Origin of the sequence: Botrimarina hoheduenensis, assembly GCF_007859815.1 — a bacterium.
In the GTDB taxonomy this organism is placed as follows: domain Bacteria; phylum Planctomycetota; class Planctomycetia; order Pirellulales; family Lacipirellulaceae; genus Botrimarina; species Botrimarina hoheduenensis.
The window spans coordinates 57,672-172,322 of the sequence record NZ_SJPH01000004.1; the positions used below are offsets into that span (position 1 = coordinate 57,672).

General features: G+C 64.6%; 106 protein-coding genes and 1 pseudogene (2 of these 107 running past the window's edge). 55 read left to right on the top strand and 52 right to left on the bottom strand.

The annotated features are described in order from the left end of the window. The 3 genes in view from Pla111_RS10225 to Pla111_RS10235 are tightly spaced (at most 30 nt apart) and all read right to left on the bottom strand, a layout consistent with a single transcriptional unit that may run on beyond the window. A protein-coding gene (locus Pla111_RS10225) for a type III polyketide synthase (protein ID WP_146574011.1) crosses the window boundary here: on the bottom strand, positions 1-49 show its 5' end (the start). The gene continues 1,019 nt to the left of window position 1, outside the view; the window shows 49 of its 1,068 coding nt (coding positions 1-49); its start codon is at positions 47-49; the stop codon falls past the left edge of the window. 30 nt (positions 50-79) lie between these two features. Beyond that, on the bottom strand, positions 80-1,264 hold the full coding sequence (locus Pla111_RS10230; protein ID WP_146574013.1) for an NAD(P)/FAD-dependent oxidoreductase: 1,185 nt from the start codon (positions 1,262-1,264) through the stop codon (positions 80-82). Then, the gene (locus tag Pla111_RS10235; protein WP_197524941.1) at positions 1,261-1,968 is read right to left on the bottom strand and encodes a methyltransferase domain-containing protein; all 708 of its coding nucleotides are present in this window, start codon (positions 1,966-1,968) and stop codon (positions 1,261-1,263) included. Before Pla111_RS10235 ends, Pla111_RS10230 begins: the two co-directional genes overlap by 4 nt. A 251-nt stretch (positions 1,969-2,219) precedes the next feature. On the opposite strand from Pla111_RS10235, the gene crtI reads away from it, so the two are divergent. The 6 genes from crtI (at position 2,220) to Pla111_RS10265 (ending at position 9,959) form a co-directional block, all read left to right on the top strand. Next, a complete protein-coding gene (crtI, locus tag Pla111_RS10240; RefSeq protein ID WP_146574017.1) occupies positions 2,220-3,752 on the top strand; it encodes a phytoene desaturase family protein in 1,533 nt (510 codons plus the stop codon). Between the two features lie 105 nt (positions 3,753-3,857). Then, the gene (locus tag Pla111_RS10245; RefSeq protein WP_146574019.1) at positions 3,858-4,748 is read left to right on the top strand and encodes a squalene/phytoene synthase family protein; all 891 of its coding nucleotides are present in this window, start codon (positions 3,858-3,860) and stop codon (positions 4,746-4,748) included. Next, positions 4,748-6,244, top strand: coding sequence for an aldehyde dehydrogenase family protein (locus tag Pla111_RS10250; protein ID WP_231930944.1), 1,497 nt, complete (start codon positions 4,748-4,750; stop codon positions 6,242-6,244). The genes Pla111_RS10245 and Pla111_RS10250 overlap by 1 nt, the downstream gene beginning before the upstream one ends. Next, the gene (locus Pla111_RS10255) at positions 6,241-7,800 is read left to right on the top strand and encodes a phytoene desaturase family protein (protein WP_146574024.1); all 1,560 of its coding nucleotides are present in this window, start codon (positions 6,241-6,243) and stop codon (positions 7,798-7,800) included. Before Pla111_RS10250 ends, Pla111_RS10255 begins: the two co-directional genes overlap by 4 nt. 119 nt (positions 7,801-7,919) lie before the next feature. Further along, entirely contained in the window at positions 7,920-8,795 is an 876-nt protein-coding gene (locus Pla111_RS10260) for a lysophospholipid acyltransferase family protein (protein WP_146574026.1), read from the top strand. A 48-nt stretch (positions 8,796-8,843) separates the two neighbouring features. Further along, positions 8,844-9,959, top strand: a complete 1,116-nt coding sequence (locus Pla111_RS10265; RefSeq protein ID WP_146574028.1) for a glycosyltransferase family 2 protein — start codon at positions 8,844-8,846, stop codon at positions 9,957-9,959. A gap of 22 nt (positions 9,960-9,981) precedes the next feature. Here Pla111_RS10265 and Pla111_RS10270 read toward each other — a convergent pair whose 3' ends face one another. Next, positions 9,982-11,151, bottom strand: a complete 1,170-nt coding sequence (locus Pla111_RS10270) for an ABC transporter permease (protein WP_231930946.1) — start codon at positions 11,149-11,151, stop codon at positions 9,982-9,984. A gap of 34 nt (positions 11,152-11,185) precedes the next feature. Further along, a complete protein-coding gene (locus tag Pla111_RS10275) occupies positions 11,186-12,262 on the bottom strand; it encodes an ABC transporter ATP-binding protein (RefSeq protein WP_231930948.1) in 1,077 nt (358 codons plus the stop codon). A gap of 426 nt (positions 12,263-12,688) precedes the next feature. Here Pla111_RS10275 and Pla111_RS10280 point away from each other — a divergent pair, with 426 nt between their 5' ends. Continuing rightward, the gene (locus Pla111_RS10280) at positions 12,689-13,387 is read left to right on the top strand and encodes an ECF-type sigma factor (protein ID WP_146574030.1); all 699 of its coding nucleotides are present in this window, start codon (positions 12,689-12,691) and stop codon (positions 13,385-13,387) included. 78 nt (positions 13,388-13,465) lie between these two features. Here Pla111_RS10280 and Pla111_RS10285 read toward each other — a convergent pair whose 3' ends face one another. Next, on the bottom strand, positions 13,466-14,485 hold the full coding sequence (locus Pla111_RS10285) for a hypothetical protein (RefSeq protein ID WP_146574032.1): 1,020 nt from the start codon (positions 14,483-14,485) through the stop codon (positions 13,466-13,468). Positions 14,486-14,553: 68 nt separating this feature from the next. Between Pla111_RS10285 and Pla111_RS10290 the strand changes: the two genes are divergently transcribed. Both Pla111_RS10290 and Pla111_RS10295 read left to right on the top strand, forming a co-directional pair. Beyond that, positions 14,554-15,780, top strand: coding sequence for a hypothetical protein (locus tag Pla111_RS10290; protein WP_146574033.1), 1,227 nt, complete (start codon positions 14,554-14,556; stop codon positions 15,778-15,780). Beyond that, positions 15,777-16,724 carry a DUF1559 family PulG-like putative transporter gene (locus Pla111_RS10295; protein ID WP_146574682.1) on the top strand — a complete coding sequence of 316 codons (948 nt, stop codon included), beginning with the start codon at positions 15,777-15,779 and terminating at the stop codon, positions 16,722-16,724. The genes Pla111_RS10290 and Pla111_RS10295 overlap by 4 nt, the downstream gene beginning before the upstream one ends. Positions 16,725-16,737: 13 nt before the next feature. Here the strand turns inward: Pla111_RS10295 and Pla111_RS10300 are convergent, their stop codons facing one another. After that, positions 16,738-18,813, bottom strand: a complete 2,076-nt coding sequence (locus tag Pla111_RS10300; RefSeq protein WP_146574035.1) for a serine/threonine-protein kinase — start codon at positions 18,811-18,813, stop codon at positions 16,738-16,740. A gap of 134 nt (positions 18,814-18,947) precedes the next feature. Here Pla111_RS10300 and hisA point away from each other — a divergent pair, with 134 nt between their 5' ends. Further along, entirely contained in the window at positions 18,948-19,667 is a 720-nt protein-coding gene (gene hisA, locus Pla111_RS10305) for a 1-(5-phosphoribosyl)-5-[(5-phosphoribosylamino)methylideneamino]imidazole-4-carboxamide isomerase (protein WP_146574037.1), read from the top strand. A 135-nt stretch (positions 19,668-19,802) separates the two neighbouring features. On the opposite strand, the gene Pla111_RS17235 is transcribed toward hisA, so the two are convergent. Next, positions 19,803-19,976, bottom strand: a complete 174-nt coding sequence (locus Pla111_RS17235; RefSeq protein WP_197524943.1) for a hypothetical protein — start codon at positions 19,974-19,976, stop codon at positions 19,803-19,805. Between the two features lie 326 nt (positions 19,977-20,302). Continuing rightward, the gene (locus Pla111_RS10310) at positions 20,303-20,773 is read right to left on the bottom strand and encodes a thioredoxin family protein (protein ID WP_146574039.1); all 471 of its coding nucleotides are present in this window, start codon (positions 20,771-20,773) and stop codon (positions 20,303-20,305) included. 571 nt (positions 20,774-21,344) lie between these two features. On the opposite strand from Pla111_RS10310, the gene Pla111_RS10315 reads away from it, so the two are divergent. Then, a complete protein-coding gene (locus tag Pla111_RS10315) occupies positions 21,345-22,121 on the top strand; it encodes a hypothetical protein (RefSeq protein WP_146574041.1) in 777 nt (258 codons plus the stop codon). 485 nt (positions 22,122-22,606) lie between these two features. Beyond that, positions 22,607-24,109, top strand: coding sequence for a glycoside hydrolase family 16 protein (locus Pla111_RS10320; RefSeq protein ID WP_197524944.1), 1,503 nt, complete (start codon positions 22,607-22,609; stop codon positions 24,107-24,109). A 66-nt stretch (positions 24,110-24,175) separates the two neighbouring features. On the opposite strand, the gene Pla111_RS10325 is transcribed toward Pla111_RS10320, so the two are convergent. The 10 genes from Pla111_RS10325 to Pla111_RS10370 all read right to left on the bottom strand — a co-directional run bounded on the left by Pla111_RS10325 (position 24,176) and on the right by Pla111_RS10370 (position 34,849). Next, positions 24,176-24,898: a DUF374 domain-containing protein gene (locus tag Pla111_RS10325; RefSeq protein ID WP_146574045.1), complete on the bottom strand. Its 723-nt coding sequence runs from the start codon at positions 24,896-24,898 to the stop codon at positions 24,176-24,178. 179 nt (positions 24,899-25,077) lie between these two features. Next, positions 25,078-25,932, bottom strand: a complete 855-nt coding sequence (locus Pla111_RS10330) for a FliA/WhiG family RNA polymerase sigma factor (protein WP_146574047.1) — start codon at positions 25,930-25,932, stop codon at positions 25,078-25,080. Positions 25,933-26,145: 213 nt separating this feature from the next. Further along, positions 26,146-26,376, bottom strand: coding sequence for a hypothetical protein (locus Pla111_RS10335; RefSeq protein ID WP_146574050.1), 231 nt, complete (start codon positions 26,374-26,376; stop codon positions 26,146-26,148). Between the two features lie 164 nt (positions 26,377-26,540). Further along, the gene (locus Pla111_RS10340) at positions 26,541-27,674 is read right to left on the bottom strand and encodes a flagellar biosynthesis protein FlhF (protein WP_146574052.1); all 1,134 of its coding nucleotides are present in this window, start codon (positions 27,672-27,674) and stop codon (positions 26,541-26,543) included. 24 nt (positions 27,675-27,698) lie between these two features. Continuing rightward, entirely contained in the window at positions 27,699-29,792 is a 2,094-nt protein-coding gene (flhA, locus tag Pla111_RS10345) for a flagellar biosynthesis protein FlhA (protein WP_231930949.1), read from the bottom strand. Between the two features lie 359 nt (positions 29,793-30,151). Beyond that, a complete protein-coding gene (locus Pla111_RS10350) occupies positions 30,152-30,871 on the bottom strand; it encodes a hypothetical protein (protein WP_146574057.1) in 720 nt (239 codons plus the stop codon). Between the two features lie 272 nt (positions 30,872-31,143). Beyond that, the gene (locus Pla111_RS10355) at positions 31,144-31,593 is read right to left on the bottom strand and encodes a hypothetical protein (protein ID WP_146574059.1); all 450 of its coding nucleotides are present in this window, start codon (positions 31,591-31,593) and stop codon (positions 31,144-31,146) included. Beyond that, positions 31,590-33,329 (bottom strand): hypothetical protein, encoded by a 1,740-nt coding sequence (locus tag Pla111_RS10360; RefSeq protein ID WP_146574061.1) that lies wholly within the window; start codon positions 33,327-33,329, stop codon positions 31,590-31,592. Before Pla111_RS10360 ends, Pla111_RS10355 begins: the two co-directional genes overlap by 4 nt. Positions 33,330-33,677: 348 nt before the next feature. Beyond that, positions 33,678-34,484 (bottom strand): PEP-CTERM sorting domain-containing protein, encoded by an 807-nt coding sequence (locus tag Pla111_RS10365; protein WP_146574063.1) that lies wholly within the window; start codon positions 34,482-34,484, stop codon positions 33,678-33,680. Between the two features lie 110 nt (positions 34,485-34,594). Continuing rightward, on the bottom strand, positions 34,595-34,849 hold the full coding sequence (locus Pla111_RS10370) for a hypothetical protein (RefSeq protein ID WP_146574066.1): 255 nt from the start codon (positions 34,847-34,849) through the stop codon (positions 34,595-34,597). 29 nt (positions 34,850-34,878) lie between these two features. Between Pla111_RS10370 and mdh the strand changes: the two genes are divergently transcribed. The 29 genes from mdh to Pla111_RS10515 all read left to right on the top strand — a co-directional run bounded on the left by mdh (position 34,879) and on the right by Pla111_RS10515 (position 63,970). Next, entirely contained in the window at positions 34,879-35,823 is a 945-nt protein-coding gene (mdh, locus tag Pla111_RS10375) for a malate dehydrogenase (protein WP_146574069.1), read from the top strand. A gap of 320 nt (positions 35,824-36,143) precedes the next feature. Beyond that, positions 36,144-36,881 carry an alpha/beta hydrolase gene (locus Pla111_RS10380; protein ID WP_146574071.1) on the top strand — a complete coding sequence of 246 codons (738 nt, stop codon included), beginning with the start codon at positions 36,144-36,146 and terminating at the stop codon, positions 36,879-36,881. Between the two features lie 163 nt (positions 36,882-37,044). Next, positions 37,045-39,474, top strand: coding sequence for a tetratricopeptide repeat protein (locus Pla111_RS10385; RefSeq protein WP_146574073.1), 2,430 nt, complete (start codon positions 37,045-37,047; stop codon positions 39,472-39,474). Positions 39,475-39,548: 74 nt separating this feature from the next. After that, a complete protein-coding gene (gene flgN, locus Pla111_RS10390) occupies positions 39,549-40,052 on the top strand; it encodes a flagellar export chaperone FlgN (RefSeq protein WP_146574075.1) in 504 nt (167 codons plus the stop codon). A 55-nt stretch (positions 40,053-40,107) separates the two neighbouring features. After that, positions 40,108-40,992: a sensor histidine kinase gene (locus tag Pla111_RS10395; protein WP_146574077.1), complete on the top strand. Its 885-nt coding sequence runs from the start codon at positions 40,108-40,110 to the stop codon at positions 40,990-40,992. Further along, positions 40,989-42,482 (top strand): sigma-54-dependent transcriptional regulator, encoded by a 1,494-nt coding sequence (locus Pla111_RS10400; protein ID WP_146574080.1) that lies wholly within the window; start codon positions 40,989-40,991, stop codon positions 42,480-42,482. Before Pla111_RS10395 ends, Pla111_RS10400 begins: the two co-directional genes overlap by 4 nt. A gap of 257 nt (positions 42,483-42,739) precedes the next feature. Continuing rightward, positions 42,740-43,225 carry a flagellar basal body rod protein FlgB gene (locus Pla111_RS10405; RefSeq protein ID WP_146574081.1) on the top strand — a complete coding sequence of 162 codons (486 nt, stop codon included), beginning with the start codon at positions 42,740-42,742 and terminating at the stop codon, positions 43,223-43,225. A gap of 49 nt (positions 43,226-43,274) precedes the next feature. Further along, on the top strand, positions 43,275-43,685 hold the full coding sequence (flgC, locus tag Pla111_RS10410; protein WP_146574084.1) for a flagellar basal body rod protein FlgC: 411 nt from the start codon (positions 43,275-43,277) through the stop codon (positions 43,683-43,685). A 60-nt stretch (positions 43,686-43,745) separates the two neighbouring features. After that, on the top strand, positions 43,746-44,057 hold the full coding sequence (fliE, locus tag Pla111_RS10415; protein ID WP_146574087.1) for a flagellar hook-basal body complex protein FliE: 312 nt from the start codon (positions 43,746-43,748) through the stop codon (positions 44,055-44,057). Between the two features lie 100 nt (positions 44,058-44,157). Further along, a complete protein-coding gene (locus Pla111_RS10420) occupies positions 44,158-45,822 on the top strand; it encodes a hypothetical protein (RefSeq protein ID WP_146574089.1) in 1,665 nt (554 codons plus the stop codon). Positions 45,823-45,885: 63 nt separating this feature from the next. Further along, entirely contained in the window at positions 45,886-47,016 is a 1,131-nt protein-coding gene (locus Pla111_RS10425; RefSeq protein ID WP_146574091.1) for a FliG C-terminal domain-containing protein, read from the top strand. A 9-nt stretch (positions 47,017-47,025) separates the two neighbouring features. Further along, complete coding sequence (locus tag Pla111_RS10430) at positions 47,026-47,694, top strand: FliH/SctL family protein (RefSeq protein WP_146574093.1); 669 nt, start codon at positions 47,026-47,028, stop codon at positions 47,692-47,694. A 20-nt stretch (positions 47,695-47,714) separates the two neighbouring features. Then, positions 47,715-49,097 (top strand): FliI/YscN family ATPase, encoded by a 1,383-nt coding sequence (locus tag Pla111_RS10435; RefSeq protein ID WP_146574094.1) that lies wholly within the window; start codon positions 47,715-47,717, stop codon positions 49,095-49,097. A 47-nt stretch (positions 49,098-49,144) separates the two neighbouring features. Beyond that, positions 49,145-49,621, top strand: a complete 477-nt coding sequence (fliJ, locus tag Pla111_RS10440; protein WP_146574096.1) for a flagellar export protein FliJ — start codon at positions 49,145-49,147, stop codon at positions 49,619-49,621. A 62-nt stretch (positions 49,622-49,683) separates the two neighbouring features. Continuing rightward, positions 49,684-50,385: a hypothetical protein gene (locus Pla111_RS10445; protein WP_146574099.1), complete on the top strand. Its 702-nt coding sequence runs from the start codon at positions 49,684-49,686 to the stop codon at positions 50,383-50,385. A gap of 32 nt (positions 50,386-50,417) precedes the next feature. Further along, positions 50,418-51,875 carry a flagellar hook-length control protein FliK gene (locus Pla111_RS10450; RefSeq protein ID WP_146574101.1) on the top strand — a complete coding sequence of 486 codons (1,458 nt, stop codon included), beginning with the start codon at positions 50,418-50,420 and terminating at the stop codon, positions 51,873-51,875. A gap of 38 nt (positions 51,876-51,913) precedes the next feature. Then, the gene (locus Pla111_RS10455) at positions 51,914-52,669 is read left to right on the top strand and encodes a flagellar hook assembly protein FlgD (protein ID WP_146574103.1); all 756 of its coding nucleotides are present in this window, start codon (positions 51,914-51,916) and stop codon (positions 52,667-52,669) included. Between the two features lie 108 nt (positions 52,670-52,777). Further along, positions 52,778-55,243 carry a flagellar hook-basal body complex protein gene (locus Pla111_RS10460; protein WP_146574105.1) on the top strand — a complete coding sequence of 822 codons (2,466 nt, stop codon included), beginning with the start codon at positions 52,778-52,780 and terminating at the stop codon, positions 55,241-55,243. A 99-nt stretch (positions 55,244-55,342) separates the two neighbouring features. Continuing rightward, positions 55,343-55,570, top strand: a complete 228-nt coding sequence (locus tag Pla111_RS10465; protein WP_146574107.1) for a flagellar FlbD family protein — start codon at positions 55,343-55,345, stop codon at positions 55,568-55,570. A gap of 6 nt (positions 55,571-55,576) precedes the next feature. Further along, positions 55,577-56,347 (top strand): motility protein A, encoded by a 771-nt coding sequence (locus Pla111_RS10470; protein WP_146574109.1) that lies wholly within the window; start codon positions 55,577-55,579, stop codon positions 56,345-56,347. 93 nt (positions 56,348-56,440) lie between these two features. Next, on the top strand, positions 56,441-57,142 hold the full coding sequence (locus Pla111_RS10475; protein WP_146574111.1) for an OmpA/MotB family protein: 702 nt from the start codon (positions 56,441-56,443) through the stop codon (positions 57,140-57,142). A gap of 68 nt (positions 57,143-57,210) precedes the next feature. Continuing rightward, positions 57,211-57,765 (top strand): flagellar basal body-associated FliL family protein, encoded by a 555-nt coding sequence (locus Pla111_RS10480; RefSeq protein ID WP_146574113.1) that lies wholly within the window; start codon positions 57,211-57,213, stop codon positions 57,763-57,765. A 45-nt stretch (positions 57,766-57,810) separates the two neighbouring features. Then, positions 57,811-58,437, top strand: a complete 627-nt coding sequence (gene fliN, locus Pla111_RS10485) for a flagellar motor switch protein FliN (RefSeq protein WP_146574115.1) — start codon at positions 57,811-57,813, stop codon at positions 58,435-58,437. A gap of 264 nt (positions 58,438-58,701) precedes the next feature. Beyond that, positions 58,702-59,820, top strand: a complete 1,119-nt coding sequence (locus tag Pla111_RS10490) for a flagellar biosynthetic protein FliO (RefSeq protein ID WP_146574117.1) — start codon at positions 58,702-58,704, stop codon at positions 59,818-59,820. Beyond that, positions 59,813-60,784 carry a flagellar type III secretion system pore protein FliP gene (gene fliP / locus Pla111_RS10495; protein WP_146574120.1) on the top strand — a complete coding sequence of 324 codons (972 nt, stop codon included), beginning with the start codon at positions 59,813-59,815 and terminating at the stop codon, positions 60,782-60,784. The genes Pla111_RS10490 and fliP overlap by 8 nt, the downstream gene beginning before the upstream one ends. A gap of 37 nt (positions 60,785-60,821) precedes the next feature. Then, positions 60,822-61,088, top strand: a complete 267-nt coding sequence (gene fliQ / locus Pla111_RS10500; protein ID WP_146574122.1) for a flagellar biosynthesis protein FliQ — start codon at positions 60,822-60,824, stop codon at positions 61,086-61,088. 54 nt (positions 61,089-61,142) lie between these two features. Further along, positions 61,143-61,934 carry a flagellar biosynthetic protein FliR gene (locus tag Pla111_RS10505; protein WP_146574124.1) on the top strand — a complete coding sequence of 264 codons (792 nt, stop codon included), beginning with the start codon at positions 61,143-61,145 and terminating at the stop codon, positions 61,932-61,934. Positions 61,935-61,952: 18 nt separating this feature from the next. After that, on the top strand, positions 61,953-63,038 hold the full coding sequence (locus Pla111_RS10510) for an EscU/YscU/HrcU family type III secretion system export apparatus switch protein (RefSeq protein ID WP_146574126.1): 1,086 nt from the start codon (positions 61,953-61,955) through the stop codon (positions 63,036-63,038). A 140-nt stretch (positions 63,039-63,178) separates the two neighbouring features. Then, complete coding sequence (locus Pla111_RS10515) at positions 63,179-63,970, top strand: DUF4261 domain-containing protein (protein ID WP_197524945.1); 792 nt, start codon at positions 63,179-63,181, stop codon at positions 63,968-63,970. Positions 63,971-64,014: 44 nt separating this feature from the next. Here the strand turns inward: Pla111_RS10515 and Pla111_RS10520 are convergent, their stop codons facing one another. Further along, complete coding sequence (locus Pla111_RS10520) at positions 64,015-65,055, bottom strand: 3'-5' exoribonuclease YhaM family protein (protein WP_197524946.1); 1,041 nt, start codon at positions 65,053-65,055, stop codon at positions 64,015-64,017. A gap of 70 nt (positions 65,056-65,125) precedes the next feature. Next, positions 65,126-66,376, bottom strand: coding sequence for a lysophospholipid acyltransferase family protein (locus tag Pla111_RS10525; RefSeq protein ID WP_146574130.1), 1,251 nt, complete (start codon positions 66,374-66,376; stop codon positions 65,126-65,128). A 169-nt stretch (positions 66,377-66,545) separates the two neighbouring features. Here Pla111_RS10525 and xerD point away from each other — a divergent pair, with 169 nt between their 5' ends. After that, a complete protein-coding gene (gene xerD, locus Pla111_RS10530) occupies positions 66,546-67,490 on the top strand; it encodes a site-specific tyrosine recombinase XerD (RefSeq protein WP_146574132.1) in 945 nt (314 codons plus the stop codon). Positions 67,491-67,542: 52 nt separating this feature from the next. On the opposite strand, the gene Pla111_RS10535 is transcribed toward xerD, so the two are convergent. The 8 genes from Pla111_RS10535 to Pla111_RS10570 all read right to left on the bottom strand — a co-directional run bounded on the left by Pla111_RS10535 (position 67,543) and on the right by Pla111_RS10570 (position 75,809). Continuing rightward, a complete protein-coding gene (locus Pla111_RS10535; RefSeq protein ID WP_146574135.1) occupies positions 67,543-68,340 on the bottom strand; it encodes a PEP-CTERM sorting domain-containing protein in 798 nt (265 codons plus the stop codon). 255 nt (positions 68,341-68,595) lie between these two features. Further along, positions 68,596-69,087, bottom strand: a complete 492-nt coding sequence (locus Pla111_RS10540; RefSeq protein WP_146574137.1) for an ExbD/TolR family protein — start codon at positions 69,085-69,087, stop codon at positions 68,596-68,598. Further along, entirely contained in the window at positions 69,087-69,548 is a 462-nt protein-coding gene (locus Pla111_RS10545) for an ExbD/TolR family protein (protein WP_146574139.1), read from the bottom strand. The genes Pla111_RS10540 and Pla111_RS10545 overlap by 1 nt, the downstream gene beginning before the upstream one ends. An 85-nt stretch (positions 69,549-69,633) precedes the next feature. Further along, positions 69,634-70,452 (bottom strand): MotA/TolQ/ExbB proton channel family protein, encoded by an 819-nt coding sequence (locus Pla111_RS10550; RefSeq protein ID WP_146574141.1) that lies wholly within the window; start codon positions 70,450-70,452, stop codon positions 69,634-69,636. Between the two features lie 122 nt (positions 70,453-70,574). After that, positions 70,575-71,606 carry a hypothetical protein gene (locus Pla111_RS10555; protein ID WP_146574143.1) on the bottom strand — a complete coding sequence of 344 codons (1,032 nt, stop codon included), beginning with the start codon at positions 71,604-71,606 and terminating at the stop codon, positions 70,575-70,577. A gap of 5 nt (positions 71,607-71,611) precedes the next feature. Next, complete coding sequence (locus Pla111_RS10560; protein ID WP_146574145.1) at positions 71,612-74,605, bottom strand: hypothetical protein; 2,994 nt, start codon at positions 74,603-74,605, stop codon at positions 71,612-71,614. A gap of 243 nt (positions 74,606-74,848) precedes the next feature. Beyond that, a complete protein-coding gene (locus tag Pla111_RS10565; protein ID WP_146574147.1) occupies positions 74,849-75,088 on the bottom strand; it encodes a hypothetical protein in 240 nt (79 codons plus the stop codon). A 199-nt stretch (positions 75,089-75,287) separates the two neighbouring features. Further along, on the bottom strand, positions 75,288-75,809 hold the full coding sequence (locus Pla111_RS10570; RefSeq protein WP_146574149.1) for an RNA polymerase sigma factor: 522 nt from the start codon (positions 75,807-75,809) through the stop codon (positions 75,288-75,290). 304 nt (positions 75,810-76,113) lie between these two features. Here Pla111_RS10570 and Pla111_RS10575 point away from each other — a divergent pair, with 304 nt between their 5' ends. From Pla111_RS10575 to Pla111_RS10590, 4 genes are all read left to right on the top strand, one after another. Beyond that, positions 76,114-77,610 carry a hypothetical protein gene (locus tag Pla111_RS10575; protein ID WP_146574151.1) on the top strand — a complete coding sequence of 499 codons (1,497 nt, stop codon included), beginning with the start codon at positions 76,114-76,116 and terminating at the stop codon, positions 77,608-77,610. Between the two features lie 63 nt (positions 77,611-77,673). Next, positions 77,674-78,906 carry a sulfotransferase family protein gene (locus tag Pla111_RS10580; protein ID WP_146574152.1) on the top strand — a complete coding sequence of 411 codons (1,233 nt, stop codon included), beginning with the start codon at positions 77,674-77,676 and terminating at the stop codon, positions 78,904-78,906. Between the two features lie 4 nt (positions 78,907-78,910). Then, on the top strand, positions 78,911-80,557 hold the full coding sequence (pxpB, locus tag Pla111_RS10585; RefSeq protein ID WP_146574155.1) for a 5-oxoprolinase subunit PxpB: 1,647 nt from the start codon (positions 78,911-78,913) through the stop codon (positions 80,555-80,557). A gap of 115 nt (positions 80,558-80,672) precedes the next feature. Then, complete coding sequence (locus Pla111_RS10590; RefSeq protein WP_146574157.1) at positions 80,673-81,416, top strand: 5-oxoprolinase subunit PxpA; 744 nt, start codon at positions 80,673-80,675, stop codon at positions 81,414-81,416. On the opposite strand, the gene prmC is transcribed toward Pla111_RS10590, so the two are convergent. The 12 genes from prmC to Pla111_RS10650 form a co-directional block, all read right to left on the bottom strand. Continuing rightward, positions 81,398-82,273 carry a peptide chain release factor N(5)-glutamine methyltransferase gene (gene prmC / locus Pla111_RS10595; RefSeq protein ID WP_146574159.1) on the bottom strand — a complete coding sequence of 292 codons (876 nt, stop codon included), beginning with the start codon at positions 82,271-82,273 and terminating at the stop codon, positions 81,398-81,400. The genes Pla111_RS10590 and prmC overlap by 19 nt on opposite strands. 54 nt (positions 82,274-82,327) lie before the next feature. Further along, the gene (gene prfA, locus Pla111_RS10600; protein ID WP_146574161.1) at positions 82,328-83,401 is read right to left on the bottom strand and encodes a peptide chain release factor 1; all 1,074 of its coding nucleotides are present in this window, start codon (positions 83,399-83,401) and stop codon (positions 82,328-82,330) included. A gap of 111 nt (positions 83,402-83,512) precedes the next feature. Next, entirely contained in the window at positions 83,513-83,737 is a 225-nt protein-coding gene (gene rpmE / locus Pla111_RS10605; RefSeq protein ID WP_146574163.1) for a 50S ribosomal protein L31, read from the bottom strand. Between the two features lie 119 nt (positions 83,738-83,856). Further along, positions 83,857-84,870, bottom strand: coding sequence for a bile acid:sodium symporter (locus Pla111_RS10610; RefSeq protein ID WP_146574165.1), 1,014 nt, complete (start codon positions 84,868-84,870; stop codon positions 83,857-83,859). Continuing rightward, positions 84,867-87,032, bottom strand: coding sequence for a transglutaminase-like domain-containing protein (locus Pla111_RS10615; protein WP_197524947.1), 2,166 nt, complete (start codon positions 87,030-87,032; stop codon positions 84,867-84,869). The genes Pla111_RS10610 and Pla111_RS10615 overlap by 4 nt, the downstream gene beginning before the upstream one ends. 61 nt (positions 87,033-87,093) lie before the next feature. Next, positions 87,094-87,951 (bottom strand): 3-deoxy-8-phosphooctulonate synthase, encoded by an 858-nt coding sequence (gene kdsA, locus Pla111_RS10620; protein WP_146574169.1) that lies wholly within the window; start codon positions 87,949-87,951, stop codon positions 87,094-87,096. A gap of 488 nt (positions 87,952-88,439) precedes the next feature. Continuing rightward, entirely contained in the window at positions 88,440-89,507 is a 1,068-nt protein-coding gene (locus Pla111_RS10625) for a peptidylprolyl isomerase (protein ID WP_146574171.1), read from the bottom strand. After that, positions 89,504-90,430 carry a peptidylprolyl isomerase gene (locus tag Pla111_RS10630; RefSeq protein ID WP_146574173.1) on the bottom strand — a complete coding sequence of 309 codons (927 nt, stop codon included), beginning with the start codon at positions 90,428-90,430 and terminating at the stop codon, positions 89,504-89,506. Before Pla111_RS10630 ends, Pla111_RS10625 begins: the two co-directional genes overlap by 4 nt. A gap of 276 nt (positions 90,431-90,706) precedes the next feature. Beyond that, complete coding sequence (locus Pla111_RS10635) at positions 90,707-91,723, bottom strand: hypothetical protein (protein WP_146574175.1); 1,017 nt, start codon at positions 91,721-91,723, stop codon at positions 90,707-90,709. 206 nt (positions 91,724-91,929) lie between these two features. Further along, positions 91,930-92,277, bottom strand: coding sequence for a hypothetical protein (locus tag Pla111_RS10640; RefSeq protein ID WP_146574177.1), 348 nt, complete (start codon positions 92,275-92,277; stop codon positions 91,930-91,932). Continuing rightward, entirely contained in the window at positions 92,277-94,652 is a 2,376-nt protein-coding gene (locus tag Pla111_RS10645) for a type II secretion system protein (RefSeq protein ID WP_146574179.1), read from the bottom strand. Before Pla111_RS10645 ends, Pla111_RS10640 begins: the two co-directional genes overlap by 1 nt. Before the next feature lie 114 nt (positions 94,653-94,766). Then, a complete protein-coding gene (locus Pla111_RS10650; RefSeq protein WP_146574180.1) occupies positions 94,767-95,414 on the bottom strand; it encodes a GDSL-type esterase/lipase family protein in 648 nt (215 codons plus the stop codon). 116 nt (positions 95,415-95,530) lie between these two features. On the opposite strand from Pla111_RS10650, the gene Pla111_RS10655 reads away from it, so the two are divergent. Next, on the top strand, positions 95,531-96,640 hold the full coding sequence (locus tag Pla111_RS10655; RefSeq protein WP_146574182.1) for a DUF1559 domain-containing protein: 1,110 nt from the start codon (positions 95,531-95,533) through the stop codon (positions 96,638-96,640). Then, positions 96,630-96,947, top strand: a complete 318-nt coding sequence (locus Pla111_RS10660; RefSeq protein ID WP_146574185.1) for a hypothetical protein — start codon at positions 96,630-96,632, stop codon at positions 96,945-96,947. The genes Pla111_RS10655 and Pla111_RS10660 overlap by 11 nt, the downstream gene beginning before the upstream one ends. Positions 96,948-96,968: 21 nt before the next feature. Here the strand turns inward: Pla111_RS10660 and Pla111_RS10665 are convergent, their stop codons facing one another. The 7 genes and pseudogenes from Pla111_RS10665 to Pla111_RS10695 form a co-directional block, all read right to left on the bottom strand. Then, on the bottom strand, positions 96,969-97,841 hold the full coding sequence (locus tag Pla111_RS10665; RefSeq protein ID WP_146574186.1) for a hypothetical protein: 873 nt from the start codon (positions 97,839-97,841) through the stop codon (positions 96,969-96,971). 133 nt (positions 97,842-97,974) lie between these two features. After that, on the bottom strand, positions 97,975-98,859 hold the full coding sequence (locus Pla111_RS10670; protein ID WP_146574188.1) for an all3515 family Zur-repressed PEP-CTERM protein: 885 nt from the start codon (positions 98,857-98,859) through the stop codon (positions 97,975-97,977). A 189-nt stretch (positions 98,860-99,048) separates the two neighbouring features. Further along, positions 99,049-99,423 (bottom strand): hypothetical protein, encoded by a 375-nt coding sequence (locus tag Pla111_RS10675; RefSeq protein ID WP_146574190.1) that lies wholly within the window; start codon positions 99,421-99,423, stop codon positions 99,049-99,051. 37 nt (positions 99,424-99,460) lie between these two features. Beyond that, the gene (locus tag Pla111_RS10680; RefSeq protein ID WP_146574192.1) at positions 99,461-100,372 is read right to left on the bottom strand and encodes a hypothetical protein; all 912 of its coding nucleotides are present in this window, start codon (positions 100,370-100,372) and stop codon (positions 99,461-99,463) included. Positions 100,373-100,494: 122 nt separating this feature from the next. Next, entirely contained in the window at positions 100,495-101,262 is a 768-nt protein-coding gene (locus tag Pla111_RS10685; protein ID WP_197524948.1) for a PEP-CTERM sorting domain-containing protein, read from the bottom strand. Positions 101,263-101,983: 721 nt separating this feature from the next. Continuing rightward, positions 101,984-102,217 (bottom strand): annotated as a pseudogene (locus Pla111_RS17775) (type II secretion system protein); the annotation flags it as partial. A 176-nt stretch (positions 102,218-102,393) separates the two neighbouring features. Beyond that, a complete protein-coding gene (locus Pla111_RS10695; protein ID WP_146574198.1) occupies positions 102,394-102,822 on the bottom strand; it encodes a hypothetical protein in 429 nt (142 codons plus the stop codon). Between the two features lie 59 nt (positions 102,823-102,881). Between Pla111_RS10695 and Pla111_RS10700 the strand changes: the two genes are divergently transcribed. The 4 genes from Pla111_RS10700 (at position 102,882) to Pla111_RS10715 (ending at position 109,066) form a co-directional block, all read left to right on the top strand. Beyond that, positions 102,882-104,666 carry a hypothetical protein gene (locus Pla111_RS10700; protein WP_146574201.1) on the top strand — a complete coding sequence of 595 codons (1,785 nt, stop codon included), beginning with the start codon at positions 102,882-102,884 and terminating at the stop codon, positions 104,664-104,666. A 227-nt stretch (positions 104,667-104,893) separates the two neighbouring features. Further along, positions 104,894-106,846: a hypothetical protein gene (locus Pla111_RS10705; protein WP_146574202.1), complete on the top strand. Its 1,953-nt coding sequence runs from the start codon at positions 104,894-104,896 to the stop codon at positions 106,844-106,846. Positions 106,847-107,100: 254 nt separating this feature from the next. Beyond that, complete coding sequence (gene purB / locus Pla111_RS10710; protein WP_146574205.1) at positions 107,101-108,534, top strand: adenylosuccinate lyase; 1,434 nt, start codon at positions 107,101-107,103, stop codon at positions 108,532-108,534. A gap of 94 nt (positions 108,535-108,628) precedes the next feature. Further along, on the top strand, positions 108,629-109,066 hold the full coding sequence (locus Pla111_RS10715) for a hypothetical protein (RefSeq protein ID WP_146574206.1): 438 nt from the start codon (positions 108,629-108,631) through the stop codon (positions 109,064-109,066). A gap of 36 nt (positions 109,067-109,102) precedes the next feature. On the opposite strand, the gene Pla111_RS10720 is transcribed toward Pla111_RS10715, so the two are convergent. Together Pla111_RS10720 and Pla111_RS10725 are read right to left on the bottom strand one after the other, a co-directional pair. Further along, positions 109,103-109,654 (bottom strand): Fur family transcriptional regulator, encoded by a 552-nt coding sequence (locus Pla111_RS10720; protein ID WP_146574208.1) that lies wholly within the window; start codon positions 109,652-109,654, stop codon positions 109,103-109,105. A gap of 247 nt (positions 109,655-109,901) precedes the next feature. Beyond that, positions 109,902-110,207: a flagellar biosynthesis anti-sigma factor FlgM gene (locus Pla111_RS10725; RefSeq protein WP_146574210.1), complete on the bottom strand. Its 306-nt coding sequence runs from the start codon at positions 110,205-110,207 to the stop codon at positions 109,902-109,904. Positions 110,208-110,892: 685 nt separating this feature from the next. Between Pla111_RS10725 and Pla111_RS10730 the strand changes: the two genes are divergently transcribed. Both Pla111_RS10730 and ispH read left to right on the top strand, forming a co-directional pair. Continuing rightward, entirely contained in the window at positions 110,893-111,081 is a 189-nt protein-coding gene (locus tag Pla111_RS10730; protein ID WP_146574212.1) for a hypothetical protein, read from the top strand. Between the two features lie 109 nt (positions 111,082-111,190). Beyond that, positions 111,191-112,120: a 4-hydroxy-3-methylbut-2-enyl diphosphate reductase gene (gene ispH / locus Pla111_RS10735; protein WP_146574214.1), complete on the top strand. Its 930-nt coding sequence runs from the start codon at positions 111,191-111,193 to the stop codon at positions 112,118-112,120. Between the two features lie 7 nt (positions 112,121-112,127). Here the strand turns inward: ispH and Pla111_RS10740 are convergent, their stop codons facing one another. Both Pla111_RS10740 and Pla111_RS10745 read right to left on the bottom strand, forming a co-directional pair. Next, positions 112,128-112,976: an ABC transporter permease gene (locus Pla111_RS10740; protein ID WP_146574216.1), complete on the bottom strand. Its 849-nt coding sequence runs from the start codon at positions 112,974-112,976 to the stop codon at positions 112,128-112,130. Positions 112,977-112,982: 6 nt separating this feature from the next. Next, positions 112,983-113,870, bottom strand: a complete 888-nt coding sequence (locus tag Pla111_RS10745; protein WP_315851486.1) for an ABC transporter permease — start codon at positions 113,868-113,870, stop codon at positions 112,983-112,985. Positions 113,871-114,208: 338 nt separating this feature from the next. Between Pla111_RS10745 and Pla111_RS10750 the strand changes: the two genes are divergently transcribed. Further along, positions 114,209-114,651, top strand: partial view of a formylglycine-generating enzyme family protein gene (locus Pla111_RS10750; RefSeq protein ID WP_197524949.1) — the 5' portion only. It continues 373 nt past the right edge of the window; the window shows 443 of its 816 coding nt (coding positions 1-443); its start codon is at positions 114,209-114,211; the stop codon falls past the right edge of the window.

The window sequence follows — 114,651 nt, forward strand, 5'->3', positions numbered from 1 at the left end:
GCACATGATCGGGAGCGGCAACGCCTAGACCGTGTAGATAAAAACTCATCAACGATTCCGTTTTCTCAGAGCAAGATAATCATCGGTGCAACACGTATGGTACCGAGGGCGTGGCGGGGGTCGGGTCGATGCTGCGCACCACCGGAGCCGCGAGCCACGGTGCCGCGGTGATCGCGCGCAGCACCCAGGGCGTTACCGAGCGCCCGCCCATCAGATTGCAAACCATCCGGCAGCGCTGCTGCTGACGCCCCACCGCGCGGCGATGCCGCCGCTGCCAGCGTTCAACGATGTCTGGCTGCCAGGTTTCGATCGCTTCTTCAGCAAGCGGAGCGAGCTCGATCGCCGATCGCAGCGCCCAGCCGATCCCCTCGCCGGTGAACGGCTCCACATAGCCCGCGGCGTCGCCTAGCAGCAAAGCACGCTCGGCCCCCAGACGCTCGGGGCGTTGCGTCAGCCGCGGGGCGGTCCGCCAGGTGGCGGTAGCCAGGCCTTCAGGCAACGGCGCACGGGCGCGGCGGAGGATCCTCGCCACCGCTTCGACGATGCCTAGCTCTGCGGCGGCCGCAGTGGACAAAGCCGCCGCGATATCAAGCCGGCCATCGGGCAGACGCACCACGCCCGCATAGCCGTGCCCCTCGTCGCTGCTAACCATGGTCAGCTCTCCTGGCGGATAGCTGTCCGCGTGATCGTGCAGGGTTGCGCCGACCCCGAGTCGGCTATCGAGACGCCGCTTGATGGTCGGACGCTCAGCAGGCGGCAGCAAAGCGCTCGTTCCCAGGCCCGCCGCGATGACCACCAGTCGCGCCCGCACGGTCGTGGCGAGGCCGTGAGCGTCTTCCAGCGTGACCTGGCGAAAAGCTCCCTGAACGGGGTTCAACCGCGCACGAACCCCGGTTCTCACCTCCGCCCCGGTTCGGGCGGCGCTCTGTGCGAGGGCCGTGTCGAACTCGGCTCGGCAGATCGCTTGGCGATTGGCGAGCCCTAGTTTCACCTCGGCGCGCGGGCCACGGAGCGACACCGTCGTGAGGGGTTGAGCGGCGTAGCCTTTTTCGACGCCGGCCTCGCGCAGCGCCCCCAGCGCGATTCCCCCCAAGCAGCCGCCGCAAACCTTCGGACGCGGAAACGCCGCTTTATCGACCAGCAACACGCGGTGCCCGGATTGCGCTAAACGTTGCGCGAGCAGCGCCCCCGCCGGGCCGGCACCGACGATACACGCGCACCACCGATCGGATGCGTCTGATTGGGATGCGGGTTTCGAGTTCATGCGTCGTCACGTCTCCAAGTGACGAGCAACCGCTGGGGCCAATCGCGTGCAACGCGGGCCCGCTTTAGCTCCGCCGCGGCTACGCGTTGGCGCATCTCATCAAGCGTGTAGGCAGCGGCCACCGATTGTGGTCCGTCGTATTGAACGATCGGTGAGCGGGTGAGCGTGCGGCAAGCCAACTGGGCCAGCCAATAGCCAAGTCGGCTGCGGCGGAGGTCGCTTACCACAATGCCACGGTCGGCCGCGGCGGCCATCCGTTTCAGCAGCCCCTCGGTGTCAGTATCTTCCAGGTGATGGAGAAACAGGCTGCTCATCACCACATCGAACCCTTCCGGTAACGGATCGTTGAGAACATCAGCTTGGCGAAATCGAACCGAGGCCCCGCTCGGCACGCGTGCGGTTGCGGCAGAGACCGCGGTGGGGCTGATATCGATTCCTTCGATCTCGACAGGTACGCCTGCCGCCTGGGCGCGACGCCAGACGCCAAGGGCCACATCGCCGCCGCCGCTGGCGATATCCAGCAGCCGGAGCGGCCGCGATCCGCGGGTAGTCGTCACCTGCCGAACCGCGCGCCAAACCGACGCCGCAGCCCCGCTCGCCACATTCAATCGAGCCAAACCGCGCAGCGCTTGGGCGTGGTGCCGGGGATCCAGATCCGGGGCATCCATCAGCTCGGGCTGCAAATTGCGTCGTGCTAGACGCATGGGCTGTCTCGGGAGGTCAAAGAACGTCGTGGCACCAGGCAACTCAGAAAGCCCGCTTAACAAGAAGCGAACCGAATTGATCCGCATCCGCTAGTGACCGCTGAGCAGCCGCGCCGGACCGGGCAAACGTTTTTTTCGCTGTCTGACCGGCGTTAAGCCCTTTGCTTCTCTGTGGTAACGTCTAGAAAACTGGCGGCGGAGCTGCGGCTGCGCCCCACGGGGATTAGTTCTTTTTCGCGAACGAGCGTGCGTTGGTTCAATCAGCTAGCAATCAAGAAGTCGCCATCGTTGGTGCCGGACCGGGCGGCCTCGCCGCCGCCATGCTCCTTGCTGCGCGTGGGTGCAAGGTGCGTGTCTTTGAACGCCATACGACCCCCGGAGGAAGAACGTCGAGCCTTGAGGCGGACGGTTTCCGTTGGGATCTGGGGCCCACGTTTTTCTTGTATCCGCGGATCCTTAGCGAGATCTTCGCCGAATGCGGCCGCGATCTGATGACCGAGACGCCCATGACGCGGCTCGACCCCCAGTATCGGCTGGTCTTCGGCGAAGGCCCCCAGCAACGACCGGGAGTTCTGGACGCGACGCCCAACATCGAACGGATGGAAGCGGAAATCGCCCGCCTTTCGCCGAGCGATGCGGGGGCGTTCCGACGCTTCCTCGTGGAGAACCGCAACAAACTGGCGGCGTTCACGCCGATCCTCGAATCGCCCTTCTACAAGCTGACCGATTTACTCCGTCCCGAGGTGTTGCGTTCAGCGCATCTGGTGCGGCCGTGGCGCTCACTCTATCGCGAAGTCGGACGCTACTTTAACGATCCAAGACTGCAACTGGCGTTCACGTTTCAGGGCAAGTACCTGGGCATGAGCCCGTTCCAGTGCCCGAGCCTGTTCTCGATCCTCGCATTCCTGGAGTACGAACACGGCGTGTTTCACCCGACCGGTGGTTGCGGTCAGGTATCGCGACGCATGGCCGAGATCGTCACGGAGATGGGCGGCGAAGTGCGGCTCGGTGAGCCGATCGAGCAGCTTCGGTTTGCGGGGCGTCGCGTGACCGGCGTGCAGACGGCTCGGGGCGAGTACCCCGTGGACTCGCTGGTCATCAATGCCGACTTCGCGCAGACGATGACCGAGCTCACGCCAAACCATCTGCGCAAGCGCTGGACCGACGAGAAGCTGGCTAAGAAGCGTTACAGCTGCAGCACCTTCATGATGTACCTGGGCCTTGATGGCGAGCTGCCCGGCTTGGCTCACCACACAATCTATCTGGCACCCGACTACAAGAAAAACCTAACCGATATCGAGCGCGGCAACCCGCTGGACGACGACTGCTCGGTCTATGTCCAAGCGGCCACGCAGACAGACGCCTCGCTCGCCCCGCCCGGATGCAGTTCGCTGTACGTTCTTGTGCCAACACCCAACCTGGGTGTCAGCCGGGGCAAGATCGACTGGGCCACCGAAACGCCACGCATGCGGCGCATCGTCTTCGATCAACTCAAGGAGCTGGGAGTCGAGAACGCCGAAGCCCGCCTCCGCACCGAACGGATCGTCACGCCCGACGACTGGCTGGCACAGCACCACATCTACCGGGGGGCGACCTTCAATCTTGCCCACAGTCTTGACCAGATGCTGTACTGGCGGCCCCACAACCGTTTCGAGGATCTGGAGGGAGTTTACTTGGTTGGTGGCGGAACGCACCCCGGCAGCGGTCTGCCAACGATCTACAGCTCGGCACGAATCGCCTGCGATACCCTGATGGAAGACCTCGGTATCGCTTCAGCGGCTTGAAACTCGCGACAGCGGCCCCCTTGCGACGCGCTGCACACCACCAAACAAAAAGTCCCCGTTTGTGAGGGGACTCTATCCCCCAATCGAAGCTGCCCGCCTGCCCCGATGATGCGTCGCGAACTGATCGACGAGCTGCTGCAGAAGACAAGCCGGACGTTTGCGCTGGCCATCCCGCTGCTGCCCGAAGCATTATGCGCCGAGGTGGGCGTTGGCTACTTGTTGTTCCGGATTGCCGATACGCTGGAAGATGCGCCCCGACTCGGGCGAGACGCACGCATCGCCGAGCTACAAGATTGGATCACGCTGCTGCAAGAGCCCACGCACGACGCAGCACAGCAGCTTGCCGCGCGCTGGAAAATTTCTCCCCCGTCCGACAACGAAGACTACAACTACTTGCTGAGTGAAACGCCAGCCGTCATCGGAGCGTTGCACGCTTTGCCGAGCGACTCGCAAGCCGTGATCCTTCGCCATGCGATCCGCTCCGCGCAGGGTATGGCGGAGACTCTCGCCGGTGCCGACATCAGAGGATCGTTCCGTCTGACCTCGCTCGCCGACCTGCAACAGTACTGTTACTACGTTGCGGGGATTGTCGGCGAGATGCTCACCGACCTGTTCGCCTTGCGGCTGCCCCCCTCCAAGGCGCGCGACGCTCTGGCCAACAGCGCTGCCCGTTTCGGCGAAGCCCTCCAGCTGGTGAACATCCTCAAAGACGCCCCCGACGATGCCCGCGACGGTCGCACCTATCTGCCCACCGCTCCGCCCCATACGGAGGTGATCGCCCTGGCACGCGACAACCTGGCTCATGCCGCACGCTACGCGGCCCATCTCGAAGCCGCCGGTGCCGCTGCAGGTATGGTTGCCTTTGTCACCCTGCCCCGCACGCTGGCCGAGGCAACGCTCGACGAACTGGAACGCGGCAACCGCAAGGTGGCCCGCTCGGTTGTCAGCGCGAAACTGGCCGAAGCCCAGGCGATCCGTTCGGGGCAAGCGACATGATGGCGAGCGCTGCGCAAAACGCCGCAACGATCCCCGCGATCGACGCCGCTCGCGCTGCGCAGACGTCTTGGCGTCGGCTTTCGCCACGTCAGCGGATCGACCGACTGCTGGCGGTACGCCGTGCGATCGGGACGGATCCTCAGCGATGGGCCAACGTTTGTACTCCGCCCCAAGACCGCACCAATGCCGAAAGCTTGGCCGCTGAGGTCGCCCCGCTGGCCGACGCGGTGCAATGGCTCAAGCGGTACGGTGCCGCGACACTCAAGCAGCGTCACGCCGAAGGAAGCCGATTCGGATGGCTGCGGCCGGGTTCCCTGACGCTGGTCGTCGAACGAAAGCCGCTGGGAGTTGTGCTGGTAATTGGTGCGAGCAATTACCCCCTGTTCTTGTTGGCCGTCCCCGCCCTACAGGCTTTAGCGGCGGGCAACGCGGCGCTGCTGAAACCCCCGCCCGGCGGCGCAGCGGCCGCGGCGCTGTTGCACGAAACCCTTGTGGTGGCCGGGGTCGATCCGCGGCTTTGCCCCGTTCTGGCAAGCACGCGCGAAGCCGCTGAGGAGGCGATCGACGCGGGCGTCGATCATGTTGTCGTCACCGGTTCGGCCGAAACCGGACGCGCCGTTGCCCGCAGTGCCGCGGAACGCCTCACTTCCTGCACGCTCGAGTGCTCCGGCAACGACGCCATGGTGGTGCTCAACGGTGCCAATCTGGACCGCGTCGCCGTGTGCCTCGCCTGGGGTCTGATGCTCAACAGCGGGGCGACGTGCATCGCCCCACGGCGCGTTATCCTCGGAGCCGATCAAATTGACGACCTGCTCCGCCGACTCAAGCCCCGACTCCGCGCGCGTCCGGCCCGTAGAATCACGGAGCGTGTCGCGCAGGACGTCGTCCGGTTGGTGGGCGAGGCGATCACCGCTGGTGCGACGGTTGAATGGCCCGAGAAGCTCGACCTAACCGTGATAGCCGAGCGTCATACTTGCCCCCCGATCGTGCTCCGCCACAGCGCGAACTCGCGAGCCCTCGACCCCGTGGATCTGTTTGGCCCCGTTGCGACGCTTACGGTGGCGGAAACCGATGACGAACGGGTCGCCGCCGCGAACCGCAGCGCCTACGCTCTGGGGGCATCGGTCTTTGGCCCCCCTGGATTCGGCGAAGCCGACGAAAGGGCCCGTGAACTGCTAGCGGGGTGTGTAACGCTGGAAGACGTGATCGCGCTGACCGCTGATGCTCGCGTCCCTTTCGGCGGCACCGGCAGCAGCGGCTACGGCGTCACCCGCGGACGCGAGGGGCTGCTCAACCTGACACGGCCGCAAGCGATCGTTCGTCGGCACGGCGACTGGTTGCCCCACCTCGACCCCGAAACCGCCGCCCTGCCCGACCTGATCGCGGCGATGATCCAAACGCAACACGCTCCCGGGCTAGCCGCGCGGTGGCGTGCCGTGCGACGATTCCTCCAAGCCGCCAAGCTTCACCAGCAACAGAAGAAGGAACGCACATGATTGCCAGCGCAAAGCCCAACGGATCGACACGCGTGGCGGTAGTGGGGGGTGGCCTGGGCGGGCTCGCGGCGGCCTGCACGCTCGCGGCACGCGGCTACAAGGTTGCGCTATTTGAGCGCAACGCTACGGTCGGCGGCAAGGCGGTTCAGCTCCGCCGCGAGGGTTACCGCTTCGACATGGGGCCCACGATCCTCACCCTGCCCAGCGTGCTCCGGCGGATCTTCGCCGAGGCCGGCCACAACCTGGACGACCGGCTCGAGCTAGTCCGGCTGGACCCCCAGTGGCGGTGCTTCTTTGAAGATCGGTCCGTGCTCGATCTCGTGGCCGACATCCCGGCGATGAAGCAAACCCTGCAGGCCTTCTCGGGCGATCCGGCGGTGGGAGCGGGCTACGAGAAGTTCCTCGCCACCAGCAAGCGGTTGCACGAAATCTCCGACCGCTTCTTCTTCTGGAAAAGCGTCGGCGGCATCGTCGATACGATGGATGTCGGCGGAACGTTTAATGCCAAAGTACTGGGCGATCTGCTGCAACTGCGGATGGGGCAAACCGTTGCCGGGACGGTCCGCTCGCACGTGCCCGACGAACGCGTTGCGCAGATGATCGACCACTTTACGCAGTACGTTGGATCAAGCCCCGAGGCCTCTCCCGCGGTGCTGTGCGGCATCGCTCACATGCAAACGGAAGAGGGAGTGTGGTACCCAATGCAGGGCACCCGCGCCGTGCCCGAGGCCCTAGCCAAGCTCGCCGCCGAGCTCGACATCGAGGTCCACACTGAGACCCCTGTCCGCCGGATCGTTGTCGAGAACGGGCGTGCGGTCGGTATCGAAACGGAAGCGGGGGAACGCCACGCGGCCGATGCGGTCGTAAGCAACTGTGACAGTGTGCTCACCCACCGTGAGCTGCTGGGCGAGGGGCCTCGCTCGCCCTTCCTCAAACGTCGCAAGTACGAGCCCGCGTGCTCGGGCGTTGTGCTCTATCTGGGTCTGAACCGGCGTTACGAGCAGCTCCTGCACCACAACTTTATTTTTTCCGAAGACCCTCACATCGAGTTCGATGCGATTTACAACCGGGGCGTTCCCGCACCGGATCCAACCGCCTACGTGTGCGCGCCGGCGATCACCGAGCCCGGTGTCGCTCCCGACGGGGGCGAAGCCCTCTACATTCTGGTTCACACGCCCTACCGGCGTGATGGCCAAGACTGGAGCCAGATGCTGCCGGCGTATCGCGAAACGATCCTCGACAAGCTCGAACGCACGGCGGGCATGGAAAACCTGCGCGACGCGATCGTTGTCGAAGCGTCGCTCACGCCGGCCGACATCGAGAGCCGCTACAACGTTCTGCGCGGTGCGATCTACGGGCTGGCGAGCCACGGACGGTTCTTCGGGGCGTTCAAACCCGCCAACCGCAGCCGCGACGTGAAAGGGCTCTATCTTGCCGGCGGGGCCGCCCACCCCGGCCCGGGCATGCCAATGGTGCTCATGAGCGGCTGGATCGCGGCCGATTCGCTGGACGCCGACTACGAGCGAGTAGGCGAGCACGCGACCGCTTCGGTCTGACCTGCCACGCTGTGGTGTCTCGCGGCAAACGAGGCCGCCTCGCTGCAACCCCGCCGTGCGGCTATCGTTGACACACTCCTGCAAGCCGGTGGCAATGATTCTCGACTCTTTCGTGCGGCATGGCGAAGACTACGAAATCGATCGACGCCACGCCGCGAGTCTCGCCATGGTTGCTCGGCTGGTTCCGCTGGTACCTGCGGGGCTACCTGCCCCGGGGTCTGCACTCGCTGTGCGTGGCGACCGATTCGCCGCTCGAAGTCGCCGACGAAACTCCGCTCATTGTTTTTCTCAACCACGCTTCGTGGTGGGATCCGGTGGTGTCGATCCATCTGTCGGCGGTTGAATCCCCTGGCCGTACGATCTACGCCCCCTTCGACGAGGCGGCGCTCGAACGGTACCCGATCTTCGAACGACTGGGGTTCTTTGGTGTGGATCAGACCTCGCGTCGCGGAGCAGCGCAGTTCCTCAGGACCACGCGGGCCGTGCTGGGAGTCCATGGGGCCAGCGTGTGGATGACCCCCGAAGGACGGTTCGTTGATCCGCGTGACGACACGGCCCCGTTCGAGCCCGGTTTGGCGCATCTGGCGCATCACCTGGCAACCAGCCATGACCAAGCGCTGCGGCAAACGGTCCTTCGGCCGCTGGCGATCGAGTACCCGTTGTGGGAAGAGCGCCTTCCCGAATGCCTGTGCCGCTGGGGAAAAGAGATCCGCGTGGCAGACCACGCCGGGCTCTCGAAAGCGGAGTGGAACACGCTCTTAGAAGAGCAACTGCGCTCGACACAACGGCGTTTGGCCGAGATCTCGCTCGCCCGCGATCCGGCGGCCTTCCGGGTGCTGTTGGGCGGTAGCGAGGGGGTCGGGGGGCTGTACGAGCGCTTCCGGCGCACGCTGGCCTGGCTCCGTGGTCAGCCTTATCGTGCAGCGCATGGCGAAAAGCTACGAAAGCCTCAAGTGCCCGCGGACCCTGAGGAAGAACGCTCGCTCGGTGCCTAACCGGTGCTTCACCGTACGTCACGCTCCCGGTCTAAAACTCGCCCGCTGATGCTCATCTTACTCGCCCTGTTTTGCTTGTTCTTTGCGGCAGCGCCGGCGTGGTTCTACTTCCGCAACGTCGGGGTTTTTCGCGTGGCTCCTGCGCCGGAGAGCGCCCCGGCTGGTATGGCGATCTCGGTGCTGATCCCCGCCCGAAACGAAGCCGCGAATATCGAGGAGGCCATCGCTTCGGTCCTCAGGGCCGCCGAGGGCCCCACGCCCGTTCAGGTCGAGGTGCTCGCCCTGGACGACGCCTCTGAAGACGACACCGCAGAACGCGTGCAACGCCTTAGCGCAGCCGATCCGCGCGTACGGCTCATCACGGGGGAAAAACTCCCTGCCGGATGGAACGGCAAGCAGCACGCCTGCCAGCAGCTGGCCGATGCGGCGACGCACGACACGCTGCTGTGGATGGATGCCGATGTCCGTCTCGAACCCGGCGCGCTGCCCCGACTGGTTGCGCAGCAAGCGCTGTGTGGCGCTGATTTGGTGAGCGGCTTCCCCCGCCAGATTACCGGCACACCGCTCGAGAAGCTGATGCTGCCGCTGATCCAGTTCGTGCTGCTCAGCTTCCTCTCCTTGCGTGCCATGCGCAGCGACGGGCGGCCGGGATTCGCAGCGGGCTGCGGGCAACTCTTCTTCACGCAGCGGACGGCGTACCGTGCGGCGGGGGGGCACGCAGCGATCCGCGCTTCGCGGCACGACGGACTCACTCTTCCACGGGCCTACCGCACCGCGGGGCTAACCACCGACGTGTTCGACGCAACCGATCTGGCTCGCTGCCGGATGTACGCCGGTGCGGGGGCCGTGTGGCGCGGCCTTGCCAAGAACGCCACGGAGGGGGTCGCAACTCCCGCGCTGATCGGCCCGGTATCCTTGGTATTAGCACTGGGGCAAGTTGCGTGGGCCCCGTTGCTGTTGGTCGGAGGATTAACCAGCGTATTGGCCGGCTTGGCGGGCGTCTGCGTGCTGGCTCCGCGGTTAGACGCGGCGGTGCGGTTTCGCCAGCCCTTGCTGACCTGGATCCTCCATCCGCTTGCCGTAACCCTGTTTCTGATCATCCAGTGGGAAGCCTTGCTACGCAAAGCCCTGGGGCGTCCTGTCCGGTGGCGCGGGCGGGTTTGAGCGAGCGTGTCAGGCTCGCGGCTCACGCCGTTTCCCAGCGCATCGCCAGAACCCGCGCTGCTATCAGCAGCAGCGCTGCCGACCCCACCATCACCGCCACCTCGGGCCACAGCTCGGCGGTTGGCAGATCGCGCCAGAAGAGCTTCGTGTAACCATCAATCGCCCAGGCGTTGAAGGTTGCGCGGCCGAGTTGTTGCATCGTGTCGCTCATGATGTAGCGCGGCACCATGCTTCCGCCGAGGGCCGACATCGTCAGCACCAGCACGACCGAGACGGCGTTCAACTGGGCCCGGGTCCGGCACGCCGCCGCCAAGGCGAGCGCGAGCGCTGCCGCAGCACCAGCGGTAACCAGCGTCAGCAGCAGAAAGCCGTCCCAGCGTCGCGCAACATCGAGGCCGAACGCCAGTTGGGCCCAAGTGAACATCACCACCACCTGGCACACGCCCACCAGTCCTAGCTGTAGCCATTTGCCCAACAGCACGTGCGTCATGCCCACCCGCGAAGCGAGCAACCGTTCGAGCGTTTGATTCTCTTCCTCTTCCAGCAGCGATCCGGCCGCGCCGGTCGCGCTAAACAGCAAGAACATGACCGCAATACCTGCCGCGTACATGGAAACAGCGGGATTCGTTTTGCCCCCGGTGAAGAGGTCGATCACCTCGACGCTCGCGTTGGCCTGTTTCGCGGGGGCTGCAGGCGGTGCGGGCAGGTCGGCCCGCGGCGTACCGGCGAGCGCTTTGCCGAGCGTCTCTTGCACCAGGGCTTTCATCACTTTCGGACCGATCTGATCCGAAGAATCGGCGAGCAAAAACAGCTTGGTGGGCTCGGCGGTGCGGAGCGAATCGCCCCAGCCCTCGGGCACAACAATCGCGACGGTCGCTTGCCCACGCACAACCGCATCGCGTGTCGCATCGAGGGCGTTGATCCCGTCGTCCCGAATATCTTCCACCACGCCGATCGCTTCTGAGTCGGTAAGTCGCTGCACAAAGTCCTGTGAAAGCGGTGTGCGATCCAGATCCGTGAGCACCGTCTTAATTTTCGCGGTTCTGCCAGAACCAACCCCGCCCGTAAAAATCATCGCGAAGATCGTGAAGAACGCGACCGGGACGACAAACGTGAGCAGCAGCTCCAGCTTGCCGTGCCACAGGCGGCGCAAGCCAACCAGGGCGACTTCGATAATGAGGCGCAGATTCACGGAGGGGGGCGTTCTTAATACCAGGGGGGAGCGATCACTCGCGCAGCTCGCGACCAGTAAGGTGCAGAAAGACCGCTTGCAGCGTTGGTGCGGTGACCTCCACGTCACGAACTTCGCCGCCCGCGTTAGAGATCTTCTCCAACAACCGCGGCAGCTCCAGAGCCACGCTGCGGACACTCGTGCGCAGGGTCAACGGATCGTGTCCGCTATCGCGGCGGGACATCGTTAGTTCGCTCTGAGGAGACGTCGAGGACGTCGGCCCGTAGCCGTTGTTTCCGTCGCCGTTGAGTACGCTGCCGTTGGGTCCGCTGCCGTTCAAAGCTTGGCCCAGCGTAGCGCGGGCCAAGGCGGGCGTGTTGCTGCCTAGCGCAACGCTCTTGAGCACCTCCGGCGCTAGCGGTCGGGCAAGTCGGATCGTGGCCTGTCGATCGGAACCCACCGTCTCACGGATCAGCTCGCCAACCGTCCCCTCCGCGATCACGCGCCCGTGGTCGATGATCAGCACACGCTCGCAACGCGTCTCGGCTTCTTCCAAGTGATGGGTCGTTAGCAAGATCGTCGTGCCCGCTTGGCGGAGCGTGTCGATCATCGCGAAGATTCGCTCGCGGCTCTGGGGGTCAACGCCCACGGTGGGCTCGTCCAGCAGCAGCACGGCGGGCTCGTGCAGCACGCCGCAGGCGATGTTGACCCGCCGCTTCATGCCGCCCGAGAACGTCTTTGGGAGTGCCTCGACGCGATCCTTCAGGCCGGTCCATTCGAGCGCCCACTCGATTCGTTCACGCAGCAACGCTCCGCGCAGGCCGTGAAACACGCCAAAGGCGTGCAGATTCTCGCGTACCGACAGGTCCGGATAGATGCCCAAATCTTGCGGCACGAACCCCAACCGCTCGCGTCCGCCGCGGGCGGGGAGCGGCTGGCCGAAGAGTTCGATGCTGCCCGCGTCGGGTCGACAGCGGCCGATCAGGCAGCGGATCAACGTGGTCTTGCCGGCACCGTTGGGTCCCAAGAGACCGACAAGTTGCCCCTGCTGGGCCTGAAACGAAACGCCGTCTAGCGCACGCCGCTCGCCAAAAGCTTTGACGAGGTCGGCGACAGCGAGCGCAAGGGGCATCGAGGCGATCGTGAGGGCCTGGCGGGCGCGGGATGGATCTCAAGCCCTTGGGGCCTGACCGGTTCATCGTAGGGGCTTACGCTGAATCACGCACGACGGAACTGCCAGAGACCCGCCGGCTTAACTCCCCCCAGACCCCCAAACCACCCTGCACGCCGTGGATCGCACCCTCTTCGGGCGGCTCATGCGCCCAACTCGGGGAGCGACCGATCCACGTGGCGGCAGCAACACTGGTCACGAACCCGACACGGATCCTTTACCCGCCGAGACTTCTGCTAGCCGGATCGTGCCCAGAAGACCGTGCCGGTCGGCTAGAAGTCTCCGGGGATTGCTTGATCGCGGCGTTGATCTGGGCGAGACTTTAACCAGTGACGCCAGTCTGAAGCCTCCGGCAAGCACGCCGAACTCCTCCTCCGGGATCACGCCATGGCCTCACAGCGCCCTTCGCTGACAGCCGACTCGAAGGCCGGCCTCAACCCGCTTGATATCGCAACGGTGGAGACGAGCGGCCGCGGATCGGTCACGCACTGGATCGCCCAGCTACGCACGGGCGGCACGGCGGCCGAAGCGCACGCCCAGCAAGAATTGTGGGATCGGTACTTCCGCCGGATTGTCGGGCTGGCTCGGACCAAGCTGGGCACGTTCCCACGGGGACCGGTCGATGAAGAGGACGTGGCCATCAGCGCCATGCAGAGCTTGTTTCACGGGTTCGCACGCGATCGCTTCCCGAGCCTTGAGGACCGTAACAATCTGTGGTCGCTGCTGGCGAAAATGACCGCCCGCAAAGCGATCAACCAGCGCAACAAAGAGGGAGCCCTCAAGCGCGGCGGCGGGGCCACGCCGATCCCGATCGGCGTGGCGAGCGATAGCCGATCCACCACCGATCCGCCCGATGACGACTTGGGCCCCGAGTTCATCGTCGCGATGCGCGAGGAGCTGAGCCGCCTCATGCAGCTGCTGCCCGAGGAGCGTCTGCGCGAGATCGCCGGGCTGAAGCTCGAAGGCTACACGAGCGGCGAGATTGCCGAAAAGCTGGGCGTTGTCGAGCGCACCGTCGAACGCAAGCTGAGCCTGATCCGCGCCCACTGGCGGCCCGATCGGGTTCCGCTGGAAGCAGAAGACTGAGCGCTACGCCAACCGATTTTCAGAGAAAACGGCCCCAAGCCGCGCCCTGCATGTCGGGCTGCGGTCCGCTTTACGGATTTACCTGGTAGCGGCGAACGGGCGTCGGCAGCGCCCGTGTATCGCTGCCAGCAACAGCACCAGGCTGAGGCTCGCGGGCTCGGGGACCGAGAGACTCGGCGACGAGATCGTGATCACGGCGTCGGGGTCATCGCCGCCGAGGGTCACGCCGCGATCGGTCAGGGCGTTGTACGAAGGCTCGAGTCCGCCGCCGGAATCCAATCCAAACCGCACACTCACATCCGCTGCGACGCCCAGCACGCCGGCGTCTCCCAGATGATCACGCCACACCGTGTAGTCCGCGACGTCGACCACGGCATTCGCCGAACCATCGGCCGGCGAGGTTCCCGTTGTGCCAAACGCATCTTCCCAAATCGCGTAGTCCGCTGCATCAACCGTGCCGTCATAGTCGTAGTCCCCGGTGGGGATCGAGTGCTCGGTCATGCCGCGATCGCCGACCTGCAAGAAGAGGTTGACCATCGCACCGGGTGTGACGGCCCGAACGCCGATCGTTGCGAGCCGCCAAGCAGGCTCTCCGTCGGCGGCGATCTCGCACTGGGGCTCAGCGAGCGAGCAACCGGGGCCCACGCCGCGGTAGGCGGCGCTCGGGATGAGCGTGAAGGCGTTAATGCCGTACAGCGCGTCCACGCTGCCAGCACCGACTTCCCCCATGGTGTATTCGGACGTCAGCACGGGTGTCGAGGCCGAGTCGCGAACGTACTCAAAGCGATCGGTCGAGCCATCGATGGTATTGGAGAAGACGTACGCCCCGTCCATGAAATCAACACCCGCGGCCGACGACACAAGGTTCAGCGAGAGGTTCTTGAGCTGATCGCCGGGGGTGGGCCGACCCCAAAGATGCAGCGTGAAGATCTCGCCGGGGTTAGCGCCGATCGCAGGTGCCTCCAGCCCGGGCGAGCCGGCGGCCGATGTCGACAGCCAGAATTCGGCGGCGTTAGCTGGTGCCCGACTCGCGAGCAACAGCCCCAGCGCCACGCCCAACAGGGTGCTCCGGCGAATCGCGGCGGACAGAAATTTCAAAAACACGAAGCGCGATGATGCGAAAACAGGTTGCGAGACCCACCTCTTCTTCGACTAAGCTAATCGCTATGGGATGCCGATCGCAAACAAGTCGTTCGGGCCGGTGGCTCTTGATGCTGGCGACGCTGGTCGCCGGATGCCTGCTAAGCGGGTCGACAGAGGCACTCACCACGATCTTCTTCGAGGATTTCGAGGGGCTGCAGCTCCGCCCCCCGGAACAGGAAAACGGGCCTTTCCCTCGCGCGTTTACCCACGTCCCCCCGCCGGGGTGGTTCCGCGACGCCTCCGACGTGCCGGGGGTGGGAACGCCCTCGGTCGGCATCTTTGAATGGGAGGGCTGGTCGTTCGCCGACAAAGATTTCTGGCGGACCGTCACTCGGCCGACCCCCACCGTGCCGACGCCCCGCGATCGCTTCACCTTTGGACAAGGAACGATCGCCGTGGCAGACCCCGATCGCTGGAACGATTTGGGCGATCCTGCCAACCAGCTGGGCTTCTACAACACCCTGCTACGTACCAGGCCGATCGATCTGACCCCCGCGACGGGGGAAGAGCGCTTGCGGCTGCGGTTCGATAGCAGCTGGCGTGGCGGCTGCTGCGACGATGGCGGCAGCTTCAACCCCAACGGCAACAACCAAACCGCGCTCGTCAACGTGGTGGTCGGCACGCAAACATTTGAGGTGCTCCGCTGGGAGTCGGCACCGTACTACGACGTGATCACCCAGAAGCCCACCACCCAGCCGTTCGCCTCGACCGGACAGCCGAACCTGGTGAACGCCGCGTACCGACCCGACAACTTCAACGAGCAGGTCGTGATTGATCTGTCGGCACTGATCCCCAACCCGAGCGGTCAAGCCATGGGGTTCGCCAATTCGATGTCGGGGGAAGACATCGTGATCGAGTTCATCATGGAGGGTGCCGGCGACGACGGCTGGTGGGCCTTTGACGATGTCGAGATGGGTGCCTACTCCACACTGCTTGCCGACATGAACTTCAGCGGCCATCTGGACACCGGCGACTATGGCGATTTTGCCCTGGGCATGCTCGACGAAGAGGCGTATCGCCTGAAGTACTTCGGCGAGTATCCCGAAACCAACGGCAGCCTCGACAGCACGTTTGACTTTGACGACGTGCCGTGGTTTCTCAGCAAGATGACGGGCGTCTCGCCCGAGCCCTCGCTAGCGCTCGCGGCGGCGTTTGCGCAGTTCAGCGTGCCTGAGCCGGGCACGGCAACGCTCGTGTTGAGCGTATTGCTGATAGGTGGCTTCGGGGGCGTGCGAGGCCGTGAGCAATGAGCCCCATCCACCGCGGCAGGAAGCCCGGTTGCCGGCACCAGCGTGGCTTCACGCTGGTCGAGTTGCTGGTGGTGATCGCCGTGATCGCCGTGCTGCTGGGGATGTTGCTCCCCGCGGTGCAGCAAGCGCGCGAAGCGGCACGGCGGAGCGCGTGCCTCTCGAACCTGCGGCAGCAGATCTTGGCGGTGCTCACGCACGAGTCGCATGCGGGTGCGTTGCCGGCCGGGGCATTGCTGCACGCCAATCGCCGCAGCGCGAGCCGGCCCTGGCGGGTTGAAATTCTTCCCCAGCTAGAAGAAGCGGCGGTGCTCGCCAGGCTAGGACCACGCGAAGACGGTGGTGTGGACAACAAAGAACAGCGGGTCCCCGGCGTGTTTGTCTGCCCCAGCGCTGAACCTCCGCCCCCCGACCAGCCGGGCTGGGCCAGCTACGAAGGCATCTCTGGCTGGTGTCCGACCACCGACGCCCAGTGGGATCTCGACCCCCTGTTCTATGGCGAGACCTGCATCAACGGCGTGTTCTTTCCGGGGACGGCCGTGCGGCTGTCGCAGATCACCGATGGCACGTCGCAAACGCTCGCCCTGGGCGAGCGCCTCTACCTGACCTCGCGCGATGCCTGGACCAAGGGTGCCACCTGGAACGGCGCTCCGCGGCTTGCGGACAACGACGTGCGTGAGATGAGCCTGCAGGCGATGCGCAACGTGCGCTATCCGATCAACGGCTCGCCCGATCAGTTCGGGTACTTCGCGGGCGATCCCGCGGCACCCAGCGGATCGGCGACGAGCCTTAAGCCGAATGATTTCTATTTTGGCAGCGCTCATGAAGGCGGAGCGATGTTTGCGCTGGTCGATGGTTCCGCACGGTTCGTCGCCAACGATATGGATATCAACCTGTTTCGCGATCTCGCGACGCGCGACGGCGAAGAAACGGTTTCGGCCCCCTGATCCCGTGCCGCGGCTAGTTCGGCCTCGATTGATCCGCTCCGTTCTTCGTTTCGCTTGGTTGCTGGCGAGGCACGCTGAGCAAGGCCGGCTCGTCCAGCAGCGCCGCGCCGACGCTCGCCCACGAGGCACCGGGCTGCGCTAAGCGCTGCACGATCTTTGGTGCCAGCTGGGCTGCGGCAAGCGTCGGCGGATCGGTCGCCTGCGGCGTGTCGGCAACGGCTTCGACAGTGGCGGAAAGCAAACCGAGTTCGGCGGCCAGCGGATCGCTTGCCTGATCCAGTATTCGTCGCGCGGAGCGAAGCCGCCGTTGGGTCGCAGCCGCCGCCGCGACAGTGTCGCGCTCAGCGGAACGCAGTCGGGCGAGCCACATCGCCGCCAGGGCATGAGCCGACAGCGCCGGGGCGTCGGCCCCGACGGAACGGGCCAACTCGTCGAGCGACGACTCGACCTCGCTCAAGACACGCCGGCCCCGCTCGTCGCCAACGGCGATCGCCAGCAGCGCCGCGGCGAGCCGATCGCGTTGCGCGGCGGCGTTGGCGGGAGCGGACGCCTGGAACAGGGCATCGACTTCGGCTGCGCGTTGCTCCAAGAGCTGTTCGACAATCGATCGGCGTCCGGTGGGCAGCAGCCCGGCGAGTGCCCGGGGCTTGACCGGTGCCTCGCCGCGCTTCAGCCGATCGAGCTCTCCGCGAAGAAGATCGAGGTCATTCCCTGCTTGTTGCACGAGCCGATCGCGCTCGACAAGGCGTTCGGCGAGCGCGGCGCGTTGCTGGGCGAAGACGATCGCAACGAGCGGGCCGGCAACGGCCAACGTGGCACCGAGCAAGAGCGCCGTGGCCAACGCGGGACGGCGGCGGGCCCAACGGGCCGCACGGCCCCAGCGGGTGATCGGTCGGGCCGCGATGGGGCGATGCTCTCGCCACCGCCGCAGTTCCTCGGCAACCGCCTCGGCAGTGGCGTACCGGGCAGCGGGGTTGCGCTCTAAGCACTTCGCACAGATCGTCGCCAGATCGACCGGGGCGTGGGGTGCCAGCCGGCGGACGCTCGGCGCGTCGTCTTTCAAACGCTGCTCGATCTGGCTCGAGGCCGGGCCGCGAAAAGGCAGCTCGCCGGTGAGCATCTCAAAGAGCATGACGCCTAGCGAGTAGATGTCGGTCCGTCGATCGGTCCATTGCGTTTCGCCACCGGCCTGCTCAGGCGACATGTAGGCGGGCGTGCCGAGGACCTGCCCCTGGACCGTCATGGTGATCTCGCCCGTCGCGCGCTTGGCGAGGCCGAAGTCCATCAGACGGGGCTCGCCCCAGACGGTGCCACTCTCCTGCGGACCGTGTGCGAGCATGACGTTGCCCGGCTTGAGGTCGCGGTGGACCACACCCCGCTCGTGGGCGGCGTGCAGGGCGTCGGCAATGGTTGCCAGCAAACGGGCGGCTTGCCGCGGAGCGGGGCGTCCCGCTTTGAGCCGCTCGGCGAGCGACTCGCCGTGGACGAGCTCGCTAACAATGTAGATGGCTTCGCCGTCACGTCCGACCTCGTGAACGGGCACGATGTTCGGATGCGAGAGCTGGGCGGCGGCACGGGCCTCGCGAAAGAACAGCTCCGCCTCGGCCCGCGAGAGCGCCCCGCGGCGGGGGACCTTGATCGCCACCTCGCGGTCCAGGTCCGGATCGTAGGCCCGCCAGACCGCGCCAAAGCCCCCCATGCCCAACTGCTCACGCAACACAAAACGGCCGACGCGCTGCGGTGCCACCGTGTCGGGCTGATCGCCGCCAACCAGTCCGAACACGCTGCCACACGTGCCGCAGGTGATGTTCTCAAGCGACGCATCGGCCAGCAGCTCGACCCCCCCTTCGCAGTGCGGGCAGCGCAGGTGCATGGCGGCGGTGAGCGTGGCGGCCTCGCGGCTAGTCATCTCGCGGGCGATGGCGGCGAGCTCGGCACGGGCCTCGTCGCGGAGATCCTCCGGCAGCTGCGCGAGATAGACCTCGGCGTCGGGCCGTTGGCCGTGGCGCCAGGCCGCCTCAAAGCGATCGCACGCGGCGTCGATAAGCGCCAAACGATCGATCGACGGAGCTTCTTCCGATGCGTCCATGTGGCTAGCGTAACCCAAATGGGCGAAGGGGTATCCGCCGATTTCTGGTGTGCATCTAGGCGACCGAGCCGGCTTGTGAGACGATGGTTTGCTGCTCGTCCCTTCCGCAACCAGCTCGAGACCGTTTCGTACCTATGGAGATCTGGCCCGCGATCGACCTCCGCGGCGGACGGTGCGTACGGCTCCGTCAAGGAGACTATGCCCAAGAGACGGTCTACGGCGACAACCCCGCCAGCGTCGCCCGCACGTTCGCGCACGCCGGTGCCAGCCGGTTGCATGTGGTCGATCTTGATGGTGCCCGCGAAGGCGACCCTGTCAACCTGCCCGCCGTGCAAGAGATCCTCGAAGCCGTCGATATGGTCGTTGAGCTGGGCGGCGGCATCCGCGACGAACAAGCGATCGAGGAGTTGCTTGAGTTCGGCATTGGGCGGCTGGTGCTGGGCACCTCGGCCATCAAGCACACCGATTGGTTTGCAGCGATCGTCGAGCGGTTCCCCCGTCGGTTGGTGCTGGGCATCGACGCCCGCGACGGCTTCGTAGCCACCGACGGCTGGCTCGAAACGAGCAGCACCAACGCCGTCGAACTCGCCGAACGGCTCGCGGACAAGCCGCTGGCGGCGATTGTCTACACCGACATCGCAACCGACGGCATGATGCAGGGCCCCAACGTGCGGGCGATGGCCGAGATGCAGCACGCCGTGGGCGCGCTGCCGGTGGTGGCATCGGGCGGCGTCACCACGCTGGATGACGTGCGCCGGCTGAAGGAAGCGGGCCTCGCCGCGTGCATCATCGGCCGCGCGCTGTACGAAGGAACGATCGACCTGGCCGAGGCGGTCCGCCTCGCCGAGGTCTGATCAGTCGCACCGCGTGAAGACACACACACCGAAGCCCGCTAGGACGAGGCCATCGCGGGCGCAGCCGGCTCTGCTGCGCGGCTTCTGAGAACGCCATCCCAACACCGCGAGGCCAGCCGCACCTCTTAGCGCCCTCTAGACAAGGAGGGCTTCGCTCATCGGCATGACAAACTCGAGGCTGTTTTTCTCCACCGCTTGGTGAGAGAAAGAGCTTATGCGGGGCTCGCAATGAAGCTCGTCGCGGTCGAGGTTCTCTGCCTGCTTGAGCAGGTCTTCAATCAAAGACAAAGAAGCGCAGACGTTGTCCATGGTGGCAGTCTCAAAGGTGAAAAGCAGGGGAATAGCCAAAGGCGGCTCCGCCAACCGCGATAAGCAGACTCTGAAACCTACTATCCGCTGGCTCGGGAGCACCGATGCCGGTCGGAAAGCCAGGGCGACAGCTGGTCTTGCAGGTGGACTTACCGCGTTGACCCGCAGAAACCGACCGCTGCCAGGACAAGCCCTTGCGGGTCGAAGCGGCAGACAAGCGGTCGGAACGCCGCGAAATCGGCGACGGGGACGGGGGCGACCTCGGGGGACGTCGGGGGACAGGGAGGGACGGGGAGGGACGCACAGCATGTGCGCTGGTGCTGGTGCTACTCCGTGGGTAGCGGCTCGCTCAGCAGTGCCAGGAAATCGGTCTTGCTCATGCCGCCTTGCACCCGGTGCAGGACGCTGCCTTGCGGATCCGTGATGATCGTGGTCGGCCAAGCAGCGACTTGGTAGTGTCGTAGCGCCGTGGCCGCTGCGGGTCGTTCGACGTGGATCATCACGGGGATAAACTTCGAGTTAACCCGTGCGGCCACTTGCTCATCGGCAAAGACAGTGCGTTTCATGATCCGACATGGCACGCACCACTCGCCGGTAAAGAACATTAGCAACGGCCTGTCAGTCTGTGCTGCTTGTCGCTGAGCGGCGGGGATGTCATTCGCCCAAGCGATGTCATTGGGGGGGACATAAAAGCAGTACCAGGCGTAAGCCAATGAAACCACGAGTGTGAGACGCCAAAACCAGCGCCATAGCATGAGCCGCCAGCTGGGGACGGTTTGTTCGGTGGGGCGGCTCATGGGCGTTGACTCGAGCGGCGTGTCGTGAAGGGATTCCTGTGGGCCTAGCGAACAATCCCACTTGCCATCTTCCTCGGAAGACGCGGAGCGATGGCACGAACAGCCAGACGGACTGCCTAAGCACCAGAGTATTGCTCTTCATTGATAAGAGTAACCGTGGGAACTATTGCGACCGATTTTCTGGGAATCGTTTGCAATAGGTTGCGCGAAGGTCTAGGTTGATCCTCAGCCTATAGATAGCAAGAATTAATAACGATTGACGGATTGAAGCTCCCTCTAGGCGGACTGGCTAGGCGGGCTGGTCGCCCGCCTGACGCTGCTTGCTGCTAACGCTCCATCGGCTCAGCTCTTTTTTCAGCTCAGCTCGGCTGCTCTTCGGCTCGGCAGCACTCTTCACGGCGCGGCTGCTCTCGGCACGGCTCGGCAGTTCTCTTCTCAGCTCGGCGGTTCTCTGCTCGCTCTTTGCTACTTCCCAAGCCCCTGCGCTAGGCGTTGTGGGTCTTTCAGACCTTCTCCACAGCGAGGGGGGCGGGAGGTTCTCTCTCTCTGCCTTCTCTTAAGGAGTACGCTCGTGAAGCCAACCTTTGTTGGGGCTCTGTGCCTCGCTTTGTTGCCGGCGGCGGTCGCCCCCGGCTTGGAAACCATCACGGTACGCAGCGGCCAATCCTTAGGCTTGCCGGGAGCGCCCGGGGCTCTCGACGACTCCGTGTCCTACAATCCGTGGGGAAATCCGGGCGGAAGCCCCGTCCTTGCGACAGCGTTTACACCGGCCGACTTTGCCGCGACCACGAGCGGTCCTAGCGCGGTGGTGATCTCACCCGTGTCGCCATGGATGGGTGGTGCCGTCGCACCGCTGAGCGACCCGCTAGCGCGCTGGATCAATTTCCGCGAATCCTTCATCGGCCAAACCGGGGCACCGGGCTCGGCGCTCTACTCCGTGCCGTTCACGATCCAATCGCAGTCGTTCAGCCAAGTCCTGCTCTGCATTGAGGGGGGCGTGGACGACACCTTGGGCGATTCGTTTTCAGGGGATAGCCCCAATCTGGAAGGCCTGTATGTGAACGGTATCGCGGTCCCGAGTTCTTTGACGACCATCAACCTGAACTTTGGCACCTTCAACTTCGCCCAGGCATCGACGCACACTGTGGACATCACCGCCAGCGTCACGCCGGGGTTGAACCACTTTTACTTGCTGCAGCGGGACGTCGGCTTCGGTGTGTCGGGGCTGATCTTCAGCGCAACGATCAAGGTCATCCCCGAGCCGACTTGTCTGACGCTCGTCGCGACACTTGCTGTGGCGTCTTGCGGCCGACGACCCGGTCGGCGCTTGCGCCTCAAAGCGGACTGAGGCAGAGCCTTCGCTCCGCTTGCAGGCTTCCCGCCCCAAGCTATGCACTTGGGGCGGGAATCTAGGGTTTGCCGATCGCTCGGGGCGCGTGCTGGTGCCGTGGTCTGGCTCGTGCCCCAGTGTGATTTGTAATGAGCACGTATCGGTCGTGGCATCGTAGGTGTGTAGAAACCTGCCTTGCCGCTGCTTCCACGACTTGAGGCCCTAACCAACCTTGGTTGGCAAGGGATCTTCGGGCTTAGTATACTGCCAAGCGGGTTGGCTAGGCGGTGCTTGCGGCCGGTTGTTGGCGTCGGGACCGCGTGGCCCGGCGTCTGCTGGTCTGGATACCGCACGTCTGGTCCTGGCCAGGGGTGTCGGCAGCCGGCACTAATCTTCATAGCCGGTGCCATACAGACGCCGCTACACTAGTAAGAGTCTCATTCGAGAAGAGCCGAATGATTTGGTGTCGATGTGCTGCTGAGCCTCGCGTTCTGTCGATCGTGATGCTGATCGCCAGTCAGGCAACTCAAGCGCTGGCGGGCGTGGTGATCGTTCCCGGTTGGGGAGCGCCGATCTTCGAAGATAATTTCGACACAGGCGGCATCAACTACGGTGTCTGGGAAGTTGCTAATCGCGCGAACGACGCGAACAACGAGCAGCAGTACTACCACCCCAATCAGGTCTCGGTTGCCGATGGCAAGCTCCATCTCCGCGCCGATCGCGATCCGAACTGGACCTACGGCAAGAACTACAACTCAGGGCTCGTGAGAACCTGGCAAGAGTGGAGCTACGGCCGATTCGAAGCCCGCGCTAAGCTGCCCTACGGTCAGGGATTCTGGCCGGCGATCTGGTTGCTGCCCCGGACGGCATCGTGGCCTGCCGGTGGCGAGATCGACATCATGGAGGCACGCGGAGACGCGCCCTACGGGATGAGCAGCGCACTGCATTGGGGCTGGGATTTCAACTCGCGTCAGTACCGTTCGCAATGGTACGAGAGCGGTGCCAACTTCCAGGCCGGCTACCACGACTACGCGGTTGAGTGGGAGGTTGGTGTCGTCCGCTTTTATGTAGATGGCGTCAACCATTTCACGCTGTACGAGCCCGATGTCGGCATCCCCGGCACGCCTAAGAGCCTGATCCTCAACCTTGCCGTGGGGGGCGATTACTCTGGTTTCCCCGACGGCAGCACCCCCCTCCCCTCGCAGTTTGATATCGATTACGTGCGTGTCTGGCAGCGGCCGGAGATCATCGCCCCGCCCGTCTCGCTCGTGGAAGACCCGGGCTTTGAGCAAGGCGGCGGCGCACTCAACCGCTGGGGAATGTTCGGCAACAGCCTCGGAAACGTCTCTTCCGACTATGGCACCCCGCTAGACGGCGAGCGTTCGCTCAAGCTGTATGGCCAGTTCAGCAATCAAGTGAACTACTCGGGAGTGTTCCAGAGCATCCCGACAACTGAGGGGCTCCTGCTCTCGGCTTCGGTGCAGTCGCTGACCCGATCCGAAGATTCGATCGCGGGTACCGATAACCAAGCCTTGATGAAGCTGGAGTTCTACAGCCAGACCGGGGCCGAGTATGGGTCGGAGCACTTCCTCGGTGAATCGTCGATCATCATCGCCGATCGCTTTTCTTCGGAAGACGTCTGGTCGAATCACGAGCTGCAAACACTGACGCCCGCCGGTGCTGTCGAGGCACGCCTTGCGCTAGTGTTCTTGCAGCCGGCAACAAATGATCCCGGCAGCCTGTTCATTGATAGCGTCACCCTTTCAGCGACACTCGCCGGAGACTACAACCTCGACGGTACCGTCGATTCCGCCGACTACACGGTCTGGCGTGACGGCTTGGGAACAGCCTTTACACCCAGCGACTACAACCGATGGGCGAACAACTACGGTGCCACGATCGGGCCCGGTTCGCAGGCCGTGCCTGAACCCTTGACCGGATGGCTTGCTGCGCTGGCTGGCAGTGCCTTAGGGTGCCGAGTTTCGCGATCGCAGCCCCGGTGTTAAGCGGGCGAGAGTTGCTGAGCTTTGTCGGCGGACTCTACTGGCTCGCATGCCGAACAACCGGGCCACTCACGCCGCGTTGCGTGGTGACGACTGGGCGGACGCATCGTGCGGATCGGGCTGTGCCGCGCTGTCGGCTGACGGCGTGTCGGCCTGGCGGGGGTCGTGCTGGACTTCGAGCGTGCGGAGGGTTTCCTCCACGCGACGCCGGAGCGACTCGACGGTCTCGTCCGGCTCGGGGCGCAGCAGCGGGCCGAAGTACGCGTCGAACCGTGTGAAAGGCAGCGGCACCTGAAAGCGGTCCCACGCGCGACCGATCACCAGCCGCCACGTCGGTTTGACAATCACGCACACGATCGGCGTGTTGGTTTGTTGGCTGAGCGAAGCGATGCCCTTCCGCACTCGGCCCCGCGGGCCACGCGGACCATCGACCGCGATAACCGTGTTGCCTCCGCCGCGCACGTGCTGGACCATCTGCGCCAGCGCGTCGGTTCCGCCGCGGTCGCGGCCGTTGCGGGCGTTCGAGCCCCGAGCCAGCGGCACGCCGAGCACACGGAACGTGGGGACCAGCAGCTCACCGTCAGCCGATTGCGACGCCATGGCCATCGTGCCGGGCTCGCCCTTGGAACCGATCGCGAGCTGATGAGCATGCAAGATGGCATGCGAGTACGCCTCGCCCCGCTGGCGGAGCCCCGGACGCGGATCGTTCGTCGTGCGGACGCGGCAGGTCCAGCGCAGCAGCAGCACATAGGCGGCGATGAGCCAACCAACCGGGCTCGTGGGAATACGCATGGCGAAGAGTCGGAATCAGGACACGATTATCGGCTTGATGGGCCGCAGAACGTACCACGCCGACGGGCCGGGCGAGAGACCAATCCGGGCCCTAAAAACCAAACGGCCCGGCGCTCGCGCTGGGGCGATCGCCGGGCCGGTGGATCAAGGCGGCAGGAACCTTTTGTCCTGCTGCTAGCTTAGCTGACCGAGACGCCGAACTCGGGCTGACGGCGGCCGAGCTGGCCCTGCAGCCGCTGGACGATCGCCGAGTGCATCTGGCTGACACGGCTCTCGGACAGATCGAGCGTCACGCCGATCTCCTTCATCGTCAGTTCCTCATAGTAGTAGAGGATGATGATGAGCCGCTCGTTGCGGTTGAGACCCTTGGTCACCAGACGCATGATGTCTGACTTCTGCACGCGGCGCGTGGGGTCGTCGGAGCGCTTGTCTTCGAGGATGTCGATCTCGCGGACATCCTTGTAGCTGTCGGTCTCGTACCATTTCTTGTCGAGGCTGATGAGGCCGACGGCGTTCGCCTCTTGCATCATCTTCTCGAGCTCTTGGACGCTGATCTCCATGTGCTCGGAGAGCTCGATCTCGGTAGGCGTGCGTCCGTTCTTGGTTTCGAGCTGCTTGATCGCTTCGTTGAGCTTGCTGGCCTTGGAGCGGACCAAACGCGGCACCCAGTCCATGCTGCGGAGTTCGTCCAGCATCGCACCGCGGATGCGGGGTACGCAGTACGTTTCAAACTTAACGCCGCGTTCCATGTCGAAGGCGTTGATCGCGTCCATCAGGCCGAACACGCCGGCCGAGATCAAGTCGTCCAGCTCGACGCCGTCGGGCAGGCGGCTCCAGATGCGTTCGCCGTTGTACTTAACCAGCGGCAGATACTGCTCGACCAGGCGGTTGCGGAGCGCCTTGTCGGTGGGGTCCAGCTTGTACTGGCGCCAGACCTCGGCGATTTCCGCTTCGAGCTTTTCTTGGGCGGGCGTCTTAACAACCGGCTTGCGGGCAATACCGGCATAGGGCTTAGCGGAGAGCGTCGCTGACATTCACCATCCTCCGTGAATCGCTTCGGCTCCGGCTGCGGCACTGGCCCCCAACGGGGACCGGCTCAGCGGAGCATGATCGCTACGAGATCCATCTCGCGGCGTGATTATTCGCTTGGTCGCTTGGTCGCTTGGTCGCTTGGTTCTCTTCTGGCTTCACTTCGTCGCGGCTTGATCGGCTTCGCTGCCGGGCTTCACGTCTTACGCGGCGTGACGTTACGGCTCCACGTCGAGCTCGGCCAGTTGGCCTTCGAGCTGCAAGCGGACCGATTCGTCGACGGTTCGTTCGGCGATCGCTCCCACGACCGTACCAACCAAGCCCAGCAACACCGCGGCAACGATCGCTTGTTGGATCGTTCCCCCGGGCCCGGCCCCAGCGAGCGCTCCGCGAGCGAGCACCGTGGCCATCGCCAGGGCTCCCAACACGCCGCCGTAGGTCCGTGCCATGAGTCGCTATGCCCGTCGTCGGTAAAGTCAGGGTGTCTCTCCCATCTTGCCACGCCGAGGCACGAAGCCTGTGAGCGCGACGGGAGCCACTTTCTGCTATTCGGCATCGGGATCATGGCGACTTGAGACGGTTTGTCGGATTCGTCAGGGGGAAAGCAAGACTCTCAAGCCGCGAGCGGCACAAGTCGCGCAGGCCGGCTCATGCCGGAGGGCGTGGCGTCCGGAGTCGGTGCCTTTGCCAGCGGCGCAACCCGCTCGCCCAGCAGCCGTCCGGCAAGGTCCGTTGGCGTGGTCACACGCAGGTCTTCCGGCACGCTCTGACCATCGGTGAGGTGCGTCACGGGCAGCCGGATCTCGATCAGCGGCACGGCCAGATGCCCCAACGCAGGCGCTTCGTCCAGCTTGGTCAGCACCAGGCTGCTCAAGCCGACCGGGGCAAAGCTGCGCGCCGCTTGCCGCAAACCGGCCGGGGTGGTGGTGGCGCTGGCCACCAGCCGTACTTCGTTGGGCTGGGCAGCGTGGAGCAACTCGGCGAGCTGGGCGATCCGCTCGGCGTCGGTCGGGCTGCGTCCGGCGGAGTCGATCAGCACCAGATCGGCCGACGCCATGTTGGCCAGGGCGGCACGCATCTCGGCGGCCGTGTGAACCACCGCCACGGGGGCTCCCAACAGGTCGCCGAACGTGCGGAGCTGTGCTACCGCGGCGACCCGATAGGTATCGATCGTGATCATGCCGACCGACAGGCCCGCTTCGAGCGTGGCGTTGGCGGCAAGCTTGGCGAGCGTGGTGGTCTTGCCCACCCCGGTCGGACCGACCAGCGCCATGACTTTTTGCGCAGCCCCCGTGCTGGGCGGCGGGGGCGTCTCGGTGCGGGGCGTCAAACGGCGGGCCAGCCGCTGGCGGACCGCGGCGTGCAGTGTCGGCAGGTCGGTCGCCGACGTCTCGCGATGGGCTTCGCCCAGCAGCGTTTCGGTCAGCGCCGGATCAAGGCCCTGGGCCACCAGCTGATCGCGCAGCTGCCGAACCGCCAGCAGTTCGGGCGGCGCTGCGTCTGCCGGGGCCGGGTGTGTGGCGAGCGGCTGGGTGGCGGTGGACGGGGTCGGCGAGGGCCGTAGCAAACCATCCGTCAGCAGCGTCGCGGGGGGGTTCGCCGTGGCCACCACTTCCATGACTCGGGCTCGCAGCCAGCCCCGCCGCACCCAGCGGGTGTGGAGCACCGCGGCATCGTCACCGAGCTCACGCCGCGCGTAGGCGAGAGCCTCGGCAAGCGTGCGACAGTAGTAGGTGTGCAGGTTCAAGCGGCTGTTACGCGGTCGAAGAGGTTAGGCGATGTCGCTCACCACGCCGCTCGTTACGAGCGTCGTGTCGCGGGTCACTTCGTTGAAGCTCATGACCACCAGCTGTGGTAGGTGGCTCTCGGTGATCTGTTTGACGGCGGCGCGCACTTGCGGGCTGACCAGCACCACGGGCGTGTGCCCTTGGTTGATGAGCGGTTGGACGGCGTCGCGGACGCGGCCGGCGATGGCTTCCAGCAGCGCCGGCGGCAGGCGGATCATCAGGCCCCGATCGCTGTGCTCGAAGCCGTTGCGGATGCGGTCCTCGAGGGCCGGATCGAACGCCGCCACGTGCAGGCGGTTCTCCGCGTCGCGGTAGCGGGTGCACAGCTGGCGGGCCAAGCGGTGACGGACCAGCTCGGCCAGCAGGATCGGGTCTTTGCTCTTGGGGGCGTTGTCGCCGAGCACTTCGAGGATCGTTGCCAGTTGGCGGATCGAAACCTGCTCGCGGAGCAGCAAACGCAGCACGTTCTGCACCTCGCTGAGGCTCATCACGTCGGGGATCAGCTCGTCGACCACGGTCGGCGTGGCCTGCTTGAGCTCGTCGATCAGGTGCTTGGCCGCGTCGCGGGTGAGGATCTCGTCGGCGTGGCGTCGGCAGACCTCGGTCAGGTGCGTCGCGAGCACCGCGCCGGGCTCAACGACGGTCCAGCCGAGCATCTCGGCTTGGTCCTGGCGTTCGGGGGTGATCCAGCGGGCCGGCGCGCCAAAGGCCGGGTCGGTGGTCTCCAGGCCGTCGACAACGCCGCTCGTGGCACCCGAGTCGATCGCCATCATCAGCGCCGGTTCGATCGTGCCCTGGGCGATCGGCATGTCGGCGATCTTGATGCGGTAGTCGTTGGGCTCCAAACGCATGTTGTCGCGGATGCGCACCTTGGGCATCACCAGACCGATCTCGCCGGCGACGTTGCCGCGCACCTTTTGCACACGCTCCAGCAGGTCGCCTCCGCGGTTGGGGTCGGCCAGCCGAATGAGTCCCACGCCCAGTTCGATCTCCATGGGATCGACCGCCAGGCGGTCTTCGACCCGGGGCTCGGGCGGGGGGCTGGCGGCGGCCTGTTCGGCCTCGGCAGCGGCTGCCGCGGCGGCGGGGCTGGGGCCCTTGCCCACCACGCGGCTGAGCATGACACACGCGGCGCCCAGCGAAAGCAGCGGCACGGTCGGCAAGCTCGTGAACACCAAGATGCCCAAGAACCCGCCCGCCAGCGCGAGCGCCTGCGGTCGGCTGAAGATCTGGTCGATGAACTCGGCCGGCATGTTGGTCTTTTGCGTGCTCCGCGTGACGAGCAAGCCCGCGGCGATCGAGATCAAGAACGCCGGCACCTGGCTCACCAGGCCGTCGCCGATCGTCAGCCGTGTGAACAGCGAACCGGCTTCGCTGGCGCTCATGCCTTCTTCGGCGATGCCGATGATCAGTCCGCCCAGGATGTTCACCAGCGTGATGACGATGCCCGCCACGGCGTCGCCCCGGACGAACTTGCTGGCACCGTCCATGGCTCCGTAGAAGTCGGCCTGGCTGGTGATCTCGGTGCGGCGACGCTGGGCCTCGTGCTCGTCGATGATGCCCGCGTTGAGGTCCGCGTCGATCGCCATCTGCTTGCCCGGCATGCCGTCCAAAGCAAAGCGAGCGGCGACCTCGGAGATGCGCGTGGCGCCTTTGGTGATGACCATGAACTGGATCACCACGATGATGACAAAGATAATGATGCCCACGACGATCCGATCGCCCGCGACAAAGTCGCTGAAGGCCATGATCACGCCGCCGGCGGCTTCGAGCTTTTCGGACGAGGCCTTGGTCAGAATGAGCCGCGTGGTGGCCACGTTCAGCACCAGCCGCGCGAGCGTGGTGGCCAGCAGCAGCGACGGGAAGATGCTGAACTCCAGCGGCGACCGCACGTAGATGGTCGTCAGCAGCACGATCACCGAGATGGTGATGTTGCCCGCTAGCAGCAGGTCCATGATCCACGCCGGCAGCGGGGCGAGGATCACCAGCACGCTGGTGATGATCGCGACCGGCAGCGCCAGATCGGTCACCCGGGCCCACGGCCCGCGCACAGCGGTTTTAGGAGTGTTTTGCGGCACGAGCGGGGAGCGTGCGATCCTTCGCACGGAGCTGCTAGCAGGAAGCGTGACACGCCCGGCAGGCCGCATCCTGCGGCCCTAGAGCGTCGTCCCCACCGAGGGGCGGCGGAAGGTACGAGAGACCCGCCCCGCGTGTCGAGGTCCATTCGGCATCCCGCCCGCCCACGCGGGGGGGGGTGCCTCTCGCTGAGAGCGATGCCAGCGTTTCACCGCTTACCCAGGTTCACCCTCCGCAGGGAGTGGTGAAACGGGGTGAAGCGTCGTGAAACGGGATGAAGCGCTGTGAAGCGCTGTGAAGCGGTGAAACCCATGCAGCGGCAAAACGCCATGCCGCGGCGCAGTGCTGTGCGGCCGGGGTGCTACCGCGGGCGGGCGGGGCGGGCTCCTGCCATGGCCGCCAGCGCGGCCACCGCCAAGCCGAGCGTCGCGGGCTCGGGCAGGGCATTGACCGTCACCTCGAAGAACAGGTCGGTGATCGGTGCCAGCCGAAAGGGCTGGTCGTTCAGCCGTCCGCCTGACAGGCCCTCTTCATAGTCCGGCAGCGTGCCACCGAGGACAAAGAAGCTGTCGCCAAAACGCTCGGCTGAGAAGATCATCGCGTAACTCGCTCCCGCCTGGAGCACGATCCCCGCCGACGCAAAGTTGGCTGACGCCTGCAACACGCCGGGCTGCGAGAACGGGCCGCCGAAACCCGGCAACGGCTCGACCCCCTCGACCGGCACCAGCGCGAGCGGCGTGCCGACCTGTCCGGCCGCGGTGTCGAACGGCGCAATTGCCATCCGCAAGCCGAGCCCGTCGGTCTGGGCCGTCCCGGCCCGCGCGCCGGCGGTGACGCTAACGCGGAGCAGCGTGCCGCTGGTCTCGGCCAGAAAGGTCTGCGCCATTTGGCGGTCGAACCGGTCCGTGGGCAGGCCGTTGAGCTCGATGACCGCAGCGCTGTTGGCGTCGCGCGGATCCGTGGCCCGATTGGCGGCGGTGACGGTCGGCACGGCCGTGGCGGTCAGGGCACCCCCTGCCACGACGAACACCACCACAACTCGCAACGCGCTCAGCGGCGCGCTCAACGGACAAGTGAGCATCAACATGCCTTGTGAGAAAGGAAGGTTGGCGTAGCGGCGTGTTGCCCTAGCGCTGCAGCGCTAGCTTGGCAGCTTGTAACTTAGCACCAATGTAGCCGGCGGCGCTAGGGCGAGGCAATTTTCCCCGCAATCCGCCCGCCGCTGCGCAAGCCGCTTTGGCGATGCCAGCGTTTCACCGCTTACCCAGGTTCACCCTCCGCAGGGAGTGGTGAACCGCAGTGAAGCGGCGTGAAACGGTGGCGGTGCCAGTGTTCGCTGCGGCGGCCCAGCGCTCAGCGCGCTGCCACCGCCAGGGTGGACGCCTGCGTCTTGATCCAGTCAACGAGCGTGTCGTGCACGATCAGCTGCACGTCGCTCACGCGACGCACCGTCATCTGATGCGTCTTGCCGATCAGGTACCACCGCTTCGGCTCGAGGCTCAGATCGGCGTACGGGATCAACAGCGGCGGATGCAACAGGGAGAACAGCGGCATCAGCTTCAGCAGCAGCCCCTGGGGCGTAACCCCAACCGTGAGGATGCCGCGGTAAGAGTTCCAGCCGATATCGCCCCCCACCAGAAAGACCGTTTGCCAATGCGTCTGCGCGCCGGGCGGCAGCGTCTCGGGCGCGCGATACACGTCGGCAAGACGATGCCAGCGCCGCGCGTTGGCCCTACTGATCCCGACCATCAAGGCGACAAACACGCCAACGCCCACCAGTGACGACAGCAGCGAACTGATCATATTTCGTTCTTGTTAGCGAGGGCTTGTTCGTAGCGCGCAATCCGGTTGGCCAGGTGCCGACTGATGCGCTCGATGTCGGCGGGCGATTGGCTGGGGAAGAACGGCAGGTCGTCGATGGCGACGCCCATGCGGGTCAGCGCGAACCGCCAATCGTCGGCGTCGCCGGCGTTGCTCAGCAGGGGCGAGGGGCGTTGCAGAAACAGTTCGTGCACGCGCGCCGCGGCGGGCGCTCCGCCGGGCCCCAGCCGCACGAAGCCCTCGCGCACGCCCTCGACCAACGCCCGCCGCTCGCGCCACGTGGGCAGCCCCACCGCCGTCTCGAGCGCGGCCACCAGCACCGGCGTCGCGCGCTCGGGACCCTGGTCGGCCACGCGGGCGATCAGCGGTGCCGCCTCGCGGTACAGGGCGGGCGTGCTCCAGATGGTGCGAACAGCGACGGTCGGCTCGGCAAACGCCCCCGCGGGCAAACCCGCCAGCCGCTCCGCCAGCCAATGCCGCAAATCGGGCTCGCAGTGCTCCATCACGATCCGCTCGGCGAAGGCGTCGCGCACCGCCAGGGGCGTTTTAGTTTTGGAGTACACGTTCGTGAGCTTCGCTTCCAGGTCGCGCACCCGCTCGTCGGTAACGATCCGCGCGATGAGCGGATGGTCGTCTTCTTGCGCGTCGAAGAAGAACAGCCCCAGGTAATGCCGCGCCGATTCGAGCTCGACGGTCGACGCCGTCGGATCGGCCAGCGCTTGCTCGACACGCTCGCGCAGCCGCTCGATCGGCCCGGCGTCGAGCCGCGGCAGCGGCAGCTTCAACGCGGCCAGCAGCGCGGGCTCCAGGCGCAGCGCGCGATCACCCGTGCCGAGCCGCTCGCAACCAAGCTGGAACGACGGGTGGTAGATCGAGCCGAACCCCATGGCCGCGTCGAGGGCCACGTAGAACTGTCGCGCGGGGACCCGGCTCTGGAGGTAGCTCGTGCGGAAGCGGACCGCCCCGGTCGAATCGCTGATCGTGACCCGGCGGAACTCCGCGCTGGGGCCCGGCCGACGGTTCTCGATGCGCAGCACCCAGTCGGCCGCTTCGGCCGCTACCGGCTCGGCGGAGCGCAGGCGCTCGGCACCGGTCAGCCGCAGCGCCCATTGCGCCTCGACCGCCTTAGACGCCGTGCGCCCCTCGCGCGTGCGCACAAGCTGCGGGTGCTCGCGCACCAGACGCCCCGGCTCGGTCGGGAACAGCCCGGGCGACGCGTCGGCTGCGGCCAACTGTCGCTTGAAAGCGGCGGCATGAGGATTGACGCCGCCGTGGTCGGGGGGGGCGTTTACGACCGTAACGCTCTGCACTTCCGGCACGGTGAGCAACGCCGCGCACAGGTAATCGCACTCCGGTACCTCGCGGCGCTGCGGCAACTCCAGGCGGACATGGCCGGCGATCTCCAGCGGACGTTGCGCTTTAACTTCGGGCAGCAGTTGCGCCTCGTGGGCCGCGATCGCCCGGAGTCGCGCGGGTTGCATCACCGCCCAGCCCCCCAGCAGCGTCACCACCAGGGCCACCGGCAGCGAGGCCGTCGGCCAATCGGCAGGCGACACTCGCCGCACCAGCGCGGTGGCGGCCAGGTATAGGAACACCGTGGGCGCCGCCATGAGGATCAGCCCGGGCACGACCAGAGCCACGAAGCCCAACACCACCAGCTGGGGGAGCGCCAGCACCACCGCGGCCAACACGCCGGTGATCGCCAGGGCGTACTTCATGCCAGACCCTCCAGAAGCCGAGGCCATCGCGAGCCGGCCAATCGGCATGATCGCTGTAATCGCTCCCGACCGCGCTGTTGGCGCGACGCTCGGCAGTCTTCCTGAGCAAACCTAGCTCATCTGCGGAGCGCCGCCGGCAGCGAGACCGTCGTGGCGGGCCGCGCTAAAACCCGCTTCACCCGCCCCACCGCGCGACACCTGCTTCACCCGCTTCACCACTCCCAGGAGGTGGTGAACCCGGTTAAGCAGTGAAGCGCTGCGGTGCGCGTCGCGTCGCGTCGAGTCGCGTACCTGATGGGCGCTACCGCTTCAAGCACGGTGGCATAGCCCGCCGTAGCACGCCGGCGGTTACGCTCGGCGGGACGTTCTCACGCTCATCGCCGCAAGGGCCGTGGCTGCCAGGGCAAGCGCTGTCGGTTCCGGAACAACTAAAAAGGCCAGGCCCGTCGCGCGCGTCATGCTGCGCTGCACGATCGTTGTGCCTGAGCCGTCTTCTGGGTTGACCTGAAAGAGCCTGCCACGGATGTCGATGCCGAACATCGCGCCGTCCGACGGACGAACGGCAAGGTCGCCCACCGCGATCCGCTGCGTTCCGACTACGCTCGTTTGCGCTGTCTGCTTATCAACACGCACCAAGCGGCCGTTATCGGTGCCGATACCGTACATCAACCCGTCGGCATCAAACACGAGCGCTTCATCAACCCAATTGGGGGTCGTGCCGATGACGCTGAGCGTACCGACCAGGGGATCGACGAAATAAAGCACCGCTGCTTTGGCTCCGTACATTTGACCCGTGAGCGGATCGATCGCCAACGATGACAACGCCACCTCCAGACCGATGGCCGAAAGGGTTTGCCGGGTGAGTGGATTGATCGCCAACAACGACGGGTCAGCGCCCGAGCCGCCGAGGATCGCCCAGAGCACGTGAGGCTGTCGGGCCGGATCGGAAGCCAGATCGAGGATGATCCCCGGGTACGGACCCGCGGGCAGGTCAATGAGCACCGGCTGGGGTCGCCCCTCTTGGCCGACATCGATCGGAAACAACCGTTCAGCGCCGAGAAAGTCGGCCCCCCACAGCGCCTCGGCAGAAGCCCGCGCGGGGAGCTGCGCTACCGCGACGAGACACAACGCGCGAAGAGCGAGGCTTATCTTCATCGCGGCGCGTCCTGGAAAGAACCATGAGAGGGGGGGATCTCTATCCAATATATAGCCGCCAAGCGCAGCACCGCAACGCGCAGCACTACGAAGCGCTTACGCAGCCCCGCTCAATCCTCACCGCGCTTCACCCGCTTCACCTGCTTCACTCGCTTCACCCGCTTCACCACTCCCTGGAGGTGGTGAACCCGGTTAAGCAGTGAAGCGGCTTGCTCCTGGGCGTTGATGCCGCCGCGGTGCGGCGGGGCGTCGCGGCCCTTGTTGTGGCGCGCGTGTCGCGCGATACTTGCCGCTGACGGATCGATCGCGGCGCCTGCCATCGGCAGATAAGTGCTCGCGGCGATCTGGCCACACGGGCCCCTCATCCGCCGTTCCTCGAACTGTTTAGATCATCATGCGTCGCGCGAAAATCACCATTGTCGGAGCCGGTAACGTCGGAGCCACTTGTGCCCACTGGTGCGCCGCCGAGCAGCTGGGCGATATCGTCCTGCTGGACATCCCCGGCGACATGGCCGACATGCCGCGCGGCAAGGCGCTGGACCTGATGCAGTCGAGCCCCATCTTCGGCTTCGATGCGAACGTGATCGGCACCAACGACTACGCCGACAGCGCGGGGTCCGACGTGGTGGTCATCACCGCCGGCATCCCCCGCAAACCGGGCATGAGCCGCGACGACCTGCTGGCGACCAACGCCAAGATCATGACCGCCGTGTGCGAGCAGGTGAAAGCCACCAGCCCCAACGCCGTGGTGATCGTCGTCAGCAACCCGCTGGACGCCATGGTGCAGCGCGCCATGCAGGTGACCGGCTTCCCGCCGCACCGCGTGATCGGTCAAGCGGGCGTGCTCGATACGGCCCGCTACCGCACCTTCTTGGCGATGGAGTTGGGCGTGAGTGTCGAGGACATCTCGGCCCTGCTGATGGGCGGCCACGGCGACACCATGGTGCCGCTGGCCAGCTGCACCAGCGTCGGCGGCATCCCCGTCACGCAGCTGCTGGCGCAGGACAAGCTCGACGCGATCATCGATCGGGCCCGCAAGGGCGGAGCCGAGATCGTCGGCCTGCTGAAGACCGGCAGCGCGTACTACGCCCCCGCCGGTGCCACGGCCCAGATGGTCGAGGCGATCATCCGCGACAAGAAGCGCCTCATCCCCTGCGCCGCTTACTGCGACAAGGAGTACGGCGTGGGGGGCTTCTACGTGGGCGTGCCCGTCATCTTGGGCACCGAGGGCGTGGAGCGCGTGGTGGAGCTGGAGCTGACCGCCACGGAGCAAGCCGCCTTCCAGAAGAGCGTCGACGCGGTCAAAGAACTGGTCGAAACCATGGCGGCCCTCGTCTGACCGACGCCCCCACCCCCCCAGCGCGCGCGGGGCACGGCCGCCCCCCCCGTAGCCGGCACGACGCCCCGCCCCCCGCACGGACGACACGGCACGGACGCCCCCGCTGAGCACAAACGCCGCCCCGCCGCGGGGTATGCCAGCACCCCCCCACCGGGCCGGACCGCCACGGCTTGTGCTAGCGAGCCGCTAGCAAACGCAAGCCCGAAGCAGGAACTTCCCTTCGCGTTGACGCCCCCCAAGTCCCTGGCGTATAGATTTGCCCTCCGGTCCTTGATCGGTCCGTTCGCTACCCCCGCCTGTCGCACTCCGAAAGCCCGCGTATGAACCGGCTGAAGCCCGCCCCGGTGTTTGCCACGAAGCCCGCGAGCGATCTGGCGCTCGGATGCCTGACGGCAGCCCCCTGGTACGTAGACGCCCCGGCCGACACGCGCACCGCACGCCGCCACGCGACCTTCGCCCCAGCGGGCTACGAGCCCGGCTATCGCTATCCGCTGGTCGTGTGGCTGCACAGCCAAGACTCCACCGAGGCCGAGCTGCCGCAGGTGATGCCCCACATCAGCCTGCAAAACTTCGTGGCCGTCGCCCCGCGCGGCACGGCCCGGAGCACCGCCGAGGGCTACCGCTGGTCGCAGTCGCTCGACGGCATCGCCGCGGCAGAAGACGCCGTCTTCGCCTCGATCGCCAAAGCCGAACAGCACTTTGCCTTTCACAACGAGCGAGTCTTTCTGGCGGGTGTCGGAGCCGGTGGCGCCATGGCGCTGCGGATCGCGCTGCGTCAGCCCGAGTGGTTCGCCGGCGCCGCGAGCCTGGGAGGCCCCCTTCCCCGCGGCCGCCAGCCGCTGGGCCGCTTGAACGCCGCTCGGCAAATGCCGCTGCTGCTGTCCGCCGCCCGCGGCAGCCAAGAGTATCCCGAGCCCCGCATCTGCCGCGACCTGTCGCTGCTGCACAGCGCGGGCTTCAGCGTGGACCTACGCCAGTACCCCGCCGGCGACGAGGTCACGACGGGCATGCTGGAAGACCTCAACCGCTGGATCATGGGCCGCCTGGGCTGCTGCTAGCAGCCCCGCGGCACAAGCACGCCCGCACCTCTCGGGGCGCGAGCGCCTCCCGCTTGCTAGCACCGCGCCCTGCTCGCGCTGCTCGCCATGATCGCTCTGCTCGCGCTAGCGCGGCGGACGTTTCTCTTGACGGCCAGCGCGCTTCGGCGGTACTAGCCGCTGCGTGGCTAACGAAGAACCAAACGACGCCCCAAACGACGCGCCGGCCGAAGGTGACCCGGCCGCGCCGCGACCGAACCTGCTCACGCGCCTGCGCGAGTGGTCATCGACCAGCGGCCATCGCAAGCTGATCGTCTCGATCGGCCTGAGCGCAGCAGCCTTGGTGACGGTCGCCTTGTGGCTCGTGACGGCCGACATCGCCGCCGGCCCCGAAGACGCCACCATCGAACAAGCCCTTGCCGCCCTGGACATCGGCGACGAAGAGGCCGCCCGATCGTTGGTCGGACGTCTCCAACAACAATCGCCCGACGGCGACACCTACGGCGGACAGCTCTACCTGCTTGGCGCGCTGAAGATCCGCCACGCCGAACGGCAGTGGTCTCCCGAGCGCGCCCGCACCGAGTACTACGTTGCGTCGCGGTACCTGAACGAAGCGCGATCGGTCGGCTTCCCCGAGGGCCGCGAGACGCTGGGCCTGTACCTGCTGGGCAGAGCGCTGATCGAGAGTCGGCAGTTCGATGCGGGCATCGAGGCGACCATCGCCGCGATCGCTGCCGGAGACCGCGGCGCGGCACGCTCGCACCTGCTGCTGGCACGCGCCCACCGCGAGTCGCCCCGCGCACGCCACGACGAAGCGATCCGCGAGATCCAGCGCGCGCTGGAAGACCCGCAGATCACTGCCGAACAACGCACCGAAGCGCTGCTGATGATTGCCGACTCGGCCGCCAAGGCCGGGCTGCTGGATGACGCCGATCGCTACGCGGCCGAAGCGGCGAAAGACTCGCCCGACGCTGAGTCGTGGCTCATGACCGGCCAGGCGCTCGCCACGCGCCTCGCAGCCGCGGTGCGTGACAACAAGGCCGATGTCGATACCGCCACGCTCGCCCAACAAGCCACGGTGGCGTTGGAAAGAGCCCGCCGCTTGGACAAACTCGCCACCGGCGTCAGCCGGCGGAGCGAGTACCTGCTGGGACTCGTCTCTGAGCTCAAGGGCGATGAGGCTTTGGCGCTGCGACAGTACGCGGAGCTGCGGCGCAAGCACGGCTCTTCCTCACCAGGCGTCGCCGCGGCTTTGGCCGAGGGTGATCTGCTCCGCCGCCAGGGCGATCCCTCGGCACTGGAAGCCTATCGCCGGGTGCTCGACACGCTGGACGAGCCCAGCCGCTACCGCGGCACGGTGCTCTCGCTGGAAGAGGTTCGGCAACGGCTGCGTGAGGCACACCTTAACTATCTCACCGCCAATCAATTTGCTGATGCGCAAACGCTTGCTGACCGCCTCGCGCCGCCGCTCACACGGTCGGAGCAGCTCGCCCTGCGGGCAGAAACGCTGCGTCGGTGGGGTGATTGGCTCGAGGAGCGAGCCATCCAAGAGGGACGCCGCGGCGCTCCGCTGCGTTCCGAGAGCCGGCTGCGCTACCGCGAAGCGGCCGTCGCTTATGAGCAACTCGCCGAGTCGCGCTACGCCGAACGCGAGTTTATCGACGACCTGTGGGACGCCAGCGAGGCGTACCTGCAGGGACAAAGCTTCGCCGATGCGGCCCGCGTGCTGGAACGCTACCTGCGCAGCGAGCCGCAGCTGCGCAACGCCTCGGCGCTGCTGAAGCTCGGGCAGGCCCATCTTGCGCTAGGCGAATCAGCCGCCGCGCTCAACGCGTTCAACGAGTGCCTCGAATTCCACCCCGACGACGCGGCCTCGTACAACGCCCGCATCGACGCCGCCAACGCACACCTCAATCGCAATGACCCCGAAGCGGCCGAGCGGCTGCTCAACGAAAACCTCATGGGCACGGCCATGACCCCGGCCAGCCCCGAGTGGCGGGATTCAAAATTCGCGCTGGGCCGACTCTACGCCCGGCAAAATCGCTACCTCGAAGCGATCGACTGCCTGTCCGAAGCGGTGGACCGCTATCCGGACGATCCGCAGTCGCGCACCGCCCTGTATCTGATCGCTGAATCGCACCGCCACGCGGCGGCCGAACCGCTGGCAAGGCTAGCAGCCGCCAACACGGTCAACGAACGCGAACGCGCCCGGGCCGACGCCAACGATCATCTGGAGCGTGCCCTCAACCTTTACGCCGAGGTGCAGAACGAGATCACCCTGACCTCCGCCGAGGACGATCTCGACCGCGCAACGCTGCGCAACTGCTACATGATGCGGGCCTCGGTGCTGTTTGAGATGGGCCGCTACGACGAGGCGATCGAGGCCTACTCGAACGTCACCACGCTGTATCAGAACGAGCCGTTCTCGCTCGTGACCCTTGTGCAGATCTCGCACTGCCGGCGCCGCTTGCAAGACAATGTCCGCGCAAGAGGTGCCATCGAACAGGCCCGCATGCTGTTAGCGCGATTGCCACCCGAGGCCGAGTTTGCTAACTCGACCAACCTGACCCGCACTGAGTGGGACCGCCTGCTCAGCGAGCTGATGCTCTTCTGAGCCTTCAGCACTTCGCTCGCACTTCGTCCGCACGCCACCGACCTTTCCCTTTCCACCGCTCACGAGACGCGACGATGGCCTCGCCGGCAACCGAAACTCTGGCCGATCTCGTTCTCCGCCGCCGACAGCTGCTGGAGCGCCTGTTGCTGTTGTGCGGCAAACAGGGCGAACTGGTTGAAGCGGGCGCAACCGGCCCCCTGCTCACGCTCTTGGGCGCCAAGCAGAAGCTCATCGACGAACTAACCGACACGGAGCGGCTGCTGAACCCTTTCCGCGAGGAAGACCCCGCCGCACGCCAGTGGGCGTCTGCCGAGGCCCGCGCCGCGTGCGCCGACAACGCCCAGCGGTGCACCGACCTGCTGGCCGCCATCCGCGAACTGGAAGCACGCCACGGCAAGCGGATGGCCGAGCGACGCGACGTGATCGCCGATCAACTGCAAGCCATCCATCGGGGCCACCAGGTGGCAACCGCCTACGGCCCCCATACGTCGGCAGTGCCCGGTCGTCCGCGGAACATCACCCCGCACGTGGGCCCTGAAGTGCCCTCGGCAAGCAATCTGGACATGACCACGAACTAGCCGCTGCTGATCCGTCGCGTGAGCGACCCCGCCTTACTCCGTTCAACCGATCACCTTGCTCCCTCAATCCACACCGCCGCCTGCCGACGAGCCCACACCGCTCCGCGTCTTTCGCGGCGACGAGGCGGCTGAGGTCGATCTGTCGGAACTGCTCGACGCATGGCAGACCGCCACAACGCGGCTCGAGCACACCCACGCATTGCTGCAAGAAGAGGTCGCCCGACTCAACTCGGAGCTGGAGAAGAAGAACCAAGAGCTGGCTCGCAAGAACCGCATGGCGGACCTCGGCGAGATGGCGTCTCACGTTGCCCATGAAGTGCGTAACAACCTCACGCCCGTGACCCTCTACCTGAGTCTGCTGCGCCGCAAGATGGCGAGCGACAAGGCGGGTCTGGACGTCCTTCAAAAAGTCGAGGCAGGGTTCACCGCCCTGGAAGCCACCGTGAACGATCTGCTCTCCTTCAGCGCCCACCGTCAGCCCCAGTGGGGCCCGTTCCTCGTCGGCGATCTGGTCGAAGAGGTGTGCGATTCGCTCGCTCCGCAGCTCGACGCGCAAGCGATCGATGTCGAGATCGACGTCCCCCCGCACACCTCCCTAACCGCCGACCGCGAACTGCTCCGCCGCGCGCTGCTGAACCTCACGCTCAACGCGATGGACGCCATGCCGCAAGGCGGCGAGCTGGTCATCACCTCGTACGAAGGCACGACGGGCTTCGAGATTGAAGTCGCTGACAGCGGCCCCGGGCTTACCGACGAACAACAGAAGCGACTCTTTGAGCCCTTCTACAGCACCAAAGAAACGGGCACCGGCTTGGGGCTCTCGGTGGTCGCGCATGTTGCCGAAGCTCACGGCGGATCGATCACCGCGGTCAACTGCCCCGAGGGCGGAGCCGCGTTCACGATCAAGATCCCCCGCCATGCGCTGGGAGCCGCCGCTTGAGCCACACCACCGCCCCCACGCCCAGCGCTGCGGTGCTGGTTGTCGACGATCACGCCACGGCTCGACAGTCGGTGGTCGATGTTCTGCGCCAATTGGGGCATCACGCCGAAGCCTGCTCCAGCGGTGCCGAAGGACTGGCCGCGCTCGGACGCCGCGCGTTTGATGTGGTTGTGACCGACCTCCAAATGCCCGGCATGAACGGGCTTGAGCTCATCCGCGAGATCGAACGACGCCGCTATCCGGCACAGGTGCTGATGGTCACCGCCCACGCCAGCATCTCGACCGCTGTCGAGGCGATGCGGCTGGGAGCGTTTGACTACCTCGAAAAACCTTACGACGTCGATCGACTCGAGGCCTCGCTAGAGCGTGCCCTCCGCCGCGGTCGGCTCCAGGCGACGGAGCTGCTGACGCATCCCGACACCGCGTCGTCGGGCCCCGCCATGATCGGCCAGAGCGACGCGATGCGTCGCCTACGCGACCAACTCGCCCGCATCGCCGCGACCGATGAAACGGTGCTCATCTGCGGCGAGAGCGGCGTCGGCAAAGAGCTCGTCGCCCAAACGCTGCACGCCAACAGCCCCCGCAGCCACACGCCGCTCGTCAGCCTCAACTGCCCCGTGCTGTCCGAGCAGCTCACCGAGAGCGAACTCTTCGGCCACTGTCGCGGGGCCTTCACCGGTGCCGACACCGACCGTGTGGGCCGCTTCGAGCAGGCCAGCGGCGGCTCGCTGCTGCTGGACGAGGTCACCGAAATCAACCTGCCGCTCCAGGCAAAGCTGCTGCGGGTACTGCAAGAACGCTCGTTCGAACGCGTCGGATCAAGCGAAACCCGTTCGGTCGATGTCCGCGTGCTGGCGACCACCAACCGCGTGCTCGCCGACGAAGTGGCCGCAGGCCGCTTTCGCGAGGACCTCTATTTCCGCCTGAATGTGCTGCCGGTGGTCGTGCCGCCGCTGCGAGATCGCGGCACCGATGTGCTCCTGCTGGCAGAGCACTTCCTGCAGACGGCCGCCGCACGGCTCCACCGCGAGCCGCTCACCCTGGAAGCCGGCGCACGCGACGTGCTGGAAACGCACCGCTGGCCGGGCAACGTTCGCGAGCTGCACAACGTGATCACCCGGGCCTGCGTGCTAGCCGATGGCGACTCCATCTCGGCCGGCCTCATCCAGCCGTGGCTCCGCCAAGACCACGCCGGCGCTCAATGCCACAGCCCCCACACCGCCGATCGCGCTACCGCCCCCTACGCCGCCAACACAAACGCTGCTGGCCCCAACGCTGCTGCCGATCACGACTCGTCGCCCGCGACGCTCCCCTTTGGCAAGAGCCTTGCCGAGATCGAGCGTGACATGATCCTCGCGACCCTCGAACGGTTCGACGGGCATCGGGCGCAGACCGCCGAAGCCCTGGGCATTGGTGTGCGTACGCTCAGCGGCAAGCTCCGGCTGTACGGCGTCGCTCCGCGCGAGAAAGGGCTCTCCCGCGCCTCGTAGCCCCCCCGCATCAAAAACACAAGCAACGCTATCGGCAGGTTTCGCCGCCCTCTCGGCAGGGGCTGCCGATGGCGCTGCGCGGTCTCTCTCAACCGGTGACACGGGAGACGAGGGGATTCGGGGGGAGATCGGCGACTTAGTGGGCCTGCACCCGTGTGAGACCTGGTCTTGGCACACCGAATGCACGAAGTGAATCGTCCGCCGCGGCGGCCGGTCTTGTTTTGTTTCCCCCCAACGCTAGCAGTGGAGGTGGTTCGATGGCGATGCCTTGGCTCGATAACTCGTCGCTGCCCGTGCTGGAACAGGTGGTCTCGTTCACGCAAGCTCGGCACGGCGTGCTGGCGGGCAATATTGCGAACCTTAACACTCCCGGCTACAAGTCTCGCGACCTTTCGCCCGAGGCGTTCCAGCAATCGCTCCGCGAGGCGCTCTCCGCACGTCAGTCCGGAACGAGCCCTGGCGTAGCGGCCCTGCTGGGCGAGACACGCAACGCAGGAGACGAAGCCCTCCAACTCACCCGACTCACCAGCGGCACCGTTCAAGAAGGACGCCTCGACACCAAAGCACTCGCCGGCGTGAGCGCCTCGATGCGCGAGATCCTCCACCACGACGAGAGCGACATCAGCCTCGAAAACCAGATCGCACAAATCTCCAAGAACCAGAGCACCCATAACCTCGCGATCGCCATCATGCGCACTCAGTACAGCCAGTTGCGCTCGGCGATCACCGAGAACGTTAGCTAACCCCCGCGACGCCCCCCCGGCGTCGCCCCGCTCAAGGAAGAGAGGGACCATGTTCTCCGCTATCGATATCAGCACGAGCGGCCTTACTGCGCAGCGCGCGCGGTTGAACACCATCTCCGCCAATCTGGCGAACATCTCCACCACCCGTAACGAACGGGGCGAGCTGGAGCCCTACCGGCCGCGGTACGTGACCTTTCAAGCCGACACCGGGGTCAGCACGCGTGGCGGCGGCGTTGGCGTCAAGGTCGCCAAGATCGAGGAGTCGCTCGCGGCTCCCAACTACCGCTACGAGCCCGGCCATCCGGACGCTGACGGACGCGGCATGGTCGCGTACCCCAATATCGACATGACCACCGAGTTTGTTGACGCCCTCGAAGCGACGCGCGCTTACGAAGCCAATATCGGCGTCATGGAGATCTCCAAAGACCTCGGACGCCAAACGCTCCAGATCATCGCCTAACCCGGCACCGTCCGGTCGCGGCGGTGAAACACCGCGCGTCGGAGAGAGTGAGACCCCGCCATGAACCTGATCAACCCGGCCAACGGCCCGCAAGTGCTCGGTGTCAGCGCGCAATCGCTCGCCGCCGGTAACAAGCCCGACGCCACGGCGGGGGGAGCCTTCCGCGAAATGCTGGCCGGTTCGCTCGAATCGGTCAACTCGATGCAGCAGCAGGCCGACCAGGCTATCGAAACACTCTTCACCGGCGGCGATATCGACCCGGCCGAAGTGCTCACCGCCGTTCAGAAGGCCGACATGGCATTCCGCATGACCATGCAGGTTCGCAACAAGCTGATGGACGTTTACCGCGAGATCCAAGAAGTGCGGATCTAACGACCCATGACCTCCGGCGCGGGGCCGTTCGATTTGGCCTCCGCTTCCTAGCTGCTCACCGAATACCGCTCAACCGACCGTCGCTCGCCGAAAGCTTTAAATGGACTTCGTCAACCAAACCATCGCGCAGCTCAAAGAGCTGTTCGGCACGATGACCCCCGGGGCACGGATCACCGCCGGGCTGCTGCTGGCCGTTGTTGTGGTGAGCATGGGCTATCTGTTCCAGCAGTCCACCGCGGGGCCCGACGCTTATCTGTTTGGCGGTGAGGTCTTCTCGACGACGGAAATCAGTCGGATGGAAGGTGCCATGGCGACCGCCGGCATCAAGGGCTTCTCGAACGAGAACAACCGCCTCCGCGTCCCGCAGTCCCTCCGCGAGGAAGCGATCGCTGCGATCGCCTCGGCCTCGGAATTGCCGGCCGACGTGTTTGGCGAGATGGACGAGGCCATCGACGGCGGCTCTTGGCTGGACCCCTACGAGGTCAAACGCCAGCGGATGCACGCCGCCCGTGAGAAGCAAATGTCTCGCATCATCAGCAAGATGCCGTGGGTCGATCGTGCTTACGTGCTGTTCAACGAAGAAAAAGCCGCCGGCCTGCGCGGCGAACGCCGCGTCTCGGCGGCCGTGAGTGTCGAGCCCGCTGTCGGACAATCGATCACGCCCCGCCACGTGCGTGCGATCACGAGCCTCGTCAGCGGCAGCTTCGATATTCCTGCCGATAAGGTAAGCGTCACCGATCTGGGCGGCGACCTGATGGCCTCGGACGGCGTCACAGCCGACGATCACGAACAAGAGGTGTACCGCACCAAAAGCCGTCTCGAGCAACAGATCCGTAACAAGCTCGTGCAGCAGCTGAGCCATATCGAAGGGGTGGGCGTTCAAGTGAACGCCATCCTCGACGAAACCATCGAACGAACCTTCACGCTGGTGAAGCCCGAAGGACAGCGTGAATCGCTCGTCAACAACGAACGCACCGAAACCAGCAAGCAGCTACGCGGCGCTCCCGGAGGTCGGCCGGGACTCGAGGCCCAAGGCCCCGGACGACAGGGCCCCGAGGAGTCGCTCGCTCAGCAAGAGCTTAACGAAACCTCGCTGGAGAACGTCAGCAGCGAGAGTGTCATCGGATCATCGCGTGAGGAACGGGTCGAGCTCGGACCAAAACTCAAAGAGGCGTGGGCCAGCATCCGCATCCCTCGCACTTATGTCGAGAAAGTCTACCGCCAACAGAAACAGCAGGCCGGTGAAGAACCGGGCGAGACCATCTCTCGTGAAGAAACAAAGCAACTCGAAGCAGAGATCGGTCAAAGCGTTAAGCTCCTTGCCCGTGGCATCCTTCCGCAACTGGCGCTGGGAGAAGATGACTTGAAGCAGGTGCAGATCGCGTTTGTCGATGTGCTGCCCCGCCCCGAGCCCACGCCGCCCGGTGCCGTCTCTGACCTGTTCGCCATGGTGGGCCCCTACGCTAACTCGATCGGCATGGCGGGCCTGGCTGTCTTCAGCCTGGTCATGCTCCGCTCGATCGCCAGCAGCAAGGGCTCTCCCGAGCCCACCGGCAGCTTTCCCCCACTCCGGCTCGACACTGGCGGATCGGCAAGTGGCTCTTCAAAGGGCTCCGCGTCGGACGACGAGCCTGCCGACGCTGATCGCCCCCGGCTGAAGCTCAAACGAGCAGAATCGCTCAAAGACGACCTGACCGACATGGTCGGCAGCGACCCGGACGCCGCCGCCGCCATCTTGCGCAGTTGGATCAATAACGCGGGATAGTTCTCTCGGCTGCTCGCTGATGATCCAACGCCCACATTCCCTCTCCTGTAACGAACCGTTCACGTGAAACCGGCCGATTCCACACCGATCCGCAAAGCGGCCGTCTTCTTTCGGAGCCTAGCGCCCGAAGCGGCGGCCACGATGCTGTCGCGTCTCTCCCCGGAAGAAGCAACTCGGTTGCGGTCGGCGATCCGCGCGCTCGGAGAGATCGACCCCGACGAGCGTGAAGCGGTGGCCCGTGAGGTTGCTGAGCCCGCTGTCTCGCCGCAGACCAAGCCGGCCCCCTCCCCTACTCCGCAAGCAAAGCGCTCCGCAACCGAAGCAGACGGCGGAGTCGAGCTAATGCTCAGCGGGATTGCGATGGCGTCAGAAACAGCGCCCACAACGCCACGTCGCCCGAGCGTTCCCGCCCCGATCAACGAGCAGGAAGACCCGTGGCTTGATTCGCTCAACGAAGCCGAACCCGAGGCGATTGCCGGGTTCTTATCACGTGAGCAACCACAAGCCGTGGCGCTCGTGCTTTCGCGGCTGCCCGACGCGCTGGCCGCGGCAGTGCTCGCGCAGTTTGAGCCCGCACGGCGTGGTGCCGTGCTGCGCCAGCTCTCGCGCACCGGTGAAGCGGATCCGAGCACCTTGCGCGTGATCGCCACGGAACTGGCCAACTGGATTCAACAGCATCGCCACACCCGTCAGCAGCGCGCCGAACGGCTGGCCAAAGTCGAAGCGATTGTCGGGGCGCTGCCGGTGGCAGACCGCGCCGGAATCGTCGAGCAGCTCGCGGAGAACGATGAAGAGCTCGCGACGCTGCTGAGCCGCTTCGCCGCTCCAACGCCGATTGTCACGCCAACCGACTTGCCCTCCTCAAGCGAGATCGACCGTCAGACGCCTCCGCCGCAGCCCGTCGAACCCCAGCACGTGGTGTTTGCCCGCCTAGTACGTGTGGATCCTCGCCGGCTGCTGGAAGGGGTACGACGGCTGCCGCCGCGTGTGGCACTGCTGGCACTGGTTGAACTCCCCGAGCCGGTTTTGCGGGCCGTGAAGAAACAGCTCCCTCGTTCCGCAGCACGGGATCTAAGCCAGCGGTTGGCAGCGATCACTCCGGTTCGACTCCGCGACGTGGAAGCATCGCAGCGCGCGCTCGACGCACGGCTACGCTCGCTGCGGTCCGGTACTCCTTCCCCCTCAACCCGTTAGGCCTTTCCGATGGCGACGATCCTACGCCGCGACGGAGCGACCGCCCCGCCCGCGAGCGAATCCCGACATCCGCTGTCGTTCGCGCTGAGCGACATGTCGATTCATGGCGATGCGTACGTCACGCAGATCCGGGCCGAGGCGTCCAAGATCGTGCAAGCCGCTCGCACCGAGGCCGCGGCAATCCGCGCCGCCGCCGAGGCCGAGGGCCGGGCCAGCGCCGAATCCGCAATGGAGCAAACTGTCCAACAGCGTACTGCTGCGCGGCTGGGCGATCTGCACACCGCGATCGAGAACGCCGTTGATCAGCTCCGAGACGCCCGTGGCGAGTGGCTCGCTCATTGGCAGACGGCAACCGTGCATCTGGCGAAATCGCTTGCCCAGCGCCTCGTACGCCGCGAGCTCCAAGCGGATCCGTCTCTCTCCGAAGCATGGGTCCGCGAGGCGCTGGAGCTTGCCGCAGGGGCGAGCGAGATCACGGTCCGACTCCATCCCGAGGACCTGGAAAACGGCCGTGTGTATGTGGAGCAACTCGCCGGCGTGCTCCGCGGTGTGAGTGAAACGGTCGTCGTCGGCGACGCCACGATCGAGCGCGGCGGATGCGTCGTGGATACCAAATACGGCCGGATCGACCATCGGCTCGATGCCCAGCTTGATCGGCTTGCGCAAGAACTGCTCTGAGCTTAAAAGACCAACCGAACATGACCTTCGATATCCCCACAAACACGCTCGACGAGGCGATGTCTGCTTCGCTGTCCGGCACGGTCGTCGAAACGACCGGCATGCTGGCAACGGTGGCGGACTTTCCTGCGCCGGTCGGTGCCGCGGTCGAGATCCGCACCTCGAGCGCTGCGCGGATCGCGGCTGAAGTCGTGGGGTTCAAGGGACGTCTAACGATGATCTCGCCGTTCGGCTCGCTGGCGGGAGTGCGTAAAGGGCACACCGTTATTCTGCGCCGTACGCGTCGCACGCTGCCCGTGGGCGACGCTCTACTAGGCCGGGTGCTGAACGCTCACGGAGAAGCCGTCGATGGCAGGCCCCAGCCCGCACGCTCGTCTCGACGTGATCTGAATCCGGCTCCGGTCCCGGCGATCGATCGCCCGCGGATCGATGAGGCGCTGCCAACCGGTGTGCGTGCGATCGACGGGGTGCTGACCTGCGGGCGTGGTCAACGGTTGGGCGTGTTCGCCGGAGCCGGGGTCGGCAAGAGCACCCTGCTGGGCATGATGGCGCGGTACTCACAAGCTGACGTGATCGTTATCGGTCTGGTCGGAGAGCGGGGCCGGGAAGTGAACGAGTTCTTGGAAAGGGATCTTGGTGCCGACGGGCTCCGTCGCTCGGTCGTAGTGGTTTCCACCAGCAACGAGCCCCCGCTCATGCGCCTCCAGGCGGCCGGGGCGGCAACCGCCATCGCCGAGCACTTTCGCGACCAGGGTAAAGACGTGTTGCTGCTGATCGATTCGATCACCCGTACGGCGCTGGCAAGCCGCGAGCTAGGTTTGGCGGCGGGCGAGCCCCCCACCACGCGGGGCTTTCCCCCTTCCACCTTCGCCATGCTGCCGCAGCTTGTGGAGCGAGCCGGACGGACGCCACGCGGGAGCATCACCGCTTTCTATTCGGTGCTCGTCGAGGGCGACGATCCGAATGATCCGATCGCCGACACCATGCGGGGGCTGCTTGACGGCCACTTGTGGCTGAGCCGCGATCGTGCCGCTAAGGGATTCTATCCGGCGATCGATGTGGGCCAGAGCATCAGCCGCTTGATGCCGGAGCTTGTGCCTGCCGAACACCTCGCCGCGGCAGGTGCCGTCCGACGGCTGATCGCCACCCGAACCGAGAACGAAGATTTGATCGCCGTTGGGGCCTACCGCCGCGGAGCCGATCCGGCGATCGATGCTTCGATCGAGCTGGGACCCGAGATCGATCAGTACCTCACCCAAGCCAACCAAGACCACATCACGGCTGAAGACGCCAAGCAGCAGTTGCTGGCTTTGGGCGTCAAGGCGGCCGCGTTGTTGGCCCGTCAGCGTCCCACCGGACCAGCACCGAACGAGATGACCCCGAATCTGCGACGCGCCAGCTGATGCTGACAAGAACCGCCCAATAAAACACTAACGCTCTCCGTTTCGCAATGTCTCGCAACGCCTTTCGCCTGGACGCCGTCGAGCGCTTTCGCAAGTCGCAACGCGATGACGCGCGCCGTCAACTCGGCGAAGCCTTGCGAGCGGCCAACGTTCTCGAACAACAACAAGCCGATTTGCAACGCGAGATCGTAGCCGCCGGGGCTGCCCGACACCCCGAGATCGGTGCCGTGATCGATACCGCAAAACTGCTTGCCGCAGGGCGTTACGACCTGGTGCTGCGTGCTCGTTCCCAAGCGCTCGTGGAGAATCTGCAGAAAATCGAACAAGAGATCAACCGTCGGCGTGAGCGGGTCGCCAACGCCGAGCGCGACGTGCGGGCGATGGAACAGCTCCGCGCACGGACTCTCGCCCGTCAGCAACAAGAGCAACAGCGGCGCGAGAATCGCGAAGCCGATGAGTTCGCCCTACGCGGTCGCCGCCAGCGGATGATGAACGACGATGCCCCCTTGCTGCCACTGAATTAGGCCGACGCTTTTATTAACTGAACCCTGCTTCGTTTACCAGCTAACCAAATCTACCGAGTCCGATGCGTTTACTCCTAGCCCTAATCGGATACGCCTCAACCGCCACGGTGATCGCTGCCGTGCTGGGGGTGGGATACTTGTGGCAGGCTGACCAACTCAACGATGAGAAGGTCTTCCGGATGGTCGCATTGATGCACGGGGTGGATCTCGATTCGGTAGGAGACACGCAGGAAGAGGTCACGCAGACGACGCCCTCTGAGCAGCCCTCGATCGACGAAGTGAACCGCATGCATCAGCTGGCGCTGCGGGATTACGAAGTTCGACAGAACGTTCTGCAACGCGGTTCGAGTGAATTTCAGTACCTGCTCGATCGCCTGGTCGCCGAACGAACGCGCTACGACGATATGGCGCAAGAGCTAAACGAACGGATCCAACAAGAGAAAGACCTGCTGCAGAAAGAAAGTGTGCAGCGGGTCATCAAGGTTCTCAAGTCGGTCAAAGCGGCCGAGGGCAAGGACCTGCTCTTGAAGTTCCTGCCAGAGGGAGCCAATGCCCAGGCCCGCCAAGAAGGCAAGGATCAGGTCATCCGCCTGCTTAACGCACTCCCTGCTGACACAACCCAGGCGATTCTCAAGAAGTTCAAGAGCCCCGAGGAGCTGGAGGTTCTGCACGAGCTGCTCGACGAGATGCTCGACGGGGGAGCGCCCCAACGGGTGCTCGATCAAACCCTCGAACAGCTCAGCAAACGTCAGTTAGAGAACTAATCGCCGCTAGCCCGCGGCACGAGGAAAGCGCTATGAGCCAACTCACGCCCTCCACATCGTTGCTCGCCCTGACGGCACCTCCGGTGTCCCCTGCGCGCACAACGGAAGCCAACTCCGATGCGTTCGGCGATGAGTTGCGGAGCGCCACCGGGGGTGAATCCACGGCCAGATCAGAAAGCGGTCGCGCGTCGGAGCGATCGGATAAAAAATCTAAAGACAAGCCAACCGAGGCCAGCACCAGCGATCAAGCGGCCGATCAGCCCGCTCCAACCAGCGCGTCCAACGAAAGCACGGAAGAGACCGCGGCGACCGAAGAGACCGACGAAGCAGCCGACACGCCGGTATCCGACACGCAAGCCGTCGCCGCAGCCACAACGCTCATCACAACCGAAATCGCTGCTGTCGAAGAGTCGGCAACCAGCCCTTCTGACGCTTTGTTGGACGGTGCCGCTGCCGACTCGGCAGGTTCGGCAAGCGCAGCCTCTGCCGACACCGATCTTCCCTTGCCGTCATCGGGTCCCTCGGTGCCGACCGCGCAGCAGGGGGAAGAACTCGCTGAACCCCGCCCGGCTCCAACCGCCGTAGCGGCATCGGTCACGGAAGTTCTACCCGCCGACAAAGCCCTCGATACGGCTCCCGTGGCAGAAGTAGCCGCCGTGGGGGTGGCCGTGGCCCCGGCGAACGATAACGAGTCGCCGACCAAAGAGACGCCTCCACAAGGCGCTACTTCGCAAGACACGGTCGGCCCCGAAAGCGCCGTCCCGATCAGCCGTTCAGGAGAGAATAGCAACCAATCCGCTGAGGAGCGTTCGGCGGACCTGCCGCAAGAGTCTGAACAACAACCCGCGGAGACTCCTCCAAAAGAGATCGCGAAGACGGCAGCTGCCGAATCGTCCGATCGTGCTAACGGTACAAGCGGATCCGCAAAAGCACCGATCGAGAGTTCCGCACCACCGATCACCGTTGCGAACGTATCGCGTGCTAGCACGGCGGCTGCCGAAGCGCCGCGCGGGGGAGAGCCCCGCGCGGAAACGCCGAATGTCGATCCGGCCCGCTTCGTCACACGCGTGGCGCGCGCTTTTGATCTTGCGCAAGAGCGTGGCGGTGGGCCGATCCAGTTGCGGCTCAGCCCGCCCGAACTCGGGTCCATCCAGCTGCGGATCGAGGTTGCCGACGGCGTGATGACCGCCTCCATCGAAACCGAGAACCATGCCGCGCGCAACGCTCTCCTCGAGAACCTACCCCAGCTGCGTGAACGGCTCGCCGAGCAAGACATCCGCCTCGAGAAGTTCGACGTCGATGTCCGCGATCAAGGCCGTCAGCCCGATCTGCCCAACCAACGCGATCGAGAGCCGCAGAACGACAACGGCAGCGGGCGTTCACAACCAAGAGAACGCCCGGCACCGCCCCACGGTGCCGCAGAAACCGGCGTCAATGCCTTACCGATCACCATCCGCTTTGACAACGACCGCATCAACGTTGTCGCCTGAAACCAGCGCCTTTCCGCCTTACGAAGGACCACGCCAAGATGGCACGGATCAACGACACCACCGCCGCAGCGAGCGCTTCAACGCCCACGGCTAATTCGGTCCAGAATCTTGATCTCGATGTTTTCCTCAAGATCATGCTTCAGGAACTACAGAATCAAGACCCGCTCGATCCGATGGACAACGCCCAGTTGCTTCAGCAGTTGTCCCAGATCCGCGAGATCAGCTCGAACGACAAGCTGACCGGCACACTGGATTCGGTGCTGCTAGGCCAGAACGTGGCGACCGCTACGGGGCTGATCGGAACCGAGGTCGAGGGCATCACCGATAGCGGGCAGCGAGCCAGCGGGCCGGTCCAAAGAGTAACAATCAACGACGGGCAACCGGTTCTCGACCTCGCCGTCGCCACCCGCGCCAAAGCGGGCGACACCGAGGGGCAGATCGACACGGGGCGCTACACCTACGAGGTCGTCTGGGAGACCGATGACGCCGTCTTTAGCGTCCAGACTCAGGTCGATACGGCTGAACTGGGCGAAGATTTTGAAGGCTCGATCCGGGTCGAGAACCTACCCGAGACCAGCGTCTCCAAGCGAGTCTATCGCACCGATAAGAGCGGCTCCGGCGAGCAGCGTCTGGTGGGCGTCCTCGCGAGCGGCTCTTCAACCACCTTCACAGACACACTGGCTGATAACCAACGGCAAGCCGAGGTGCTAACTGGATCGCGACAGGTGCTGCAGTTTGCCAGCGCGGTGAAAGTCAAGCTCTCGAACATCAATCAAGTCCGCACGCTGCAATAAGAACACGCGGCAACACAGCGGCTCCGCGGGACGGGGCCACGCGTCGGGGGGGCCTGACGCGTCTGCAAGAATACAAGCCAAAAGCCTTCGAAACGGGAGTGAATTAAGATGGGTCTTCAATCTGCGATGACGACTGCCCTTACCGGGCTGCAAGCCGCCGAGACCTCGATCGACGTTATCGGCAACAACATCGCCAACTCGAACACAGTGGGGTTCAAGGGCTCGGACGTGATCTTCGCGACCCAGTTCTTGCAGACCCAGTCGATCGGCTCGGCCCCGAGCAGCTCGTCGGGCGGTACGAATCCACGCCAGATTGGTCTGGGTGTGAAGGTCGCTCAGATCAGCCCCGACTTTTCCCAGGGCACCATCGAGATCAGCTCCAATCCGCTCGACCTGGCCATCCAAGGGGACGGGTTCCTCGTGGTGCAAGGCTCGCAAGGCGAGCGATTGTTCACCCGCAACGGGCAGCTCTCGCTCAACTCGATCAACGAGGTTGTCACCTCGACCGGTAACCGCTTGCTCGGCTACGGAGTCAACGATCGGTACGAGTTGCAGACCGCTACCGTGCAGCCGATAACGATCCCCCTCGGGGCGCAGCGTGTTGCACAATCCACCAGCGAAGCGCGGTTTGCTGGCGTGCTCAATCCGGAAGTCGAAGCGGCCTCAACTCCCGCGGTCGTCACCTCCGAAGTGCTGGGCGACTCTACGGTCGCCTTCCCCAGCGATACGGATGTCGCGGGGGTCGGTGTTGCCTTGCGCGAAGCGCCCGCGGCGGGTACCGCCGCGGAGAACACCAGCGCCACTACTACGCTCGGCGCCGGCACCTACCGGTACCGGGTCGCCTTCCGTGACGGCGACGGCAACATCAGCAGCGCCTCGACCGAGTGGTCAGCCACGATCGGTGCGACCTCATCGATCGACATCTCCGGCTTGCTACCAGCCGGGTCTACCTTCCCCGAGTGGGTGCTCTACCGCACCGAGGCTAACGGCTCCGATTTCTTTCAGCAGGGCATCTATTCGACCGCTGCAACACTCCCCATCAACGATGCGGTGGGCGACGTCGCTTTGGCTGCCAATCCGGCTCTCGACACACGCGCAGTGGATAATGGCACGTACAACTACTACGTGACCTACTACAACTCGACAAACGGGGTCGAATCGCGGCCTTCAGATCAGATCTCGGGCGCGGCGGTCTCGACCGAAGGGAGCAGCATCCGGCTAGACCTATCGGTGCTTGATCCCCCGCCCACAGGATCGGGCTTCAACCAGGTGCGGATCTACCGGAACGCTTCGGGCGATACCTCGACCTACTACCTCGTTGATTCGGTGACCGCGGCCACCAGCACCGTGCCGATGGCGGCCTACATCGACAAGTCACCCAGCAGTGATTTGCTCACGGCAAGCACCGAGCTCGACTTCGATGGCCCCCGTGCCGGCAGCGGGACGGCGCTCGTGAATCTCCAGTCACGCAACGGCGACACGTACGACAACCCCTTTGATCTGGGAACCGCCACGAGCGGCGTGCTGCGCTTCGGCGGTGAACAGGGCGGTTCGCTGCTCGAACCACTCGAGCTGACGATCGACAACTCGACAACGGTCCAAACCCTTATGGACTTCATGAGCGACGCGCTCGGACTCCAGCAGGCGTCAAACGTGAGCGACTTTCCGCTACCCTCAGGAGGCGGGTCGATCTCGATCAGCAACGGACAGCTGGTCGTCACCAGCAACTACGGTGAACAGAGCGCTGTCGATATCCCGTTGACCGCTTTTCGACTCACCCCCGACGGCGCTTCGGCTCCTGACCCGGTGAACGTCGCGTTTTCGCAGACGCAGGCCGCGAACGGTCCGGGCACGACCACCGAGTTCTTGGTGTACGACTCGCTCGGATCGCCGCTGACCGTGCGGATCAACACCGTGCTGGAATCAAAGAACGCCAATAGCACGACCTACCGGTGGTATGCGAGCAGCGGCGACAGCGCCCCCACGCCCCCCGATCAGTCAACCGTCGTAGGTAACGGCGTCATGGTGTTCGATAACCGGGGAGACCTGATCAGCGCTCCGAGCGCGCGGATCAGCGTGTTTCGCGAGTTATCGGCGAGTGAGTCGCCGCTGGAGATCGATCTGAATCTCGATTCGGTAACCTCGCTGGCTGAAACCGACGCCGCGGGCAATCCCACCAGCAGCTTCAACATGACCAGCCAAGACGGCTTTCCGCCGGGCGTTCTGACCGACTTTATCATCACCGAGAGTGGTGGCATCCTTGGTCAGTTCTCAAACGGCACGCAACGCACGCTGGGGCAGGTGGTGATGGCCCGTTTCGCGAATGCCCAGGGCCTGCGTCAAATCGGCGACAGCTTGTTTGCGCAAAGCGTCAACTCGGGCGAAGCCCTGATTGGCGACCCCGGTGCCGACGGTCTGGGAAGCCTGACCGCCGGAGCCGTCGAGCTCTCCAATAGCGACATCGGCCAGGACCTGGTCGAGATGATCCTGGCCCAGACACAGTACCAGGCCGGTTCTCGGGTTATCTCGGCCGCGCAGGAACTGCTGGACGAGCTCTTGGCCCTGCAGCGATGAGTCGCGGCAAATCGTCCGGCAGCGCCACCGCCGTAAGCTAAGGTTCCGCGGGCCGAGCGTGCGCCACCGCGTCCGCTGACGGTCGTAAGGCTTGTAACGATGATCCGACTCAATCGACTCGACGGCGAGAGCTTCCTGCTCAATGCAGAGCTGATCAAGTACGTCGAGTCGCGGCCGGACACGTTTATCACGCTGACAACAGGTGACCGCATTGTCGTTTCGCAACCGCCGGACGAAGTGCTTCGCTTGACGCTTGAGTACCACCAGACCAAATCGCTGCTGCCCCCCGCAGCACGTCGTCCAACGCAACCGGAACCCCACGCGTAGCCCGTCATGGACATCGCCACCGTCGTCGGCGTTGTAGTCGCCATTGCGCTGATTCTCGCGTCCATTGTCGTGGGCGGCGGAAGTTTCGTGGCATTCATTGACGCCCCCTCGATGATGGTCGTTATTGGTGGTGCCATCGCAGCGACGCTCATCTCGTTTCCGCTGCCCAATTTTTTGGGCATCTTTGGCGTGTCGATGAAGGTCGTTTTCTGGAAATTAGACTCGGTTCCCGAACTGATCAAACAGATCGTGAACCTCGCTGAGACCGCTCGCAAAGACGGCCTGCTGGCACTCGAGAGCCGTGTTTCAGAAGTCGAGAACGACTTTATCAAGCTCGGCATCCAGATGGCGATCGACGGCACACGCCCCGAAGTGATGGAGGACATCCTCCGCACCGAGATCGACGCCGTCGCCACACGCCACCGTGACGGCAAAGCCCTGCTGGACTGCATGGGGCGCTTTGCCCCGGCCTTCGGCATGATCGGCACGCTGATGGGACTGATCATCATGCTGGGCGATATGAGCGATCCCTCGAAGATCGGTGCCGGCATGGCGGTCGCGCTGCTGACCACGTTGTACGGTGCGATCGCGTCCAACGTGGTCTTCCTGCCCTTCGCCGAAAAACTGGGCTACACCAACAAACAAGAGCTGCTGGCGATGGACATCGTGCTGCGGGGCATCATGGCGATCCAGGCCGGCGAGAACCCGCGCGTTATCGAACAGAAGCTCTACACGTTTGTGCCCCCCAAGGCGCGTGTCGCGGAAGAAGCCGCTTAACGGTAAACAAACCGTTCGTTTGGTGGCACCGCAAGCCGCCTGATCACTAGCGAAGTTCCTGAACCACTTTCTCCCCTAACCGCGAGTCACAAGATGGACGACGACGAAGGCGGTGGAGGAGATATCCCCGAGTGGATCGTCACGTTTGGCGACATGATGTCGTTGCTGCTAACGTTCTTCATCATGCTGGTCTCCATGAGCGAGATCAAAGAAGAAGAACAGTATCAGGCGATGCTCGCGTCCATGCGGCGGCAGTTTGGGCACGAGGCCTCACTCGCCTCGATGATCCCGGGCCAATCACCGCCCATGAACTCATCGATGCAGTCCATTGCCAGCATGGGCCGCGCCAAACGTAAAGATATTGTCCGCGGCGGCAACAAAGTGAAGTCCGTCACGGGCGAAGACAACCTCGTGCGGACCATCCGTCCCGGACAAGACACCACCGTTGGCGGCGTCATTTTCTTTGACGAAGACAGCGCCGAACTCGACTCCGAGGCGCGTGACCGCCTCCAAGAGATCGCCGCGCAAGTCGCCGGCAAACCGCAGAAGATCGAGATCCGCGGCCACTCGACCCGCAAGCCGACCGACGGCTTCGACCACTGGAGCCTCGCCTACCAACGCTGCCGCGTGACACTCGACTTCCTGGTCGAGGCGGGGATCGAGCCCAAGCGGATCCGGCTGGGATCGGCCGGCATGTACGAGCCCCTCGACAAGCGAACCGCCGAATCGAGCCGCAAACGCAACGCCCGGGTCGAGGTCCTCATGTGGGACGAGCCGGTCGATCTCACGAATTGACCTCTTTTTTAACTTCTTCGAATCCCCCCACCTAAGCCAGCGTCGCCCGCCCCAACCGGAAGTCAAGCATGTCCGAAACCACCCCCCCCGACACCAAGCCAAGAGGCCCCGGCATGATGGGTCTTATCAAGGCCGCGGTCATTGTCGCCGTTTTGGTGGTCGTGGAGATTGTCGCCGCGGCCATGTTGATCCCTTCGGCAGAAGATACCGAAACGCTGGCGCGCGATCTGGCCCGTGCTAGCAAGGGCGAAGATTTGGCAGCGAACAGCGACAAGGACGCCGCGACACTTGCCGAAGGGGAAGCCACCAGCGAAGTCGAACTCGGCTCGTTCAACATCACCCGCTTCGACCCGGAAAACGATACCACGCTGAATATCGATTTCACCGTTTTCGGCGTCGTGCTAGCAGCCGAACAGGTCGAATTTCAGGAAGCCTTCGCGGCGCATACCAGCCGTATCCAAGAACAGATCGTGATGACGATGCACGGTGCCCAGACAAGCGACCTCTCAACGGCCGGCTTGGGGTTGATCAAGCGGCAAATAGTTGAGAAGACGAACCGTGCGGTCGGCAAGCCGCTGTTGCGCGAGGTCGTGTTCACCAAGATCAACTTCGTGCAACGCTAGCAACGTGGCGTTATCGCTCTCCCTTGCAAGCCAGGATGGCCCAAGATGTCCGACGGATCGGACCAAGTTGATCAAGATGAAATCGAGAAGCTCCTCGCGATGTCGCGAGGCGGGACCGACAGTGCGCCGGCTGAGGCCCCCAAGCCATCGGCAAGTGGCGGTTCGGCCGGAGATGATCATTCCTTGCAACAGGATGAGATCGAAGCCTTGATGGGCGGGGGTAGCACGGCCACCGCCACCAGCACCGCCGCCAGCCCCGTCGCCGCTGCCGTGACCGAGGCTTCAGGCAACGATATCGAACTCTTGCTGGATCGGGCCGAACAGGCGATCGCCTCGATCGATAGCCCAATCAATGATCTGCCCGAAGGGGTCGCCCCCTTCCGGCTGGAAACCTTTGGCGGCAGCATTGCCAACGAAGACGGGGCCACTCTCGACTTGGTGCGAGACGTGCAACTCGACCTGCGGATCGAGTTGGGCCGAACCCGCATGCCGCTGGAAGACGTCCTGCGCCTGCGTCGTGAGGCGGTCGTGGCGCTCGACAAGCTAGCGGGCGATCCCGTCGATGTATACGCAAACGGTCGGCTGATCGCTCGTGGCGAGGTGCTGGTTCTCAACGACAACTTCTGCGTGCGGGTCACCGAGTTGATCGTTGGCGACGCCGCGGTTGCCTAGAGCGTATCGGACGAAAGTCCGGCGGCAGTGACGGTCAGCATCCGCATGCTTGCCACGAGTAAGCCGCGACGGCTATCTGGAGCGCACGCGAAGTGCAGGTAGCTCAGTGCAGGTAGCTCAGTGCAGGTAGCTCAGTGCAGCGCTGCGACTTCGTTAGCGCTGCTAGCGTGGTTTGCTCTGGTCGGCTCGACGAAGCGTCGCCTATAAGCCAGATCGCGCCCGGGATGCTCCGGGAGGTTCCGTGATCCAAGACCTGGCAGAGCGATGCAACCGCGTCGAGACTTTCTATGCCTGGCCCTCCTCGTCGGGGGCTTCGCCCCGGTTTTAGCCGCGGACCGCGATCTGCTCAGCGTGCCGCGTGGCGTGCGTAATCGCCCGGGGGTAAGCAGCTTTGGCCCTGCCACGCTGCCACGATCCGCCAAACCCACCGCGACCACCCAAGAAACGACGCCGGCATCCGAAACCGATCCGTTCGTGTTGCAAAGCACCTACCAGCGCCCGCCGTCGGCCGCGCTCCGGGAACCGAGCGGAATCTCGCGATCCGAAGCGGCACCGAGCCTGGCGAACACGCTGACGGTCATCGGTGCGTCACCAGCCGTCACGGCGGCACTCAAGCCCTCGACGCCCCGCATCGAGCCGGACGAGACACCCAGCAGCCCAGCCCCCTCACTCGCCGAGCCCGGCGTTACGCCGCTGCTGTCGCTGGAGTCGGCTGCTTCTTCAACCGCGGTGCCAACCGCCGTCGAGCGTGCCGAGATCGGTTCCGCAGGCAGCGTTAACGCCGCCCCGTCAGACGAAGCCCACCAACAAGACATCAACGATAGCGACACCGCCCAAGCAGCGCGTCATCGCATGCCGGCATTCGCTGCTCCGCAGCCCACCGAACGCGTAAGCTCAACCAATCCGCTCGACGCGCTCAAGAGTTGGGAACCAAAAACCGATTCGCTCGTCACCGCGGGATCGGGACTCGCCCTGGTCATCGGCCTGCTGATGGTGACCGCGTGGATGATCCGCAAAGCACAACCGCGTTCGGCACGGTCACTGCCGCGCGAAGTAGCCGAGGTCTTAGGTCGAGCCCCCCTGGGCGGACGGCGTCACGCGCAGCTGCTTCGGATCGGCAACAAGCTGGTGCTGGTGGCGATCAGCCCCGACTATGCCGAAACGCTTTGCGAGATCACCGACACGGCTGAGGTTGCGCGGCTCCGCTCGATCTGTGAGCACGATGCCGGAAAGGGCTCCTCGGCCGCTTTCGACGAGCTCTTCGGCCAGATGTCGGCCGAACCAAGCCAAGACGGATTCCTCGGCGATACGGTCCACAGCTACGACGCCCGTCGGCTTGCCGAGGCCTACGCCGACACCCCCGGGGGACGCCGCTATGCGTAAATCCCCCGAATGCCGCCGCGCTGCACTGATCTGCTTGTTGGCCGTAAGCGTGCTGTTGCTGGCGGGCCCGCCAGCCCCGGCCCAGTCCACGTCCTCAAGCGAGTCCGCTCGGTCCGTGGTCACTAGCGGCGGGAGTTCGTCGGCAGCCAACACTTCGAGCTCCACCGCAGCGTCGCCCGGTGCCGAAACGGCTCGTGTGATTAGCGAGCAAGATCCCGAGGGATTGCTGCAGGGCATCGGCGGTCCCGAGGAATGGACCAAGCCCGAGCGGCTCAGCTCGACGCTGCAAGTGATGCTGCTGATGACCGTCATCAGCCTCGCGCCCGCGGTGCTGTTGATGACCACCAGCTTTGTCCGCGTGATCGTGGTCCTCGCGCTGCTGCGACAAGCCTTGGGAACGCAGCAAGCCCCTCCCGGGCAAGTCATCACCTCGATCGCGCTGTTCATCACCCTGCTGTTGATGACGCCGGTCTGGAAAGAGAGCTACGATCAGGGCGTGAAGCCGTACACAGAAGGGCAGCTTTCACTGGACGAAGCCTTCGCGGCAACGGCCAAGCCGATCCGCACTTTTATGGCGGACCAGATCACACGCACCGGCAATCACGACGATGTGCGGATGTTCCTCCAGCGACTTCCGGACGAGCTCGATCCGCAAACGGGCGAGCCGTTCGCCGACTACGACTACGTGGTTGCCAGCGAAGGCGTGCGTGTCGTGCCGCTCGCTGCTTTGCTCCCGGGTTACATGCTCAGCGAGCTCAAGACCGCGTTCTTGATCGGCTTTCAGGTGTATTTGCCGTTCGTGATCTTGGACATCGTTGTGGCGAGCATCACGATCTCGATGGGCATGCTGATGCTGCCCCCCGTGCTGATCTCGCTACCATTCAAACTGCTGCTGTTCGTGCTGGTCGATGGTTGGCGGTTGGTGGTCGAGATGCTGCTCGAGAGCTTCACAATCTATCTGTAAAAGGACTTCGCCCTGTGCGGGGCGATGGGGATCGGCGATGGACCCTGATCTAGCGGTAGACCTCGGCCGGAAGGCGCTGTTCGTGACCGGATTGGTCTCGGCACCGATCCTGATTGCCGGCTTGGTGGTCGGCTTGGCGATCGGCCTGCTGCAAGCGCTCACACAGGTGCAGGAGCAAACCGTCGCTTTCGTTCCGAAACTGATGGCGATGGCCGTGGCGCTCGCGCTGACGCTGCCTTGGATCCTGCAGCAGATGATCGACTACTCTCAGGCCCTGATCGCGGGCATCCCGGGCAACTTGTAACTATCGTGTCCGGCGCCGGCCACGCCCGCCGCTGTCTCGGCCCCTCGCTAACTTATGCCCGAACTTGAATCGCTGCTGAGCGGCTTGGGCATCACGTTCGCGCTGGTGCTCGCGCGGGTTGGTGCGCTGGTTGCGACCGCACCGCTGCTGGCGACGCCCACCCTGCCGCTACGTATTAAGGCGCTGCTGGCGGTCTCCATGGCGGCCGTGGTGACCCCGCTGCAACTCCAGCGTGAGATGCTCCTGCCAGAGACGCTCAGCGAGATTATCTCCGCCGTCGCCAATGACGCCCTGATCGGTGCCACGCTGGGCCTGGGGGTCATGGTGATCCTGTCCGGAATCCAGCTCACGGGGCAGGTGATCGGACAGATGTCGGGCATGGCGCTGACCGACGGTACCGACCCCATTCTGCAAGACAACGCCACGGTCTTTAGTCAGATCTTCTACTTTGTCACGGTTGCCGTGTTTGTCGCCGCGGGAGGACACAGCGAGATGATCGACGTGTTGCTCAGCACCTTCGACAGCGTTCCGCCCGGGGCCTACGTCTTCCAAGATCAGCTTGCGATCACGTTTCTCGGGCTGCTCAGTGCTGGCTTCGAGCTGGGGCTCCGCACCTCGGCACCCCTGATGGTGGGATTATTTCTGGCGACGGTCGTGCTGGGCCTCATCAGCCGGACGCTGCCACAGATCAACACCGTGGTAGTCGGCTTCAGCATCAACGGTTTGCTGACGCTCGGTCTGATGATGCTGTCGGTGGGTGCTGTCGCGTGGGCCTATCAGGGTCCGCTATCGTCATCGCTGGCGGAGATCGCTTCGTCGGTTACGACCACGCCAAGGGTCCGCTAACCCGACGAGTGTCCGAGCATGGCCGAAGCGGCTGGCGAAAAATCTTTTGATGCAACGCCCTATCGGCGCCAACAGGCGCGCGAAAAGGGCCAGGTGCCGTACAGCCAAGATCTTGGATCGGCGGTGTTGCTGCTCGCGGCGGCGGGGCTGCTGAAGATGCTCGGCGGGCGTTTGGCGGCGGCCCTCGCTTCGCTCACCGAGAGATTGCTCGCCGAGCCCCTGCAGCTTGCCGCGGACCGCGACCTGTTGATCGCCACTTCCAATCAAACCCTGCTGCTTATCGGCGGCCCGCTCGCCTCGTTGCTGGGCCTGCTGCTGCTCGCGGCGGCCGCGACCAACTTGGCACAAACCGGCCTGCTCTTTGTCCCCGACAAGCTGGCTCCTGACATCAGCCGACTCAACCCGATCGCGGGTCTCGGCCGGATCTTTTCGATTCAAGGCACCGCCCGGCTCGGCTTCGGGCTCGTGAAGGTGGTAATCGTGGCCGCGGTGAGCATCGCCGCGATTTGGCCGCACGGAGCGGTCATTGCCGAGGCCGGACGGCTCGGCATCGGTCAGCTTGCCACGCTGCTCATCGACACGACTTTCACCACCGTGTTCTGGGTCGGTGGCGCGCTGCTGGTGCTGGCCCTGGCCGACCTGGCGCTGCAACGCTGGAAGCACGAGCAAGACCTGAAGATGACCTCCCAAGAGATGAAGGAGGAAATGAAGAACCTGCAAGGAGATCCCGAGGTCGCGGCCCGACGCAAGCAAGTGCAGCGTCAACTGGCGATGAGCCGCATGGGTCAGGACGTTCCCAAAGCGGATGTGGTGGTGACCAATCCTACCGAGCTGGCGATCGCCCTGCGCTACGACGCCGAGGTGATGGCGGCGCCGGTGGTGGTCGCCAAGGGCGCGGGCGTCATTGCCCAGCGGATTCGACGCCTGGCGCTCGAGAACGGCGTGCCGATCGTCGAACGCAAGCCACTCGCCCGACTGCTCTACAAAGAGGTGGCGATCGGTCACCCCGTGACGGCGGACAGCTACGCGGCAGTGGCCGAGGTGCTGGCGTACGTCTATCGGCTCAAGGGTAAGAAGCCGCCGAAGCCCCCCCGCGCGGCGTGATCGGCTGATCACGGATTAATAAGCCGCAGACAAGCCCGCGTGACGGATCGGAAACACCCGCCGCGGCTGTTAAGATGTGGCGGTGCCTCTCAATAAGGGCCCGACACCCGTTGCTTCTGACCCCTGCTGTTTCCGACCCCATGTCGCAAAGCTCTCGCTGGATCGCCCTTGTTGCCCTTGCCGAACCCAGCCCGCCAAACGGCCCGCAGCTGGTTGATGAGATCGCACGGCTCTTTCCGCACCATCCGGTGCCGCAGATCAGCAGCCAGACCCCCGCGGCGGTGACGATTGCCCTGGGCGCGACGCAAGAAGTCACGCTCAACGTGACGCTCGTCGATAAGCCGATTCCCTGGTCGCGGCTGGAAGGCCCCTGCGCAACCGCTTGGTACTGGCCCGAAGCCGAGAGTGCCCTGCGTTCGCACCGTGCCCACCTGTTCGTCACGATGCTCGACGAGGGGAGCAAAGCGATTCAACAGGCACAACGGCTGACGAGCCTGCTGACCGCGGTCGCCGCGGTATCGCCGGCGAGAGGGTTGGTGTGGGGCCCCACCGGCGCGGTGCACCAGCCACGCGACTTTGCCAACCTTGCCGCCACCGCCACGCCCGAGAACCTGCCGCTGAATCTATGGATCGACTTCCGTGTGTTTGAGGGAGACCCGGCACCCGGCACCGACCGGCCACAGTACGGGCTGTTCACCACCGGCATGGAGTCGTTTGGCTATCGCGAGTTCGAGGCCCCCGGCTACCAAGGCGATCCGCAACAGCTCGTCAGCGCGGCGTACAACATTGCACATTACGCACTCGAAAAGCGTGCCAGCCTGCAAGACGCCGAGGTGATCGGTCTCCCCGACGAAAGCCAAGTCACCCTCCGTGAGGCCAAATCGGTCATCGATCCCGAGCAGGATGTCATGGTGCTCGAGTTTAATGCCTGATCGGCTCGCCTACCGACTCGCCCGCATGAAAGAGCGTGTGCCGATCAGTTGTCCGCCGCATCGGCGAGCGGATCGCCGCGGAACAGGGCATGCCCCAGCACGTTGCGGCGGCTCGTGAGCGGTCCACCGGCGGCGTCGTCTGCCAGGATCTGACGCATCATTTGGAATTTGGCGTCGCAGTCGTCGGCGTAGTGAACCAGGAGCGCCTCGGGCGTCATCGGCGGCTTGGGCGAACCCCATTCGGGCAGCCGCTGATGGCTGATGATGATGTGCTCCAGCCGCAGCAGTTGTTCCGCCCCGAGCGGTTCGCCATCAGCGTCTTGTGCCGCAGCGGCCTCGCGGATCATGTCTCGGCCTTGCAAGATGTGGCCGACAAGCGAGCCGGCCGGCGTGTACTCGCCCCCGAGCGGCGTGACACATAGCTCGCGCAGCTTGCCGATATCGTGCAACACGGCTCCCGCTACAACGAGCCCCACGTCCAGCGGGGGTGTCAGATCGGGGTACAGCCCCGCGTAGCGGTCGGCCAGCATCCGCGCGTGGGTCGCCACGTTGCGCACGTGCTCGAGATAGCCGCCCGCAAAAGCGTGATGGTTGCGCGTCGCGGCGGGCCACACGAGCAGCTCCTCGCGATGGGTCTCAAGCAGATCCAGCACCAGCCGCTTCAGAGGTGCCTCGGTAACGGCCTCTTCGACCAACGACACCAAGTCAGCGAACATCTCCTTGGCATCAAAACGACTGGCGGGTTGGCACATCTGCGGAGTGAAGCCGTCCGCCTCGTCCGTGGGCTCCACCGGACGGATCCGCCGGATCTCGAGCTGTGGCCCGTAGTTGGTTTCGCGGTAGAGCGCCCGCAATTTATAGAATTCGCCAACCACCCACTGGGTGCGGCACGCCTCCGCTAGCGGGGCGTCTCCCCAGATGGGGAACGACACATCGCGTCGCGCATCACGGAACGTGACCCGCCAGTAGGGCTTGCCCTCTTTCGTGAGCAACTCTTGTCGATCAGCCAGCAGCGCGAAGAAGTCTCCCTCTTCGCCCGTAGCCAAGTCCGACAGCGCGACGATCGGAGAAGCAGATTCCGTCAACAGGACGACCCTTGCGTGTAAGACGAGGAAACGGGCACCGCACGGCGCAGGCCCCGAGACGATAATGAGATCAGTCTGACGTCGCCGAGGAGCCGAACAGCTTCGCCCTGCGCTCATCGACCAGTGCATCAAGCGTTGATTGTAAATCGGCCGCAACACGCCGCATGAGCGGATCGCCCTCGACGCCGCGTTCGCGGGTGTCGGGTGCCTCGATCGCGTCGCCCACGACCAGCGTGCAGTGTAGCGGACCGTGATAGCTCGCGCGGTCTTGGTAATCCTCGATCATACGCTCGACCGTCTCGATCACCCGCTCGGGCAGGTCGTTCGTTCCGGTGAGATATCCGCGCGGATAGTGAGCGATCTGCTGTAAATAATAGCACGCCGCCAGATCGTGCCAGCGATCCTGCCGCTCTGCCGAAGAGACTTTCTTCGCAACCAGGTCGGGCAGGATCTTGGTGCGGATCCGCTTGACCCGCGCCACGATGTTGTTGGGTTCGGAATTCTCCGCGGCTTCATCGGCCAGACCCCATTTCTTCTCGAGCTGATCCAGCTTCTTGCTGATGAGCCCCTGGGCACGCTCGTGCGGATCGCCCTCGGTCGCGGACCCCAGGTACTCGACTTCTTTGAGCGTCAGCAGCGCAACTCCGATCTTGCGCAATCGCTGGTGCAGGGTTAACTGAGTTTGTGGTTGCCAACTGAAGCTCTTCTCGAACGCCTCGACGTCGGCACGGATCAGCTGCTCGGCGTCGCCGTCGTACGAGTAGCGGATCGTCACCGGGTGGATCACCACCGGCGGACGGCCCGCTTTAGCGCGACGCTTGCTCGCCTGCCGGGCGATGAAGCCGGGACCGTCCATCAGCTCCATCACCAGATCGCAATGACGCGAGACCGCCCCTTCGGGGAAGATCAGCAGCGGGCGCCGGCCCTGCTCCAGCACCTCGATCGCCTGGGTGACACTCTGCCGATCGTTCCCTTCGCGATAAACGCTGAAGGCCCCCATGCGGCGGATCAGAAAACGCTGCCACCAGCCCTCTTTGAACAGGTGCCAGCTCGCCATCGCAAACAGCTCGCAACCGGCCTCTGCGGCCAGCATGCCAACCGCCATCGGATCCGCCAGCCGTGAGTGGTTTGCTGCGAGAATCACCCCGTGACCCGAAGCGATCGATTGCTTGAGCTTCTCGATACCCCGAAACTCGAAACTCTCGACACAGAACGTCTTTCGGAGGTACCCGGGCAGCCGAAGACGCACCAGCCAGCACCAGAAGCTCGATTCCACCGGGGGAACGAACTCGTACGGCTCTTCGAGGACGATCTCTTGCATCGGTCGGCTTTGGGGTCCGCAGAGTCAACGTAAGCAGTGCCAATATCGTAAAGCGACCATCAACTTTGCTGAAGGGAGGCGACCGAGCCGACCGCGTCGCCGCGGGCGCACGATGATTAAGGAACCGGGCGACGCGTCGCCCCGCCCCGCTCCCCCCCTGCCCCCTTTCATGGTCCGCCGGTCCCTCAAGAAGGTCGTCAAACCACGCCGCGAAGGAGCGGGTGCCGAGGCCCTCCAGTGGCGCGAGGCCTTTGTTCGCTATTTGGCGAGCGAGTGCCAGCTCTCCGCCAACACGGTCGCCGCCTATCGCCGCGACCTCGCCCGATTCCATGGCTGGCTGGGCAGCCGTCGGCTGGCCAACCTGTCGGTCGGCGAACTGGCCGAGTACCCGGGCTGGCTCACCGACCTGGGACTCGCCTCGGCAAGTGTCGCGCGGCATGTCGTCTCGCTGAAGGCATACTGCCGCTATCTGCAACTGGAAGGGGTGCTCACCGACAACCAAGCCGCGCTGCTCGCAACGCCCAAGCTCTGGCAACGGGTCCCCTCGGTGCTCTCGGCAACGCAGGTCATCAAGCTGCTCGAAGCCCCGCTGCGCGGCGAGCCGCTCTGGCGCCGCGATCGCGCGATTCTTGAGCTGCTGTATGCCACCGGCGCACGCGTCTCGGAGCTCTCAACGCTACGACTGAAGGACACCAACCTCGAGGAACGCCGCATCACTTGCCACGGCAAGGGAGACAAGCAACGCATCGTGCCACTCGGCAAATCCGCTTGCACAGCGGTCGCCGACTATCTGGAGCACGAGCGACCCCGGCTAGCAAGGCGGCGCGAGCCGGCAACCGATTTCTTGCTGCTCTCGACACGCGGCGATCGGCTCCGTCGCGAGCGCATCTGGGAGCTTATCAAGCGCTACGCCGCTGTCGCGGGGGTTACCTCCAAACTGAGCCCGCACTCGCTGCGGCACAGCTTTGCGACCCATCTCTTGGCAGGCGGTGCGGACCTCCGCCAGGTGCAAGAGCTACTCGGCCACGCCTCGATTGCGACCACACAGCTCTATACGCACGTGGATCATTCACGCCTGAAAAAGGTTCATGCGGCGTACCACCCGCGGGCTTGATCGTGGGCCCCGTGATCGTGGGCACCCTCTTTTTAAGTCGAAGCCCCGACTTCTAGCGACGCCGACAGATCAAACCCGCACCGCCTACCAGCACGGTCAGGAACAGCGACGCCGGTTCAGGAACCACCGTCAGGGGCGTGCCGCTGAGCACCTCAAAGTTGCTGAAGACAGCCTCGAGACTGCCTGCTGTGAGTGCCGGGATTGGCCCCGCTGCTTGGCTTCGCAGAAAGAACGACACCAGTAACGGTTCGTCATCCCACAGGTTCTGTAGTCCCGCCAAGGTGACCGTATCAGACGCCATGCCGACTCCTTGCATCGCATTCACGCCCAAAGTGATATCACCGGTCGCTGCGTTGTAGTTCACAAATAATCGTCCGCTGGCCGTGGCGGCAGCGGCAAAGTTCGACAAAGGCTGGTCGATATCGTTCACCCTCGATGCCGCCGAAAACAGTAGCGGGGCACCGTTGAGCAGCGCAAGCCCGACTCCCGCCGAGTCGGTACCGCCCACGTCTTCGCCGATGCCGAACCCGATACCGCCCCCGCCGATCGATCCCCCTGCGGACAGATCAAAGTCGATCGCCACGACAAAGCTCTGCGCCGGATCGAAGTAGTACCCGCCCGTCGAGCCCGCGACATCGGGTCCGTTGACGCTCGCGTATCCGATGTCGGTACCCGAGGGAACCGCGCCGGTCGCGGTGAGAGTCACCTGCGAGGCGTTATCGACCACGCCCGCCATGCCGGGATGCGGCGGGTCCTGCAGCTGCGTCCACGCGTTCAGGTCGGTGATCGAAGCCGCCGAAGCGGCGCTCGTGGCGAGGGCCAACAGCGTGGCACAGACAAAGCGGATCATGGCGTGTTCACTTGGTGGAGAGCTGAAAAGAGTGCTTAGCGCAGCAAGAAGCCCGCTCACCCACCGCCTGCTTCGGCCCTCTGCCGACAATCTGCAAGCGAAATGTGAACGGGCTTCAGTAGCGTCGCAATTTTTCGAGGAAGCGGCCCCTGAGATCTGCCAGGCCTTTCTGCAGACTAGCCGAGCCGTGGGCCTTGTCAACGGTTTACCGCACAAAGAGGGCGATTCGCCGGCTCTCAGCAGCCCTCGTGCGGCTTAGGGCGCTTCTGCCGGCGGCGACAGACGCACCTTCTCGATCAGCTGATGGGGCACTCCGTTGGGGTCGATATAGCCGGTCAGCGCGGTGATCGCCCGCATGACGAAGTCGTACTGCAGTCCGTAATCGGCGTTGATTTCGACCTCCTGCTCAACGCCTGTACCCGGTCCCCCCTCGTCTTCGACCAGCCCCCGAATGTGCTGATGCAGGGCCAGAAAACGGCCTTCGCCATCGAATTTCAGGTTGCCCAGGCGGAGCTCGCGGAGCTTTCCCTGGTCGTCTGCGAGCATCTCGAGCTTCAGCGGTGGCAGTTCGCTGGGTGCCGCGGGGGCATCGCTCGCCGGCAAGGGCATGCGGATGTTGAAGTCACCCTCAGGAAGAACGATCTTGAACGTCATAATGAAGAACACGAGCAGCTGAAACACGATGTCTATCATCGGTGTCATCTGCAGCTCGATGCGATCACGGCGATCGGTGTGACGGATCTTCATCACGGCACTCCCAGTGTCGAGGTGTCGCTCTGCCGGCCTCGTAAGGCGAAGGTCTCGTAGCCGAATTCCTGAGCGATCTTGATCACCTCCTGCACTCTGCCGGCACGGGCCTTTAGGTCGGCTCGGATAACAACGGTGACATCCGCCAGACGACGATCGCTGTAACTCTTGGTCAGCTGGGACTCGACCAGCATCGCGTTGCGCAGGCCGTCGAGGTCCAGCTCTTGGCCACCGAACAAGATCGTTTCGTCCGCGGTCATCTGGATCGTCAGCGGCTCTTCGTAAGCGGCGTCGGGCGGCTTTGCCAGCTCGCTCGAAGGAAGATTGACCCGCTGATCCTGCTCCACTTCCGAGAAGTTGATCAGCACCATAAAAAACGCGATCAGCTGAAAAGCCATATCGATCATCGGGGTCATATCCCCTTCGACGATCTCGTAACTCTGTCGCTTGGTAAGCCGCATCGCGTGAGAACTGCCAGTGGTGGGCGCGAAAATACTGGTGAAGGGCTGACTCCAGCAAGCAAAGCCCGCAGGAGCGGCGCTCCGCCTAGGAGGGCCGCTTCTCGAAGCGGCTCAGCAAGCCCTCGCTCACAATGCCCACATCCAGCACGAGGCGTTGCACGCGGTTGCGGAGCAGGTTGTAGGCGGCGATCGCGGGAATCGCGAGCGCCAGTCCGATCAGCGTGGTGAACAAAGCGGTCGAGATACCCTCGGCCAGCTCGCTAGGCTTGGGAGTGGTGGGCGACGTAGCGATCACGGTAAACGAGGCGATCATGCCCTGCACGGTTCCCAAGAGTCCGATCATCGGGCTGATCGTGCCGATGAGCGCCATGTAGCTGAGTCGGTGTTCGAGCTTCATGCTCTCTTCCTCGCCAACCTCTTGCATCATCTCGATCGCACGAGGGTAATCACCGCCGCCCGACAGCCGTCCTAACCCGGCCGCGAGCACGCGGCCGAGGAACGAGTCGTCGCTGGCGGCAAGGTCGTACGCTTCGCTGTACTGCTTGGCGTTCAGATGGGCCTCGAACGCTTCGATCAGATCGGGCGGGGCGACGTTCGCACGGCTCGCCTTGACGAGGTTCATCACCATCAGTGAGAGCAGCAGGAAAGACAGCCCAAGGAAGATCACGCTGTAGCCCGGCCCGAGCGAATCCCAGGCCCAGGAAAGGTAGCTGCGGCGCTGCCCGTCGGCAGAGGCGTCGGCAGAAAGGTCAGCGCTCGCAGGGGCCGCGACCTCAGCGGGGTCCGCGTCTTGAGCACGAGCGGGCGCCGCGTACAAGCAGCAGCCCCCCACGACCAAGACAACCATCAGCACAAGGCGCTTGCGTGCTTCGCCCCAGGCCGCTGCGTTCCGCATCGATTGCATCGCGTTATTCCTTGCCGCTGTCTTTGAAAGTGAAGAGAGAATCGCCTCTTCGGGAATTGTGCCGCTTGGTGCCGGGCTCCTTTGTTGCGTCCCGCACCACATGTGTCTAGTCGTGAGGTTGGCTAACTTCCCGGGGGGCGTTTGGCCCAGCGGGTCGCGGCGTAGCGACGACTGAGCCGCTCGCGGACGTCAGCCGCCTTGGTGGGGTGTCCCAGAGCGCTCCACACCGCCTCCAAACGAAACAACGCTTCGGCGTGCAGCTCGGCGTCGGTGTCGTAGAGCAGGTCGGTGTGCAGCAACGCAAAGAGGGCGTCCTGCGGCTGCTCCGCTGCCAAATAGCATCGCGCGAGGGAGTTGTACGCCGCCGCGAGCACCCGCGGATCGTCGGCTCCGGGGGCAAGAATGACCTCGCGGACCGCTTCGATGCCGGCGGCAGGATCCCCTGCAGCGGCTTGGTTCGCTGCCCGGCCGAGCAACGCCGCGCGATGCTCGGCCGACCCCGCCGAGGAGAGCGCCAGGGCTGCGTTGTACGCAGCAGCCGCCTGCTGGGGGCGACCTGCTTCATCGTAAGCCTGGGCGATGCGCTGCTGCGCACGCAGCGCGTAGGTTGGCGATCCCGAATCGCTGAGCAGCTTGTAACGCTTCACGGCATCGTCCGTACGACCCAGGCTCGCGAGCAAGTCGCCAAGGGCCTCGACCGCCGGTAAGTAGTGGTGCGTCTCGCCGTGTTGACGCAAAAAATCGGTGAGCGCTCGACCGGCTGCGCGGGCCCCCTCGTTCTGCGCAATCGCTATCCGTACGGCAGCTACCGAGCGGAGGTAGGCGATCTCGCGTTCGATCGGCTCCGGCCAAGTCTTGCCCGCGGGCAAAGCGGAAAGACGATCGAGGGCATTGGCATAGCCGCCACTTGCCGCGTTGATCCGCGCCTGCGCCAGCTCAACCGGCTCGTCGTCGTACAGAATGGCAACAATCTCGCCGACAGGTGTCGTCACTCGGCCCGCTTTGGTCTGAGTGACAACCTCCGTGCGTGTGCTCTGGATGACGCGGCCCTCGACCGAGCCCTCGGCAGTACGAACCCGATCCGCAACCGCGTCGGCAGTGAAGGCAGACGCAAGTGCAACGACGATCAACCAGCCGGGTCTTGTCCGTGGCATACGAATCATCCGTTTGACGCGTTGAGGGCTGTCTCGATCTGTTGTTGGAGCTGGGCGAATTGCGTCTTGCGCTCTTCCCCCCCCAGACCGGGATACTGGCGTTGCATGGCCCGCACGGTGCTTGCCGCCTTGCGGAGCTGGGCCGCGCGTTGTTCGCCGGTGGCAAGGTTCGCGGCGGCGTAGCGTGCTCGCGCCACGTTTAGCCAGGCTTCGAAGTACAGATCACGGCGGGCCGGGTCGTTGCCCATCGCCTGCCCCGCCACGGCGGCAAGCTTCGCCCAGCCCCAGACCGTGTTCTTGCCCCCCGCGTTAGGACGGTCGCCGGCAATCGCTCGCTCGATCCGCTCCGCATTTTTCTCCGACGCTCCCCACTCTTGCAGCGCCAGCGCGGCCGAGCGCTGCACTTCGAGCAAAGCGGGACGTTGCGCAAGCAACTCGGCAAAGGTGGCATAGGCTTTCGCGTGCTCTCCCAAGCGGCGCTCGCACTCGGCCAACTGAAGCTGCACCGCCAAGCCTGCGGTCTCCGAGGGAGCAAAGCCAGGCTCTGCCTGGAGTCGCCCGGCCAGCGCCGCAAAGGCTTCGCTCGCATCCCGCACAAGCGACTCCTGCCGCTCGTCGTCCGCAGAGCCCGCCGCTTCGGCTAGCCTCAGCAACGACTGGCAACGCCATAGCGAGGTGTTCCAGTCCGAACTGGCCAGCGGCTCGGCAAGCCGCGCGAGCGTGATCGCCAACGCGGCAACCGCCGCCTTACGTCGGGACTCATCCTCAGAGAACACCGTCAAGTCGGCCTGCTGCTTCAGTGCCAGAGCAAGCAACGACTCACGAATCGCTTGGTCTGGCTCCGGTTGGCTCGCTGCGATCGAGACCATCTGTTCCAACGCCGAGGCAAACCGCTCGGCACCGTCGGGTTGCAAGGCCAACGCCCGTGTAGCAACGCGCGATGCCGCCGCGGCAAACGCCGCACGCTCCGCATGCAATCCCTCAGCGGCCAACGTGGCAAGCACGCCGTGCTCCGGATCGTTCAGATACGGCTCAGCAGCGGTCGGCTGACCCGCATCGAGCGCGGCCTCAGCAAGGTACAGCGCTGCGGTCGCGCGGAGCGGCACACCGGCCCGCGCCGCGGCTGCCGCTGACAACCGTTCTTCAAGCTCGGCGCGAGCCGCTGAGCGAGCTGATTCGTTGACTTCGGCCGACTTGCTGAGCCGCTCCCACTCCGCAGCCGCCAAGCGTAACGCCAATGCCGGCCGCAGCGTTTCGGGGGCGCGCGTAACGAGCTGTCGCGCTGCGGCCGTGTCGTTGGCTTCCAGCAGGCGTGCCAGCATCAAGCCCAACGCGATTTCCGCGGCTTCGCTCCGAGGCCACTTCGACGCGGTGAACTCGGCCAGCCGCATGAGGTTCGCGCCGACACGCTCCCGTTCTTCCGGAGGCAAGGTCTGCTGACCGCGACGCTGCAATGCCGCCAGCGCAAGCCGCGCGGCGGCCTCCGCCGAAGGATCGTCGGGGGATTTCAGCGCAACGGTGGCCGCTAGATTGGCCGCTCGGTCGTCGCGCTGCTCGTTGTAGAAAAGATACGCCAACAGATAGCGCGCTTCATTGACCTGCTCGATCGGTGAGGATCGATCGGACAGCTCCAGGGCGGCTTCCAGCGCTGACTGACCCGCCTCATTCGCTTCGGCCTGCTGCGCAAGAAAATCCTCTCGTGCCGACTTGTCGTCCGCTTCCGCCGTGCTGAGGCCGACGGACGCCGCCGAGTAGCTGTCGATCGCGTCCTTGCCCGCCTGGTAGGCGTCGGCAAAGGTCTCGGGCTTCTCACGATCGATCCCCAGCGCTGCGGTCGCGTTGGCCCACCGGGCGCGAGCGAGCGCTTGCTGCTCGGAAGGAATCCGCGCCGCGGCATCCAGATTCTCACGCGCGGCTCGCAGCCGACGAAGACGCTGAGTTTCGGTAGCCTGCGGCGCTTCGGCGTCCAGCAGGTACGCCTCCCCCAGCCAGTAGCGGAGGGTCGCTGCTTCGGCCGTCGTGCGCTCGCTCCGCTCGATCTGCTTGAGCCACTCCTCTCCCGACTCGATCGCCAACGCGAGCTCGCCGTTGCTCACCCGTAGCGCAATCAACTCGGCTTTCGCCAAGATCACGAGCCGAACCAGCTCGGGCGTGGTCGTGGGTTGGGTGATCAGCGATTCGAGGCAGCTCGTCGCGAGTGCATACTCGCCGAGTTCGCGGTAGCAGCGTCCTTCGTAAAGATGCGCGTAAAGGCCAACCACCCATTTGGAGTACTTCTCGTACAACTCGGCTAAGCGCTCGGCAGCGGCGCGGTTAAGCCGGTTGGCGGTCTCGGAGCCCGCCGGGTAGGTTGCTGCGGCCTCGTTGTCTAACCGCGCGAGCAGCAAGCGCGCCTGCGCTAAGCGAAGCTTCAGCTCGGTTCGCCGACGACCCGGCTCGCTCGTGGCAACCACTCCCCTGAGGGTCGCGAGTTCTGCCTCGTTGAGATCGATCGCCTCGGTGAGCCGCGACTTGGCCTCGCGCAGCAAACCGCGGGCGCTGGACAGTTTCTTGCTCGAATCCCGCTCGGTATTGCGTGCCGCCAGTGCCGCGCGACGCGCCTCGTCGGCAGTCGCTAGAGCCAGACGGCCCACCGCATCGGACAGCGCCTGCGCTTCAACGGTTGTGGGATCGGCCGGTCGATCGAGCTGTCGGATCGCCGCTGCCGCCTCGTCGAGTCGTTGGGTGCGGCGGTTGGCGTTCCGTTCGCCGGTCGCCAGATCGACCAGTATTGCGGCCCTGCGGTAAGGTGCCGCGCGGCGAACCGCCTCCGGCACGAGCGGGTCTTGATCCGCTCGCTCCAGATACGTGATCGCCAAGTCTCCCGCCCCTTGCTGGACCAGCCGTTCGATAAAACGGTTCTCGGCCTCGGGCGTCTGTGCCCTGGCGACTCGGGGCGGTAGCGAGACGCCAGCGCCCAGCATGAGCACGAGGACAACGGCAGAAGAAGAACGCCGCATCCGGGCGATGGCTCCAAGCGTTGACTGCGGCGGCTCAGGTAGTGCCACGCAGCCGGCAGTGCGGAATAAGCAAAACGATGACTCACTACCTATTGTGCGCCGCCTGCCGCTTTTTCACCACGCACCACACCGTTCACCGAGTCGGCTAGCGCGAGAAAAGCATCGACCCAGAGCACCCCACCCGCGTGACCGATAGAGCTTACCGACGCTTGCAAGGCGGTCTTCCCCGCAAGGCAGGGGCGTTCATAGCTCGTCGATCACGCGGTGCAAGCGGCTCAGCATGCCATCGGGCAGCGGCGTGGCGTTGAGCGAGGCCTCGATACGGTCTGGGTCAGCCGGTGGAACCGGCAGCGGTTCGTGCATGGCGTTGCCATCGGGAGGCGGATCGATCTGCGGACGACCCCGGAGATAGGCAGGCGTCTTTGGCGTCTCGAGCAAGCCGCTATCGGACGGCCCTAAGGCAGATGATGAATCGTTGGACATGATCGCAAAGGAACAGGCCGTTACTCCGGGGGCGCGCCCAAAAGGCCGTAGAACGCACCGCAGCGGTTTAACGTTGCAGGAAGGTGAGGCGGGGGCTGTAAATCAAAGCGTCGGGAGGAAAGTCGGAAAAACGGAGGCAAACTTGAACGCAACTCATGACGAACTCAACCCTGTCGAAACGCACCGCGAAGCGGCGGTATCATGTCGGTTGGGGCTCACGCGCCGCTCGCACGGCCAGCAAACTCTCGCGCAGTCGTATGCGGCCGCGGCTCACCCGTGACAAGACCGTGCCGAGGGGGGCTCCGAGCGTGTCGGCCGCTTCTTGATGGGTTAACTCTCCAACAACCACCAGCAGCAAGGCTTCGCGCATCTCTTCAGGAAGTCGCGCGAGGGCGGCCTGCATTTCGTCGGTATAGTCCAGCGCTAGCGGGTCTTCTCCTTCTACCGGAGTGTCGAGGACGTGATCTCCCGAGACGGTCGGCAGGGTACGTCCGACGCTCCGCCAACGATCTACCGCGCGGCGGCGGAGGATCGATGCCAGCCAAGCCCGCTCGCTCCGCTGGGTGTCGAACCGTCCGCGGCTCGACCAGGCGCTGCGCAGCGCTTCCTGGACGACCTCCTCGGCGTCGTGCGCGTCGCCCAACAATCGGTAGGCGAGACGGTACAACGCGGGTCCGTGTCGTTCGACGATCGCGTGAAAATCGGCTCGGTTGAGCGCCACTCCGGCATGCCCCTACAGTGGTTCCGGCTAACGACCCGTGCCCGTCTCGACTAGCATCGCGGCAAGGCACATCGATATCGTAACCCGCGGTATTTGACTCTGCTGTTGGATTCGTAAGCTGAGTCCCGGCCTATTGCGAAAAAAGAGAAGCTCCCCCGCTTCTAGCCAGCGCCGACAAGGCGCTCGGTGCTGCCTAAGATAGAGCTAAATCCCCCTCCCTGCCCGCACACCGCCTGTGGGAAACGTCTGCAGGTACCGCATGCCCGGTCTAGCCACACGCCCCCGGGGTCGAACAGCGGCCGGCATGCTCAAGCTAGCAGCGCTCGGAATGGGACTGGTGCTGGTGGTGGGGGCTCAAAAACGGCTCGCGGAACCGAGCACCCAGCAAGCCCTGGGGCGTGTTTTCGGTGCCGCATCGGCAGCCGATGAGCCGCTCGCGGCGGGCTCGCCACAGGACACACCCGCGATCGACGCCCCCCTCCTCGCAACGATCGACGACAATGCCCCGTTCCGCGCACGCGAGCAAACCGCCTGGTTTGCGCTCTGGCAAGTCGCGCGCGAAGACACCAGCACGTCTCCGGCTCCGCTCGTTGGATACAGCCAGTTGGTTGCTCAGCCCAAGGTCTACCGGGCCCGTCGGGTACGGATCCGTGGCGACGTGCGGCGGATCGAGAAAGTTGCGGCAGGCGAAAACTCCCTCGGCATCGAACAACTCTTCCGCTGCATCGTTCAGGACGCAGGGGGAGGCGTCTGGCCGATCACGGTCTACACGCTCGAAGAGCCCGACGGAGTGGCTCCCCTGCCGTGCGATTTGGACGGCTGGTTCTTCAAAAAACTTTCGTACGGCTACGAAGGGGGGGTGGGGATCACCCCCGTGGTGATCGCAAAAAACATCACCGGCGCGCGCACGGCCGTTACGCCATCAGCCCCGCCTCAAGAAGACGCACCGAAGCTCGACTATCTGTCCGCCCCCCCTACCGACTCGCTCGGACGCGACTTGCTGGGCAAGCTGGGGTTTGATGTCGCCCAGCTCGAAGTCGTGGTGGATCGCAAGCGATTCACTCCCGCCGAGAGCGATCCCTTCTACGCCATGCTCGCAGCCGCGGGTGCAACGCCCGCCACCCAACTGCTACGGTTGGCTGCCATGGGGCGTGATTCTTACGTTCGCCGCTTTGGTACTGCCCCGAACAACGAACCCCGCGCTCGTCAGATCGCCAACGAGGTTCGGCTCCGCGGAGCCGAGCAGGCTTACTCCGTAGCACCGCTCTTTGAGACCCCGGAAGCACTACGGGGCGAGCTGCTCAGCTTTGATGCGATCGTCCGCCGGGCCGTGCGGATCGAGGCGAGTGACGCCGCCTCCAGTGCCCACTATTACGAGCTCGAGGCGTTCCCTGCCGACTCGCAGAACCTGCCGCTGGTGTTCTGCATGCGCGAGCTACCCGCCGGATTCCCCGTTGGCGAATCCTTGCGGCAGCCCGCCCGGCTAGCAGGCTTCTTCTTCAAGCAATGGGCGTATCGGACGCGCCGCGTTGCGGGCCCGCGCGACGACCGACGATTCGCACCGTTGCTGATTGGTCGAGCCCCGATCGCCCTCGCGACGCCCGCAGCGGAAGAGTTTCGGCCGGGTTGGGTGGTGGGACTGGGGGCCCTGACCCTGCTTGCTTTGACGGCAGTGGCCGTCGCCTGGAGCGCACGCAGCGATCGCCGCTACGAGCGTTCCACGCTTGCGCGGTTTCGACCATCGAGCAGCGCACTGCCGCCAAAGGAGAATCGCGCAGACTTCAATCAGCCCGCCGATTAAACTGCCGTTTCGCGGGCCGGGCCGGCTTGCGGCCTCCCGCCCTAGCCTTTTCACGGTAGTGTCTTGGCTCGCCTTTCCAACGAACCACTCGCTTCGAGATCGATCGCCAACGCCGTGCCGTCTGCCGCCCCCTCCAACGAAACGGCGTCCGCACGGTCGGGCGAACACCGCAAGCAGGGCTATGGTGTTGATCCGGTCCATAAGTATGGCCTGATGGCACCACGCTTCTGGCACGGCATGACTCCCGATGCCTTCTGGAGGCTGGCGCACCGCGGGGGCTATCGATTTTCGGTCCGTGGGGTTGCCACTGCCGCGGCCATTACCGGGGTGGGCCTCGGCCATTGGGCGGGCGAAGCCGTTCAGAGCTTGCTGCATCGCAAGCGGATCGAACGGGTGCGGCTCGACCAGGCCCCGCTCTTTGTGCTGGGGCACTGGCGTTCGGGCACCACGCTGCTGCACGAGTTGCTTATCCGCGATACGCGCAACACCTTTCCGACCACCTACCAGTGCTTTGCCCCCAAGCACTTTCTCGTCACCGAAGACTGGTTGCCGGGCTTGACGCGGTGGCTGCTGCCCAACAAGCGACCGATGGACAATATGCCCGCCGGTTGGGATCGCCCGCAAGAAGACGAATTCGCCCTGTGCAGCCTGGGGGTCCCCACTCCGTATATGAGTTGGGCCTTCCCCGATCAGGGCCCCGTTTATCGCGAGTGGCTAACGCTCGACGTCTCCGACGAAGATCGGCGACGCTGGGCGGCCGCCCTGCAGCGATTCGTGCACACGGTTGCCTTGCGACGCCAGGGGCGGGTTGTGCTGAAGTCGCCCCCTCACACCGCGCGCGTGAAGACGCTGCTCGAGATCTTTCCCGAGGCTCGCTTCGTGCATATCGCCCGCGATCCGCTGTCGCTCTTCCCTTCGACCGTCCGGCTGTGGAAGAGCCTGTCGGATGTTCAATCGCTCGGCCCCGCACGGCAGCGCTACGATTGGATCGAAGAAGAAGTGCTCGCGAATCTCAACGCCATGTACAAGGCCTACGAGCGTGACCTGCCGCTGATCCCCGCAGGCAGGCTCGCCGAGCTACGCTACGAAGACCTAATCGCCGATCCACAAGCCCAAATGCGTAACGTTTACAACACCCTCGACCTCCCCGGTTTCGAGGACGCCGAGCGCGCCATCAACGCGTACTTTGCCGCCCAACGCGAGTACAAAACCAATCGGTTTGAACTTCCCGCCGAAGTCCAGGAACGGGTCAACCAACGCTGGCAGGGTTACGCCAAGCGCTTCGGCTATCAGTAACGCTATGTGCCGTGACGACACGCTCTCGATACAGCCGCTAGGCGACGCGGCGTTGATCGTCGCTCCGCGAGGGGACGCGTCAGCAGGTTGGGCTGCTGCGGCACGGGCGGCCTTGCTGGCGACACCGCTCGCGGGGGTAACCGATCTAACGCCGGCGTTCGGCGTGCTAGGCGTGTTCTACGATCCGTCTGCGATTTCAAGCGGTCCCGATGAATCAGCAATGTCGGTCGTACGAGCTTGGTTGCGCTCGTCGCTCGGCGAGCTCTCGATTGGTGAGACCAACACGGCCCGACAAATCGATATCCCCGTTTGCTACGACGCCGACTTCGGCCTCGATCAAGACGCGCTCGCAGCGCACGCACGGCTAACGCGCGCGGAAGTGATCGCCCGACACGCCGCCGGTGATTACGTGGTCGGTGCCATCGGCTTCCAACCCGGCTTCGCGTATCTGACCGGCTTGTCGCCCGAATTGCACACACCGCGACGCAGCAGCCCCCGCACCAGGGTGGCGGCCGGATCGGTTGGCATTGGGGGGGCGTACACCGGCATCTATCCGGCCGAATCGCCCGGTGGCTGGAACCTGATCGGCCGAACCCCCACCGGTCAGTACAACGCGTCAAGCTCCCCTGACAGTTTGCTGAAGGTCAGCGATCGGGTGCGATTCATTCCGATCAGTGCGGAGAAATACGAGCTGCTTTCGCGGCAGGCCGAACGGACCGCGCCGCACGCGCCAAACTCCGCTCGACCTGCCCTAGTGCGAATTGTGAGTCCTTGCCCCGGTTTAACGCTGCAAGGGACACCGCAGCAGGGTCAGCAGCACAACGGCGTCAGCCCCGGGGGACCGATGGATGCGAGTTCTCAACGCCTCGCGAATCGACTGGTCGGGAATCCGCACGACGCGAAAACGGTGGAGGCCACTCTTATCGGCCCCCGCATGGAGGCGTTGCGCGATCTCTCGCTGGGGATTGCCGGAGCCACTCCACTCGGCTTTGGGGGTGCCCGCCGAATCGAGCTGTCCGCCGGCGGAACGATCGATCTGCGCACGTTGGCCGGCGGAAGCCGCCTCTACGTTGCGACCCCCGGCGGTTTCTCGGCGTTGTCAGGTGACACGCTGTTCGGCATCAACGAACAACCGCCCGGCTGTCTTCAATCGAATAAGAGCCAGCGCTGGTCGCTGAACTTCTCCGCCTTCGGCATCCGCGACGCCGACGGGACTGTCGCGCTGCGTGTGCTACGCGGACCGCAAGCGGAACACTTTGCCGCAGGGGCGTGGCGTTGTCTTGTTACCGATGTTTACCGTATCGGCAGCCATTCGGATCGTGCCGGCATCCGCTGCGAAGGAACCCCGCTACTCTCCGATAACGTTGGGGCCATGCCCTCGCAGCCGGTGTGTCACGGGGCCCTTCAGGTTCCGCCCGATGGCCAACCGATTATCCTCGGAGCCGATCGATTCACGCTTGGTGGCTATCCGATGATCGCCGCTGTGGTGAGTGCCGATTGGCCGGCGCTCGGTCAACTACGACCAGGTGACAGGGTGCGCTTTGTGGAGACCACGCTCGCTGCCGCCGAGCGGGCCCGTCACGCCGCGGAAGCGGAGCTGAACCGGCTCGAAGCAGCGATCGACCTGCGTAGGAGCCATGACACTCTCTAGTTACTGCGAATCTTCTGCCGTCACTTTCGTTGCCGTTCGTTAGCGGGCACTTGATTCAAACAAGCTCGTTTCGAAGAGACTTTTTCGAGACTAACCCCGACCAAGTTGCAAGCCGATGCCAACCATCGATCTCAACGCCGACGTCGGAGAGGGCTTCGACGTCGAGGGAGCGTTGATCCCGCTCGTGACGTCGGCAAGCATCGCCTGTGGAGGACACGCGGGCGACCCGCAAACAATGCGCCGTAGTGTCGCGATTGCACGGGAGCACGGTGTTGCCATCGGGGCCCACCCGGGCCACGCCGACCCCGAGCACTTCGGACGCCGCGCGCTCGACCTCGATGAGCAACACGCCCACCGACTGGTTCTGGTGCAAACACGCCGATTGGTCACCATTGCCTCGGAACTCGGCACGCGCGTGCGCTACGTCAAGCTGCACGGGGCTTTGTACCATCAGGCAAATCACCACGACACGATCGCGCGGGGAGTTGTTTCCGCGGTCGCGCTCCTGCCGGGGCCCCCCGCCCTGCTCGGCCCGGCGGGGACGCGTCTGCATCACTTCGCGATCAAAGCCGGCTTGGCTTATTTCCTGGAGGCCTTTGCCGACCGCGTCTACGAAGAAGATGGCTCGCTACGCTCGCGAGCCGAAAAGGGGGCGGTCCTTTCGTCGGCAGCTCTGGTACGGCAAGCGCTGAGCCTCGCCACGAACCACGGTATCGTCACACCGCTCGGCAACTCGGTACCCATAGCGTGCGACAGCCTGTGCCTGCACGGCGATACGCCCGATGCCGTCGAGAACGCCCGGGCAGTCCGCGAAGCTTTCGCCACGGCGCGGATCGCGGTTCAGCCGTTCACGGCGTGAACCACCCGGGGTAGGCCGGCGAGGTCTTTGTAGACCTCACGCAACGAGAGTCCAGGGGCCTGGCCAACGAGCGTTTCGACGCGTTGCGCAATCGACGGGCCGATCTCGAAGAGCAGTTCCCCCCCGTCGGCAAGCCGCTGGGGTGCCTCGGCGAGCAGTCGCTCGATGACCGTGGTCCCCTCCGGCCCTCCGTCCAGGGCGAGGTGGGGCTCGTGATCGCGGACCGTTTCGTCCAGGTTCATCAGCTCGTTGGTGGTCACATACGGCGGGTTGCTGAGGATCAGATCGAACCGCCGCGACGCCTTCACACGCGAGAACAGATCGCTCTCGATGGGGGCCACGCGTTCCGCAACACCATGCGTTTCCGCGTTGCGTTTGGCCAGCGCAACGGCTTGCGGGTTCATGTCGAGCGCGACGATCCGTGCGGCGGGGGCGTGCTTGGCGATCGCGATCGCGATCGCACCGGTCCCCGTCCCCACGTCCACCAAGAGCGGTGCCTCATCGGCTCGCTGCTTCAGTCGATCCAGCGCGGTGACCACCAACAGTTCGGTCTCGGGGCGGGGGATCAGCACGCCCGCTTCGACCGCTAACTCGATCGAGTAGAACTCGCGCCGACCCACGAGGTAGGCGACCGGCGCGCCGTCGGCTCGTTGCTTTACAAGCGCTTTGAAAGCGGTGCGAACCGGCTCCGCCGGAACCTCGTCGAAGCGGGTGTAGAGCTCGATCCGCTTGCACGCTAAAGACTGCGCCAACAGCACCTCGGCGTCGAGCCGCGGCGACTCGTTGCCGTGCTGCTTGAAGAAGTCGGTCGTCCAGTTCAGCAGCCGGAGCACTGACCAGGGCGTGGTATCAGGCATCGGAGCCCCCGCATCGACGAGCGCGCGGGCTAAAGGCAACGCGGGGTACGCCCATCAATCCAGCCCCCCCATTGCATCGCGCACCGATTGCCGATCGTGGTCGATCAAAGCGTCCGTGACGGGCTGGAGATCGCCGGCGATGATCTGATCGAGCTTGTAGAGCGTCAGCCCGATCCGGTGGTCGGTCAGGCGATTCTCGGGAAAGTTGTAGGTGCGGATCCGCATGCTGCGATCCCCCGACCCCACCAACCCGCGACGATGATCGGCCCGTTTCTGCAGCTCGATCTGCTGGAAATAGTCATAGACACGTGACTTGAGCACCCGCAGCGCCTTGGTGAGATTCTTGTGCTGCGACTTCTCATCCTGGCACTGCACAACGATGCCGGTCTCGTAGTGAGTGAGTCGGATCGCGGACTCGGTCTTGTTGACGTGTTGTCCGCCGGGTCCCGAAGCGTTGAACTTGTCGATCCGATAATCGTCGGGCTCAAGCACCACCTCGACGTCCTCGGGTTCGGCCATCACCGCGACGGTCGCCGCCGAGGTGTGGATGCGGCCTTGCGTTTCGGTCTTGGGAACGCGCTGCACGCGATGCCCTCCCGACTCGTACTGCAACTCGCGGAAGGCACCGTCCCCTTCCACTCCGAGCGAGATCTCTTTGAAGCCACCCAACTCCGTGGGGCTCGCGTCTATCAGTTCGAGCTTCCAGCGCTTGGTCTCGAAGTGGCGCTTGTACATTTCGTACAGGTCGCGGGCGAAGAGCGCCGCTTCGTCACCGCCCGTCCCGGCACGGATTTCCATGATGCATCGGGCACGGTTGGCGTCTTCGCCGCCCAGGGTCATGGTGAGCAGTTCGTCCCACGCCGCCTCGCGATCGTTAATCAGACCGACTAACTCGGCCTCGGCCAGTTCGCGCATCTCCTCGTCGTCACCGCCGAGCAGCTCACGTGTTTCGGCGATCTGGACGGTGAGTTGCTTGAACCCCCGATAACGGCCGGCCAGCCGCGCTAGCGATCCGTGCTCGCGAGCAGTGGCTGACAGCCGACTCGAGTCGGAGAGCACCACCGGATCGATCAGATCACGCTCGAGCTGCTCGAAACGAGCGAGCTTAGATTCGAGAAGATCACGCATGAACTAACGCCGGACGCAGGGAAACGAGGTGCCGAACCAAGAGCGGGCCGTGGCGGCGTCGCTACAGGGCATTCCCGTTGTACCTCCGGCGGCTCCTCCGTGACGCGTGGGTCACTTCTTCTTGAGGCTCGCGTAACCCGCTGCCGAGAACTTCTTCTTGAACTTGTCGATCCGGCCCGCGGTGTCAACGAACTTGACCTTACCCGAGTAGAACGGGTGGCAAACGTTGCAGATGTCCACACGCAAGTCAGGCACCGTGCTGCGCGTGACAAACGTGTTGCCACAACCACAGTGAACGCTGGTTTCGTGGTACTTCGGGTGGATGTCGGCTTGCATCGCGGGGATCCTCAGGGCCGGGTGGCCGCCAGTGGGGGCCCGGGCTGACGAAGGAAAGTTACGGAGAGAACGGGTACTTGGCTTGAAGCTCCGTATCGTACGCCCCCTGGGGCCCCGGCTCAAGGCCCGGCACCAGTCCCTTCAGGGGGGGCTCCTCCCGGGCCGAACGGACGCCGTTCGATCAGCACCGCGTCGATCAGCAGCTGGGCCGCGTGGTACAGAATCATCGGCAGAATCGCCAATGCGGCTGCAAGCGGAGCCGCAGAAGCGGTCAGACCGATCGCCAGGTCGATCCCCACGGCCAGCGTTTTTTGGCTCCCGCCGAGGGCCGCTGCCAAGGCTTCGGCACGCTCTCCCCCCAGAGCCCGGCAGCATCGCCAGGCGGTCGCAAACAGCAGCAGATGCAGTCCCACCGAGGCTGCTAGCAGCGCCACGACACTCGTCATCGAGAGCCCCTTTCCGGCTATCGCCAGGAGTCCGCCGCAGCGGACGGCCCCCATCAGCACCAGGCTCAGCAGCCCGACCTGGGCCAACGCCCCGAGGACCGCCCGCTGGCGATCCAGACGCTCGCGAAGCGGCCTCGCACGCCGGAGAAGCTGGCCGAGCGCAATCGGAGCCACCACGATCGTTGCCAGCCGGACCACCAGCCGCCAGCCACCGGTGTCCACATCGCTGCCTAAGAGCAGATAGGCCCACGCGGGGATCGTCAGAAAGCAAGCCGCGTTGGTCGCCACCGTGATCGCCAGCGCGACGGCGTCGTTGCCGTGGCCACGCCGTGTCCAGACCGCGGCCGAAGCGAGCGTGGAAGGCGCGAGCGCGGCGATCACCAACCCCAGCCCCAAGCCTTCCGCTCCCAGCAGCGGCGTAATGGCCCAGGCCAGCGGGGGAGCAATCACCGCGTTGGTCGCAAAGCCGATGCCCGCCGCGAGCAGTGCCCCCGGACGGCGCAGGTTGGCCGCCAGGTCAATCGAAGCGGACATCGCCAGCACGACTGCGGCGACAATCGCCCCCCGCGGTGCGGTGTTCACAACGCTCTCGAACGTCGCGTGGCCGAGCGCTCCCCCCAGCAGCACTCCCCCTAGCGCAACGAGGAACCAATGCCGCCGCATTAGCGCTACGCCGGCACCGCTCACTTGGTTTCGTCCGCGTTCGCGGGGGCATTCGCGTTGGGAGCGCTGCCGTCGGCAGTTGCTTCCCGCAACCAACGTGCCCGTAATTGATCGCCGTGACGTTGGGCCGAAGCGGAGTCTCCCAGCGTTTCAGCGGCGGTAGCCGTCTCGCCCAACGCTTCGTACGCACGGGCGCGCGTATAGCGAATCGATTCGCGCAGCTCCTCGGCATCAGGGCCGATCAGCGCGCTATTACCAAGCCACGAGATCGCGTTACGGTAGTCGCCGCGCTCCAGCGCTGTCGTCGCAAGCCAATAGGTGGCGATCACTTTCGCTCGGCGATAGATATCGCGTTTCACGTCGGAGGAGACCGTCGCGATGAGCTTGTCCTTAGGCCGTAGGGTTCGATCCATAAAGCTCACCTGCGCGGCACGCAGATCGTCCTGGGGATCGGCAAGCACTTCTCCCTTGGGGGCCGCGTCTTCCTTAACGCCACGGAAGCTCAGAACCCGCCCTTTCCACAGGGGCGGACGCCACGCGAACGGCAGAAACTCCTTGATGTCGCGGTTGCGACGGCCCTGGTTCAGCTTGTGCTTAGCGCGGAGTGTCTCAAACGGGTGCTCCCACAGCTTGACGGCCAAAGACGGAGGCAATGCGGCCGAGACAGCCGCCGCGGTCTTCTCGAGATCCACGGTCAGCACCAGCGAGTCACGGCCCGAAAAGCGTTTCTCCAAGGCCGCGGCACGGCCGGTGAGCGCAAAGGGTTCGGCGACAAGCCATGCACTCGCATCAACTAGCGCCTCAGCCGTCACGGGGTACGGACTGTCGGGCAGATCAAAGCCGCGCAGGATCGAGGGCTCGGCGATCAGTTCCGCGAGCGAGGCATCAGCACGCGGCGAGCCGGGCTGACGACTAACAGGGAGGCCAAGCTGGGGATCAAACAGCACCGCTCGAACTCCTTCGACAACGCCCACGAGGGTTCGAGCGGTCGTGTCGTTGGTCTCCGTAACGGACAGCACAAAGGGGGTTAGTTCGGCCTGACGACACAGCAGGGCGAAGACCCAAGCCCGTTGTTCGGCCGACCCGCGACCGTGCAGCATCGCCTCCCAGGGCAAGTTGGGCGACGCCTCTGCTGACGGCATGAGTGCAACGTTACGCACCACCCAATCGAACAGTTCCGCGGCCTGATCCGCCGCCGAGGCACTGTTGCCACGCACCCGGCGGGCGATATCGCGACACCAAACCGCCTGCTGGATTTCGCGGCTCTCGTTCACGAGAAACGGTCCCTGGGCCAGCGCTGTGACGGTCAACAGATCGCTGATCGGGTCAGCCTGCTCCAGCGACGGCAACGTTTTCAGCCACCGCTTGATCTCGGCTTGGCGACCCTCGCTGACTCCGCCGCTCTGCCGCAGCCACTGATTGACGCGCTCATGGAGCTGCCGGAGTTCGGCTTCATCGGGGCTGGGCTGCCAGCCCACGGGAGGATCACGCCGCCGCGCATAGGCCGCCAGTTGGCTGCTGATCTGTTCCATCCGGTCGTCAACGTTGCGCCACACCTCCAAGCGGAACGGCGTGTCAACTTCCCTCGACAAGCCCCCCACGATCAGCAAATCGTTGTCACTCAGCACCTGTGCCACGCGGAACTCGAACGCTTCCATCACGACGATGTCGGCATCGCCCGCCTCGCGGAGACGATCCTGCGTCTCGCGGCCAATCCGAGCAAAGTACTTGATCGTGTCGTCGGGGCGGACATCCGCTGCTCGGAAGCGAGCGTTGCGACGCGGAACGCGCAATAGGTTCGCGGGGGCTTCGGGCGGGACACCGTCGGGCCGCACGATGACGGCCTCGATATCTTCCCCGTCGGTGCTCGACCGCGAATCGACGACCACCGTGGGGGGGGTTAGATCGAGCTGGACCGCCTCGGGCAGCGTTCGGAGCTGCGAAGCGATCGACTCGAGCAGCGCATCGGTTTGTGCCGCTTGGCGTTGACGGCTGCGGCGTTCCGCCGCGTCGCGCGATGCCGACTCGTCCGCACCGCCGCAGCCCATCAGGCCACCGCCGACGATCATGCCGCCCAACATCAACCGCAGCCAACCCCGCTTTGCTCCGACCGACCGAACCGCTCGGCTTGCGCTGGCGTGGCAATCAGGGGGGGCAAACGCACAATGCTTCAGAACGCTTCGCACAAGGGCTCTCATCTAGATCGGCACGTCGTACGGTCGCCGCGTTGCGGCCGCAACAGGGCTCTTATTGTACGCTCGCAACACTGCGGATGGCGATGAGCCGCTCGACAAGCGCCACCACTTCCGAAAGCGGAATCATGTTCGCGCCGTCGCTCGGCGAGCGGTCCGGGTCGGGGTGCGTTTCGAGAAACACTGCGTCGGCTCCCATCGCGACGGCGGCCTGCGCCAGCGGCGGAGCCATCGCGCGATTGCCACCGGTTGCCCCGCCGCCGGCCGCTCCGCCCGGCTGCTGCACGCTGTGCGTGGCGTCGTACACAACCGGCACGCCAAGCTCCTGCATCAGCGGGATGGCACAAAAATCGTTGACCAATCGGCCATAACCGAAAAAAGTGCCGCGCTCGCATAGCAGCACGTTTTCGCAGCCCGCCTCGCGAAGCTTACCCACCACGTGCTTCATCTCTGCGGGAGCCATGAATTGGCCCTTCTTGACGTTCACGGCCCGTCCGGTCTGAGCGGCCGCGACAAGCAGGTCGGTCTGACGCGCTAAAAAGGCGGGCACCTGCAACAACTGACACGCTTGCCCCACGGCGGCGGCCTGGGAGGGCTCGTGCAGATCGGTGGTGACGGGGAGCCCCGTTTCGGCGTGGACATCGGCCAAGATGCGCAGGCCCTCGTCGATGCCCGGACCGCGATAGGCCCCGAAGCTCGTGCGATTGGCCTTGTCGAACGATGCCTTGAAGACCAGCGACACGTCGAGCGGCTGCAAGCTTTTCACGAGCGTGTCCGCAATGCGGAGCGTCAGCTCTCGCGATTCGATCACGCACGGACCCGCGATCAACGTCAGCGGCTGCCGGGGCCCCACTTGGACGGCAGAAGCACCGGTTCCGATCGTGGCGGTTCGTTTCAAGGCTGCCGTGTCCATGGCGAAGTGGCCAACCGGGATCGCCGGGGCGGGGGGTTATCGTAACGGGGAGAGGAAAAACGGGGCCGAAAGAACCCCAGGCGAAACTAACAAGCACGGTTTCCTAAGGCGCCCGCGGCCGGAGATCAACTGCACGGCGTAGATCAGGTGTCTCATTCTGGAACGCGATGCGCCCCGCTCACTAATCGGCACGACGCGTCGTGCTGTTATGCGGCCTTCGTAGCAAACTAGCGCAGCATTCGTGCTCACCCTCCGCGCGAGCGGGAATCATCTCGATTTGAGACGCCGGCTTTTGCGAGAAAACAGGGCCTAAAGGCGGTCTCGAAACGAGACGGACGCCTGAGCCCCCGTCTGGCACGCAGCGTGCTTTAAGTGCTGACGGACTCGCGGGGCCTCGGATGATGGTGCTGCGGCGGCTTTCTTGCCCCTGGCCGCTTCAGTGTGTTGGTAAAAGCCGACTCATCCGAGGCCCGCGTTTTTTTTGGGCGCTATCGGCGTCCCCTAAGCCGGCCGGCAACGCTCCCCGCCAACAGCAGCACGCAGCTTGAAAGGCTCGCCGGCTCCGGAACCGCCAGCGCTGACGAGGCAAGCCAGGCGTCACGCCAGACCGTGTAGTCGGCCGTGTCGATCAGGCCATCTTGATTGCCATCGGCATCGAGCGACGTTGTCGAAGAGTAGGTCGTCCGCCACCAGAGATAGTCGGCCTGGGTCACGATGCCGTCTTGGTTGAAATCACCCGCAACCTGCGGCAGGAGCGTCCCCTGCCCCACGTTGGCTTGCCAGATCAGTCGATCATCGGCATCCACGTCGCGATCGCCGTCGGCGTCAGCCCTGAGATCAGCGACGCCATAGCTCCCCTGCCCGGCCTGCCAGACGAGCTCATCGGCGGCGTTAACGATGCCGTCGAGATTGAAATCGCCCGCTTGAAGCGAGATCTCAACCACCTCAGCGAGCACCACGGGGAACTGACCATTCACGAGCGGCATCGTCGCGAGGTAGGTGCCGGCGTATTGCGGGAAAGACACTTGCAGCTGGTTCTGATAGGGAACGGCCGAAAACCAATCAAACCCCGCGGTGATCTGTCCATAGACGGTGTAGGGACCCGGGTCGAAACCGGCCGCATTGTTCGTGACGTTGAAAAACCATTGGCTCGTCGCGCTGTCGGGGCTGGTCGAGCGTGCGGCGGCAAGGCTTCCCGGAGTGTTCGACAGGCCGTTGCTGGCGTTGAACTCGTTCTCGATCATCGGGAAGTCGGGCACCGGATCGTTCAACAGGTTCTGAACAAACAGGGGATCCGGCAGACGAAAACCTCCGCCCTGCACAAACCGAGCCGAGCCCGACTGCACACGATGCACATAAGTGTCATCGAAGAGACCGTCGTTCACGTACCGAAAGAAGTTGGCCACATGACGCGGAGAATCGTTGCCGTACAGCTCGACCTCGATCGCGCCGTAGTTCCAGTACATCCGTACTTTGTGCGTTGGCGTCGCAGCTGGAGCCGGCAAGACAAAGCTCAGCACAATCAGGGCGATGCCGCCCCCACGCACCACGTTCATCGGTTACCCCTTCGTCGCACACCAATCAGCAGGCCGAACAACCCGACCAGCGCAACCCCCGCGGGCTCGGGCACCGCAACCGCCATCAGCGGGCCTGTGAAGCTGTCGCGCCAGAGAGTGAAGTCCGCCAGATCAACGACGCCGTCTCCGTTGCCATCGGCTTCGGCGCGGGACGTCACGCCGTAATCAGCTTGCCAGACGGCAAGGTCCGCGTTGTCGACGTCGCCATCGCGGTCGTAGTCGCCCGGCAACAGGTTGAGCACGCTGACCGAGTTGATGAGCACGACGTTGTTGCCGCCAACGGGCGTGAAAGCGTTGTACTGGGCGGCCGTGTAGTTACGCATCGGTGCTTCGTTCCAAGCCCCCTGGAAGCCGAAGCGAGGAACCGCCGCGATCGCATCAACCACCTGCATCCCATTGCCCAACACGCGACCGAACGCGGTGAAGCCGCCGTTCTGGTTGTCGAGGTTGGCCGCGTTGTTGCCGAGGTTGAAGAACCACTGGTTGGTGGCGCTGTTCGGATCGCCGCCGATCTTGGCCATGGCGATCGTGCCCCGCAGGTTCGAGATGCCCGGCTCGTTGAGCACCGCGGTTTGCTGAAACACACGCGGATAATTATCGGGCTCGACCTGCGTGGTGCCGTTGTAGGTCCAGCCGCCCCCCTGGATCACAAAGCCCGGCGAGGTGCGATGAATCATCGTGTTGGTGTAATTGCCGCGCCCGACGTAGCCCAAGAAGTTATCGACCGTCAGCGGCGTGGCCGAGTCGTACAGCCGCACGTCGATCGCCCCCAAGACCGTATCGAAACGAACCAGCGTCGATGCGTCGGCACCGCTAGCAGCCCCGAGGCCGGTTGCCAGACAGGCAACAGCGATCGCGCCCGTCCAACGCCGCCGCGGGACGCCCCTGGTTGATGTGCTCATAGCCGACTGTTCCGTGGTTCGCTGCACAGCTTGGCCAACGCATCAAACCTGCGTGGCCAGCCGGGGGGGTGCCCTGCCGTTGCCTCTTCCCTCACCATTCTAAATGGCCTCACCAAAGCGGTCGACCATCTAGCTAACAAGATGGGACAGCAACCAAGGCCGGAAATCCGCGATAAGTCTCACGATCGGCACGGGTCCGCGGTGCGAGGCATTATCGGGCCGGCGATCCGCAACGTCCGCAGAAGCGAGCCCCACCACACAGACAGCGCTAAGTGGTCACTTCCGCTGCAGAGTCGCCTCGCCCTGGCCAGCGGTCCCTGTGATCCGCACCACCCCACGCGGCGTGGTCAGATCATCCAGCGAGGCGGCGTACTGCCATCCGTCGTCGGCTTGCCAGTCGAGCCCCTCCGCTGCGTACGACCCGGTAACCTCGCTTGTCTCGCCAGTTGTCATCGCAAACTGCCGACCACGCACCTCGCCCGCGCGGCTCAGATTGAGTTCAACAAGCTGCCGGGGAGATCCCTGAACACTTCCGACACGGAACACGCCCAACAGGAGCCACTGCTGATCTAGCGGTGCGGCGGCGACTTGATCCTCGTCCCCCAGCGGGCCCCCGGCGGGGGGATTTGCCGCGAGCCACGTTCTCACTTGCTCAGCGGTCCTCCGCGCGCCGGCGGTCTTGCCCCAGGCATTGGGGTGCTGTGCCGACCATTCTGCCGAAAACCGTTCGGGCGGGGGCCCCGCGGCAGCCTCCTCCTCGGCGCGATCTACCGGCTTGCGACGCTCTCGTGGCGGGCGTGGCGCGACGGGCCTTCGCTGCCGATCGGGTCGACCGACTTGCTCTTCCGCTACTGGCGGAGCATCGTTTGAGCTTGAAGACAGCGGATCGAAACCGCGCTGCACCCCTCCGCCGCTGCCGCGTTGACCACGCCAGTCGCGTCGATCACGCGGTGTGACCGGACTGCCGGTCGCCGGCAACGGGGCACCGGGGACCACCCCGAAACCGTTGGAAGGCCCGGTGTAGGAACGTCCTGTCTGGGGGAGCGGAACTCCGCTAGGCAAACCTGTCGCGGGGTTGCGTTGCGGCGTGCCGCTTGGCGGTTGGCCCTGCGGTCCCGCGGGCGCGAATCGATCCCACGACCGCCCGCCGCGCGGCGGCTGCCCGGCCTGATCGGACTTGCGCTTTCCCGCCTGATCGGACTTGCTCGTTTGTGCTTCGGCCAGCGTCATCACGCCGCCCAGCCCGAAGGCGGTCAGTGCGATAGCGGTCAGCGTCTTGGCAACAACGTTCATGGGCTTTCCTCACCGCCTGCGGGACCAACGCCGATACGCGGGCGTACTAAAGAGTTCGACGGCCTGCTCCTAGTTTAGCTCACGGCTGGGTACATTTTGCGGATTAGCCGCATTATTGACGGTTGCGCAGCTTAGGCACCCAACCATCACCGAGCAGATGGGTAGCGCCGGACTGGTCTGCTTCGGATCGCTCAGCAATCCGGTGCTCAAGATGCGAGAATCTCCAAACGCACGGTTTGGAGCACCTCGGGCGCGGCCCCGGTCAGCACGATCCGATTCGTGGTGAGCAGCCGTCCGGTAACCTCATAGCTGTGCGAGCTGGCCGCTGGGGGGACACGGCTGAGTGGCCCGTCTTTATGTGGCCCGTCGTTGAGCGGCTCGTCATTCAGCAAGGCCGCGGCAGCGGGCCCGTCCCACACCAAAAAAACCCGCTCCGCCGAGCCCAGGCCGGAGGGACGGTGGAAGATCCGTAGCTGTCGGCCCGTGCCATCCTCGCGCCAAGCTGAGCGAAGACGGATCGTGTGCCGCGCTGGTTCTTCGGGCGGCGTACGCATCACTCGGGCACGAACGACTCGCGGACAATCGACTCGCGGACCTGACGGCTGTCGCGTTCATAAACCCGCACCCGCACCTGCACGCCCCGTAGCGATGCATCGTAGGGGGGGCGTGTTTCGCGCTCACCCGAATCATCGGGTCCCAAGGCGGTAGCAAGCGCGTAAGCATCGGCGATCAAGCCCGCGTCGTTCGTATCAACGGGGTACATGCCCGGGCTCTCGAAGCCGTCGATACTCTCGTCGGTTTGGTTGTCCCGGTCTTCGTTCACACCGTTTTGCTCGTAGTGTTGGCTCCACGTGTCGTAGGTCGGGTAGAGCGTGTGCATGGCGGGCACGCCGGGCACGATCCGCGTAATCGCGAGTCCGTTGGCGGTCTCGTTGTTCGTCACTCCCGTGGCGACCCGCATCAGCCCATCGTCAAAGAACGGCAGTTGCGAGACAAAGCCCGACGCCGCGTAGCTGTCGCGGAAGAACAACCGGGGCGCGTGTCGCTGCGCGGGCACGATGCGGCCCGTATTGGCTCCCGTAAACTGTAAATGCGAAAGCCCGTAGCCCAGATCGACGTACGCCCCGCGACGCTCGAACTGATAAGGCACCGTCGCGGTCGCGGTGAGATCGCCTAACAAATTGGGGTTGGTCATGGCTGCGGTTGGCCATGTCGCGGCTAGATCCGCCCAAAAGGCCGCTTCCCAGGTGGGGTCTTCCGGCGTGAGCAGGCGATCGGCAACATTCGCCACGCGTGGCGAGCCGGTGTTGGAGCGCGTGGCCGAGTAGACCGGCACGCCCGGATCGTAGACCTTGAGATCGAACGACAGCGCGTCGGTCATCATCACATCGTCGCCCCGGCGTTCCCCTCCCAAGGGTGCTAGGCCACGTGTCACGTGCACCACCTGACCGTCTTCGTTGAGCACCGCCCGCGCCGTGGCGGGGGTGTCGGTGGGCCGCGTCAATCTCACCAGAGGACGCGCCGCATAGACCCTCGCAGAATTCAAGAGATCCGCGGCAACGTCGCCTGCAGCAGGCTCGTAGGCCACCACATAGTTCTGAGCCACGGGATCCGTCACCCCCCGAAAGCTGGCCGACTGTGTCGGCTGAGGGAGATCGCGATCAACTCGGAAATCGATCGTCACGTTCGGTGTCGAAGCAGGAAGCAATCCGGCTGATACCGCGGCGAACGGAAAGTAGCGATCGCGAGCGGGCGAGTTGCCGTTGCCCGCTGGGGGAATGAGCGTTTGCGGCTCAAAAACGTAGCCATGATGCTCGTAGCGATTCTCGCGTTTGGTGAGATCGCCCAGCGTGTTCGCACGAATCACCCAGCGGCCAAACCCGCTGCTCTCAGCCGAGTTGGGCAGCGTCGGGTCCCACTCGACACGAACCGAAAGGTCGTAGCGATCCTGGAAAGCAATGAGCGCTGCCAGGGCTAGCGAGATATCCGTACGATCGACATTGTTTCCCAGCACCCGCACGACCCCCGGGCCGGCAAGTCGTCCGCTAACCGTGTTCGGGTTCGCCGTCTCGATCCCGGCGGGGGTTACATCAATCCCGTAATCCAAGTCAGGAACGATCAGCAGCGCGCGGCGGTGGATCGTGCGGAAGCCCGGTTCGCCGAAAGCAAACGTCTCGGCACCGGCGCGCTCGGTGGGGTTCTCCAGGGCAAACCAAACAACCTCGGCAAGCGAAGACTCGACCTCCTCGCGGCCCCAGACGCCAAAGGCGGCGTTGGCCGGCGTGGATCCGTTGCGGGCCGGGATACGCCCCACGAACGGAGAGGTCTCGCTCCGCACCGTGAGCATGAGCGTATCGTCGGCGTCACCCAATCCGCGGCCGTCGGTTGGGGTGTCTTCGTCAAGGACTTCGTTCGAGCCGATCGCCAGCCCCGGGCCGTCTTCCCCCACGGCCCCTCCCAGATTGCTGCTGGGCAGGAACGACACGTTGAGGTCGATCCCCGGCAGCGTGCCGACCGGATCGGGCTCGGCTTCTGCGTCGGTGCTGTCCCAGAGCCAGACGCTCGGGTAGGCGTCGGTCTGCGGACCCTCGATCAGTTCGAGGTATCCCTCGTTGGCTTCGGGGCGACGCGAGGGGATCGCCGGGCAGGTAGCGCCCTCCAGGTCGCGCTGCAACTGCTCGCGTACCGCGCGAAGCTGGCCGCTCATTTCGAGCGTGGCCCGGCGACGTGTGACGCTTTGCGTGACGTTGGCAAAGACCGTGACGACGGCCGCCATCATCAGCAGCGTGATCGCCAATGCAACCAGCATCTCGACCAGCGTAAGGCCCCGCGAACGGCGAAGCCGGCCTGGCATCGCCGCCGCTTGCATCCCACCAAGAGGGCGGACAACGGTGCCGGCGGCCCGGACAATCAGCAAACGCTTAAGCAACGGAATCTCCTGAACACAGCCGGCTGAGGACACGCCGGCCCCGGGACAACCCAGGCAAAGCCCCCCTGAGGCACCCGGTCGCTCCTTCAATTGCAGCACGCCATAACAACCGAGTCAAGAAAGAGTTGCGTCTTCTCCGCTACGGCGTGCCTCGATCAGCGGCCGAATCGCCGCCAGGGCCACTTCGGCCATCTGCTCGGCAACCGCCGCAGTGGGGTGCAATCCGTCCGGAAAGGCTTCGCTCCGGTCCGCTAGGGGCGTGACAAAGTCGACGAGCTGCGTCCGCGTCTGCTCCGCCGCCGCCGTGATTGCGGGCCGAACCTCTTCAACCAGCGCCGTAAAATCGATCTCCGCGACCGGTGGAAAAACGGGGGGCGGCTGTGCCAGAAGCACCTCGCCCGGCGGCTCTGTCACCTGCCGAAAGTGCCTTACCAAGTCGGCCAGGTCGGCTCCCAAGGCACCGCGTGCCGCCGCGTTGGCAAACTGGGCATCGTTCGTGCCGAGCATGATCAGCGTGATTTGCGGCCGGAAGCGGCTGGCCGCGGTAAAGCTCGGGGTGCGCCAGTACGGCTCGTTGCCCGTTCTTGAGGCCGTGGCACCGCTGTAGCCAAAGTTCCTCACGCTAGCCCGGTAACCCAGCGCGTCCAGCCGACGCTGAAGCACGGCGGGATAGCAATTGGTGCGACGATTCGGCAGGCCACGACCAAACGTGACGCTGGCCCCCACGCAAGCGATTCGCAGCGGTTCTTGTTCGAAATCCATGTAACCAGATTAGGGGCCCGCAGGAGCTTGCCAACTGGTGTAGCCCCCGCTAAACTTTCGACTGCAAGTTTAGCCTAGGTTACATTCGAGCGCCATCGGCGCGGGGGGCAACGGATATGCAGCAACGCACCGCCAATCGGCAAGCAACAACAATCGCAACCGCTAGGCCGCAAGGCTTCACCCTTGTGGAACTGCTCGTGGTGATCGCGATAATTGGCGTGCTGATCGGCATGCTGCTGCCCGCGGTCCAGGCGGCGCGCGAGGCGGCACGGCGCAGCCAGTGCTCAAATCGGCTCCGCCAACTCGTGCTGGCTATGCACAACTACGAATCAGCGCGGCGCGAACTGCCCGCTGGCTTCCTCTCGCAGAGCGGCACCCCCCTGGGCCGCTATGCGATGACCTACGACGCCCCGCCCGGCTGGGGATGGGGCAGTCTTGTGCTCGATTACCTGGAAGAGTCCGCCGTTATCGGAGCGATCGATCGACAGCTCCCGCTCACCGCTCCGCAACACCGCGAGTTGATCGGCGAGACGCTCAATGCTTTCTTGTGCCCAACCGTTTCAGGCCCCACCGAGCCGTTCGTCGTGAACGACGCGTCGGGAGCACCGCTGGTGGTGAACGGCTCATCGGTTGTTGTTGGGCGTAGCCACTACGTCGCGAGCCATGGTCAAGAGTCGTGCTGGGGCGACTGCGGCGTGCCAGGCGTTAAGGAAATCTTTATCGATATCTATGCCGTGGGTGCGGCCGCTAAGGGGTCCGCCGAGGTCTCGGCCACAGGCGACATCACGGCAATTGCCGACGGGCCCTTCTACCGGAACTCGCGCACGCGCTTCGCTGACGTGACGGATGGCCTCTCAAAAACCATCTTCCTGGGGGAGCACTCATCGTTACTGAGCGAAAAAACCTGGGCTGGTGTCGTTCCGGGGGCCGGCGTGACGCCCGCTTTTATCTCGGGCGACAACGGCCCCGATTCAGCCGCGACTCTGGTCCTGGTACACGCAGGTCCATCGGGTGGCGAGCAGTATCAGGCGACCGGCTTGCCGATCATCCATCCGGTCAACTTTCCCACCTATCACGTCGGCCAGATGTACGCCGAGCATCCGGGCGGGGGCAACGTCGCGTTGGGCGACGGCTCGGTGCGTTTCGTCCAGGATCAGGTCGATCTGATTCTGTGGGCCGAGTACAGCAGCATCGGGGAAGGCGAGGTCATGCGCAATGAACTTTGATCGGTCTCGACAACTGCCAGCGATCGTCGTGGGGCTCGCGGTAGCCTGCGGCGGGTGCGGCGGATACGGGCCGGTCAGCCCCGCCGCGTTCAAGCAGGCGAAGTCGCTTTACACGGTGAGCAACCTCAAAGCGCGCGCGGCGCTGGAGGCCACCGCAGAGAGTATCGATGCCGAGCTCGCATCGGGACTGCTGAGCGCGCAAGAAGCCGCGTGGCTGCTCGCCATCTGCGACGACTGTCGCGCTGAACGCTGGGAGCGTGCGCAAACAAGCGCACGGCGGATGATGGAAGATCAAGCGCAGCGCTAGCGATCAGCTTGACGGCTTACGTTACTCCGCCGCGGCCTTAACGCAGATCGTTGCCGGAAAGCGGAGCCAGGCCGGGCGCTCATCGGGGCTGCGGGTGTAAACCGCTTGAAAGCCGCCGCCCTGAATACGTAGCCCCAGCTCAGGCGTCGGCTCGTACTGAAAACCGGTAATCGCGTAGCGCGCATCGCCAGCGGCACCCAGGACTTCTTCGCAAAACACAAAGTTGGGCGTCACCCAGACGAGCCGTCCGGGACCATCCTGGTAGCCCACCAGCGGAAAGGCGTCGCGAATATCGTGCGGATCCCCGTCGGGATCTTGATGATGCAGCATCTCGACGTAGCCAAGCACCACGCTGCCGCGCGCGGCGACGACGGGATTGCGATCGCCAGCGTGTGCCGCTTCACGATGCACAAATTGCTTCGCTTCTGGAGGATGCATCAGGAAGTTCCATCCCCAACCATCGCCCACCCAGGCGGTCTGCGTTGCAACCAGACGAGGCGCTGCTCTGGTCGGAGGGGCCAGGTCGAGGGGCCCCCAGTAGTGATCGACCCGCTTACCGTCCCACAATCCGTACCAACGACCCGCGAAGGGAGAAAAGGCGGCGTCTGGATCAAGCGGTTCGGCACCGCTGAGCTGCTGAACGAACCGTTCGGCGGTCAGTGCAAAGCTCTGGAGCGTCGGGCGCTCAGCGAGCGGAATGGGATGATCGGAAAGAAAACGTTCGATCAGCGTCCCAACGACCTCAGCTGCACCATCTTCCAGCAACTGAAGACGGAAGCGCTCGGCACGCTCCAGACGCTCTGCTGGAAGGGCGCGGTCCGCCGCAAGCATCGGCGTGGCGACCGCCAAGCAAGTAAGTACCGTGAGTAAGAATCGATGATCGGGACGGAGCATGGAATCAAATTACGCCGTACGGCACCGCAACGCGACACCCCACCAAAGCGACACGCCGTGGCGCGTCGGCACCACGGCGTGTCTGAAGAGGAAGCAACGTTTTAAACTAACAGCCGAGCAAAGCTGCTGAAGCCTAACGACGTCGCAATCCGCACAGTCCAAGCAAGGCAAGCGCGGCGGCGCTGGGCTCGGGGATGGTCACAAAGGCGAACGTAAAGGGTGCCGAGTCGCCCAGGCCGGTTGTGCCCCGATCGCGGAAGATAAACGTCGCCTCGAACTGCTTAGCAAGCGGCGTTGTGTCGTCCACGGCGAACACGGGTGTCAACGACCAGCTATCGCCCGTGCCCAGCGTCTGGATATCGCCGGCTGTTTGCCAAAGCGGCGAACCAGCCGTGTCAAAGATCGACAGCCCGGGGGAGATAGAAACCAACTCCATGCCGACCGTCACCCCTGCCACCGACGACTTGTAGGCACCCCCCGAAGCGTTGAGCAGGTGATGCCCCGGATGGAACGGGCTGCGACCATCGTTGTTCACCACGTTGTCGTACTGGTAAAGATTATCGACGGGCTTGATCGTCAGATCGCCGTACTCGAGTTCGATCGAATCGGTGGGGAAACGCGTCGGTGCGATCCCCGAGATCAGCTGGCCGGCAAAAACTCCACTGCCCGGCAGCAGACCCAGACCGTCATCCAGCTGATACGGCTCGGGGACACGATCGTTCGTGCTGAAGCCCTGCTGCGGAGGAATGGCTGCCGGGTTGCCTACATACGAGTAGGCACCGATCCGATGGAAGTGATTGCTCGTCGGCGTCTCGACAAACGTGTGCGTGAACAACAGAACCAATCGCTGGTAGTTCGGATTGGGGTTCCCTGCGAAAGGTCCGAAGTTGACGAACTCGGCGTTATCGATGCCCACATGGAACAGATTGATGCCCGGCTCAACCGCGGCGTTCGCACGAAGCCCGGCAGAGACAATCAGCACGAGAGCGCAGAAAGAAGACAACAGATGCTTAGTCATTAGAGTTATCCTGTAAGATAAAATGGAAGTTCTTGAGTAATGATTGTTGCGCAGCAGATCGGCAGGCGTGGCGCATCGTTGAACGCGCAGCACTACGGCTGTTTACTGCTACTGCAGAAAACTGTTCAGTCCACAGAGCCACTAGCGCAGAAGGCGTAGCGGCGTGCTCCCTACCTAGCGGAGCGGTTTCTAGGCACGCCCCAGCGGAGGGCCGCGTGCCGGGGGTGGCAACGGCTGCCAAACAATGTGCGCCGCTTCGTTCGCGCGGCGCAGCGTGGGGGAGGTTGCAACCACGAAGTCGGCGACTACAGGCGTCAGCTTCGTTGAGCGGAAACTTCCCAGGAACTGGCACAGCGCACAGTCAGCGACAGAAAGCGTGCCACTGCTTGATTCGGGCGTGCATTGCCCGCCCACGACTGAAGAGTCGTCCGCCTCGGACCAATGGCACGTAACACACCCGCACCCTATGAACCAGTCATGCAGCGCGTAGCCATACACGCCAACAAGCGTAAATACGCTCGCCAGTAGCAGGTCTAACGATCGGTGCGATCGGTAAGGTTTCATGGATTATCAGCAGAATGGCTGCAGCGCGTGCTGCGGGTTAGCTTGGTTGTCGCGTGGGCAGCAGAGCCAACGCCAGCGTCACGAGCAGGCAACCCGCCGGTTCGGGAATCGATCGACTTGCCGGGGCACCAGCGCCATAGTTGGCGACCCACACGTCGTAAGCCGCTGCCGTGTAATTGGCGGGCAAGCCGTCGCGCCACACGGTGTAGTCGGCTACATCGACCAAGCCATCGCCGTTGAAATCACCGGGTGAAGCGCCAACGAGCGTCTCGGCTCGCGCCTCGACCCATTGCCGGGCCAACAATAACGCCGGGGCGGTGAAGCTCTCTTGCGTGCGCCACACGAAGAAGAATGGGTCCGAGGTTGTCAGGCCTGTTGCCCGTGCTTGCAGGGCCACAACGTAAATCCCCGCGGCCGAGGCGTTGGCGTCAAATAAATCATCGTTATCATCGAGCGCGAAGAAGTTGTGCGTATGGGTTGAACCATTCGGATTCGTTCGCAAGAGCGTCGGGCCGGAGACGAGCGCGTCGCCCCCCTCGGCCCAGGCGACTTCGTTGTTGCGGCCGTACATACCGAGCTGGTAGTCCGCGGTCGGAGGGGGGCCGAACGTGGCGGTGGAACCCTGGCCATTCCAATAGAGGAGCGTGGAAACCAACCCCGTTTGCGGGCCGATGTTGACAGTCATCGGCAGGAAGTCCCAGCCGATATTGGTCGAGACGGGCAGATCGCCCGGCCCCGCCAGAAACCCCGGATTATTCTCCACGTAATTTTGATCGAACGTGCCAGCAAAGACCGACGCCGGGAAAACGTCGAAGGTGCTGCAACTAGCGTCGGGACAAACGCCCAGACCGGTTTGCAGCTGCCCGCTGCTGACCCCCAGATAGATATCGCTGTGCGCTGCCGCCGTCGCGCAAACAACGAGTAGCGATACGGAGCTGAGCAGCCGCATCAAGTTTTTTTTAATCGTCAATCTCATCATCGATGGTCCTGATATCCAAAGGGCCGCATGCCCGCTCGCGCGCCGCCCGAGAGAAGCCCTCCCGGGCAGCGCGGTTGCGCAAATAGCGCGGGCTAACGGCGGCTGATTCCTGCCAGTGCGCTCAGAGCGAGCACCACCAGCAAACCGCTGCTGGGCTCGGGGACACCTTCGGCGAACTCGACCGCCTCTTCATAGAACGAGAAGTCAACGCCTGCGACGACGGGTGCCGGCCCCCCCTCTTCGAACGCCTCGAGCGCTCCTTCAAGCTCCTCGGCCAGGTCTTCGCTGACCAGCGCGTCGTGGGCGAGCCACACCATGTAGAACGGATCACTCGTCGCAAGGCCCGTTACATCCAGCCGCATACGGGAAAGATACACGCCGTTCGCCGCGCCACCCGTCAGGCCAAACAGCGGATGATCATCGACGGCGCCAAAAACATCGGTCGTGGCGAACTGTGCCGGAGCAAAGGTGAACGCCACGCCCGGCTGGGCGGCAGCAAGGGGCTGGAAGTCGACCGTCCCAGAGCCATCCCAAAAGAAAGTCGTGTCGTGTGCTCCGCCGAGCGAGAACGCCTCCAGCGAGAGAGTCAGGTCGGCCGAGCCAGGCAACGTGGTGCCAACTGGCACACTGGGCGCCGAAAAGAAGCCGGGCTCGTCGCGCTCAAAGTCGTAGAAGAATGGGGGCGAAGCGGCCGCCGGGTTATAGAACACGGCTTCGAAGACCTTGGTCTCCAGATCAAAGAACGGCCCCCCCTCTTCCATGCCGAGGTCGGCAGCGGCGCCGATCGCCACTTTGCCTGCGACATCACGCACAAGCACGTCGCTGTGAGCGTAAACGGAGTTCGTAGCAACAAGGAGCATCGAAAATAGAATTGAACAAAGTCTCATGGTTAGCATCTCGTTGTTGAAGGATGGCGTAGGCAGTAGCCGCAGCCGAAAAAAACTCGAACTCTTACGTTCTTCATTGAGGAGGAATGGCGAAATTGAAGCCGGCGTCGCACCACTCGGCGATCTGGTCTTGCGCGATGGCATCGACGCGGCCGCAGGCGTACAGATAGTTGGCCACGCCTCCCGGATGCCGATCCACGGCGAGCTCGCCGGGATACAGCGCGGGATCGTTCTGATCGCCCGCCACCGTCTTCCAAACGGCCCGTTGCGCCGGGCCGTTGTTGTTGAGGTTCGTCGAGCTGAACCACTCGTAGGAATGAACGTGGTCGTAGTTGGCGGCGATGGCGGCGGTTGTGGCTTCGACCACCACCATGGTTTTGCACGTCTCTCTCAGCTTGTGGTAGCTATCCACAACGCCCGCTTCCTTGCGCTCCAGAGCCGCCGCCACCGCCGGGTTGGGGTGAGCCGTTGGCAGCTTCTCACGCAGGTAGCCGTTGAGCGCGTAGCTAGTCACCACCTCACGCCGATCGTCACCGTCGTCGATGACCGCGCCGCTGGCGTCTTCCTGCCGCCGTGTGCTGCGTACCACTCCCTCGATGCGGTCGCCGTGCTCGGGGCACAGCCGCACCGAGTCGACGCTTTCCGTATACGGCCGCAACGTTTCGATCCACGACAAGTCACGCGTGCTGACAACCCCGGAAGGCAAATTCTCGGTATCGATATGTCCTTCAAGCTGGGGCCAGCGGCCGTCGTGCGTATCGACAAACATCTGGATACCCAGACCGATCTGCTTGAGATTGTTCACGCACTGCATCCGTCGAGCGGAACTGCGGGCGGCCTGAACCGCGGGCAACAGCAGCGCAACGAGGATGCCGATAATGGCGATCACCACCAGCAGCTCAACCAGCGTAAAAGCGGTACGACGCATCGGTTTTCATCTCCGAGGAACGCAATCCGGAGTAATGCCGATCTCGCCCCAAGAGTTGGCCTCGTTGCCCTTTAAGCACGGCGCACATTCACGCAGCACGAAAAAAGCGAAGCGACAGGGAGGCGCGCTGCCCGCAAGGAATCAGGCAGCAAGCTCGGCGATCGTGAGAGAGACGATCAGCCGCGACAGGGAGGGCCACGTGCCGTGGCCTGCTCGATCATCGCCCCGATGAGCGTGTGATCGGTGGCGAGGGGGGCGCTCGACAGAGTGGCCAGCAACACGGGTTGAGCCGGTGCCGAAGACCTCGCGGTTCTTAGTTGTGCCAGCAGAGAGCACGCGACGCAGTCGCCGTGCGCGGTGCCGGGGTCCGTCGCGGCGTTGAAACCCGGCGATTTCGTTTCGGCCGGACAAGTCACCCCGTGGCAGCACGAGCAGCCCGGAGCAGCCGACGCTTCATCCTGGGGGACTGCGGACACTCCGCTATCCGAGACCGACGATCCGCAGCACCGCCCGCCGTGAACGTGCAGGCCCTCGCCGCCGGCCGCTATCAACAGATAGAGGCTCGCCAGGAGTGTCGCGACGGTGCGTTGCAGCTTGCCAGACATAGACTCTCGATGATAGGCGGTGGGGCAACCCGCTGCAAGCTTCAAGCCCGACGAAATGCATGGCGGTTCTCTGGTCGGACGCCTATCGTTGGCGTATGGCAACACGCGACCAACTCGGCGGCGTCATCCACTCGTACCAGCGGTACGACCCGGTGCGGTTTCCTTCCCCCACCGAGCCCCCGCCGGACGTCGTCTCGGCCGCGTTCGAGCACGCGCTGATGTTTGGCGAGCGGCGCGAGCTAACCGCCGAAGAGCTGGCGCGGGCGGTGCATCTTGATCCCAGCCAGATCGCGGGCCTGGGGCCCTCGATCGACGCCCTGCGGGCCATGCTCGAAGAGCGCAAGCGGAAGATCCTCGCCACCTACGAAACCCGCAAGGCGATCAAGCGGGCTCGCAAGGCGTTGCACGCCGCCGCGGCCGGGGCCAAGCCGCCTACGAAACTGGCCGATCGCTACCACCAGGCGATCCGCACCGAGCAGCTCCGCGAGCTCGAACGGCTGTGGTACGCCACCGGCGACGACAGCAGCCCGTTCGCTCGGCAAGTGGTGCAGGTCCTGGAGCGCATGGGCGACAAGTACCAGGTGGACGAGCTAGACGCAAAGTACGCCTTCACGGGGCGCGAGGCGATGACCGTCGAGAAAGCGCTCGAAGTGAAGGAGGAGCTCGAAAAAATCGATGAGCTGCTCAAGCAACTCGAGGAAGCCGCCAAGACGGCGCAAATCGGTGTCATCGATCTGGAGATGCTTAGCGAGTTCGCCGAGCCGGGCGACGTCGATCAGCTCTCCGCTCTGCAGCAGCAGGTGCAGGACTACCTGCGAGACATCGCCGAGCAACAAGGCCTCGCCGAAGGCAAAGGGGGGGGCTCGTTCCAGCTCACCCCCAAGGCCTACCGCGTTTTTCAGAGCAAGCTGCTCCAGCGGCTGTTCGGCCAACTCGAGGCGTCGCGCACCGGTCGGCATACGGGCGACATCTCGGGCGAAGGGGCCGTAGAAACCCAACGCACCAAACCGTTCGAGTTCGGCGACTCGATCGCCAACATGGACGTGGTAAGCACCTTCACCAACGCGCTTCTGCGCGAAGCCGCCCAGCCCCAGCCCCCGGCCGCGGGAGACACCCCGCAACAAAAGCCTCGCGGATTCCGGTTGCGATCCGACGACATTGTCGTCCACAAGACACGGAACACCCCCAAGGCCGCGACGACCGTCGTCATGGACATGTCGGGGTCGATGCGCTACGACGGCCAGTACATCAACGTGAAGCGCATGGCGCTCGCACTGCAGGGGCTGCTCCGCAGCGAGTACCCGGGCGACTATCTCTCGTTCATCGAGGCGTACAGCTTCGCGAAGCCCGTTGAACCGGGTCGACTCATCAACCTGATGCCCAAGCCGGTCACGATCAGCAACCCGGTCGTGCAGCTTCGTGCGGACATGAGCCGCGATGACATCTCCGAGCAGATGGTGCCGCCGCACTTCACCAATCTGCAACACGGGCTGGCGCTGGCACGGCGGCAATTGAGCGCTCAGGACACCCCCAATCGCCAGATCGTGCTGATCACCGACGGCCTGCCGACCGCGCACTTCGAGGGCGAAACGCTCTACCTGCTCTACCCGCCCGACCCCCGTACCGAGGCCGCCACGCTGCGCGAGGGGCTGCTCTGTCAGCGGGCAGGCATCACGATCAACCTGTTCCTGCTCCCGAGCTGGTCGCAGACCGAAGAGGACGTGCGGTTCGGCTACCGCCTCGCCGAATCCACCAAGGGACGGGTCTTTTTTACCGCCGGACACGATCTGGATCGGTATGTGGTGTGGGACTATCTCTCGCGGCGGCGGGAGATTCTGGGCTAAATCGCCCTCCGTTTGCCGATGTAGCGGAAAACCGACACGCCTTCCGCTGCGTAGGCAGGGAACCAATTAGGCCTCGTCAGGATCCGCTCGCTAGATCGGTTTCTGGTCGCCGACCGAGCCCCTCAACTTGGCGCTCCAGCGGATCGGCCCGTTCTGATATGATTCGCGGCTTGCCCAGATTGCCGTAGGGTCGCCTGATCGGCCCACTCGCCCCCGGGCTCACCAGCATGGAGTTGCTCCGCACGATGCCCTTTCCGCTGCGTACGCTTTCGCTTGCTGCCCTGTTGGGCGGTATGGCTTGGTTATCACTGGCCCCTGTCGCCACGGCGGCCGTTCCCGCGGTCGATCAGCTGCTGCCCAACGACAGCGTCGGGCTGCTGTGGCTGCCGAACGTGCCCGATTTCCGCCAACGCTGGGACAAAACCCAGTTGGGCGAGCTCGCGGCCGATGAGCGGCTGGACGCCTTCCTGGAGAAGCTCAGCCAGCGGCTGGAAGAAAAGGTCGGCGGGCTCGAGGACAAGCTCGGGGTGACGATGAAGGACTTTAACGACGCCGCCTCGGGGCAAGCCGCGGTCGCGATGCTCGGCGTGACGTCGGCTCGGCCGCGTGCGGCGGTGGTCGCACTGGTGGACGCCACGGGGCGCGACCAGCAAGCCAAAGAACTCCTGAGCCGCATCGATACGCGCCTCATGCAACGCGGCAGCGAGAAGCTCTCGGCAGCGGGTGCCAAGATCACGGTCTACCGGGTCCCCCCGGCCGAGGATGCCAAGGACAAAACCCCCCGCACCGTGGCCTGCTTTCACGAAGCCAACTGCGTTGTCGCGACCGACAACCAAGCGGTCGCCGAAGAACTCGCTACGCGGCTGACCAAGCCCGCGGCGAATCTACCCTCACTGAGTCAGAACCAGGCGTACAGCACCACCCGCAAGAACGCCCGGCTGGCCGCCCGGGGGGTGACCGAGACGGTCGTGTGGTTCATCGACCCGTTCGGCTACGACACCGCGGCGCGCTCGCTCGAGCCGGTCGAGACCCTCCCGGACAAGAAGGACCGCGTCACCCTGATGCGTGAGCAGGGCTTCGACGCCGTGAAAGGCGTGGGCGGCCTGATCGCCATGGCGTCGGACGCCCGCCGCGACTTTGTCCATCACACATCGATCTACGCCCCGCCCAAGCCCGGCGGCAGCGGCAAGGCGACCGACCGTTATGACGGTGCCCTGCGGATGTTCGAGCTCCCCAACACGGCCGAGCTGTCGGTCGAGCCGTGGGCCCCACGTGTGGTGGCCAGCTACAAGACGATTCGTCTGGACTTGGTGAACCTGTTTGACAATGTCGGCTCGCTCTTCAGCGCTTTCGCCGGCTACGACAACGCGTTCGAAACCACCATGGAGTACTTCGAGAACGATCCCTATGGGCCGAAGATCAACCTCCGCAACGAGATCGTCGCTAAGCTCGGCGATCGTGTGGTTGTCATGACCGACTACAAGAAGCCGATCACCCCCGAGAGCGAACGCTATCTGATGGTGTTCGACGCCCGCGATGCTGCGGCGATCGAAGAGCCGCTCCGCAAGTGGATGACCAACGACGGTGCCGAGCTGAAGGCGGTTGATGGCGTCCCCTATTGGGAAATCGTGCCTGAGGAAGAACTCAACGGGCCAGTCGAGATCGACGGCCTGCTCCCCCTCGACGCCGAACTCGACACCACCCCGCGCGAAGAGCGTGTCTTCCGGCGGGCAGCGGTCTGCCTGCACCAAAATCAGCTGGTCGTGGGCTCAGACGTGGAGTTCCTCAAGCAGGCCTTGTTTGGCGTGACCGAAGCCGAGTCACTCCAGGGGAGTATCGATCTGGCCGCGACGCTCAACGAGCTGAAGCAGATCGCCCCGGGCCCGCGGTGCGCGTGGACCTTCAGCCGCACCGACCAAACCCTCGGCAGCGTTTACGAGCTCGTGCGACAGGGCAAGATGCCCGAATCGGAGAGCTTCTTCGGTCGGTTCCTGAACCGCGTGCTCACGAGCGACGAGCAGCGTGAGGTGGGCGCGGTTCGCGATCAGCGGATCGATGGCGCCGAGCTGCCCCCGTTTGCCGAGGTGGAGTCGTACTTCGGCCCGTCGGCGCGCTCGGGCAAGACCGAAAAAGACGGCTGGACCATCAGCGGTGTTGTGCTGCGCCGGACGGGTGGTTGAGGTTTCCGCCTCGCGAACCGCTTGCGCGGGGCGCTACCGAGCGCGCGGGCGAGAGAGCCGTAAGCGTCTTTTTCGCGGTACAGGTCGTGATTCTCTCCGCGGCTGGCGCGGCACCTCCGTGCGACACGCACTAGTCGTGTGTGCGACAAGCACTAGGCGCTCAGAGGCGGGGTGCGTCACGCTACGGCTTGAGCCATGGCTCGTGTCCGCGGCTCGCTCTCTGCCCTTGGCCCCCCGCTTAGCAGCCCCGCCCGATGTCCGACCCCCACCAGACGTACGAGAACCCACTCATCAGCCGCTACGCCTCGCGGGCGATGGCTTCGGTGTGGGGTGCCCAGCGGAAGTTTTCGACGTGGCGCCGGCTGTGGATCGCGCTGGCCGAGGCCGAGGCCGAACTCGGCCTGCCGATCACCACGGCGCAACTCGACGAGCTGCGGGCGAAGGCCGACGACATCGATTTCGAGGCCGCGGCGGCTTACGAGGCCAAGCTCCGCCACGACGTGATGGCCCACGTCCACACGTACGGCGACGTCTGCCCCGCCGCCAAGCCGATCATCCATTTGGGGGCCACCAGCAACTTTGTTGTCGATAATGCCGACCTGGTGCTCGTGCGTGAGTCGCTCGAGTTGGTCGCCCAGCGGCTGGCGGCCGTGATCGACGCGCTGGGCGCTTTCATCGCCACGCACCGCGCGCTGCCGACCCTCGGCTTCACCCACCTCCAGCCCGCCCAACCGACCACCGTCGGCAAGCGCGCTACGCTGTGGTGTTACGATCTGGTGCTCGATCTGGCGGAGGTCGAACACCGGCTCGCTTCGCTCCGCGCGCGTAGCGTTAAAGGAACCACCGGCACGCAGGCCAGCTTTCTCGAACTTTTCGCGGGGGACCACGCCAAAGTGCGCGAGCTGGAACGCCGGGTTGCAGCAAAGATTGGCTTCGACGCCTCGTATGCGGTCACCGGCCAGACCTATCCGCGGAAGGTCGATGCCCAGGTGCTCGACTGCCTGGCCGGCGTCGCCGCCAGCGCGCACAAAGCGACCACCGACCTGCGCATTCTGGCGATGCGCAAAGAGATCGAGGAGCCGTTCGAGCCGCATCAGATCGGCTCCTCGGCGATGCCCTACAAACGCAATCCCATGCGGAGCGAGCGGATCGGCGGTCTCGCACGGTTCGTGATGAGTCTCGCCCAAAACGGTGCGGCCACGCACGCCACGCAGTGGATGGAGCGCACGCTTGACGACTCGGCCAATCGCCGTCTGTCGCTGCCCCAAGCCTTTTTGGGAGTCGATGCGATCCTCGTCATCTATGAGAACGTCGCGCGGGGGCTCGTGGCGTACCCCCAGGTGATCGCCCGGAATCTGGCGGCAGAGCTCCCCTTTATGATCACCGAAAACGTGCTGATGGAGGCGGTCAAAGCCGGGGGCGATCGCCAAGAGCTGCACGAACGGATCCGCCAGCACAGCCAGGCGGCGGGCGCTGTCGTGAAGCAGCAAGGGGGCGCGAACGATCTGCTCGACCGCTTGCGCGGCGACAAGGCGTTCGCGGCGGTCGATCTCGATCAGATCGCCGACCCGGCGCAACTCGTCGGCCGCGCACCAGAGCAGGTCGACGAGTTCCTCGCCGAGGTCGTCGAGCCAATCCGCCAGCGCTACGCCAACCGACAAGCAGAGCAAGAAGCGCTCCGGGTGTGAGCGACTTAATGCTACTTTCCCCAAACAGACTAGAGGCTTAGCCTCTAATTAAATACGACCCAGAGCTTCACTCGTTTCGCCGAAGGTAGCATTCATGGAGATCGATGATCCGATCGTTGCCTTCATCGGGGAAAGCAATCTGGAAGCGATCCAGGTAGCGCAGATGCTAATCGACCAAGGCCTTTCCGCTCATGCAGAAGCGGACGAGTCGGTTGTTGGTTTGTGGGCCTTTGGCAAGCTTCCCCAAATACATCAGCCGCGGGTTTGGATTGGCAAGAAAGATCAGGAAGAAGCCCGCGACATTCTGGCAACCTACGAGCAGAAGAAAAGAGAACGACGCAAGAACGCCATGGCGGCCGGCGATGCGACGGTCGAGGCCCTGTGTGAGGAATGTGGTAAGTCTTCGACCTACCCCTCTAAATTTAGTGGCACGGTGCAAGAGTGCCGTCATTGTCGAGCCAATCTCGACGTCGGCGAATTCGACTGGCCGTATGACGATCCCGAAGCGATCGAGAGCGCTGACGAGGAATAACGCCCCCCCCTCTCACTCTGATCCCCTCCCGCGGAATTAGATCAGATCCAGCGGCGAGCGGCGGCGGTGGCGTTTGGCGGCGCAGTCCGGGCAGATGCCGGTCAGGATCAGCCGGCGTCCGCCTGTCAGGCGGAACCCGTTCTCGCTGGCCACCTCCTCGCAGAGGGCGTCCATCGCCTCGCTGCGGAACTCCACCAGCTGATTGCACGCCTCGCAGTGCAGATGATCGTGCTGGGGGTAGCCATAATCGTGTTCGTACACGCTCCGGCCGCCGAGCGTCATCTTGCGCAGGAGGCCCGCCTCGACCAGCTCGTCGAGCGCTCGGTAGACAGTCGCTCGACTGACCCGGGCAGCGCTGGAACGGGACTCGGTCGCCTTGGCGTCGAGCTGATCGATCAGCTCGTCCGCGTCGAAGTGCGAGTGACTGGCAAAGACGTGATCGATCAGCACCCGCCGCTGCTGAGTGGTCCGCTTGCCCTTGCTCTGCAGGTACTCCTCGAACCGCTGCTGCGGGGTCATCGAGACCCGCACCTGTCCCAGCGGGTGCTTAGCCGATGAGGACTTAGCGGTCGAAGAGGGCGAGATCATCCGGTCTGCTGTCACAATGGTCGTGGAAAGCGGAGCAATGCCGCCACTGGCACCGCCCGCTAGCACCGATCATAGGCCGACGAGGGCCGGCAAACAACAATCAGCCCGCCAGCAGGCTGCGCAGGCGAAGGCAAAGGCGCAGGCGAAGGGATGCAAGCGAAGGCAGCGCACCGCAGCAGCCTCGGGGCGATGACGGGCTGCGTTCCGCGGCTTGGCAAAAGTGCTCCGCGCGAGTTTAGGCGGAGCCTCAGCCGATCTCGTCGAGCAGGCGACTCAGGGCGGCGTCCATCCGCTCGGCGGTGTCGTACCCGCCGCCGGCGATCTGGGCACGCAGCTGGTTCACCAGTTCCGACCGGACGGGGGTCGAGGCCTTTTCGGCAGCGCGGGTTTCGGCGGCCTCGGCGAGGCGGGCGGCCTCGGCGGCCGCGGGCGAGATCTCGACCTGGTCGGGGGCTTGGGTCCGGGGTGCCGGGCCTGTCGCCGAGTTCGGGCGGAAGTGCGGGCCCTTGAGAGCCTGGGGGCCGTGGGCCTGGTTCGGACCGTAAATCTGCATCGAAAGAGACTCCTCGCTCGCGTGACGCCGGTGCCTTCCCACACGGGGGAAGAGCACGACGTTTCTTGATGGTGGTGCGGATCGGTTTGCGGATCGGGTGAGCGCCTCGCCCCTGCGGGAGAGCCGCTCGCAGCTGGTACGCAGGCGGCTTGCGCCACCCGCCCCTCGGGTGTGCCGACCAGGTTTTGGTCGCCACGACTCTGTGGGCCCGATCCGTGGACCTGTCGCTCGCGCCGGTGGGCTGAGCGACTCCCGCCTCCATGTGGCGGAACGCTGCGTTGGCGGGGCGTTTCTCCCCGATAAGGGGGGAACGACTCCGCTTGGGCAGCGATCTTGCGATGAGTCTGAAGCGTTGAATCGGCCAGGTTTTCACCCCGACTGCAACGAAACGGACTCGGCACCGATCATCCCACTGACGCTCAGTTTGACGCGCCGAACGAATGATACGCCGGCATGTTGAAACGGGGCAACGTCGGCTGCCGATATCCGTGTTGCGTCTGGGCAACACGGGCCTGCCAGAAACCGCCCCGTGGAGCACCGCTAGCGGCGTTCCGCGGAGCGAACCCGAACCCTGGCGGCGTGTCCTTCGTAATGCAAGTACTCGATCCGATCGGTCCAGCCCGCAGGGCCCGCAACCGCCGGATCTACCTCACGCCCCTGCGGGGGCCCGGAGAAAGGGCGACCCATGTCCAGTGACGCCGTCAATGACAGCATCTATGTCGTCGAGGCGGTCCCCCACCTGCAGCCCATCCGGCTGCCGGCCGAGGCGTTTCAGCGGCTTCACCGCGTGAATTCCCAGCGGCTCGACGCGTTTGTGGCGGCCCACCTGGAACGCTTTCCGCAGCAAGCAGGCGGTTGGGTTCGCAAACGCTAGCAGGGCACCCGGGACGCGGTGGCGTCGAAGGCCTAGAATCCGGTTCTTAGAATCCGGCTACAGGCCGCTCTTGCGCCACCACTCCCCTCCGACGCCTCTGTGATGCCCTATGAAGGTTTTGCTCGCCAGCCCCCGCGGCTTCTGCGCCGGCGTGAACATGGCGATCGAATCGCTCGAACTCGCGCTGCGGGCTTTTGGGGCCCCGATCTACGTCTACCACGAGATCGTCCACAATCAGTACGTGGTGCGACACTTCGAGTCGCGCGGCGTGGAGTTTATCAACGCGATCGATGAAGCCCCGCCCGGCTCAACGCTGTTATTCTCAGCCCACGGCGTCTCGCCAGCGATCCGCCAGCAAGCCGCCAACCGCCAGCTACGGGCGATCGACGCTACGTGCCCGCTGGTTACCAAGGTGCACCTGGAAGCGATCAAGTACGCCAAAGAGGGACGCACGATCGTGCTGATCGGCCATGAAGGGCACGACGAAGTGATCGGCACCATGGGCGAAGCGCCCGAGGCGATCGTCCTGGTCGAATCGCCCGAGGACGTTGATCGTTTGCAGGTTGCCGATCCGCAAAACTTGGCCTATCTCACGCAGACCACGCTCAGCGTTGATGACACCAGCCGGATCATCGCGCGGCTCAAAGAGCGCTTTCCCGCGATCATCGGCCCCCCCAAGGCGGACATCTGCTACGCGACCCAAAACCGCCAAGAGGCGGTCGCATTGCTCTCGGCGGAAGTCGATCTGACGCTCGTGCTGGGCAGCCAAAACAGCTCCAACAGCCAACGGCTCGCTGAGCTCTCAAAAGAACGGGGCATCGCGGCTTACCTGATCGATGGCCCCGACGATCTGCGGCCCGAATGGTTCGCGGAAGTCCAAACCGTGCTCGTCACGGCCGGTGCCAGCGCCCCCGAGACGGTTGTCGAAGCGGTGCTGGACTACCTGCGTGACCATTACGCTGCCACGGTCGAGCCACGGTTGGTGCGGGAAGAGAACGTCTCGTTCCCCCTGCCACGTGAGCTGCGTCAGCTGACTTGAGCGGCAGTCAACTGCTCGCCGAGCGGTAACTTTCTAGCGCCCGCTTGAACAGCCAGCGGCTGAACGTTAGCCCGGCCACGGTGGCCAGGAGCGCATACCCTGCCAGGTAGGCCGAGTCCGCGTCGAGCGGCTTGGCCATGAGCTGGGCCGGCACGTTGATCACCACCAAGATGGGGATCAGGTACGTGAACGCCAGGCGTAGGCCGTCGCCGAGCGTCGAGCCGCCGTAGATCTCCATCGGGTAACGCGAGAAGCTCGTGATATAGAACCAGAAGTCGTAGAGCGACTGGTTTCGCCCGAGCCAGATGCTGGTCGCAGCGAGGGTCATCATCACGCTATAGAGCAGCAGCACTCCCGCGATGAGATACAAAGGGTACAGGCAGGCCCCGAGCAGCGTCGGTTGTCCGGGCAGCTGCCCGAGAGAAACGACCAACAAGCCGAGCGCCACAATAAAGTTGCCGGCCGAGGACCAGTTGATTTTGCGCAGTGAGAGCAAGAACTGCGTATCGATCGGCTTGAGCAGCGCAAAGTCGAGCCCCCCTGTACGCACGAGTTCGCTCAGCTCCTGCATGTTGGGCATGAAGAAGACCTGCACCATGCTGTTGACCAGGATGGTCGTCGCGATGAAGACGAAGAACTGGTACTGGCCCCACCCGGCGATGGCGTCGGTGAATTGATAGATCAGCAGGTAGAAACCCAGGTTCATAAAAACCCAGACCGACCCCGTGACGAGCTCGATCAAAAAGTTCGAGCGAAACGTCATGTCGCGGATCAGGCTGTTTTGCGCGAACATGAAGAACAGCCGCACATAATCCAGCAACGAATGCGGCGGAGGGGGAGCGGCGTTTTGCGACATGATTGTTTAGCCCCCGTATCCGCTGTAACGCTTCATGCCCGCGTGCATGCTCCAGCGGCACGTCATGAAGAAGAATAGGACCCAGCCGGCTTGCAAGGCCAATCCGCGCAGGACGGCTTCGTCGTCGAGCTTGCCCAGGTACACGGCGGCCGGAAAGTACGCCAAGTACTGCAACGGCTGATAGGCCAGAACCGCCGCCAGGGGCTTGGGCAGCGACCCGTTCAAGAACTCCAGCGGGAACATATGACCGCTGAAGAAGAAGTTAAACAGCATGTAAACGAACAACAACGAGCTCACTTCGAGGAACCAAAACCCGATCATGCCGAGCGTGGCTTCCAGAAAGAAGCCGAGCGCAAAACCCATGCCCAGCGCGAGCACAAAAGCCGCAAAGCGAGACGCACTGGGCCACTCGGGAAAGTAATCGCCGCACAGCCAGAAAACCAACGCGAACGGGCCGATCGCCACCGTGTAGTACACCAGCTTGTGTGCCAGGCGGGCGGCGAGGCAAAAACCGATCAGGTCGATCGGCTGGATCATAAACTTCTTGATCTCGCCCGTGCGGATCTGTGCCGCGATGCCCGAGGCCAGCCCCGGCATGCTGCTCAGCGCGCGACCGAGCATGGTCAGCAGGTAGTACGCCACAACGTCGTCACGCGTGTACCCGCGGATAGCGCCATCGCCGGTTTTCGCGCTGGCGAAAACCGCGGTCCACAAGAACACCTGCGTGACGATCGGCAGGAACCGCATCAAGGTCCCCAACGCGAAATCGCCCCGATAGACGAGGCGTTCCTCGATACAGGTGCGGAAGATTGTCCACCAAGCCGATCGGGCGGTCGGCGTGGTCTGAGTTGAGAGCGTGGCGGACATCGGCGTGGGGTTGGTAGAACCGGGCATTAGTTGCTTGCCACGCCGCTTGCTCGCGGTTTACGCTCGGTGGAGCGCTCGATAGGGGGACAGGCAACTCTCCCCCCCACTCAGCGATTCATATTGTTCGGGGCAAATCCTTGATGAACCGCCGCGCCAAAGAACGTATGCCTAAGCTGCGACAATTGTATTTGAGCGCATGCCGATTCGGCCGAGATCGCCGCACGCGCGACCATTCAACCCCAATCTCAACCGCTCTTGTTGGCACGCCGGTGGAGAGATCGGGAGTGAGCGGCTTGGCAAGCGTGCCTCAATCTGTTCTACCCCGGCAGTCCGAGCTGATTCAGTTGTTTGCGAAACTGATCATAGTGCTGAACGCCGCCCGGGGAAATGCGGGGGGCCCCGCCGCTTTCAAAGACGCGCAGGTCCAAGAGGTAAACAATGCAGTCGTCGTAACACTGCCGGACGGTAGCCTGATGCGGTTTCGGAAGATTGAGGCAGGCTCTTTCTTGCAAGGCAGCCCAGCGGATGAGGTTGGTCGCGACCCCGACGAATCACCGCAACGCGAAGTTACGATCAGCAAATCCTTCTATTTGGGCGTCACCGAAGTAACGCAACGCCAGTGGATCGCGCTCGGCGGCAACAACCCCTCTGCTTTCCAGCAGCCTGATCCGACTGGCGGTGACCCGCTGGAACGTCCTGTCGAGTCGGTCAGTTGGCAGGAATGCCTCTCCTACGCCAAGCGACTTGGCGAGCGCTGTAGCGGAAAGTTCCGTCTGCCTACCGAAGCCGAATGGGAATACGCCTGTCG

Bases quoted from the DNA above. Each gene is read 5' to 3' on its own strand.
- flgN (WP_146574075.1), top strand. From the start codon at position 39,549: ATGGCCTCGCCGGCAACCGAAACTCTGGCCGATCTCGTTCTCCGCCGC.
- Pla111_RS10560 (WP_146574145.1), bottom strand. From the start codon at position 74,605: ATGCGGCGTTCTTCTTCTGCCGTTGTCCTCGTGCTCATGCTGGGCGCT.
- Pla111_RS10370 (WP_146574066.1), bottom strand. From the start codon at position 34,849: ATGAGGGGCCCGTGTGGCCAGATCGCCGCGAGCACTTATCTGCCGATG.
- Pla111_RS10320 (WP_197524944.1), top strand. From the start codon at position 22,607: ATGCTGATCGCCAGTCAGGCAACTCAAGCGCTGGCGGGCGTGGTGATC.
- Pla111_RS10450 (WP_146574101.1), top strand. From the start codon at position 50,418: ATGAGCCAACTCACGCCCTCCACATCGTTGCTCGCCCTGACGGCACCT.
- Pla111_RS10515 (WP_197524945.1), top strand. From the start codon at position 63,179: ATGTCGCAAAGCTCTCGCTGGATCGCCCTTGTTGCCCTTGCCGAACCC.
- Pla111_RS10725 (WP_146574210.1), bottom strand. From the start codon at position 110,207: ATGCAGATTTACGGTCCGAACCAGGCCCACGGCCCCCAGGCTCTCAAG.
- Pla111_RS10360 (WP_146574061.1), bottom strand. From the start codon at position 33,329: ATGAAGTACGCCCTGGCGATCACCGGCGTGTTGGCCGCGGTGGTGCTG.
- Pla111_RS10455 (WP_146574103.1), top strand. From the start codon at position 51,914: ATGGCACGGATCAACGACACCACCGCCGCAGCGAGCGCTTCAACGCCC.
- Pla111_RS10660 (WP_146574185.1), top strand. From the start codon at position 96,630: ATGAACTTTGATCGGTCTCGACAACTGCCAGCGATCGTCGTGGGGCTC.
- Pla111_RS10350 (WP_146574057.1), bottom strand. From the start codon at position 30,871: ATGCTCACTTGTCCGTTGAGCGCGCCGCTGAGCGCGTTGCGAGTTGTG.
- Pla111_RS10265 (WP_146574028.1), top strand. From the start codon at position 8,844: ATGCTCATCTTACTCGCCCTGTTTTGCTTGTTCTTTGCGGCAGCGCCG.
- Pla111_RS10695 (WP_146574198.1), bottom strand. From the start codon at position 102,822: ATGTCTGGCAAGCTGCAACGCACCGTCGCGACACTCCTGGCGAGCCTC.
- Pla111_RS10470 (WP_146574109.1), top strand. From the start codon at position 55,577: ATGGACATCGCCACCGTCGTCGGCGTTGTAGTCGCCATTGCGCTGATT.
- Pla111_RS10730 (WP_146574212.1), top strand. From the start codon at position 110,893: ATGTCCAGTGACGCCGTCAATGACAGCATCTATGTCGTCGAGGCGGTC.
- Pla111_RS10460 (WP_146574105.1), top strand. From the start codon at position 52,778: ATGGGTCTTCAATCTGCGATGACGACTGCCCTTACCGGGCTGCAAGCC.
- Pla111_RS10435 (WP_146574094.1), top strand. From the start codon at position 47,715: ATGACCTTCGATATCCCCACAAACACGCTCGACGAGGCGATGTCTGCT.
- Pla111_RS10670 (WP_146574188.1), bottom strand. From the start codon at position 98,859: ATGACTAAGCATCTGTTGTCTTCTTTCTGCGCTCTCGTGCTGATTGTC.
- Pla111_RS10380 (WP_146574071.1), top strand. From the start codon at position 36,144: ATGAACCGGCTGAAGCCCGCCCCGGTGTTTGCCACGAAGCCCGCGAGC.
- Pla111_RS10300 (WP_146574035.1), bottom strand. From the start codon at position 18,813: ATGGACGCATCGGAAGAAGCTCCGTCGATCGATCGTTTGGCGCTTATC.
- Pla111_RS10550 (WP_146574141.1), bottom strand. From the start codon at position 70,452: ATGCAATCGATGCGGAACGCAGCGGCCTGGGGCGAAGCACGCAAGCGC.
- Pla111_RS10445 (WP_146574099.1), top strand. From the start codon at position 49,684: ATGCGTTTACTCCTAGCCCTAATCGGATACGCCTCAACCGCCACGGTG.
- Pla111_RS10235 (WP_197524941.1), bottom strand. From the start codon at position 1,968: ATGCGTCTAGCACGACGCAATTTGCAGCCCGAGCTGATGGATGCCCCG.
- prfA (WP_146574161.1), bottom strand. From the start codon at position 83,401: ATGCGTGATCTTCTCGAATCTAAGCTCGCTCGTTTCGAGCAGCTCGAG.
- Pla111_RS10685 (WP_197524948.1), bottom strand. From the start codon at position 101,262: ATGCTCCTTGTTGCTACGAACTCCGTTTACGCTCACAGCGACGTGCTT.
- Pla111_RS10740 (WP_146574216.1), bottom strand. From the start codon at position 112,976: ATGTCGCAAAACGCCGCTCCCCCTCCGCCGCATTCGTTGCTGGATTAT.
- flgC (WP_146574084.1), top strand. From the start codon at position 43,275: ATGTTCTCCGCTATCGATATCAGCACGAGCGGCCTTACTGCGCAGCGC.
- fliQ (WP_146574122.1), top strand. From the start codon at position 60,822: ATGGACCCTGATCTAGCGGTAGACCTCGGCCGGAAGGCGCTGTTCGTG.
- Pla111_RS10505 (WP_146574124.1), top strand. From the start codon at position 61,143: ATGCCCGAACTTGAATCGCTGCTGAGCGGCTTGGGCATCACGTTCGCG.
- rpmE (WP_146574163.1), bottom strand. From the start codon at position 83,737: ATGCAAGCCGACATCCACCCGAAGTACCACGAAACCAGCGTTCACTGT.
- Pla111_RS10365 (WP_146574063.1), bottom strand. From the start codon at position 34,484: ATGAAGATAAGCCTCGCTCTTCGCGCGTTGTGTCTCGTCGCGGTAGCG.
- Pla111_RS10565 (WP_146574147.1), bottom strand. From the start codon at position 75,088: ATGTCCAACGATTCATCATCTGCCTTAGGGCCGTCCGATAGCGGCTTG.
- Pla111_RS10310 (WP_146574039.1), bottom strand. From the start codon at position 20,773: ATGAGCCGCCCCACCGAACAAACCGTCCCCAGCTGGCGGCTCATGCTA.
- Pla111_RS10405 (WP_146574081.1), top strand. From the start codon at position 42,740: ATGGCGATGCCTTGGCTCGATAACTCGTCGCTGCCCGTGCTGGAACAG.
- Pla111_RS10540 (WP_146574137.1), bottom strand. From the start codon at position 69,087: ATGAAGATCCGTCACACCGATCGCCGTGATCGCATCGAGCTGCAGATG.
- fliN (WP_146574115.1), top strand. From the start codon at position 57,811: ATGTCCGACGGATCGGACCAAGTTGATCAAGATGAAATCGAGAAGCTC.
- Pla111_RS10330 (WP_146574047.1), bottom strand. From the start codon at position 25,932: ATGTCAGCGACGCTCTCCGCTAAGCCCTATGCCGGTATTGCCCGCAAG.
- xerD (WP_146574132.1), top strand. From the start codon at position 66,546: ATGGTCCGCCGGTCCCTCAAGAAGGTCGTCAAACCACGCCGCGAAGGA.
- Pla111_RS10250 (WP_231930944.1), top strand. From the start codon at position 4,748: ATGGCGAGCGCTGCGCAAAACGCCGCAACGATCCCCGCGATCGACGCC.
- Pla111_RS10290 (WP_146574033.1), top strand. From the start codon at position 14,554: ATGGGATGCCGATCGCAAACAAGTCGTTCGGGCCGGTGGCTCTTGATG.
- pxpB (WP_146574155.1), top strand. From the start codon at position 78,911: ATGTGCCGTGACGACACGCTCTCGATACAGCCGCTAGGCGACGCGGCG.
- Pla111_RS10675 (WP_146574190.1), bottom strand. From the start codon at position 99,423: ATGAAACCTTACCGATCGCACCGATCGTTAGACCTGCTACTGGCGAGC.
- Pla111_RS10630 (WP_146574173.1), bottom strand. From the start codon at position 90,430: ATGAGCACATCAACCAGGGGCGTCCCGCGGCGGCGTTGGACGGGCGCG.
- Pla111_RS10420 (WP_146574089.1), top strand. From the start codon at position 44,158: ATGGACTTCGTCAACCAAACCATCGCGCAGCTCAAAGAGCTGTTCGGC.
- Pla111_RS10535 (WP_146574135.1), bottom strand. From the start codon at position 68,340: ATGATCCGCTTTGTCTGTGCCACGCTGTTGGCCCTCGCCACGAGCGCC.
- Pla111_RS10295 (WP_146574682.1), top strand. From the start codon at position 15,777: ATGAGCCCCATCCACCGCGGCAGGAAGCCCGGTTGCCGGCACCAGCGT.
- Pla111_RS10260 (WP_146574026.1), top strand. From the start codon at position 7,920: ATGGCGAAGACTACGAAATCGATCGACGCCACGCCGCGAGTCTCGCCA.
- Pla111_RS10280 (WP_146574030.1), top strand. From the start codon at position 12,689: ATGGCCTCACAGCGCCCTTCGCTGACAGCCGACTCGAAGGCCGGCCTC.
- Pla111_RS10510 (WP_146574126.1), top strand. From the start codon at position 61,953: ATGGCCGAAGCGGCTGGCGAAAAATCTTTTGATGCAACGCCCTATCGG.
- Pla111_RS10705 (WP_146574202.1), top strand. From the start codon at position 104,894: ATGGAGTTGCTCCGCACGATGCCCTTTCCGCTGCGTACGCTTTCGCTT.
- Pla111_RS10355 (WP_146574059.1), bottom strand. From the start codon at position 31,593: ATGATCAGTTCGCTGCTGTCGTCACTGGTGGGCGTTGGCGTGTTTGTC.
- Pla111_RS10555 (WP_146574143.1), bottom strand. From the start codon at position 71,606: ATGCCACGGACAAGACCCGGCTGGTTGATCGTCGTTGCACTTGCGTCT.
- mdh (WP_146574069.1), top strand. From the start codon at position 34,879: ATGCGTCGCGCGAAAATCACCATTGTCGGAGCCGGTAACGTCGGAGCC.
- prmC (WP_146574159.1), bottom strand. From the start codon at position 82,273: ATGCCTGATACCACGCCCTGGTCAGTGCTCCGGCTGCTGAACTGGACG.
- Pla111_RS10635 (WP_146574175.1), bottom strand. From the start codon at position 91,723: ATGAACGTTGTTGCCAAGACGCTGACCGCTATCGCACTGACCGCCTTC.
- kdsA (WP_146574169.1), bottom strand. From the start codon at position 87,951: ATGGACACGGCAGCCTTGAAACGAACCGCCACGATCGGAACCGGTGCT.
- Pla111_RS10245 (WP_146574019.1), top strand. From the start codon at position 3,858: ATGATGCGTCGCGAACTGATCGACGAGCTGCTGCAGAAGACAAGCCGG.
- Pla111_RS10650 (WP_146574180.1), bottom strand. From the start codon at position 95,414: ATGGATTTCGAACAAGAACCGCTGCGAATCGCTTGCGTGGGGGCCAGC.
- Pla111_RS10465 (WP_146574107.1), top strand. From the start codon at position 55,343: ATGATCCGACTCAATCGACTCGACGGCGAGAGCTTCCTGCTCAATGCA.
- Pla111_RS10715 (WP_146574206.1), top strand. From the start codon at position 108,629: ATGGAGATCGATGATCCGATCGTTGCCTTCATCGGGGAAAGCAATCTG.
- fliP (WP_146574120.1), top strand. From the start codon at position 59,813: ATGCGTAAATCCCCCGAATGCCGCCGCGCTGCACTGATCTGCTTGTTG.
- fliJ (WP_146574096.1), top strand. From the start codon at position 49,145: ATGTCTCGCAACGCCTTTCGCCTGGACGCCGTCGAGCGCTTTCGCAAG.
- Pla111_RS10335 (WP_146574050.1), bottom strand. From the start codon at position 26,376: ATGGCACGGACCTACGGCGGCGTGTTGGGAGCCCTGGCGATGGCCACG.
- ispH (WP_146574214.1), top strand. From the start codon at position 111,191: ATGAAGGTTTTGCTCGCCAGCCCCCGCGGCTTCTGCGCCGGCGTGAAC.
- Pla111_RS10230 (WP_146574013.1), bottom strand. From the start codon at position 1,264: ATGAACTCGAAACCCGCATCCCAATCAGACGCATCCGATCGGTGGTGC.
- Pla111_RS10640 (WP_146574177.1), bottom strand. From the start codon at position 92,277: ATGCGTACGCCGCCCGAAGAACCAGCGCGGCACACGATCCGTCTTCGC.
- Pla111_RS10590 (WP_146574157.1), top strand. From the start codon at position 80,673: ATGCCAACCATCGATCTCAACGCCGACGTCGGAGAGGGCTTCGACGTC.
- Pla111_RS10545 (WP_146574139.1), bottom strand. From the start codon at position 69,548: ATGCGGCTTACCAAGCGACAGAGTTACGAGATCGTCGAAGGGGATATG.
- Pla111_RS10720 (WP_146574208.1), bottom strand. From the start codon at position 109,654: ATGATCTCGCCCTCTTCGACCGCTAAGTCCTCATCGGCTAAGCACCCG.
- Pla111_RS10475 (WP_146574111.1), top strand. From the start codon at position 56,441: ATGGACGACGACGAAGGCGGTGGAGGAGATATCCCCGAGTGGATCGTC.
- hisA (WP_146574037.1), top strand. From the start codon at position 18,948: ATGGAGATCTGGCCCGCGATCGACCTCCGCGGCGGACGGTGCGTACGG.
- Pla111_RS10430 (WP_146574093.1), top strand. From the start codon at position 47,026: ATGGCGACGATCCTACGCCGCGACGGAGCGACCGCCCCGCCCGCGAGC.
- Pla111_RS10275 (WP_231930948.1), bottom strand. From the start codon at position 12,262: ATGCCCCTTGCGCTCGCTGTCGCCGACCTCGTCAAAGCTTTTGGCGAG.
- fliE (WP_146574087.1), top strand. From the start codon at position 43,746: ATGAACCTGATCAACCCGGCCAACGGCCCGCAAGTGCTCGGTGTCAGC.
- Pla111_RS10625 (WP_146574171.1), bottom strand. From the start codon at position 89,507: ATGAACGTGGTGCGTGGGGGCGGCATCGCCCTGATTGTGCTGAGCTTT.
- Pla111_RS10325 (WP_146574045.1), bottom strand. From the start codon at position 24,898: ATGCGTATTCCCACGAGCCCGGTTGGTTGGCTCATCGCCGCCTATGTG.
- Pla111_RS10575 (WP_146574151.1), top strand. From the start codon at position 76,114: ATGCTCAAGCTAGCAGCGCTCGGAATGGGACTGGTGCTGGTGGTGGGG.
- Pla111_RS10525 (WP_146574130.1), bottom strand. From the start codon at position 66,376: ATGCAAGAGATCGTCCTCGAAGAGCCGTACGAGTTCGTTCCCCCGGTG.
- Pla111_RS10700 (WP_146574201.1), top strand. From the start codon at position 102,882: ATGGCGGTTCTCTGGTCGGACGCCTATCGTTGGCGTATGGCAACACGC.
- Pla111_RS10745 (WP_315851486.1), bottom strand. From the start codon at position 113,870: ATGCCCGGTTCTACCAACCCCACGCCGATGTCCGCCACGCTCTCAACT.
- Pla111_RS10655 (WP_146574182.1), top strand. From the start codon at position 95,531: ATGCAGCAACGCACCGCCAATCGGCAAGCAACAACAATCGCAACCGCT.
- Pla111_RS10480 (WP_146574113.1), top strand. From the start codon at position 57,211: ATGTCCGAAACCACCCCCCCCGACACCAAGCCAAGAGGCCCCGGCATG.
- Pla111_RS10490 (WP_146574117.1), top strand. From the start codon at position 58,702: ATGCAACCGCGTCGAGACTTTCTATGCCTGGCCCTCCTCGTCGGGGGC.
- purB (WP_146574205.1), top strand. From the start codon at position 107,101: ATGTCCGACCCCCACCAGACGTACGAGAACCCACTCATCAGCCGCTAC.
- Pla111_RS10255 (WP_146574024.1), top strand. From the start codon at position 6,241: ATGATTGCCAGCGCAAAGCCCAACGGATCGACACGCGTGGCGGTAGTG.
- Pla111_RS10665 (WP_146574186.1), bottom strand. From the start codon at position 97,841: ATGCTCCGTCCCGATCATCGATTCTTACTCACGGTACTTACTTGCTTG.
- Pla111_RS17235 (WP_197524943.1), bottom strand. From the start codon at position 19,976: ATGGACAACGTCTGCGCTTCTTTGTCTTTGATTGAAGACCTGCTCAAG.
- Pla111_RS10680 (WP_146574192.1), bottom strand. From the start codon at position 100,372: ATGCGGCTGCTCAGCTCCGTATCGCTACTCGTTGTTTGCGCGACGGCG.